At 62.9% G+C, this 115343-nt stretch carries 96 protein-coding genes (2 of these 96 running past the window's edge); 42 read left to right on the top strand and 54 right to left on the bottom strand.

Translation table 11 applies throughout. From position 1 onward, the window contains the following. On the bottom strand, positions 1–900 hold the 5' portion of the coding sequence (locus V6767_RS07795) for an ABC transporter permease subunit (RefSeq protein WP_448430282.1). The gene continues 108 nt to the left of window position 1, outside the view; the window shows 900 of its 1008 coding nt (coding positions 1–900); its start codon is at positions 898–900; its stop codon lies beyond the left edge, outside the window. 213 nt (positions 901–1113) lie between these two features. Next, a complete protein-coding gene (locus tag V6767_RS07790; RefSeq protein ID WP_448472943.1) occupies positions 1114–2709 on the bottom strand; it encodes an ABC transporter substrate-binding protein in 1596 nt (531 codons plus the stop codon). 461 nt (positions 2710–3170) lie between these two features. On the opposite strand from V6767_RS07790, the gene V6767_RS07785 reads away from it, so the two are divergent. From V6767_RS07785 to nadC, 4 genes are all read left to right on the top strand, one after another. Next, complete coding sequence (locus tag V6767_RS07785) at positions 3171–4067, top strand: NUDIX hydrolase (protein ID WP_448472942.1); 897 nt, start codon at positions 3171–3173, stop codon at positions 4065–4067. A 154-nt stretch (positions 4068–4221) separates the two neighbouring features. Next, positions 4222–5193: a quinolinate synthase NadA gene (gene nadA, locus V6767_RS07780; protein ID WP_448472941.1), complete on the top strand. Its 972-nt coding sequence runs from the start codon at positions 4222–4224 to the stop codon at positions 5191–5193. Beyond that, on the top strand, positions 5190–6707 hold the full coding sequence (locus V6767_RS07775) for an L-aspartate oxidase (protein WP_448472940.1): 1518 nt from the start codon (positions 5190–5192) through the stop codon (positions 6705–6707). The genes nadA and V6767_RS07775 overlap by 4 nt, the downstream gene beginning before the upstream one ends. Positions 6708–6717: 10 nt before the next feature. Beyond that, complete coding sequence (gene nadC / locus V6767_RS07770) at positions 6718–7563, top strand: carboxylating nicotinate-nucleotide diphosphorylase (RefSeq protein WP_448472939.1); 846 nt, start codon at positions 6718–6720, stop codon at positions 7561–7563. On the opposite strand, the gene V6767_RS07765 is transcribed toward nadC, so the two are convergent. Then, complete coding sequence (locus tag V6767_RS07765) at positions 7545–8087, bottom strand: dihydrofolate reductase family protein (RefSeq protein WP_448472938.1); 543 nt, start codon at positions 8085–8087, stop codon at positions 7545–7547. The two genes, nadC and V6767_RS07765, sit on opposite strands and share 19 nt — an antisense overlap. A 44-nt stretch (positions 8088–8131) precedes the next feature. On the opposite strand from V6767_RS07765, the gene V6767_RS07760 reads away from it, so the two are divergent. Together V6767_RS07760 and V6767_RS07755 are read left to right on the top strand one after the other, a co-directional pair. Further along, on the top strand, positions 8132–8710 hold the full coding sequence (locus V6767_RS07760; protein ID WP_448472937.1) for a TetR/AcrR family transcriptional regulator: 579 nt from the start codon (positions 8132–8134) through the stop codon (positions 8708–8710). A 140-nt stretch (positions 8711–8850) separates the two neighbouring features. Continuing rightward, positions 8851–9225, top strand: a complete 375-nt coding sequence (locus tag V6767_RS07755) for a DUF2147 domain-containing protein (RefSeq protein ID WP_448472936.1) — start codon at positions 8851–8853, stop codon at positions 9223–9225. 4 nt (positions 9226–9229) lie between these two features. Here the strand turns inward: V6767_RS07755 and V6767_RS07750 are convergent, their stop codons facing one another. Further along, positions 9230–11056, bottom strand: coding sequence for an SLC13 family permease (locus V6767_RS07750; RefSeq protein WP_448472935.1), 1827 nt, complete (start codon positions 11054–11056; stop codon positions 9230–9232). 515 nt (positions 11057–11571) lie between these two features. On the opposite strand from V6767_RS07750, the gene V6767_RS07745 reads away from it, so the two are divergent. Then, on the top strand, positions 11572–12678 hold the full coding sequence (locus V6767_RS07745) for a DUF2778 domain-containing protein (RefSeq protein ID WP_448472934.1): 1107 nt from the start codon (positions 11572–11574) through the stop codon (positions 12676–12678). A gap of 61 nt (positions 12679–12739) precedes the next feature. Here V6767_RS07745 and nrdF read toward each other — a convergent pair whose 3' ends face one another. From nrdF to cyoA, 9 genes are all read right to left on the bottom strand, one after another. Next, positions 12740–13720, bottom strand: a complete 981-nt coding sequence (gene nrdF, locus V6767_RS07740) for a class 1b ribonucleoside-diphosphate reductase subunit beta (RefSeq protein WP_448472933.1) — start codon at positions 13718–13720, stop codon at positions 12740–12742. Positions 13721–13737: 17 nt separating this feature from the next. Further along, positions 13738–15927 carry a class 1b ribonucleoside-diphosphate reductase subunit alpha gene (gene nrdE, locus V6767_RS07735; RefSeq protein ID WP_448472932.1) on the bottom strand — a complete coding sequence of 730 codons (2190 nt, stop codon included), beginning with the start codon at positions 15925–15927 and terminating at the stop codon, positions 13738–13740. Between the two features lie 2 nt (positions 15928–15929). Continuing rightward, on the bottom strand, positions 15930–16331 hold the full coding sequence (gene nrdI, locus V6767_RS07730; RefSeq protein ID WP_230722036.1) for a class Ib ribonucleoside-diphosphate reductase assembly flavoprotein NrdI: 402 nt from the start codon (positions 16329–16331) through the stop codon (positions 15930–15932). Positions 16332–16461: 130 nt separating this feature from the next. Further along, entirely contained in the window at positions 16462–16683 is a 222-nt protein-coding gene (gene nrdH / locus V6767_RS07725) for a glutaredoxin-like protein NrdH (protein ID WP_018065714.1), read from the bottom strand. 691 nt (positions 16684–17374) lie between these two features. Next, positions 17375–18106, bottom strand: coding sequence for an SURF1 family protein (locus V6767_RS07720; RefSeq protein WP_448472931.1), 732 nt, complete (start codon positions 18104–18106; stop codon positions 17375–17377). Positions 18107–18231: 125 nt separating this feature from the next. Continuing rightward, a complete protein-coding gene (cyoD, locus tag V6767_RS07715; protein WP_448472930.1) occupies positions 18232–18675 on the bottom strand; it encodes a cytochrome o ubiquinol oxidase subunit IV in 444 nt (147 codons plus the stop codon). Beyond that, positions 18672–19289 carry a cytochrome o ubiquinol oxidase subunit III gene (cyoC, locus tag V6767_RS07710; protein WP_448472929.1) on the bottom strand — a complete coding sequence of 206 codons (618 nt, stop codon included), beginning with the start codon at positions 19287–19289 and terminating at the stop codon, positions 18672–18674. Before cyoC ends, cyoD begins: the two co-directional genes overlap by 4 nt. Continuing rightward, positions 19286–21268, bottom strand: coding sequence for a cytochrome o ubiquinol oxidase subunit I (cyoB, locus tag V6767_RS07705; RefSeq protein ID WP_448472928.1), 1983 nt, complete (start codon positions 21266–21268; stop codon positions 19286–19288). Before cyoB ends, cyoC begins: the two co-directional genes overlap by 4 nt. Beyond that, positions 21268–22374, bottom strand: coding sequence for a ubiquinol oxidase subunit II (cyoA, locus tag V6767_RS07700; protein ID WP_448472927.1), 1107 nt, complete (start codon positions 22372–22374; stop codon positions 21268–21270). The genes cyoB and cyoA overlap by 1 nt, the downstream gene beginning before the upstream one ends. Positions 22375–22887: 513 nt before the next feature. On the opposite strand from cyoA, the gene V6767_RS07695 reads away from it, so the two are divergent. Then, positions 22888–23292, top strand: a complete 405-nt coding sequence (locus V6767_RS07695) for a hypothetical protein (RefSeq protein WP_448472926.1) — start codon at positions 22888–22890, stop codon at positions 23290–23292. 277 nt (positions 23293–23569) lie between these two features. On the opposite strand, the gene pgi is transcribed toward V6767_RS07695, so the two are convergent. From pgi to V6767_RS07645, 10 genes are all read right to left on the bottom strand, one after another. Then, positions 23570–25195 carry a glucose-6-phosphate isomerase gene (pgi, locus tag V6767_RS07690; protein WP_448472925.1) on the bottom strand — a complete coding sequence of 542 codons (1626 nt, stop codon included), beginning with the start codon at positions 25193–25195 and terminating at the stop codon, positions 23570–23572. 342 nt (positions 25196–25537) lie between these two features. Beyond that, complete coding sequence (locus V6767_RS07685) at positions 25538–26227, bottom strand: ABC transporter ATP-binding protein (RefSeq protein ID WP_448472924.1); 690 nt, start codon at positions 26225–26227, stop codon at positions 25538–25540. Further along, a complete protein-coding gene (locus V6767_RS07680) occupies positions 26224–26973 on the bottom strand; it encodes an ABC transporter ATP-binding protein (protein ID WP_448472923.1) in 750 nt (249 codons plus the stop codon). Before V6767_RS07680 ends, V6767_RS07685 begins: the two co-directional genes overlap by 4 nt. Continuing rightward, positions 26966–27946 carry a branched-chain amino acid ABC transporter permease gene (locus V6767_RS07675; protein WP_448472922.1) on the bottom strand — a complete coding sequence of 327 codons (981 nt, stop codon included), beginning with the start codon at positions 27944–27946 and terminating at the stop codon, positions 26966–26968. The genes V6767_RS07680 and V6767_RS07675 overlap by 8 nt, the downstream gene beginning before the upstream one ends. Then, positions 27943–28857 carry a branched-chain amino acid ABC transporter permease gene (locus V6767_RS07670; RefSeq protein WP_448472921.1) on the bottom strand — a complete coding sequence of 305 codons (915 nt, stop codon included), beginning with the start codon at positions 28855–28857 and terminating at the stop codon, positions 27943–27945. The genes V6767_RS07675 and V6767_RS07670 overlap by 4 nt, the downstream gene beginning before the upstream one ends. A 75-nt stretch (positions 28858–28932) precedes the next feature. Continuing rightward, positions 28933–30084 carry an ABC transporter substrate-binding protein gene (locus V6767_RS07665; RefSeq protein WP_448472920.1) on the bottom strand — a complete coding sequence of 384 codons (1152 nt, stop codon included), beginning with the start codon at positions 30082–30084 and terminating at the stop codon, positions 28933–28935. 530 nt (positions 30085–30614) lie between these two features. Next, on the bottom strand, positions 30615–31493 hold the full coding sequence (locus V6767_RS07660) for an alpha/beta hydrolase (RefSeq protein WP_448472919.1): 879 nt from the start codon (positions 31491–31493) through the stop codon (positions 30615–30617). Further along, positions 31490–31885, bottom strand: a complete 396-nt coding sequence (locus tag V6767_RS07655) for an acyl-CoA thioesterase (RefSeq protein WP_448472918.1) — start codon at positions 31883–31885, stop codon at positions 31490–31492. The genes V6767_RS07660 and V6767_RS07655 overlap by 4 nt, the downstream gene beginning before the upstream one ends. Positions 31886–31907: 22 nt before the next feature. Beyond that, positions 31908–33530, bottom strand: a complete 1623-nt coding sequence (locus tag V6767_RS07650; RefSeq protein WP_448472917.1) for an AMP-binding protein — start codon at positions 33528–33530, stop codon at positions 31908–31910. Positions 33531–33579: 49 nt separating this feature from the next. Next, the gene (locus V6767_RS07645; protein WP_448472916.1) at positions 33580–33993 is read right to left on the bottom strand and encodes an acyl-CoA thioesterase; all 414 of its coding nucleotides are present in this window, start codon (positions 33991–33993) and stop codon (positions 33580–33582) included. A gap of 460 nt (positions 33994–34453) precedes the next feature. Between V6767_RS07645 and V6767_RS07640 the strand changes: the two genes are divergently transcribed. The 4 genes from V6767_RS07640 to V6767_RS07625 all read left to right on the top strand — a co-directional run bounded on the left by V6767_RS07640 (position 34454) and on the right by V6767_RS07625 (position 38495). Further along, positions 34454–36733, top strand: a complete 2280-nt coding sequence (locus V6767_RS07640) for a bifunctional salicylyl-CoA 5-hydroxylase/oxidoreductase (RefSeq protein ID WP_448472915.1) — start codon at positions 34454–34456, stop codon at positions 36731–36733. Then, positions 36730–37473, top strand: coding sequence for an SDR family NAD(P)-dependent oxidoreductase (locus tag V6767_RS07635; protein ID WP_448472914.1), 744 nt, complete (start codon positions 36730–36732; stop codon positions 37471–37473). The genes V6767_RS07640 and V6767_RS07635 overlap by 4 nt, the downstream gene beginning before the upstream one ends. A 68-nt stretch (positions 37474–37541) precedes the next feature. Continuing rightward, positions 37542–37961, top strand: a complete 420-nt coding sequence (locus tag V6767_RS07630; protein WP_230722067.1) for a RidA family protein — start codon at positions 37542–37544, stop codon at positions 37959–37961. A 72-nt stretch (positions 37962–38033) separates the two neighbouring features. Then, positions 38034–38495, top strand: a complete 462-nt coding sequence (locus tag V6767_RS07625) for a MarR family winged helix-turn-helix transcriptional regulator (RefSeq protein ID WP_448472913.1) — start codon at positions 38034–38036, stop codon at positions 38493–38495. A gap of 267 nt (positions 38496–38762) precedes the next feature. On the opposite strand, the gene V6767_RS07620 is transcribed toward V6767_RS07625, so the two are convergent. The 8 genes from V6767_RS07620 to V6767_RS07585 form a co-directional block, all read right to left on the bottom strand. Continuing rightward, positions 38763–40424 carry a glycerol-3-phosphate dehydrogenase/oxidase gene (locus V6767_RS07620; protein ID WP_448472912.1) on the bottom strand — a complete coding sequence of 554 codons (1662 nt, stop codon included), beginning with the start codon at positions 40422–40424 and terminating at the stop codon, positions 38763–38765. Then, complete coding sequence (locus tag V6767_RS07615; protein WP_448472911.1) at positions 40421–41197, bottom strand: DeoR/GlpR family DNA-binding transcription regulator; 777 nt, start codon at positions 41195–41197, stop codon at positions 40421–40423. Before V6767_RS07615 ends, V6767_RS07620 begins: the two co-directional genes overlap by 4 nt. Beyond that, on the bottom strand, positions 41194–42723 hold the full coding sequence (locus tag V6767_RS07610; RefSeq protein ID WP_448472910.1) for an FGGY-family carbohydrate kinase: 1530 nt from the start codon (positions 42721–42723) through the stop codon (positions 41194–41196). The genes V6767_RS07615 and V6767_RS07610 overlap by 4 nt, the downstream gene beginning before the upstream one ends. 86 nt (positions 42724–42809) lie before the next feature. After that, positions 42810–43664, bottom strand: a complete 855-nt coding sequence (locus tag V6767_RS07605; RefSeq protein WP_448472909.1) for a DeoR/GlpR family DNA-binding transcription regulator — start codon at positions 43662–43664, stop codon at positions 42810–42812. Positions 43665–44053: 389 nt separating this feature from the next. Further along, positions 44054–45007, bottom strand: a complete 954-nt coding sequence (locus V6767_RS07600) for a substrate-binding domain-containing protein (protein WP_448472908.1) — start codon at positions 45005–45007, stop codon at positions 44054–44056. Positions 45008–45082: 75 nt separating this feature from the next. Beyond that, positions 45083–46195 (bottom strand): ABC transporter permease, encoded by a 1113-nt coding sequence (locus V6767_RS07595; protein ID WP_448472907.1) that lies wholly within the window; start codon positions 46193–46195, stop codon positions 45083–45085. A 28-nt stretch (positions 46196–46223) separates the two neighbouring features. Beyond that, positions 46224–47765, bottom strand: coding sequence for a sugar ABC transporter ATP-binding protein (locus V6767_RS07590; protein WP_448472906.1), 1542 nt, complete (start codon positions 47763–47765; stop codon positions 46224–46226). Further along, positions 47762–48430, bottom strand: coding sequence for a DUF2291 family protein (locus tag V6767_RS07585; RefSeq protein ID WP_448472905.1), 669 nt, complete (start codon positions 48428–48430; stop codon positions 47762–47764). Before V6767_RS07585 ends, V6767_RS07590 begins: the two co-directional genes overlap by 4 nt. A 478-nt stretch (positions 48431–48908) precedes the next feature. Between V6767_RS07585 and V6767_RS07580 the strand changes: the two genes are divergently transcribed. The 4 genes from V6767_RS07580 to V6767_RS07565 are packed head-to-tail and all read left to right on the top strand — an operon-like array spanning position 48909 to position 53955. Continuing rightward, the gene (locus tag V6767_RS07580) at positions 48909–49874 is read left to right on the top strand and encodes a sugar-binding transcriptional regulator (RefSeq protein ID WP_448472904.1); all 966 of its coding nucleotides are present in this window, start codon (positions 48909–48911) and stop codon (positions 49872–49874) included. Positions 49875–49886: 12 nt separating this feature from the next. Next, on the top strand, positions 49887–51500 hold the full coding sequence (locus V6767_RS07575; RefSeq protein WP_448472903.1) for an FGGY family carbohydrate kinase: 1614 nt from the start codon (positions 49887–49889) through the stop codon (positions 51498–51500). Further along, a complete protein-coding gene (locus V6767_RS07570; RefSeq protein WP_448472902.1) occupies positions 51497–52999 on the top strand; it encodes a glycerol-3-phosphate dehydrogenase in 1503 nt (500 codons plus the stop codon). The genes V6767_RS07575 and V6767_RS07570 overlap by 4 nt, the downstream gene beginning before the upstream one ends. Positions 53000–53022: 23 nt before the next feature. After that, on the top strand, positions 53023–53955 hold the full coding sequence (locus V6767_RS07565) for a TIM barrel protein (RefSeq protein ID WP_448472901.1): 933 nt from the start codon (positions 53023–53025) through the stop codon (positions 53953–53955). Between the two features lie 57 nt (positions 53956–54012). Here the strand turns inward: V6767_RS07565 and V6767_RS07560 are convergent, their stop codons facing one another. Further along, entirely contained in the window at positions 54013–60795 is a 6783-nt protein-coding gene (locus tag V6767_RS07560) for an autotransporter outer membrane beta-barrel domain-containing protein (RefSeq protein WP_448472900.1), read from the bottom strand. Positions 60796–61010: 215 nt separating this feature from the next. On the opposite strand from V6767_RS07560, the gene V6767_RS07555 reads away from it, so the two are divergent. Both V6767_RS07555 and V6767_RS07550 read left to right on the top strand, forming a co-directional pair. After that, positions 61011–62114, top strand: a complete 1104-nt coding sequence (locus V6767_RS07555; protein WP_448472899.1) for a sensor histidine kinase — start codon at positions 61011–61013, stop codon at positions 62112–62114. Then, positions 62102–62824 carry a LytR/AlgR family response regulator transcription factor gene (locus tag V6767_RS07550; RefSeq protein ID WP_448472898.1) on the top strand — a complete coding sequence of 241 codons (723 nt, stop codon included), beginning with the start codon at positions 62102–62104 and terminating at the stop codon, positions 62822–62824. Before V6767_RS07555 ends, V6767_RS07550 begins: the two co-directional genes overlap by 13 nt. Positions 62825–62859: 35 nt before the next feature. Here V6767_RS07550 and V6767_RS07545 read toward each other — a convergent pair whose 3' ends face one another. The 6 genes from V6767_RS07545 to V6767_RS07520 all read right to left on the bottom strand — a co-directional run bounded on the left by V6767_RS07545 (position 62860) and on the right by V6767_RS07520 (position 74166). Then, entirely contained in the window at positions 62860–64359 is a 1500-nt protein-coding gene (locus V6767_RS07545) for a TolC family protein (protein WP_448472897.1), read from the bottom strand. Positions 64360–64513: 154 nt separating this feature from the next. Further along, positions 64514–64918 (bottom strand): outer membrane protein assembly factor BamE domain-containing protein, encoded by a 405-nt coding sequence (bamE, locus tag V6767_RS07540; protein ID WP_448472896.1) that lies wholly within the window; start codon positions 64916–64918, stop codon positions 64514–64516. A gap of 61 nt (positions 64919–64979) precedes the next feature. Continuing rightward, positions 64980–66161 carry an HlyD family type I secretion periplasmic adaptor subunit gene (locus V6767_RS07535; RefSeq protein WP_448472895.1) on the bottom strand — a complete coding sequence of 394 codons (1182 nt, stop codon included), beginning with the start codon at positions 66159–66161 and terminating at the stop codon, positions 64980–64982. Then, positions 66158–68344 carry a type I secretion system permease/ATPase gene (locus V6767_RS07530; protein ID WP_448472894.1) on the bottom strand — a complete coding sequence of 729 codons (2187 nt, stop codon included), beginning with the start codon at positions 68342–68344 and terminating at the stop codon, positions 66158–66160. The genes V6767_RS07535 and V6767_RS07530 overlap by 4 nt, the downstream gene beginning before the upstream one ends. Before the next feature lie 89 nt (positions 68345–68433). After that, a complete protein-coding gene (locus tag V6767_RS07525; RefSeq protein WP_448472893.1) occupies positions 68434–72807 on the bottom strand; it encodes an Ig-like domain-containing protein in 4374 nt (1457 codons plus the stop codon). Positions 72808–73587: 780 nt separating this feature from the next. Next, positions 73588–74166 carry a M48 family metalloprotease gene (locus tag V6767_RS07520; RefSeq protein ID WP_448472892.1) on the bottom strand — a complete coding sequence of 193 codons (579 nt, stop codon included), beginning with the start codon at positions 74164–74166 and terminating at the stop codon, positions 73588–73590. A gap of 597 nt (positions 74167–74763) precedes the next feature. On the opposite strand from V6767_RS07520, the gene V6767_RS07515 reads away from it, so the two are divergent. From V6767_RS07515 to V6767_RS07505, 3 genes are read left to right on the top strand one after another with little or no spacing between them, the layout of a single operon-like run. Continuing rightward, a complete protein-coding gene (locus V6767_RS07515) occupies positions 74764–75189 on the top strand; it encodes a cupin domain-containing protein (protein ID WP_448472891.1) in 426 nt (141 codons plus the stop codon). Positions 75190–75217: 28 nt separating this feature from the next. Then, positions 75218–76060: a fumarylacetoacetate hydrolase family protein gene (locus V6767_RS07510; protein WP_448472890.1), complete on the top strand. Its 843-nt coding sequence runs from the start codon at positions 75218–75220 to the stop codon at positions 76058–76060. Continuing rightward, on the top strand, positions 76057–76860 hold the full coding sequence (locus tag V6767_RS07505) for an SDR family NAD(P)-dependent oxidoreductase (protein WP_448472889.1): 804 nt from the start codon (positions 76057–76059) through the stop codon (positions 76858–76860). Before V6767_RS07510 ends, V6767_RS07505 begins: the two co-directional genes overlap by 4 nt. Before the next feature lie 168 nt (positions 76861–77028). Here V6767_RS07505 and derI read toward each other — a convergent pair whose 3' ends face one another. Genes derI through V6767_RS07490 form a run of 3 tightly spaced genes read right to left on the bottom strand, consistent with a single transcriptional unit; the run spans position 77029 to position 79055 of the window. Next, the gene (gene derI / locus V6767_RS07500; protein WP_448472888.1) at positions 77029–77493 is read right to left on the bottom strand and encodes a D-erythrulose-4-phosphate isomerase; all 465 of its coding nucleotides are present in this window, start codon (positions 77491–77493) and stop codon (positions 77029–77031) included. 26 nt (positions 77494–77519) lie between these two features. After that, on the bottom strand, positions 77520–78284 hold the full coding sequence (locus V6767_RS07495) for a triose-phosphate isomerase (RefSeq protein WP_448472887.1): 765 nt from the start codon (positions 78282–78284) through the stop codon (positions 77520–77522). Between the two features lie 3 nt (positions 78285–78287). Then, positions 78288–79055: a DeoR/GlpR family DNA-binding transcription regulator gene (locus tag V6767_RS07490; protein WP_448472886.1), complete on the bottom strand. Its 768-nt coding sequence runs from the start codon at positions 79053–79055 to the stop codon at positions 78288–78290. A gap of 190 nt (positions 79056–79245) precedes the next feature. On the opposite strand from V6767_RS07490, the gene hrpB reads away from it, so the two are divergent. Together hrpB and V6767_RS07480 are read left to right on the top strand one after the other, a co-directional pair. Then, positions 79246–81690 (top strand): ATP-dependent helicase HrpB, encoded by a 2445-nt coding sequence (gene hrpB, locus V6767_RS07485; protein ID WP_448472885.1) that lies wholly within the window; start codon positions 79246–79248, stop codon positions 81688–81690. Positions 81691–81703: 13 nt separating this feature from the next. Beyond that, the gene (locus V6767_RS07480) at positions 81704–82990 is read left to right on the top strand and encodes an ActS/PrrB/RegB family redox-sensitive histidine kinase (protein WP_448472884.1); all 1287 of its coding nucleotides are present in this window, start codon (positions 81704–81706) and stop codon (positions 82988–82990) included. A 21-nt stretch (positions 82991–83011) separates the two neighbouring features. Here the strand turns inward: V6767_RS07480 and coaBC are convergent, their stop codons facing one another. Beyond that, a complete protein-coding gene (gene coaBC, locus V6767_RS07475) occupies positions 83012–84211 on the bottom strand; it encodes a bifunctional phosphopantothenoylcysteine decarboxylase/phosphopantothenate--cysteine ligase CoaBC (RefSeq protein ID WP_448472883.1) in 1200 nt (399 codons plus the stop codon). Between the two features lie 206 nt (positions 84212–84417). Between coaBC and V6767_RS07470 the strand changes: the two genes are divergently transcribed. Then, positions 84418–84882 carry a hypothetical protein gene (locus tag V6767_RS07470; RefSeq protein ID WP_448472882.1) on the top strand — a complete coding sequence of 155 codons (465 nt, stop codon included), beginning with the start codon at positions 84418–84420 and terminating at the stop codon, positions 84880–84882. A gap of 42 nt (positions 84883–84924) precedes the next feature. On the opposite strand, the gene V6767_RS07465 is transcribed toward V6767_RS07470, so the two are convergent. The 3 genes from V6767_RS07465 to V6767_RS07455 form a co-directional block, all read right to left on the bottom strand. Then, a complete protein-coding gene (locus V6767_RS07465; protein ID WP_448472881.1) occupies positions 84925–86169 on the bottom strand; it encodes a saccharopine dehydrogenase NADP-binding domain-containing protein in 1245 nt (414 codons plus the stop codon). Positions 86170–86227: 58 nt separating this feature from the next. Next, positions 86228–87322, bottom strand: coding sequence for a carboxynorspermidine decarboxylase (gene nspC / locus V6767_RS07460; RefSeq protein WP_448472880.1), 1095 nt, complete (start codon positions 87320–87322; stop codon positions 86228–86230). A gap of 148 nt (positions 87323–87470) precedes the next feature. Then, complete coding sequence (locus V6767_RS07455; protein ID WP_448472879.1) at positions 87471–88424, bottom strand: sugar-binding transcriptional regulator; 954 nt, start codon at positions 88422–88424, stop codon at positions 87471–87473. Positions 88425–88671: 247 nt separating this feature from the next. Between V6767_RS07455 and V6767_RS07450 the strand changes: the two genes are divergently transcribed. Beyond that, positions 88672–89562, top strand: a complete 891-nt coding sequence (locus V6767_RS07450) for an NAD-dependent epimerase/dehydratase family protein (protein ID WP_448472878.1) — start codon at positions 88672–88674, stop codon at positions 89560–89562. Between the two features lie 275 nt (positions 89563–89837). Here V6767_RS07450 and dnaQ read toward each other — a convergent pair whose 3' ends face one another. Genes dnaQ through V6767_RS07425 form a run of 5 tightly spaced genes read right to left on the bottom strand, consistent with a single transcriptional unit; the run spans position 89838 to position 93478 of the window. Then, entirely contained in the window at positions 89838–90551 is a 714-nt protein-coding gene (dnaQ, locus tag V6767_RS07445) for a DNA polymerase III subunit epsilon (RefSeq protein WP_448472877.1), read from the bottom strand. Then, positions 90551–91174 carry a dephospho-CoA kinase gene (coaE, locus tag V6767_RS07440; protein WP_448472876.1) on the bottom strand — a complete coding sequence of 208 codons (624 nt, stop codon included), beginning with the start codon at positions 91172–91174 and terminating at the stop codon, positions 90551–90553. Before coaE ends, dnaQ begins: the two co-directional genes overlap by 1 nt. Then, complete coding sequence (locus V6767_RS07435; protein WP_448472875.1) at positions 91171–92031, bottom strand: shikimate dehydrogenase; 861 nt, start codon at positions 92029–92031, stop codon at positions 91171–91173. The genes coaE and V6767_RS07435 overlap by 4 nt, the downstream gene beginning before the upstream one ends. Then, on the bottom strand, positions 92024–92638 hold the full coding sequence (locus V6767_RS07430) for a Maf family protein (RefSeq protein WP_448472874.1): 615 nt from the start codon (positions 92636–92638) through the stop codon (positions 92024–92026). The genes V6767_RS07435 and V6767_RS07430 overlap by 8 nt, the downstream gene beginning before the upstream one ends. An 18-nt stretch (positions 92639–92656) precedes the next feature. After that, entirely contained in the window at positions 92657–93478 is an 822-nt protein-coding gene (locus V6767_RS07425) for a pyruvate, water dikinase regulatory protein (protein WP_448472873.1), read from the bottom strand. Positions 93479–93519: 41 nt separating this feature from the next. On the opposite strand from V6767_RS07425, the gene V6767_RS07420 reads away from it, so the two are divergent. The 9 genes from V6767_RS07420 (at position 93520) to V6767_RS07380 (ending at position 102901) form a co-directional block, all read left to right on the top strand. Next, entirely contained in the window at positions 93520–93711 is a 192-nt protein-coding gene (locus tag V6767_RS07420) for a hypothetical protein (protein WP_448472872.1), read from the top strand. Positions 93712–93886: 175 nt separating this feature from the next. Further along, positions 93887–94912, top strand: a complete 1026-nt coding sequence (gene hemE / locus V6767_RS07415) for a uroporphyrinogen decarboxylase (protein WP_448472871.1) — start codon at positions 93887–93889, stop codon at positions 94910–94912. A 27-nt stretch (positions 94913–94939) separates the two neighbouring features. Next, positions 94940–95470: a protoporphyrinogen oxidase HemJ gene (hemJ, locus tag V6767_RS07410; RefSeq protein WP_448472870.1), complete on the top strand. Its 531-nt coding sequence runs from the start codon at positions 94940–94942 to the stop codon at positions 95468–95470. A 199-nt stretch (positions 95471–95669) separates the two neighbouring features. Further along, positions 95670–96935, top strand: coding sequence for a transcription termination factor Rho (gene rho, locus V6767_RS07405; RefSeq protein WP_448429988.1), 1266 nt, complete (start codon positions 95670–95672; stop codon positions 96933–96935). Positions 96936–97286: 351 nt separating this feature from the next. Further along, positions 97287–98597, top strand: coding sequence for a tRNA uridine-5-carboxymethylaminomethyl(34) synthesis GTPase MnmE (mnmE, locus tag V6767_RS07400; protein ID WP_448472869.1), 1311 nt, complete (start codon positions 97287–97289; stop codon positions 98595–98597). A gap of 131 nt (positions 98598–98728) precedes the next feature. Further along, positions 98729–100576 carry a tRNA uridine-5-carboxymethylaminomethyl(34) synthesis enzyme MnmG gene (mnmG, locus tag V6767_RS07395; protein WP_448472868.1) on the top strand — a complete coding sequence of 616 codons (1848 nt, stop codon included), beginning with the start codon at positions 98729–98731 and terminating at the stop codon, positions 100574–100576. A 3-nt stretch (positions 100577–100579) separates the two neighbouring features. Continuing rightward, on the top strand, positions 100580–101197 hold the full coding sequence (rsmG, locus tag V6767_RS07390; RefSeq protein WP_448472867.1) for a 16S rRNA (guanine(527)-N(7))-methyltransferase RsmG: 618 nt from the start codon (positions 100580–100582) through the stop codon (positions 101195–101197). A 14-nt stretch (positions 101198–101211) separates the two neighbouring features. Further along, positions 101212–102015, top strand: a complete 804-nt coding sequence (locus V6767_RS07385) for a ParA family protein (RefSeq protein WP_448472983.1) — start codon at positions 101212–101214, stop codon at positions 102013–102015. 13 nt (positions 102016–102028) lie between these two features. After that, on the top strand, positions 102029–102901 hold the full coding sequence (locus V6767_RS07380) for a ParB/RepB/Spo0J family partition protein (protein ID WP_448463647.1): 873 nt from the start codon (positions 102029–102031) through the stop codon (positions 102899–102901). Between the two features lie 234 nt (positions 102902–103135). Here V6767_RS07380 and holA read toward each other — a convergent pair whose 3' ends face one another. From holA to leuS, 3 genes are read right to left on the bottom strand one after another with little or no spacing between them, the layout of a single operon-like run. Next, positions 103136–104176 (bottom strand): DNA polymerase III subunit delta, encoded by a 1041-nt coding sequence (gene holA / locus V6767_RS07375; protein ID WP_448472866.1) that lies wholly within the window; start codon positions 104174–104176, stop codon positions 103136–103138. Between the two features lie 12 nt (positions 104177–104188). Further along, on the bottom strand, positions 104189–104749 hold the full coding sequence (locus V6767_RS07370) for a hypothetical protein (RefSeq protein WP_448472865.1): 561 nt from the start codon (positions 104747–104749) through the stop codon (positions 104189–104191). Beyond that, complete coding sequence (leuS, locus tag V6767_RS07365; protein ID WP_448472864.1) at positions 104736–107366, bottom strand: leucine--tRNA ligase; 2631 nt, start codon at positions 107364–107366, stop codon at positions 104736–104738. The genes V6767_RS07370 and leuS overlap by 14 nt, the downstream gene beginning before the upstream one ends. A gap of 165 nt (positions 107367–107531) precedes the next feature. On the opposite strand from leuS, the gene V6767_RS07360 reads away from it, so the two are divergent. After that, positions 107532–108197 carry a YggS family pyridoxal phosphate-dependent enzyme gene (locus V6767_RS07360; RefSeq protein WP_448472863.1) on the top strand — a complete coding sequence of 222 codons (666 nt, stop codon included), beginning with the start codon at positions 107532–107534 and terminating at the stop codon, positions 108195–108197. A gap of 7 nt (positions 108198–108204) precedes the next feature. Here V6767_RS07360 and V6767_RS07355 read toward each other — a convergent pair whose 3' ends face one another. Then, entirely contained in the window at positions 108205–108426 is a 222-nt protein-coding gene (locus V6767_RS07355) for a DUF1413 domain-containing protein (RefSeq protein ID WP_448472862.1), read from the bottom strand. Positions 108427–108784: 358 nt separating this feature from the next. Between V6767_RS07355 and V6767_RS07350 the strand changes: the two genes are divergently transcribed. The 7 genes from V6767_RS07350 to V6767_RS07320 all read left to right on the top strand — a co-directional run. Continuing rightward, positions 108785–110098, top strand: a complete 1314-nt coding sequence (locus tag V6767_RS07350) for an ABC transporter substrate-binding protein (RefSeq protein WP_448430069.1) — start codon at positions 108785–108787, stop codon at positions 110096–110098. A gap of 216 nt (positions 110099–110314) precedes the next feature. Further along, positions 110315–111187 carry a carbohydrate ABC transporter permease gene (locus V6767_RS07345; RefSeq protein ID WP_448463680.1) on the top strand — a complete coding sequence of 291 codons (873 nt, stop codon included), beginning with the start codon at positions 110315–110317 and terminating at the stop codon, positions 111185–111187. 2 nt (positions 111188–111189) lie between these two features. Beyond that, complete coding sequence (locus V6767_RS07340) at positions 111190–112020, top strand: carbohydrate ABC transporter permease (protein WP_448472861.1); 831 nt, start codon at positions 111190–111192, stop codon at positions 112018–112020. A gap of 11 nt (positions 112021–112031) precedes the next feature. Beyond that, on the top strand, positions 112032–113030 hold the full coding sequence (locus V6767_RS07335) for an ABC transporter ATP-binding protein (RefSeq protein WP_448472860.1): 999 nt from the start codon (positions 112032–112034) through the stop codon (positions 113028–113030). A 75-nt stretch (positions 113031–113105) separates the two neighbouring features. Further along, positions 113106–114587, top strand: coding sequence for a mannitol dehydrogenase family protein (locus V6767_RS07330; protein ID WP_448472859.1), 1482 nt, complete (start codon positions 113106–113108; stop codon positions 114585–114587). 19 nt (positions 114588–114606) lie between these two features. Next, positions 114607–115281, top strand: coding sequence for an HAD family hydrolase (locus V6767_RS07325; RefSeq protein WP_448472858.1), 675 nt, complete (start codon positions 114607–114609; stop codon positions 115279–115281). 28 nt (positions 115282–115309) lie between these two features. Further along, positions 115310–115343 carry the 5' end (the start) of an FGGY-family carbohydrate kinase gene (locus V6767_RS07320; protein ID WP_448472857.1) on the top strand. Its footprint extends 1541 nt past the window's final position, so 34 of the gene's 1575 nt are visible here — the first part of the coding sequence; it begins with the start codon at positions 115310–115312; its stop codon lies off the right edge, out of view.

The raw sequence follows: 115343 nt of genomic DNA, 5'->3' as shown, positions 1-115343 counted from the left end.
ATAGTCGCGGCGCGAGATCGAATCGATCATCCATTTGCCGATGCCCGGCCAGGAAAAGATCGTCTCGGTCAGGATCGCGCCGGCCATCAGCATGCCGACCTGCAGGCCGATCGTGGTGATGACCGGGATCATCGCGTTCCGGAGCGCATGGATGCCGATGACGCGCCTGCCGGAAAGCCCCTTGGCGCGGGCGGTGCGGACATAGTCTTCGCCCAGCACTTCCAACATCGCCGAGCGGGTCTGGCGGGCAATCACCGCCAGCGGAATGGTGGCGAGCACGACCGACGGCAGGATGAGGTGGGAAACCGCCGAGGCGAATGCGCCCTTCTCGCCGGAGAGCAGCGAATCGATTGTCATGAAGCCGGTGACCGAAGGGAAATAGTAAAGCAGCGAGATCCGGCCGGAGACCGGCGTCCAGCCGAGAATGCCGGAAAACAGGATGATCAGCAGCAGGCCCCACCAGAAGATCGGCATCGAATAACCGGTGAGCGCGATGCCCATGGTGGCCTGGTCGAACACCGAGCCGCGCTTGACCGCGGAGATTATGCCCGCCGGAATGCCGATGATGACGGCGAGCAGCATCGCCGAAATCGCAAGCTCGGCGGTGGCCGGAAACAGGTTCAGGAACTCCTGGAACACCGGCTGCTTGGTGGCGATCGAAACGCCGAAATCGCCATGGAGCAGACTCCAGACATAGTCCAGATACTGGACCACGATCGGGCGATCATAGCCGAACTGGTGAAGAAGTTTCTGATATCGGTCGGGGTCCATGCCGCGTTCGCCGGCCAGAAGCAGCACGGGATCGCCGGGCAGGACGCGCACGAAGCCGAAGGCAACGATGGTGATCCCGATAAAGGTCGGGATAATCAGCAATAGCTTGCTGAACAGAAATCTGAGCATGGCGATTCCCGAAAACGGAAGGGGGCCGCATGACCGGCATCCGGCTTGCTTTTCGGCCTGCCATCCCGAAAGGCGTCATGCTCTTACGAGCATCCAGGCGACGCGGTGGGCGCTGCCTGGACCCTCGGGTCAAGCCCGAGGGTGACTCCCGATCGGGGAGAGGTTCTTGCAAACCGGGGCCGCATTATCGGCCCCCTTCTCTTGTGCGAGGCCTTATTCGGCGATGGTTACATCATCGAAGCGGTGATAGCCGAGCGGGTCCATGACGAAGCCCTCGACCGAATTGGTCATCGGCATGAACACCTTGGAATGGGCGATCGTGTTCCACGGCGCCTGTTCCTTGAAGATCACCTGAGCCTGCTTGTAGAGCTCGGTGCGCTCCTCGGTGTCGGAGGTGACCTTGGCCTTCTGGATCAGCTCCTCGAAGGGCTCGTAGCACCACTGGGCGCGGTTGGAGCCGCCAACGGCATCGCAGCCAAGCAGCACGGCCAGGAAGTTGTCCGGGTCGCCATTGTCGCCGGTCCAGCCGAGAAGCACGGCGCCGTCGCGGTCTTCGGCGGAAGACCGGGCCAGATACTCGCCCCACTCATAGGACACGATCTCGGCATCGACGCCCACCTTGGCGAGGTCGGCCTGCATCAGCTCGGCCATGCGCCGGGCGTTCGGGTTATAGGGACGCTGCACCGGCATGGCCCAGATCTTCATCGAAAGATCGGTGACGCCTTCCTCTTCCAGCATCGCCTTGGCGGCGTCCGGATCGTAGGGGTCGTCCTGCACCTCGTCATTATAAGACCACATGGTCGGCGGGATCGGGTTCTTGGCAACCTCGCCGGCGCCCTGGAACACCGATTCCAGAATGGCTTCCTTGTCGACCGCCATGTTCAGGGCCTTGCGGACCTTCGGATTGTCGAAGGGCGCCATCTTGGTGTTGTAGGCGAGATAGCCGACATTCAGGCCTTCCTTGGCCATGACCGTGATGTCGTCATTGGATTCCAGCGCCTCCAGATCGGCGGGCGCGGGATAGACCATGATCTGGCACTCGCCGGCTTCCAGCTTCTGGCGGCGAACGGCGGCGTCGGTGGTGATCGCGAAGATCAGGGTGTCGAGATCTTCCTGGCCCTTGTAATAGTCCGGATTGGACTTGTAGCGGATGACGGCATCCTGCTGGTAGTTCACGAAGGTGAACGGACCGGTGCCGACGGGCTTCTGGTTCAACTGTTCCAGATTGCCGGCCTCTTCAAGCTGGTCGGCATATTCCTTCGACATGATCGAGGCGAAGTCCATGGCGAGGTTCGCGATCATTGGCGCTTCCGGCCGGTTCAGCACGAACTTGACCGTCATGTCATCGACCTTTTCGATGCTCTTGATCAGGTCCGGCATCGACATGCCGTTGAAATATTCCCAGGAGATGCCCGGCGCATACTGGTACCAGGGGCTGGATTCATCCATCTGCCGCATGAACGAGAAGATCACGTCGTCGGCGTTCATCTCACGCGTGGGGGTGAAATAGTCGGTCGTCTGGAACTTGACGCCCGGACGCAGGTGGAAGGTGTATTCCAGCCCGTCATCGGAAACGTCCCAGCTCTCTGCAAGGCCGGGCTCAACCTCGGTGGAGCCGTGCTTGAACTCGGCGAGGCGGTTGTAGATCGCGCGTGAGGAGGCGTCGAACGTCGTGCCTGCGGTGTAGGGTGCCGGATCGAAGCCCTCGGGGGAGCCTTCCGAGCAGTAGACCAGCGTTGATGCGCTGGCGGCGCCGCCAAGCGATACGAAAACGCTCGTGGCGAGCGCCAAAGCCTTCAGTTTCTTCATCATTTTCCCCTTGTGGTTGATGTCGTCGACGGCGTCTCGCCGCCAAAGGTTTCGCACTTTCCGGCACCGCTCTCGGCTTTTTCGCGATCCCGAATTATGCTGAACTTCATGCGGGTCTGCGCCCAACCGCAAACGTCACACTGATGGCGAGACTAGCGCTTTTTATTGACCATGCAATCAAAAAACGCGTTACTACTCTCGCGTCAGGCGTGGCAAACACATGAAATCCTTGAATTTTCCACGTCCCGCTTATTTTCGGCAAAATGTGGCGGCAAAGCGCGTAATTCTGTTTCTTGGGAACGGGCACGGTTTTGCCGAAAGTTACTTTCCACAGGCGACCATACAAGCAGCGCGCCGTTTGCCAATCATGCGAAAGTCTGAGATGGCGTGCTCTTGATTTCGATGCTTATCGCCATATCCGAAATGGTGATATCCTGAACCGATAACCATCCGGAGCCTCCGTGACCGAAGCCCGCGTCCATGCCGAACTGATCGCCGTTCTCACCGCGCTGACAAATGATGCGCCGCGGGTGATGACCGTGCGCATGGGCGCAGCACTCCCCTCCGGCCCGTTCGAGAATGGCCACCGCACGCTGCAGGGCGGCCTCAATTCCTGGGTCAGGGCCCAGACCGGCCATCCCGTCGGCTATCTCGAGCAGCTCTACACCTTCGCCGACCGCGACCGCGGCTTCGACGGCGAGCGCACCATCTCGATCAGCTATCTGGGCCTTGTGCGCGAACAGCCGCCGCCCGGCGGCGGCGGGCCGCTGTGGAAGGACTGGTATACCTATTTCCCGTGGGAGGACCTGCGCGAGGGCCGGCCGGAAATCCTGGAGCAGGTCAGCGACCTGATGATGCAGTGGGCGATGAGCGAGCGGCCGGGCCGTGCCGAGCGCCGCCAGCGCATCCGCTTCGCCTTCGGCATGGAGGGCATGGCCTGGAACGAGGAGCTGGTGCTGCAGCGCTTCGAGCTGATGTATGAGGCGGGCCTGATCGCCGAGGCCGGACAGACGCCCGCCTTCTGGTTCGGCAAGCCGATGGCCGCCGATCACCGCCGGATTCTCGCAACCGCCATCGCAAGACTGCGCGCCAAGATTAAATACCGTCCGGTGATCTTCGAACTCATGCCGGAAAGCTTCACGCTGCTTCAGCTGCAGAAATGCGTCGAGGCGCTGGCCGGCCTCAAGCTGCACAAGCCGAATTTCCGCCGCCAGATTGATCAGCAGAACCTGATCGAGGAAACCGGCCAGACCTCCGACAAGGCCGGCGGCCGCCCGGCCAGACTCTACCGTTATCGCCACGCGATCGTCGAGGAACGGGCGCTGACGCTTTCAAGGCTACCGCTGGCGCGTTCTTGACTCCCCGTCAATAAAGGCGTAATGCTTCCGCCCATAATATACTCAGATTGAGTATTAATCGACCAGCGCGAGGTTTCCCCAACGCCTCCCCTGGCAGGCCCGGCGCGGCTTCCCCGATTCTTCCGCGCCGGGCCGAACACAGGAGATAACGCCGATGAACGCGCCCTTTTCCGCCGATGCCCTCTATGACCGGGTCGCAAACGTCATTCCCAGGGCGGAATGGCTGAGCTTTTCCGACGATATCGAGGCGATCCACCGCCTGAAGCGGGAGCGCAACGCCGTCATTCTCGCGCACAATTACCAGACGCCGGAAATCTTCCACGGCGTCGCCGATATCGTCGGCGACAGCCTGGCGCTGGCGCGCGAGGCGACAAGGGTCGATGCCGATGTGATCGTGCTGGCCGGCGTCCACTTCATGGCCGAGACGGCGAAGCTGCTGAACCCGGAAAAGACGGTTCTGATCCCCGATATGCAGGCCGGCTGTTCTCTGGCGGATTCGATCACGCCGGAAGACATCGCGCTGATGCGGCAGGCCCATCCCGGCGCGCCGGTGGTCACCTATGTCAACACCTCCGCCGCCGTGAAGGCCGCCTCCGACATCTGCTGCACCTCTGGCAATGCCAAGAAGGTGGTGGAATCGCTCGGCGTGCCGAAAGTGCTGATGCTGCCGGACGAATATCTCGCCCGCAATGTCGCCCGCGAGACCGATGTCGAGCTGATCGCCTGGCGCGGCCATTGCGAGGTGCACGAGCTTTTCACGGCGGAAGATGTGCGCGAGATGCGCGCGGCATGGCCGGGCGTCACCATCATCGCCCACCCGGAATGCCCGCCGGAAGTGGTGGCCGAGGCCGATTTCTCCGGCTCCACAGCCGGCATGTCGGATTATGTCCGCGACGCCAAGCCCGGTCGGGTCGTGCTTCTGACGGAATGCTCGATGAGCGACAATGTCGCGGTCAACCATCCCGACGTCAATTTCGTCCGGCCCTGCAATCTCTGCCCGCACATGAAGCGGATCACGCTTTCCAATATCCGCACCGCCCTTCAGGAGATGCGCCATGAGGTCACCGTTGACCCGGCGATCGCCGATGATGCCCGCCGCGCCGTCGAACGGATGCTCGCGGTATGACCGTCATCGTCATCGGGTCCGGGATCGGCGGACTGGTAACGGCGCTCGCGCTTGCGCCGATGCCGGTAACGCTGGTGACCAGGGCGGCGCTCGGCGCGGAGACCTCAACCGGCTGGGCGCAGGGCGGCATCGCCGCCGCCCTTGGCGAAGACGATAGCGCTGAGCTGCACCTTGCCGATACGCTCGCCGCCGGCGACGGGCTTTGCGATGCCGAGGCGGCCGCGCGCATATTGCGGGCCGCGCCCGAGGCGATCGCCTTTCTCGAGCGCCACGGCGTTACCTTCGATCGCGACCCCGAGGGTGGGCTTGCCTTCGGGCTGGAGGCCGCCCATTCCCGCCGGCGGATCATCCATGCCGGCGGCGATGCCACAGGGGCAGCGATCGTCAAGGCGCTGACGAAGGCCGTAGCCGCGACCCCTTCGATCACGGTCGTGTCCGGGGCCGAGGCGCGCCGGTTGCTGGTTCGCGACAATGCGGTCTGCGGGCTTGCCGGCGTGAGGGATGGCCAGCCGTTCCGGCTCGCGGCCGCGCGCATCGTGATCGCGACCGGCGGCATAGGCGGGCTCTATGATGCCTCGACCAATCCAGCGGGCAATTTCGGCCAGGGCGTGGCGCTCGCCGCCCGCGCCGGGGCCCAGCTTGCCGATATGGAATTCGTGCAGTTTCACCCGACGGCGCTCGCAACCGACATCCGCCCGCTGCCGCTGATCAGTGAGGCGGTGCGCGGCGAAGGGGCTCTGCTTGTGAACGAGAGGGGCGAACGCTTCCTGGCCGCGACGCCCGGCGCGGAGCTTGCACCCCGCGATGTCGTCGCCCGCGCGATCGCCGCCGAGATCGCGCGGGGCGGCCGGGTTTTCCTTGATGCGCGGGCCGCGCTCGGCAGCCGCTTCAAGAATCGCTTTCCGGAGATTTTCGCGATCTGCGCCCGCGCCGGCATCGACCCGGCGACCGATCTCATACCGGTGCGCCCGGCGGAGCATTATCACATGGGCGGGATCGCCGTGGATGCGGCCGGCCGCAGCTCGGTTGAAGGTCTCTATGCCGTCGGCGAGTGTGCTGCCACCGGGCTCCACGGCGCCAACCGGCTTGCCAGCAATTCGCTGCTGGAGGCCGCCGTCACCGGGCTTGCCGCCGCGGCCGATATCGCCGCTACGGCCCCTGCTTCTGAGCATCCGCTTCCGGCGCTGTCGCCAACGCCAGCGCCCCGACTTGAAGCCGTGCGCGGCATCGTTTCGAACGCACTCGGCGTCACTCGGGACGGGGCAGCGCTTGGCGATGCCCTCACCGCACTGCTACCGCTTGCTGAAAGCGACAGCCCGGACGCCGATCCGGCGGTCGTAGCACTCGCAATCGCGGTGTTTGCGGCCAGGCGCGCGGAATCGCGCGGCGGCCATGCCCGCACCGACTTCCCGCAGAAAAACCCGGAAAGCCGGCGCCAGCTCATGACGCTCGACGCCGTGTTCACCCATGCCCGCGCCCTTGCCGCGCGCCCCGCGCTTGCCAGAAGCGCCTGAGGACCATGCCATGCTGCCCCGCCTGATCATCGAACCCACTATCCGCCGCGCGCTTGAGGAAGACCTCGGCCTTGCCGGCGACATCACCGCCAATGCCGTGATCCCGGCCGGCCACCACTCCACCGTGGTGATGGCCGCGCGCAGGCCCGGCGTGATCGCCGGCCTCGATGCCGCCGAACTCGCCTTCACCCTGGTCGACCCGGCCATCAGCATGACCCGGAACGTGGAAGACGGCGCGAAGGTCGAGGCCGGCGATATCGTCGCCACGGTTACCGGTCCCTCGCGTGCGCTCCTGACGGGCGAGCGAACCGCGCTCAACTTTCTCGGCCACCTCTCCGGCATCGCCACCGTCACCGCCGGGGTTGTCGCGGCCGTCGAGGGCACGGGGGCGGCAATCGTATGCACCCGCAAGACCACGCCGGGGCTGCGCGCGCTGGAGAAATACGCGGTGAAGGCCGGTGGCGGCGGCAACCACCGCTTCTCGCTCGCAGACGCCGTGCTGATCAAGGACAACCACATCGCGATCGCCGGCGGCATCCGCCCCGCGCTTCAGGCCGCCAAGAAGCACGCCGGCCACATGGTCAAGATCGAGATCGAGGTCGACACGCTCGACCAGTTGCGCGAGGCGATGGATGAGGGCGTCGACGCCGTGCTGCTCGACAACATGTCGCCGGAAACGCTCACTGAAGCGGTTTCAATCGTCGCCGGCCGCGCGATCACCGAGGCCTCGGGCGGCATCACGCCCGAGACCGCCGGCGCGGTCGCAAAAGCCGGCGTCGACCTGATCTCGATCGGCTGGTTGACCCATTCCGCCCCGGTGCTCGATATCGGTCTCGATTACCGGGAGGCCGTCTGAGCAAAGCTGTAATGCAGCCGAACACAGCCGCGATCGAGCGCGGTGGCGCTGAGCAGGCGCGGTTGCGCGGCAAACCCCGTCGCCGGAAACAAAGGCGACCCGCCGCCGATCAGTTCCGGCATGACATAGATCTCGATCTCGTCCATCGCGCCGCGCTCCATGAACGCCATCTGCAGCTTGCCGCCGCCGAGCATCCAGACGTCGCCATCGTCAAGCGCGCGCAGTTCCGCGATCAGGCTGTCCACGTCCGTCCTCGTCTCGATTGCACCCTTCGGGCGGTCGATGGGGCGTGACGTCACCACCAGCGCCCGCTTGCCCTCATAGGGCCAGGGACCTTCCACGCGGTCCAGAAAGTCATAGGTGCTCCGGCCCATGACCACGGTGCCAATCCGCTTCAGGAAAAGATTGTAATCATGCTCGCCGAGATCGAGCCCGTCATAGCGGAACAGCCAGTCGAGATTGTCGTCCGGTCCCGCGATGAAGCCGTCGAGACTGACGGCGATATAGCCCACAATTTTTGCCATGGTTGCTCCTTGTTAATAAATAAACATTCATTTATAAATAGATCATGCCCAGACGCAAGACAATTTCGGAACCCGCCCTGCTCGCCGTGTTGCTCGACGCGATCGCCGAGACCGGTCCGGACGCCCTCACCTTTGCCAGGGCGGCAGCACGCAGCGGCCTTTCCGCGCCCACGCTTGTGCAACGGTTCGGCGACCGCGCGGCGATGGTCGAGGCCATCCTGCTTTACGCATGGGACCGGCTTGATGAGGCAACGGAAGCCGCCGATGCCGCCTTCCCGGTTTCGCCGCGCGGCGCGATCGATCTGCTGCTGCACCTCACCCCCGATCCCGAACACGGCCTTGATGGCGGCCTGCCGCTTCTGCGCGAGGACATGCGCAACCCGGCGCTGCGGGCGCGCGGCAGGGCCTGGGGCGACAGGCTTTCAATCGCGCTTTCGCGCCGACTGGGCGATGATCCGGCGCTGGGCCGGCAGATGGCGAGCCTGTGGCAGGGCGCGATCATCTGGTGGGGCTTCAACCGCAATGGCCCGCCGCAGGCGGCCATCGGCGAGGCTCTCGAAGGCTGGTGCCGCACCGCCGGCCTCGATCGTCTGGCTGCCCCATCGGGCTCCGCTTCCCGGTAGCGTGTCCGACAATAAAAACGCCGCAAAACGAACCGGCGGGCGTTTTTGCCCGTAATTCTCCTTGTCTGGTTGTTGTTGATGCGCGCCGCGCAAAGGCCCGCCTTTGCCGGTCGCGCGCAAAACCGTGAGAGGAGACAGGGATGAACCGGAGAACCTCATTTTTGCTCGCGCTTCCGCTGGCGGCCGCGCCCGGCCTCGCCGAAGCCTCCGACCTTGCCGGCGTGTGGGCGCGCGGCGATGGCAAGGCGCGCGTGCTGGTCGAGCAATGCGGCGAAGACCTGTGCGCCACCAATGTCTGGGTCAGGCCGGGCACGCGCAACGAGCGCGTCGGCGACACGCTGGTCATGGATGTCGACCCGGTCGGGCCGTCGCGCTATGAGGGCCGGGCCCGCGATGTGCGGCGCGGCCTCACCTATTCCATGGAGATCTCGCTCGACGGCGCGGCGATGGAGACGCGCGGCTGCATTCTCGGCAAGCTGATCTGCAAATCGGCGAACTGGACCAGCGTGAACTGAAGGCTCAAAGCCCGTAATACCAGGGCGCCGTCAGCGCGAACACCACGGCGAGCAGCACGATCAGCGGCACGCCGGCGCGGATGAAATCGCCGAAACTGTAGTGCCCCGGTCCCATGACCATGAGGTTGGTCTGGTAGCCGATCGGTGTCGCGAACGAGCAGTTGGCGGCATAGATCACGGCAGCGGCAAAGGCCTCCGGCGGCGCGCCGATCTGGCGCGCCATGCTGAGCCCGATCGGGATGAACAGCGCGACCGCCGCATTATTGGAAAGCACATTGGTGAGGATCGAGACGCCGACGAACAGCATCACGATCATCAGCCACGCCGAGGAGCCGCCGCCAAGCGCGACGATCCCTTCCGCGATCAGCTGCGCGCCGCCGGTCGCCTGAAGCGCGGTCGCCATGGCGATCGATGCGCCGACCAGCAGGTATATCTGCCGGTCGAAGGCGCGGGCTGCCTGTTGCAGCGTCAGGCAGCCGAACAGGATCATCAAAAGCGCGCCGGTGACGGCATTGACCACCATCGGCGTGAGACCGGTGGCCGACAGGATGACGATCGCCGCAAAGATGGCGCTTGCCAAGAGCGCCTTGTCGCGCGGCGGCACGCTTTCGGCCGAATGCTCGAGCAGCAGGATATCGTGATTGCCGCGCATGGCGCGCAGATCGTCCTCGCGGCCGCCGATCAGCAGCGTATCGCCCGCCTCGAAACGCAGTTGCGAGAACGGCGTCCGCGCCATCCGGCTCTTGCGGCGAACGCCGAATATGGTGATGTTGAAGCGCTGCTGGATACCGCTGAATCGGACCGTGCGTCCCTCGAACAGCGAGCCGGGCGTGATCACCGCTTCGGCCAGATGATAATGCGCGCCCACCCGCCGCTCCGCCGACGGCGCGGTTCCATCCGGCGGCGCCGTGAGGCTGATCTCGCCCTTGGCCAGCAGATCCATGAACCCCTTGCGGGTGCCCGTCATCTGCAGCCGGTCGCCCGGCTGCAGCGTCAGTCCGTCATCATAGGGCGGCAGCAGCACCTTCTCCTCACGGACCAGGGCATGCAGCGACATCGGCGTCAGCACGGGAAAGAAGCCCGAGCGGGCGCGTTCCCCGACATAGCGGCTTTCGCCGAGCAGAACCACCTCGCCGAGAAACTGGGTGCCGGCGCTCTCCTGTTCGAAGCGCTTTTGCGACCGTTCCCGGGTGAAGATCCGCGGCATGACGAACAGCACATAGACAGCGCCGGAAACCGCAAGGATGACGCCCATGCCGGTGATATCGAAGAAGCCGAGATTGACGCCCTCGCGGCTGGCGATCCCGGCCGCGATCAGATTGGTCGAGGAACCGATCATCGTGGTCATCCCGCCCAGAATGGTGATGAAGGAAAGCGGCATGAAGATCTGGTAGGGCGGCAGGCGGAACCGCGCGGCGAGCGAGGCCAGCACGGGGATGAAGATCACGACGACCGGCGTGTTGTTCAAAAATGCCGAGGTGATGCCGCAGGTCGCCAGGATCATGATGATCAGCAGGCGCGGATTGGCGCCGTAGAACTGCCCGATCCGGTTGGTCACACCCTCCAGGGCGTCGGTCGCAAACAGGCCCTGGCCGACGATCAGGAGAGCCAGCACCGTGACCAGCGCCGGCGAGGAGAAGCCGGCGAGCATATCCTCGATCGGCAGCGGCTTACCGCCTTCCATCGTAAACGGGAACGCGCCGAACAGCACCAGAAGCATGCCGAGCGCGGCGAGCGACACCGCCTCGATCGGGAACCGGTCGAGCGAATAGAGACCGATCGTCCCGACGATAATCGCCATTGTCGCCACAAGATGAAAATGTTCGATCAAAAGAGCCTCATCAAAGAAATCCGGACACGCCTGCCCCGCGACCGAAGCGATCCCCTCGCTCCCGCAAAAAATCTGGCTGTCCCGGCGTCATCGAAAAGGCGACTTTGACAGTATTCCTCGGGGTTCCGCAAGTCTTGGCTAAAAAGTCCGCCGCAACTGCACCGTCCTCAAGCCTGCCGTATTTTCGGGCTTTATCGGACGTGGCCGCATTTTCTCCTATTTTGGGTTCTAGGCGCTCCTTGAACCCGGTGACGCAAACGTAAAGGTCAAGTGACCCAATACCAAGAAGGCCAAATCCAGTGTTAGAGGACCAAGCCCGCATGCCGCCACGCAAGTTTTTTTCCCTTCGCAGAACCCCGATCGCCAAAGGCGTTTCCGCCTGTTCAGGCCGTCGTGACACCCGCCAGTCTCTGATCGTCCGCTCAGGCCGTAATGAAAAATTTACCCTGCGCGCAGTATTTTTCCGACTGGCACCTGTCACACCGTCTTTGAGTTTTGCGTAGGAAGTGTGTTTCGTGACGTCGATCAAGAATTCGAAATCCCGCCCCGGGCGTGATCGCAAGAACGGCTTGCTGCGGCTTTCGCTCGCGGGCATCATGGTGGCGATCGCCGGCGGCGCGATCATCACCATCGCCTCATCGCCGATCCTTTCGGCGACGGTCTCCAAACCCGAATTCGCCTCCTCGCGCGGCATCAGCCTCACGGTCAATCCGGCGTTCAAGGCGCCCCAGCGCGCCCAGAGCGCCAAGGAAGCGCGCCTTCTTGCCGCCAGAACCGGACAGAGCCGCGCGAAGCCGGCGCTTGCTCCGGATGATATCAGGCAGGCCCTTCTGGCGGGCCGGCTGGAACAGGCCGGCCGCATGGCGCTTGCCGATCTCCAGCGTGGCCTTGTCGGCCGCCAGATCGCCGACAATGAAGGCTCCGAAATCGCGCTTGCCGGGGTGCCGCCCGAGCTTCAGCCGAAGATGGCACCGGCGGCGGTCCCGACGCCCGCCGCCCCGTCCACCGCGCTTGCGGCACTCGCTCCGAGCAGCGGCAGCGACACCAATGCCGACGATGCCTTCAAACTGGTGCTCCAGGGCGCCGATTCGTCCCGTCTCTCGCCGGGCGAAGTGCCGGTACCGGCCAAACGGCCCGCCGGCATGCAGCTTGCCTATGCCGATTTCGGTCACGACGACCTCAGCGACATCATGGGCGAGGTGCCCGGCCGCACCAAGAAGGTCGCCGTCTACGATATCTCCGCGGCCAAGGTATACATGCCGGACGGCGAGGTGATGGAGGCCCATTCCGGCAAGGGCAAATACCGCGACGACCCGAACCACACCCATGTGAAGATGGCCGGCGCGGTGCCGGCGGCGACATACAAGCTGACCATGCGCGAATCGCTGTTCCACGGCGTGCCGGCGCTCAGAATGACCTCTGTCGACGGCACCAATCCGCTCGGCCGCACCGGCATTCTCGCCCACACCTACATGCTGCGCACGCCCGGCGATTCCCATGGCTGCCTGGTGTTCAAGGACTATTACAAATTCCTGAAAGCGTGGAAGGCCGACAAGGTCGACTATATCGTCGCCGTTCCAAGCCTCGAGGAAGGGGCCAGCACGCTGCTGGCGAACCGGTAAAACTGACACGGCCAGGCGTCTCCGCCTGGCCGTAAAATGCCCGAAAATCTTCTGCAGGGGATCAGAAATCCCAGTCGTCGTCCTCGGTGGCGATCGCCTTGCCGATGACGTAGGACGAGCCGGAGCCGGAGAAGAAGTCGTGGTTCTCGTCGGCGTTCGGCGACAGCGCCGAGAGGATCGCCGGGTTGACCTTGCAGGCTTCCGGCGGGAACAGCGCCTCGTAACCGAGATTCATCAGCGCCTTGTTGGCATTGTAGTGCAGGAAGGCCTTCACGTCCTCGGTGAGCCCGACCGCATCGTAGAGCTGTTCGGTGTATTTGGATTCGATCTCGTACAGTTCGAACAGCAGGCCGAAGGTGAAATCCTTGATCGCCTCGCGCTCGGCATCCGAAACCTTCTTCAGACCCTGCTGGAACTTGTAGCCGATATAATAGCCGTGCACGGCCTCGTCGCGGATGATGAGGCGGATCAGGTCGGCGGTGTTGGTGAGCTTGGCGCGGCTCGACCAGTACATCGGCAGATAGAAGCCCGAATAGAACAGGAAGCTTTCGAGGAAGACGCTGGCGACCTTCTTACGAAGCGGATCGGTGGCGCGGTATTCCTGCAGGATGAGCTGCGATTTTTCCTGGAGGAAAGCATTTTCCTCAGACCAGCGATAGGCATCGTCGACTTCCGGCATCGAGCAGAGCGTGGAGAAGATCGAGGAATAGGAACGCGCGTGAACGGCCTCCATGAAGGAGATGTTCGACAGCACCGCTTCCTCGTGCTGGGTCACGGCATCCGGCATCAGCGTGATCGCGCCGACCGTGTTCTGGATGGTGTCGAGCAGCGTCAGCCCGGTGAAGACGCGGATGGTGAGCTTCTGCTCGTCCTCCTTCAGCGTCGACCAGGACGGAATATCGTTCGACAGCGGCACTTTCTCCGGCAGCCAGAAATTGCCGGTGAGCCGGTTCCAGACCTCGAGGTCCTTCTCGTCGACGATGCGGTTCCAGTTGACCGCGCGCGGCACGGCGATGGCGGGTTTCTTTGTCTGCATGTTCATGGTTTTTCCCCCGCGCATTACAGGCTGCACGAAACACAGCCTTCGACCTCGGTGCCCGAAAGCGCCATCTGCCGAAGACGGATGTAGTAAATGGTCTTGATGCCCTTCTTCCAGGCGTAGATCTGCGCCTTGTTGACATCGCGCGTGGTGGCGGTGTCGCGGAAGAACAGCGTCAGCGACAGGCCCTGGTCGACATGCTGGGTCGCCGCCGCATAGGTATCGATGATCTTCTCCGGCCCGATTTCATAGGCGTCCTGGTAATATTCCAGATTGTCATTGTCCATGAACGGCGCCGGATAATAGACGCGGCCGATCTTGCCTTCCTTGCGGATCTCGATCTTGGAGACGATCGGGTGGATCGAGGCCGTGGCATTGTTGATGTAGGAGATCGAGCCGGTCGGCGGCACGGCCTGGAGGTTGCGGTTATAGAGACCGCCCTTCATCACCGCTTCCTTCAGCTCCAGCCAGTCTTCCTGCGACGGCAGATCGATGCCGGCCTTTTCGAACAGGTCGCGCACGCGCTCGGTCGCAGGCTTCCATTCCTGTTCGGTATATTTGTCGAAATATTCGCCGCTGGCATATTTCGACTTCTCGAAGTCGGCGAAGGAGACGCCGCGCTCGACGGCGATCCGGTTCGAGGCCTTCAGCGCGTGATAGGTCACGGCGTAGAAATACATACTGGTGAAATCGACGCCTTCCTCCGAGCCGTAGAAGATGCGCTCGCGGGCGAGATAGCCGTGCAGGTTCATCTGGCCAAGGCCGATGGCGTGGCTTTCGTCATTGCCCTTCTCGACGGAGGGAACCGAGGAAATGTGGCTCATGTCGGACACGGCCGTCAGCGCGCGGATCGCGGTATCGACGGTGCGGCCGAAATCAGCCGAATCCATCGCCATGGCGATGTTCATCGAGCCGAGATTGCAGGAAATGTCCTTGCCCATATGCTTGTAGGACAGATCCTCGTCGAATTCGCTGGCTTCCGAGACCTGCAGGATTTCCGAGCAGAGATTGCTCATCGAGATCCGACCGGCAACCGGGTTGGCGCGGTTCGCCGTATCCTCGAACAGGATGTAGGGATAGCCGCTTTCGAACTGCAGCTCGGCCAGCGTCTGGAAGAAGGCGCGGGCATTGATCTTCTTCTTGCGGATTTCCGGGTTGTCGACCATCTCGCGATAGTGCTTGGAAATCTCCACCTCGGTCATCGCCTTGCCGTAGACGCGCTCGACGTCATAGGGCGAGAACAGGTACATGTCCTCGTTGTTCTTGGCGAGTTCGAAGGTGATGTCCGGAATGACAACGCCAAGCGACAGCGTCTTGATGCGGATCTTTTCATCCGCGTTCTCGCGCTTGGTGTCGAGGAAGCGCATGATATCGGGGTGATGGGCGTTGAGATAGACCGCGCCCGCGCCCTGGCGCGCGCCAAGCTGGTTGGCGTAGGAGAAGCTGTCCTCAAGCAGCTTCATCACCGGGATGACGCCGGAGGACTGGTTCTCGATCTTCTTGATCGGCGCGCCGTGCTCGCGGATATTGGTCAGCGACAGCGCCACGCCGCCGCCGCGCTTGGAAAGCTGCAGCGCCGAATTGATCGAGCGGCCGATACTCTCCATGTTGTCTTCGATGCGCAGCAGGAAGCAGGAGACCAGCTCGCCGCGGCTCTTCTTGCCGGCGTTGAGGAAGGTCGGGGTCGCGGGCTGGAAACGGCCGGCGATGATCTCATCGACGAGCGCGGTCGCAAGCGTCTCGTCGCCCTTGGCCAGCGCAAGCGCGACCATGCAGACGCGGTCCTCGTAGCGCTCCAGATAGCGTTTGCCGTCGAATGTCTTCAGCGTATAGGCGGTGTAATATTTGAAGGCGCCCAGAAACGTCTGGAACCGGAACTTCTTGTCGAAGGCGTGGTCCCAGAGATCGCGCACGAAATTGAACGAATACTGGTCGAGCACTTCCTGCTCGTAATAGCCCTCGTCGACCAGGTAATCGAGCTTTTCCCGGAGGTTATGAAAGAACACGGTATTCTGGTTGACGTGCTGCAGGAAATACTGCTTGGCCGCCAGCCGGTCCTTGTCGAACTGGATATGCCCGTTCTCGTCATAGAGATTGAGCATCGCGTTCAGGGCATGATAGTCCAGCGTTGCGGGCTTCGCCTTGGCGGCGCCCTTTTCCGCGACCTTCTCGGTGCCCTGCACGGTTTCTTCCTCGGCGCTTGTGGCCATCCTCAATTCTGCCGTTTCCAAAACTCTTCCAGCCCCTGTCTGACGTTGTTGACATCCTCTTCCGTGCCGAGAAGCTCGAAACGATAGAGGTACGGTATCTTGCACTTTGCCGCGATGATATCGCCGGCAATGCCGTATGTATTTCCGAAATTCGTGTTTCCGGAGGCAATGACGCCGCGAACCAGCGCCCTGTTCTCCGGATCGTTGAGGAACTGGATGACCGGTTTCGGCACCGCGCCCCTGCCATCCCCGCCGGCATAGGTGGGAACGACCAGCACATAGGGTTCGTCCACCTTTTTCGTGTCGCCCTGGGGGCCGAGACGCTTTGCCGGAAGGCCTGTCTTGGTCACGAAACGATGGGTGTTGCCCGTAGCGCTGGAATAGTAGACGAGCATGCCCGTCATCCTCTTGTCCTCTTCACCAACACGGCGCGCCCGTCTGACGCGCCGTCTGATCGTTCAGGCGCCCGCCGCATGGATGCGGCGCAACGCCTTCTTCAGGCTTCGCCGGCTTGTCGGCCGGCGGCACTCATGGTCAGGCAAGCGCGCCGATCATGTCCGGACGGAAGCCCGACCAGTGCTGCTCGCCGGCGACGACGACCGGGACCTGCCGGTAGCCCATGCCAACGACCTGATCATAGGCATCGTTGTCCACCGACACATCAACCACTTCATAGTCGAGGCCCTTGCGCTCCAGCGCGCGGGTCGTTGCATTGCACTGCACGCAAGCCGGTTTGGAATAGACAGTGATCTTCATCGTTATCCTCGCATAATCATTTTCTTCAAAAAGCGCCGCCGGGCGAACCCTCGGCGCTTCCCGCGCATCTGGCGAGGCTGGCGGCCAACACGGCATAGCCTCGTCCCGGACCCATGGCCGGCTTCCGCCTGATCAAAACGCCGGCGGTTGCAAACGGCCGCCGCCGCCATTTCTCAACAGACATCTCGAACACATTGACCGGACTGGTATTTTGGCTCTCCAGAAGCCGGCAGAAATCGCGCTGTCCACGAGGAACACCAATCCGACATATGCCTATGGAGACTCAAAAAACCTGAGAACCGGACGCCGCTGACGTGTCAGCATTGATTCGATAGACTCACCATAACACAATATCTGCGAACTGGAATGCCCGAACCAACCATATATAGTGTTTCGTGGACCTGTTTTCCACATTCAGGGTTAACGCATTGTGACAGGGAAAAAATACAGGCCGGAACGGGCGAACAGTGCTGATGCAGCATGTGCCGGCCCGGCGAATCGGTCTTGGGAAATTGCCGATGGCCGTGAAGATGACCCCTCGCCACCGGCAACGGCTACCAACCAAGAGTTGAACCGTCATGCACGCGGGATTTCTTTCGCGCTTTCCACAGGCGGACAAAAAAGCAGGGGATGACCGAAACTTCAGGCCGGCAACAACGCGCTCAAGGGGCAAGCCTTTGAGAAGCCAGCCCTATTCGTCGTCGGGGGACGGTGGCCGCCGCTCATAGCGCAGCACGAAGACATAAAGCCCGAGCGTGCCGAGCGCCATCGCAAACCATGTCAGCGCATAGCTCAGATGTGCATTGCGGAACGAGACCACGGTCAGGCCGCCGATCGGCAGCTTGCCCGCCGGGCCGCTGGCTTCGGCATCGATGAAATAGGGGGCGAACGGCACCAGGCCTCTGGTGCCCATGATCGAGGCGACGTCGCGGCGATACCATTTGCCATCGGCCGGATCGTTGGAGCGTGAAAACAGCCAGCCCTTGCTCTCCGACATGCGCAGCAAACCGTCGACGGTTACCTCGCCCTCAGGGGCGCGATAATTGGCGGGATTGTCCTGCCTGCCCTCCGGCACGAAGCCGCGATTGATCAGCACATAGCTGCCATCGTCGCGCAGAAGCGGCGTCATCACGAAATAGCCGGCGCCGAGCTGGGTCGGATAGTAGATCAGCGTCTGCGCCGCCTCGATATAGCGCCCGGTGACGCTGACATGGCGATAGGCGTCGTCTTCGCGCGTCATCGTCTCGCCTACCCCCGGCGCAGGCACAGCCGGCGCTTCGACGCGGGCATCGACGGCGGCGATCAGATCGAGTTTCCACTGCAGCCGGTAGACCTGCCAGATGCCGAGCGCCGTGAAGCCCGCAAACAGAATCGCGGCGATGGCGGTGATCAGAACCAGTTTTTTTTGAGAAATCGAAGCCATGAGCGGGAAAACCTTTCGCGCGCCGGAGGCCGGGAGCGCTGACAAAGCATGTCGGCTTCAACTGCGGACCGGGCGATCCATCCGGCCCCTTGGCGGGGCCGGAAAGAGGCTTGAAAAGCCGGTTACTACTGGCCCTGCACGATGATATTGCCGGTGACGCCGGCGTCGCGCAATTGCTGGGCGATCTCGGGCGTGGCGCAGACGATGGTGCCGTCGTCGAGATAGGTGAACCCGCTTTCCGGCAGCGGCATCATATATTTGTTCATGTTGTGCATGACCCAGAGCGAGCCCGCCAGCACGATCAGAAGCAGGATCAGCGCCAGAAGCGAGGACGCCATGGTCCAGCCCTGCTCCTGATTGGCGCTGAGCAGCAGGAAATAGCGCAGATGCACCAGGATCTGGGCCGCGGCGCAGATCATCACCACCGTCAGCAGGAAGGCCTTGCTGGAGATTGCGTCCGCCATCACCAGCCCGAAGGGGATGATGGTCAGCACCGCCGCCAGCACGAAGCCGGTCATCAGCCCCTTGAAGCTGCCATGGCCGTGGGAAGTGTGTTCAGCGCTGCTCATAGGATCGCTCCGGTAAGATAGACCAGCGAGAAGACGCCGATCCAGATCAGGTCGAGGAAGTGCCAGAACATCGAGAGCGTTGACACGCGCCGACGCATCGGCTCGTTCAAGCCACGCTTCGAAACCTGGAAAAGCAGGACGATCAGCCAGATCGTGCCGAAGGTCACGTGCAGGCCGTGGGTGCCGACCAGGGTGAAATAGGCCGACAGGAAGGCCGAACGGTCCGGCGTGGCGCCTTCGGAAATCAGGTCGTGGAACTCGTAGACTTCCATCGCCAGAAAGCCGACGGCAAACAGGCCTGCGACGATCAGCCACTTCATCACGCCGGCCTTGTCGCCCTTGTCCATGCGCAGCATGCCCATGCCGAAGGTGACCGAGGAGAACAGCAGCAGCGCCGTTTCCACCAGCGCGAACCACAAATGGAACAGATCGTTCGGCGCCGGCCCGCCCGCATAGGAGCGGCCCACCACGGCATAGGTCGCGAACAACGTGCCGAAGATCAGGCAGTCGCTCATCAGATAGATCCAGAAGCCAAGCTGCGTCGGACTATCGTGATGGGCGTGGTCGTCGTGATGCGCGCTCGTGTCGGCGCCCGTATCAGCGATCGTCGTCATACAAGTGCCTCCTTGGCCTTTTCCTGGTCGCGGGCGACCTGTTCGGCCGGAATGTAGTAATCACGGTCGAAATCGAACGTGTGGTAGATGATCGAGCCGACAGCGAGCACGAAGCTCAGCACCACCAGCCACCACATGTGCCACACCAGGCCAAAGCCGAGCGCCAGGCAGAAGAAGGCGGGCACGATGCCGGCCCAGGTGTTCTTCGGCATGTGGATCGGCTTGTACTCGGTCGGCCACTGGAAGCCTTCCTTCTTCATCCGCCACCAGGCATCACGACCGGTCACGACGAAATCGGCAGGAAAATTGTAGGGCGCGACCGGGGAGGTGGTCGCCCATTCCAGCGTGCGGCCGTTCCACGGGTCCGGACCGCATTTCAGCGCTTCCCGATTCTTGATGGACACGACGAGCTGGATCACGGTGCAGGCGATGCCGCAGCCGATCAGCAGCATGCCGATGCAGGCGATGATGAAATAGATCTGCCAGCCGGCATCCGTATAGCTCTGCAGGCGGCGGGTAACGCCCATCAGGCCGAGCACGTAGAGCGGCATGAAGGCGACGTAGAAGCCGATGCACCAGAACCAGAACGAGCGGCGGCCCCATTTGTCGTCCAGCTTGAAGCCGAACACTTTCGGCCACCAGTACTGGTAGCCCGCCATCAGCCCGAAGACGACGCCACCGATGATGACGTTGTGGAAGTGGGCGATCAGGAACAGCGAGTTATGGAGCTGGAAGTCGGCCGGCGGAACCGCCAGCATGACGCCGGTCATGCCGCCGATGGTGAAGGTGATCAGGAAGCCCACCGTCCAGTACATCGGGGTCTCGAACCGGATACGGCCGCGATACATGGTGAACAGCCAGTTGAAGATCTTCGCCCCCGTCGGCACCGCGATGATCATCGTCGAAATGCCGAAGAAGGTGTTCACATTCGCCCCGGAGCCCATGGTGAAGAAGTGGTGCAGCCAGACCACGAAGGACAGCACCAGAATGCAGGCCGTGGCATAGACCATGGTGCGGTAGCCGAACAGCGGTTTGCCCGAGAAGGTCGCGACCACTTCAGAGAAGATGCCGAAGCAGGGCAGGATCAGGATATAGACTTCCGGGTGGCCCCAGATCCAGATCAGGTTCACATACATCATGGGATTGCCGCCCATGTCGTTGGTGAAGAAGTGCATGCCGAGATAGCGGTCAAGCGCCAGCATGGCGAGCGTGGCCGTCAGCACCGGGAAGGCAGCGACGATCAGCACGTTGGCGGCAAGCGTGGTCCAGGCGAACACCGGCATGCGCATCATCGTCATGCCGGGCGCGCGCATCTTCAGGATGGTCGCGACCATGTTGACGCCCGATAGCGTCGTGCCTATCCCCGCTATCTGTAGCGACCATATGTAATAGTCGACCCCCACATCGGGCGAGTATGCAATCCCCGAAAGCGGCGGCATGGCGAGCCAGCCGGTGCGGCCCAGAAGGCCGATGAACAGCGATACGTTAAGCAGGATCGCGCCCGACACCGTCATCCAGAACGAAAAGTTGTTCAGCCACGGAAAGGCCACATCGCGCGCGCCGATCTGCAGCGGCATCGCGATATTCATCACGCCGACCAGGAAGGCCATGGCGAAGAAGAAGATCATGACCGTGCCGTGGGCGGTGAAGATCTGGTCGAAATGGTGCGGGGGCAGATAGCCCTGCGCGCCGCCGGCGGCGATCGCCTGCTGGGTGCGCATCATGAAGGCGTCGGTGAAGCCGCGGAACAGCATCACCAGCGCCAGCACGATATACATCACGCCGATCTTCTTGTGGTCGACCGAGGTGAACCACTCGCTCCACAGATAGCCCCATTTGCGATGATAGGTGATCAGGCCGAACACCGTCAGAAAGGCAATCACCACGGCGGCGAAGGTCACATCCAGGATCAGGACATTATAGGGAATGTCGGCCCAGGTGAGCTTGCCGAAAATGAAGTTCCAGAAATCAGATCTCATTACTGCCTCGCGGATTCGGATGCGTTCGGCGCATTGTCGCCGCCGGCCAGGTTTGTGACCGTCTGGTCGGGGTTCTTGACGTTGACCGGGCCCTTGGTCGGCTCGTCCGGGTTGGCGTGGAGCGTTTCCTCGAAGGCATGCTGGTCGAAGCCCTCGCCGGGCGCGAACTCGTCATAGACGTAGGAATCCTTGGTTTCGATCCCCTTCAGTCCGCCGCCGCCCATCATGTCCTGCATCATCATGTCGCCGATGCAGACCTTGCCCGGCTCGACGCAAAGGCCGACGATCTTGTCGAACAGGTTGTCGGCGACGCCGTTGTAATAGGACACGCTGTCGGCAACTGTCGGTTTCGCCAGCGTCTGGTAGGCATCGACCGTAAGCTCGGAGCCGGAGGTCTTGACCGTGTTGACCCAGTTGTCGAACTCGTCTTCGGATACGGCGAAGGTCTCGAAATCCATATGGGCATAGCCGGGACCGGAATAATTGGCCGAGCGGCCGTAATATTTGCCGGCGTCATCGGCCACCAGATGCAGCTTGGTTTCCATGCCGGCCATGGTGTAGATCATGCCGGCGAGCGCGGGGACCGAAAACGTGTTCATCACCGATGACGATGTCAGCCGCAGGTTCACCGCCCTGTCGGTCGGCACCACGAGCTGGTTGACGACGGCGATGTTTTCTTCCGGATAGATGAACAGCCACTTCCAGTCGAGCGAGACCGCCTCGATCTCCAGCGGCTCGCCGGCGATATGATCGAGCGGCTTGTAGGGGTCGAGACGGTGGGTATAGACCCAGGTCAACGCCCCGAGCGCGATGATGATCATCACCGGAACGCCCCAGATGAAGGCCTCGAACAGGTTGGAGTGCTCGAATTCCGGATCGTAATCATCCGTGGCCTTGCGCGAATCGCGATAGCGCCAGGGAATGTAGACCGCCATGACCAGCACCGGAACGATGATGACCATCATCAGCACTGTGGAGGCGATCAGCAGGTCGCGCTCCTCGTTGGCGACCCAGCCTGCGGGGTCGAGAAGGATCAGCTGACAGCCCGAGAGAGCGAGCACAAGCGGCAGCAGCAATGCCGGTTTTATTAGCTTGGAAAGGTTCACAATCGTTTCATTCTCTGCCAAACGCCCGGTTTCGCGGAAAAACACGGGCCTTGTTTTCGATGACTTGCCTGCAGCCTGCCGGCCCCTGGTCCCCGCGACACCGGTAAAGCACAGACATTCCCGTTGAGACCGCCCGTCCTTCAAGGACCGAGCGCACATGCGGCAGCTACTAACCCAATTTCGTCAAAAATAAACCGCTTTCGTGCTGTGGCATTTTGGCACAAGGGTGCGAAGGCGTCACCTGTACCCCCGATTTTTTCGCCCGCATTGCGTGAAAAATGCCACGTCGCAGGGCGGCGGCTCGCGCCGCGCGGCAGATTGTCACGCCGGGCCAGCCCCTCCAAGCCAAAATTTCATCCCTTCCGCCACGACGCGATTGCACGGAACCAGCGGGGCAGTCCGCCCGTTGATTCTCCAACAATCACTTTTCGCAGTTGCAGTACCGGAAACTTTCATGCGACAATACGACACATGTGACAAATTGCGCATGACCGTTTCGAGGAGGAAACGAATATGACGGGTCTGTTTTTCTTTCCCTATGTGACGAGCGCCGTGGGCGTTCTGCTCGGCGTCTACTGGACCAATGAGGCGCGCGAATATAATCGGCTCGACTATATTCTCCGTGCCTTCTTCATCTTTGGCATCAATATCGTGATCTCGTTCCTGCTGGAATTCGCCTTCCCGATGGAAACCGTGACCAGCTCGGGCATCGCGCTGTCGACCGCCTATTTCCTGGGTCTGTCGATCTACGCCGTGGTGCCGGGCCTCGCCTTCGGCCGCTTCACCGCGTTCCGCGCCCGCAACATGGGCCTCGACAAGTCCGCGGCCTACTGGTCGGCGATCCCGTTCGTGTTCATCTATTTCATGCTGGTCGCCCACAAGAGCGAGCACAAGAAACCGACCGCCACCCACGCCTGAGCGGCGAGGGACGGAGGAGGAAATTGAAAAGCCCCGGCGGAGTGCCGGGGCTTTTTTGTTTGCAGAAGATTTGACGCGCCCGAGACCGTGGCAGCGCCGCTTGCCCTCACCCGGCGCATACGCGCCACCCTCTCCCCTGCGGGGAGAGGGGAGCCATGCTGCGTTTTCAGAGCAAGCGGCAAGGCAGAACCACGCCGTATTCCCCTTCTCCCCTTGGGGAGAAGGTGGCCGAAGGCCGGATGAGGGTGCGGCCTTTCAGCGTGGCAAAAGCGCCCCGCTACTTCGCCGCGTCCAGCAGCGCCGCAACCAGCCCCTTGGTCGAGGAATCATGCCCTTCGGCGCTTTCCTTGCCGGAGACGACAGGCAGCAGCCCGGTGGCGAGTTCCTTGCCAAGTTCCACGCCCCACTGGTCGAAGGAGTTGATGCCGAACAGTACGCCTTCCACAAACACGCGATGTTCGTAAAGCGCGATCAGACGGCCGAGCGCGTAAGGCGTCAGGCTGTCATAGACGAAGGTGATCGACGGACGGTTGCCGGAGAACACGCGGTGCGGCCCGATCTTGGCTGCCGTCGCCTCGTCCGCGCCCTTGTCGAGTAGCTGGGCCTTCGCCTCGTCCAGCGAGCGGCCCTTCATCAGCGCTTCCGACTGCGCCAGGCAATTGGCCATCAGCAACTGGTGCTGGTGGCGGAGATCGCTCTCGAACCCATTGGCGGCGATCATGAATTCGATCGGGATGATGTTCGTGCCCTGATGCAGGAGCTGGAAGAAGGCGTGCTGGCCGTTGGTGCCGGGCTCGCCCCAGACGATCGGGCCGGTCGGCGTCGTAACATGCTCGGACTCGATCGTCACCGACTTGCCGTTGCTTTCCATGTCGAGCTGCTGGAGATAGGCGGCAAAGCGCGACATGCGCTGGTCGTAGGGGATCACCGCGCGGGAGGGGTAATCGAGGACCACCCGCTGATAGAAGCCGACAAGGCCCAGCAGGAAGGGCAGATTTTCCCTGACCGGCGCCTCGCGGAAATGATTGTCGATCGCGAAGGCACCGTCCAGGAATTTGCCGAAGCTCTTCTCGCCGATCGCGATCATCAGCGGCAGACCGATCGCCGACCAGATCGAATAGCGCCCGCCGACCCAGTCCCAGAAACCGAACACCCGCGACTGGTCGATGCCGAAATCGGCGACCTTGTCGAGCGCCGTCGATACCGCGCAGAAGTGATGGGCAACCGCAGCCTCGCCGAGCGCGCCAGCGATGAACTTGCGCGCCGTCTTGGCGTTGGTCATGGTCTCGATCGTGGTGAAGGTCTTCGACGCCACGATCACCAGCGTCGTCGCCGGGTCCAGCCCCTTCAGCGTGTCCGCGATATGGGCGCCATCGACATTGGAGACGTAATGCAGACGCGGCCCGTCATGAAAGGGCGCGAGCGCCAGCGTGGTCATAGCCGGACCGAGATCGGAGCCGCCAATGCCGATATTGACGACATCGGTGAACGGCTTGCCGGTCGCGCCATGAATGGCGCCGGTGCGGATGCCCTCGGCGAAATCGCCCATGGCCGCCAGCACCTCGTTGACATCCGGCATCACATCCTTGCCGTCAACCATCACCGGCGTATTGGCGCGGTTCCTGAGTGCCGTATGCAGCACGGCGCGGTCTTCTGTGATGTTGATCTTCTCGCCGGCAAACATCGCCGCGCGCTTTTCCGCAACGCCCGCCTCGTCGGCAAGCTTGACCAGCAGATCGAGGATCTCGTCGTTCACTGCGGTCTTGGAGAAATCCATCAGCAGATCTTCGAAGGAAACGCTGAATTTCGAAAACCGCTCCGGATCGGCAGCGAAGGCCGCGCGCAGATCGGTGGCGTCGCTGCGCTCGGCCGTTTCCTTGAGCTTGGAGATGAGGGTGTTCATGTCAGGCTGCTCCCTGAATATGGGGTGAGGCGATAGGTGTTACCTAGAACCCTTCAGGCGGAATTGGAAGCGTTCGGCCGCATTGAAGGCGGGCGGGAAGCGAAAATCAAGCGCTGGAGCGATTTGTTTTTGACGGAACGACCGGCTCGCTCCCGATACTCTCTCCCGCTGGCGGGAGAGATGCCCGAAAGGGGCAGTGAGGGTGGCGCGGCATTTCAAATTGCACGGACGTTCGCGTTGATATTCTCCCCCCTCACTGCCCCTCTCGGGGCATCTCTCCCCTCCGGGGCGAGAAGATTGGGGGGGCTGTGCGGCAAGGTTTGTTGCGATTTGTCCGCCGCTCTAAACCCCGAGATACCGGTCGGTCAGAGCCGGCGTCAGCGCATCGATGCCGCCCTGCCAGACCGTTTCGCCGCGCTCGATGATCACCGCGCTGTCGGCGACGGAGACGATTTCCTTCAGCGACTTGTCGACCAGCAGGATCGAAAGCCCCTCCGCCTTCAGGGCGCGCACGCCGGCCCAGATTTCCTGCCGCACCACCGGGGCAAGACCTTCGGTGGCCTCATCGAGGATCAGAAGGCGGGGATTGGTCATCAGCGCGCGGCCGATCGCCAGCATCTGCTGCTCGCCGCCCGAAAGCGTGGCCGAGGTCTGGCGCATGCGCTCCTTCAACCGCGGAAACAGGACCTGGACCCGGTCGATATCCCACGGGCCGGGCCGGGCGGCGACAACCAGGTTTTCGGCGACCGTCAGCGGCGCGAAGCAGCGCCGCCCCTCCGGCACAAGGCCGACGCCAAGCTGGGCAACCTTCGGCGCGGAGACGCCCTTGAGGTCGCGCCCGACGAAGCTGAGACGGCCGCCCGAATGCTGCAGCAAGCGGCTGATGCAACGGATCGTCGTGGTCTTGCCCATGCCGTTGCGGCCCATCAGGGCGACGACCTGGCCCTCATCCATGGCGAGCGAGACGCCGAACAGCGCCTTGACCGCGCCATAGGCCGCCGTGACGTTTTCAAGCTCCAGCAGCCGGGTCATGCCTCTTCTCCAAGATAGGACCGGCGGACATCGGGATTGGCGCGGATTTCGGCGACGCTGCCGGAGGCGATGATCTTGCCGTAAACCAGCACCGAGATGCGGTCGGCGAGCGCGAAGACGGCGTCCATATCGTGCTCCACCAGCAGGATCGGCGCCTCGTGTTTCAACTCCGCAAGCATGGCCGTCAACTGCTGGCCGCCCTCGAGCCCCATCCCCGCCATCGGCTCGTCAAGCAGGAAGGCGCGCGGACGCATCGCGAGCGCCATCGCGATTTCGAGCTTGCGGCGTTCCCCATGGGAGAGCGCGGACGCTACGACATCGGCGCGGTCCTTCAACCCGGCTTCACCGATATGAAACAGCGCCGGCTCGGTGAGCTTGCGGTCGGAAAGGGCCGGGATATGGAAGCGGAACACGCGGCCCGAGGCGCCTGCGACAGCAAGCATGACATTCTGCAGCACCGTGAAATCCGCAATCACCGAGGAGACCTGAAAGCTGCGCGCCAGACCGAGCCGGGCGCGGGCGGCGGCATCGAGATCGTCGATCACCTGCCCCTCGAACCGCATCGTGCCGTGGTCAGGCCGGACCTCGCCGACGACCTGCTTGATGAGCGTCGACTTGCCGGCGCCGTTCGGCCCGATCAGCGCATGGATTTCGCCCGGCATCAGGGTGAGGCTGACATCGTCGGTGACGGTGAGCGCGCCATAGGCTTTGCGAAGGCCGGTGATTTGAAGGATCGGCTCATGCATTGCGGAACCTCCGGGTAATCAGCCCGATCAGCCCGCCGGGCGAATAGATCACGATCACCAGGAGCAGCAGGCCGAGCAGCGCCTGCCAGTATTCGCTGACATCGCCGAGCAGATGCTCGAGCAGGATATAGATCGCGGCACCCGCCACCGGCCCGCACAGCCTTCCGACGCCGCCAAGGATAACAAACACCATGATTTCGCCCGACATGTGCCAGGAGAGCATCGCCGGGCTGACGAAGCGGTTGAGATCGGCATAGAGCGAGCCCGCAAGCGCCACGATCATGCCCGACAGCACGAAGGCGACCAGCAGCACGCCATAGGGGCGGATGCCGACGGCCATGGTGCGCTGGCGGTTCTGCCGTGCGGCCTGAAGGGCAAGCCCATAGCGCGACTGGGTGACGACGGCGGTGAAGAGCAGCGCAATCGCCAGAAGTGCCGCGCAGATCGCGAAATACTGGATCGGGTCGAAAGTGTTCAAGCCCGGAAAATTGTTGCGGACATAAAAGCTCAATCCATCCTCGCCGCCATAACGCGGCCAGCTCACGGCAAAGTAATAGACCATCTGTGCGAAGGCGAGCGTGACCATGATGAAATAGACGCCGGTGGTGCGAAGCGACAGCGCGCCGATGGCAAGCGCCAGTAGACCGCCCGCCACCATCGCCATCGGCCAGATGCCGAGCATGTCGTTGCTGCCGGCGAGCGTGAAGGGGAAGGTCAGCACCGGCGTCGCCTGCATGGCATGGCTTGCCAGAATGCCGGTGACATAGCCGCCAATGCCGAAAAAGGCGGCATGGCCAAGCGACACCAGCCCGCCATAGCCGAGCGCGAGATTGAGGCCGACGCCGGCGAGCGCGAAGATCGCCGCCTTGGTGGCGAGCGTGACGGCAAAGCCGTTGCCCATCAGATGCGCGCCGATGGCGAATGCGATGAGGGCTGCGAAGATGGCGAGATTGATAATGGTTTCGCGGGTCATGCTTTCGCCCCGAACAGGCCCTGCGGGCGGATCACCAGAACCACGGCCATCAGGATATAGATCAGCATCGAGGCGACGGTGGCGGCCATGGCATTGGCGCCCGAACCGCCGCCAAGTGCGGCAAACAGGCCCGGCAGCAGCGCCTTGCCGAGCGTATCGGTCATGCCCACCAGCAGCGCCCCGATCAGCGCCCCCTTGATCGAGCCGATGCCGCCGATGACGACGACGACGAAGGCGAGGATCAGCACCGGCTCGCCCATGCCGACCTGCACCGACTGGATGGAGCCGACCAGCGCCCCGGCAAAGCCGGCAAGTGCCGCGCCAAGCGCAAACACGATGGTGTAGAGCCTGGCGATATCAACCCCGAGGGCTGCGATCATCTCGCGGTCGGCCTCGCCGGCGCGGATGCGGATGCCGAGACGCGTGCGGCCGATCAAGAGCCAGAGGCCGATGGCGACCGCCGCGCCGAAAAGGATGATCACCAGACGGAACACCGGATATTGCAGCCCGCCTGGCAGCGTTACGGCACCCGACAGGAGCTCCGGGAGGTTGAGATAGAGCGGAAACGAGCCGAACACCCAGCGGGTCCCTTCGGAAAACACCAAGATCAGCGCGAAGGTCGCCAGCACCTGATCCAGATGATCGCGGGCATAGAGCTTGCGGATCACGCCCACCTCGATCAGCGCGCCAACGCCGGCAGAGACCAGCAGGCTTGCGGCAAGGCCGAGCCAGTAGTGCCCGGTTGCCGCGGCGACAAAGGCGCAGGCGAAGGCGCCGATCATGAACAGCGAACCATGGGCAAGATTGATGAGCCCCATGACGCCGAACACCAGCGTCAGGCCGGCGGCCATCAAAAACAGCATCATGCCGTATTGCAGGCCGTTCAGGGCCTGCTCGACCAAGAGCGACACACGCTCCTCCTTCGCGAACAATGAAGACGCCGTCCGACGCTTGAGCGCCGGACGGCATGCGGCCCGGAGAAGACCTTACATCTTGCACTCGGCGGCGTAGGCGTCGGCGTGATCGGTCATCACGGTGCCGACAAGCTTGTTGGTCAGCACGCCATTGTCATCGATCACTTCGCGGATCACGAAATCCTGGATCGGATGCTGGTTGGGGCCGAACTTGAAATTGCCGCGCACGCTGTCGAAATCGGCAGCGGCGAGCGCCTGCCGGAAGGCATCGGCGTCCGAGACATCGGCCGCGGCGAGCGCGGACAGCAGGAGATTGCCGGTGTCATAAGCCTGGGCCGCGTAGAGCGAGGGCAGACGGCCATATTCGGCCTCGAAACCTTCGACGAAAGCCTTGTTGGCCTCATTGTCGAGGTCCGGCGACCAGTCGGAGGTGTTCTTGACGCCGATCGCGGCTTCGCCCATGGCCGGCAGGATATCCTGGCTGAAGCTGAAGGCCGGGCCGATCAGCGGCTTGTCGACGCCGGATTCGGCATATTGCTTCATGAACGAGATACCCATGCCGCCGGGCAGGAAGAAGAACACCGCATCGGCGTCGCTGTCGCGAATCTGGGCAATCTCGGCGGCATAATCGGTGGCGCCGAGTTGGGTGTAGACTTCCTTGACCACCTCGCCGTCATAGAAGCGCTTGAAGCCGGTGAGCGAATCCTTGCCCGCCGGATAGTTGGGAGCCATGATGAAGATCTTCTCGATGCCTTCCTGGCTGGCATAGGCGCCGGCGGCCTCGTGGAGATTGTCGTTCTGGTAGCTGACCGCGAAATATTTCGGGTTGCAGCCGGCGCCCGCAAGCTGCGAGGGCGCGGCGTTGGTCGAAAGATAGAACTTGCCCTGTGCCACCGCAGACGGCACCACGGCCATGGCGAGGTTCGACCAGACGATGCCGGTCAGCACGTCGACCTTGTCGGACTGGATCATCTTGTCAGCGATCTGGACGGCGACATCCGGCTTCTGCTGGTCGTCCTCGACCACGACCTCGACGTCGGAAGCGGCATCGCCCGCCTGTTTCAGCGCCAGCATGAAGCCGTCGCGGCTGTCGACGCCGAGCGACGCGCCGCCGCCCGAAAGCGTGGTGATGACGCCGACCTTGACCGGATCAGCATGCGCAACGCCGGCAGCGCCGATCGCGAGCGCCATGACGCCGCCTTTCAGGAAAGTGCTGAGTTTCATAGATGTCCCCTATCTGTTGTTTGCGATTCCCGCGGAATTCGTCTTCGGCCTCAGGCAACGCCCCTCGTGCCCATGCGGGCAGTCTAGTCTAAGCATGTCGCCATGATAAGCCGTTGAAGTGTAACCTGACATAATTCAATTATTACATCAAATTTAAAATATTTTACGCCAACTATTTCTCGCCTTGCCCCACCGCGCTGCTTCCAGTCCCGGGTTTGTCGGACGTTTTCTAATAGGCGAACCGGTTCGTGGCGCGGCCCTATCGGTGGGGCACACCCTCTCCCACACGCGCTGCGTCATCCTCGGGCTTGACCCGAGGATCTGAGCACATTTCTGCACGAGCAGTGCCAGCGGTAGAGGCAAAGTCGTCGCGAAACACGCCAACGCTTCTCGCGACAGACGGGATTGGATCCTCGGGTCAAGCCCGAGGATGACGTCGAGAAGGAGGCGGACATGGGCGGCTCTCCTGCGTTGCTCAAAGTAAAAAGACTACGAAACTATTTTAAAATTAAACTTATTGCCGGCTTGACCTACGCAACGCCGATCTGCTCCAGCACCATTTTTCCGAACCGATGGCGCGGATTGGCCATGGCGTCGAGGATCGAATAGTGGTGATGACCGGGAACGTCGAGCAGGAGGCAGTCGCCGCCCGACGCTTCGATATGGTCGCGATAGAGCAGGCTCTGGCGATGGAATTCATCGCTTTCGAGCGCGCCGACGGCGGCGATCATCGGAGGGATTTGCGCCGGCAGCGGGTGGTCGACGGGACTGTTGCGGCGCGCGGCCTCCGCATCCATACCGAGATCGTCATTGAGGCTCGTCAGCCGGATCGGCTCAAGGTCAAAAAGTCCGCTCACCGCCGTGACGCCCTTGATCGGAAAGCCCGACCGTGAATCGAGCCCGGACCAGTCGGCGGCAAGCAGCATGCCGGCGATCTGGCCGCCGGCGGAATGCCCGGAGACGAAAACCCGCGCCTCATCGCCGCCGAAGGAGGCGGCATTGCGCCAGACCCATTCGAACGAGCGGCGGCACTGCTCGGAAATCATGTCCATGCTGACGGCGGGGCACAGTCCGTAATCGGGAAACACCACGGTGACGCCGCGCTCGACAAACGGACGGGCGAGAAACCGGTACCAGGACTTGTCGGTCGAGCGCCAGTAGCCGCCATGATAGAACACCAGCACCGGCGCCGGCCCGCCATCGAGCGCAGGGAAGATGTCGAGCCGCTCGGCAGCGCTTTCGCCATAGGCGATATCGAGCTGGCAGGGCAGGTCTTCCGCCGCCTTCGCGCTCTGTTCCTGCCAGCGCTTCGCATAGGCGCCGAAGGCGGGTACGGAGTCGCGGGCGATATATTGCGCATTCAGGGAGGCTGCGTCATAGCGGCGAAAGGCGTCGCGGTCGGCCTTCATGCCGCCGGCTCCAGGGCCGCCTCGAGCTTCGCCCGGATTGCTTCCGGCCAGGGTTGCGGGCGGCCGCTGTCGTTGACGAACACCAGCCGCGCCTTGGTTTCGAATCGCTTCTCATCCCCGCACCATGCCGTCATCCGGTAGGAAAACGAGGTGCGGCCGACATGTTCAACATCGAGCGCGACCACCAGATGGTCGCCATGAAAACTGGGCGCCGTGAACCGGGTCTCGATCGCGGCCGTCGGCACGCCCTCGCGCCCGATGAAATCCTCAAACGGCCATTCCAGAGCCTCGGAAAAGAAGGTCTCGACGCAGTCGTTCATCATCTCGAAATAGCGGGGGAAGAACACGATCCCCGCCGGATCGCAATGTTTGAACAGGACTTTCTGCTTCATTTCAAAGGTCATGTGAGGCCTTTCAGGACTGCAACCGGAACCGCTGGATCTTGCCCGTGGAGGTCTTCGGCAGCGCCTCCACGAATTTGATGCTGCGGGGGTATTTATACGGCGCGATCGTCGCCTTGACATAGTCCTGAAGCTCTTTCACCAGCAAATCGCTCGGGGCGTAGCCATCGGCGAGCACGATATGGGCCTCGACGATCTGACCGCGGTCCTCGTTCGGCGCGCCGATCACCCCGCATTCCGATACCGCTTCATGACGCAGCAGCGCCGCCTCGACCTCCGGGCCGGCGATGTTGTAGCCGGCCGACACGATGATGTCGTCATTGCGGGCGGCAAAGTGGAAATAGCCGTCCTCGTCATGCACGAAGGTGTCGCCGGTGACGTTCCAGCCATCCTGCACATATTCGTCCTGACGCTCGCCGCCGAGATAGCGGCAGCCGGCGGGCCCGCGCACGGCAAGCCGGCCCATCGTGCCGCGCGGCGCTTCCGTGCCGTCCTCGGCGAGCACCTTCGCCTCGTAACCGCCGACGGGCCGTCCGGTGCAGGCCGGGCGATGGTCGTCAAACCGGTTGGTGATGAAGATGTGCAACATTTCGGTGGAGCCGATTCCGTCGAGCATCGGCTTGCCGGTCTTTTCCATCCACGCCTCATAGACCGGCGCCGGCAGGGTTTCGCCGGCGGAGACGGCAGCCCTGAGGCTCGAAAGATCGGCCCCGTGATCCATCGCCTGCAACATGGCGCGATAGGCCGTCGGCGCGGTGAAGCAGACGGTGGCGCGGTACTTCTCGATGATTTCGATCATATTGGCCGGCGAGGCGACCTCGAGTAGCGTCGCCGCAGCACCAAAGCGCAGCGGAAACACGGCAAGCCCGCCGAGCCCGAAGGTGAAGGCGAGCGGCGGCGAGCCGATGAACACATCCTCCGGCGTCACGTTCAGCACTTCCTTCGCATAGCCGTCGGCGATGATCAGCAGGTCGCGGTGAAAATGCATGGTCGCCTTGGGGTCGCCGGTCGAGCCCGAGGTGAAGCCCAGAAGCGCGACATCATCCTGCGCGGTATCGACGGCGTCGAAGTTTACCGGTTTTTCCAGCGCCAGCCGGTCGAGCTCGGCATCGTGATTGGCGGTGCCATCGAAGCCGATCACCTTTTTCAGGAAGCGGCTTTCCTTGGCGCAGGTCACCAGCTCCTCCATCAGCCGCGTGTCGCAGAGCGCGAATTCGATCTCCGCCTTGTCGACATATTTGGCAAGCTCGCCGGCGCGCAGCATCGGCATGGTGTTGACCACCACCGCGCCGGCCTTGGTGGCGGCCAGCCAGCAGGCGACCATGGCGGGATTGTTGGCCGAGCGGATCAGCACCCGGTTCCCGGGCTTGACGCCGAGATCATCGACCAGAACATGGGCCAGACGGTTGGTCCAGTCCGCCATTTCCTTGTAGGTGCGACGCCTGCCATTGCCGATCAGCGCGACGCGGTCGCCGAAGCCTTTGGCGACCATGGCATCGGTCAGTTCGACGGCTGCATTCAGCCTGTCGGGATATTCGAAACCGTCCAGCAGAAGATCGGGCCAGGCTTCGAAGGGCGGCAGGTTGTCGCGAGCGAAACTATCAGTATGGCCGGAGGGCCGGAGTTGCTGAGGCATGGTCTGTTCCCGTTGTTTTTATGAGTGAACGCTGCCTGCTTCTTGTCTGTCAGGCCGGTGGATCCATATAGGTTTCCAGCCCGGCGCGGACATCGTCCGGCCATGGCCGCGACCGGTGATCTTCGGTGGAGGTGAGCACGATCCGCTGGCGCACCGACCAGATCACATCGCCCCTGACCCGCGCGAAGGTTTCGAGATCGAGCGAGGAATTGCCGATGCGCCGCACATGCATGGCAAAATCCAGCACATCGCCGAAGCGCGCAGGCTTCTCGAACGCAATATCCATCTTCAAGACCGGCATGCCGAGATTGCGCTCCAGCATCATCTCTTCCCAGGAAACGCCGAAGGAGGCGAACATGGCGCGGTTGACTTCCACCAGCATGGAGAAATAGGCCGGGTGATAGGCGATCCCGGTGAGATCGCAGTCGCCGAAGCGCAGGGCCTGAGAGGTTTCGAACGGCAATGACGGGCTCCCTTGTTATTGTGGCTGATATCGGCCGCGTTTTCCGGTTATATGGTAACCATAGAGGAGACGGATTATTAGTTCAATATTGAAATAATCGGCCTGGTATTGATGACCCGACCTATCCCAACTCTCTGCGTCATCCTCGGGCTTGACCCGAGGATCCAACCACGGGTGTCGCGAGACGCGTTTGCGGTTTTTTTTCGAGTTGGCGCCGATACCATGTCAAGCCGTTCACTCCGCTCGCATTGCGACGGGATTAGATCCTCGGGTCAAGCCCGAGGATGACGCCCGTGGGGAGGAGGATGCGCCTGAACTTATGCTGCTTGCGATCAAAGAGAGCTGCCCGACGCCGTGGCCAGCCAAACCCGCGCTTGACACCACCCCCAAACCCAATTTATTTTAAATTCAAATTAATTTTCGCATCAAGCACCACACGCAGCGACAGGGGAAACCAGACATGAAAATCGCAGTTCTGGGCGGCGGGCCCTCGGGCCTTTACTTCGCGATCTCGATGAAGCTGCGCGACAGCGGCCACGACATTACCGTCTACGAGCGCAACCGCCATGACGATACATTCGGCTGGGGCGTGGTGTTTTCCGACGAAACGCTGGAGAATTTCAAGGGCAACGACCCGGTTGTCGTGCAGTCGATCCGCGACAATTTCGCCTATTGGGACGATGTGAAGGTGGTGCGCGGCGAGGAGAGCATGACGTCGGGCGGTCATGGTTTTTGCGGCATCGGGCGTATGCGGCTTCTGGTCCTGCTGCAGGAACGCGCCCGCGAACTCGGCGTCAAACTGGAATTCGAATCCGAGATCGATGACGCCGCCATTGAAAGACTGCGCGCCGAAAACGACCTCGTGATTGCCGCCGACGGGCTGAACTCGCGCACCCGCAAGCTTTACGAAGACAAGTTCCAGCCGTCGATCGACATGCGCCGCAATCATTTCGTGTGGCTCGGCACCAAACAGAAATTCGACGACGCCTTCACCTTCATCTTCGAGAAGACCGACAAGGGCTGGATCTGGGCCCATGCCTACCAGTTCGATGACGATACCGCGACCTTCATCGTCGAATGCGGGCCGGAAGTGTTCGAGGCCTATGGCTTTGGCGAGATGAGCCAGCAGGAAAGCATCGCCACCTGCGAGAAGATCTTCGCCCGTCACCTCGGCGGTCACAGCCTGATGACCAATGCCAACCATATTCGCGGTTCGGCCTGGATCCGGTTTCCGCGCGTGGTCTGCGAAAACTGGCATTTCGACAATGTGGTTCTGCTCGGCGATGCCTCGGCGACCGCGCATTTCTCGATCGGTTCCGGCAGCAAGCTCGGCATGGAGAGTGCGGCCGCCCTCGCCGACGAGCTCAATTCCGGCAAGCCGCTCGAAAAGGCGCTGGACGATTACGAGGCCGAGCGCAAGCTGCAGGTGCTGCGCGTTACCTCGGCTGCCCGCAACTCCACCGAATGGTTCGAGGAGGTGGAGCGCTATCTCGAGCTCGATCTGATGCAGTTCAACTATTCGCTGCTGACCCGCTCGCAGCGCATCGGCCACGAAAACCTGCGCCTGCGCGATCCCGAATGGCTGGCGACGGCGGAAGCCTGGTTCCAGAAACAGGCCGGCAGCCAGTCGACGCGGCGGCCGATGTTCGCCCCGTTCAAGCTGCGCGACATGGAGCTGAAGAACCGCGTCGTGGTCTCGCCGATGGCGCAGTACAAGGCGAAGGACAGCATGCCGACCGACTGGCATTTCGTCCACTATGCCGAGCGCGCCAAGGGCGGCGCGGGTCTGGTCTTCACCGAAATGCTCTGCGTTTCGCCGGAAGGCCGGATCACGCCCGGCTGCCCCTGCATCACCGACGAACAGGTGCCGGCCTGGAAGCGGCTGGCCGACTTCGTCCACGCCGAGACCGATGCGAAGATCTGCGCCCAGATCGGTCATGCCGGCCGCAAGGGTTCCACCCGGGTCGCCTGGGAAGGCATGGACATGCCGCTTGTCGACGGCAACTGGCCGCTGATCTCGGCCTCGGCCATTCCCTATACGCCCGAAAGCCAGACGCCGAAGGCAATGGACCGGGCCGACATGGACATGGTGCGCGACCAGTTCGTCGCCTCCGTGAAGGCAGCCGACGCTGCCGGTTTCGACATGGTAGAAATGCACGCCGCCCACGGCTATCTGCTCGCCTCCTTCATCTCGCCGGTCACCAACCGGCGCGAGGACGAATATGGCGGCAGCCTGGAAAACCGGATGCGCTTTCCGCTGGAAGTGTTCGCCGCCATGCGCGCGGCCTGGCCCGCCGAAAAGCCGATGACGGTGCGCATCTCCGCCCATGACTGGGTGGGCGAGGCGGGCGTCGAGCCCGACGAGGCGCTGAAGATTGCCGAAGCCTTCAAGGAAGCCGGCGCGGATGCCATCAACGTCTCCTCCGGCCAGACCACCAAGGACGAACAGCCGGTCTATGGCCGCATGTTCCAGGTGCCGTTCTCCGACCGGGTGCGCAACGATATTCACCTGCCGACCATGGTCGCCGGCAATATCTACGAGGCTGACCACGTCAACTCGATCCTGATGGCCGGCCGCGCCGATCTGGTGCTGCTCGCCCGCCCGCATCTGGCCGATCCCTACTGGACGCTGCATGCGGCCGTCGAACTCGGCGATACCGAACAGGCATGGCCCGCGCCCTATGAGGGCGGCCGCCGGCAGGCCAATACGCTTGCCGAACGCGCGAAGGCGATGTCATGACGCTTACCGGCAAAAAGGCGCTGGTCACAGGCGGCGGCTCGGGCGTTGGCGCGGTGATTGCCCGTGCGCTGGCCGATGCCGGCGCCCAGGTGATCATTTGCGGGCGCAGGCGCGAGGCCCTGGAGACCGTGGCCGATAGCCACAAGGCGATCTCGGCGATGACCTGCGACATCACCGATGAGGCGCAGGTGATCGCGCTGTTTGCCGCCGCCGGGCCGCTCGATATCGTGGTCGCCAATGCCGGTGCATCCGAGAGCGCACCGTTCGCCGCGACCACGCTCGAAAGCTTCAACGCAATGTTGGCCGTCAATCTGACGGGCACCTTCCTCACCTTGCGCGAGGGCGCGAAGGCGATGGCGGGGCGCAAGGGCCGGCTGATCGCGATCGCCTCCACCGCCGGCCTGAAGGGCTATGCCTATGTCGCGCCCTATGCGGCAGCAAAACATGGCATCGTCGGGCTGGTCAGATCGACCGCGCTCGAATATGCCCGCAAGGACATCACGGTAAACGCGATCTGCCCCGGCTTTCTCGATACCGAGATGACCGAGCGCTCGATCGCCCGGGTCGTCGAGACCACGGGCCGCAGCGCCGAGGAGGCCCGCGCGGCCCTTGAGGCCAGCAATCCGATGAAGCGGCTGGTGCCGCCGGAGGATGTGGCGGAGGCCGTGCTGTGGCTTGCCTCCGACCGCGCCGCCATGGTCACCGGACAGGCGATTTCGATTTCGGGGGGCGAGGTATGAATTCGCCCACCGCCCATCTAAACACCGAGGAAAGACCGCCCATCAGGTTCGTATTTGAAAGTTCAGGCATGACATCGTACTCGCAATCGCCGCACCAGTTTCTCGAGCCAGAAGGCTGGGTCCCCGCCCGCGGCTACGCCAACGGCATGGCCGCCACGGGCCGCATGGTCTTCACCGGCGGTCTGATCGGCTGGAATGCCCGGCAGGAATTCGAGCATGACGATCTCGTCGGCCAGTTCGAACAGACGCTGCGCAATATCGTTGCCGTGCTCGCCGAAGCCGGCGCCCGGCCGGAGCACGTGGTGCGGCTGACCTGGTACATCACCGACAAGCGCGAATATCTCGACAACCTCAAGGAACTTGGCCTGGTCTACCGCAAGGTGATGGGCCGCCATTTCCCGGCCATGGCCGTGGTTCAGGTCGTCGCCCTGATGGAAGACGCGGCCAAGGTGGAAATCGAGGCGACCGCGGTGATCCCCGCCGGGTAAGTCCTGCCGCAATCTGGTTGAGGTTTGAAGCAAATACGGCTAGAGCGGTTACGGAAGAAGAGAGAATCCGCCATGACCGCCCATGAAGTCAAAGACCCGGCCCTTGCCACCCAGCGCGTGCGCCTCTGGCTGCAGATGCTGAAGGCGGTGCGCCATGTGGAGGGCAATCTCAGGGAGCGGCTGCGCGAGAATTACGGCATGACGCTGCCGCGTTTCGACGTGATGGCAGCGCTGCACGCGGCCCCCGAGGGCATGCGCATGAGCGAGCTTTCCAAGCAGCTCGTGGTCTCCAACGGCAATGTCACCGGCGTGATCGAAAAGCTGGTTGCCGACGGTCTCGTTGAGCGCGAGAACCAGGAGACCGACCGCCGCGCCTTTCTGGTGCGCATCACCGACAAGGGCAAGGCGCTGATGGACGAGGCGACCGCCGTCCATCGCGGCTGGATCGACGAGATCTTCGCCGAAATCGCCGAACCGGACATTGCCCGCGCAATCTCGATCATGATGGATATCCGCCATAAGCCGCATTCTTGAGGGGTTGGCGGGCTTACACGGCCGCACGCTCTTCATGCGCGGATAGGCTGCTTGCCCTTACCCGGCGCATACGCGCCACCCTCTCCTCTTCGGTCCATTATAGAATCACCGTCATCTTCTGAACAAGATGGATGAGCGTGGCTTTTGAACCGCCCGGTTCGGCGGACGGTTGCTTTGTCGGTTCTGAGAGTGGGGTGTTTCGGGCGCAGTTGTCCCGTCCTATGGCCCTGTCAGCGTCATCGGGTGAGGCATATTGAAAGGGTGCAGCTACAGCCGCACCCGGTTCACCGAGCGCAGGTGCTCTTCCACCGTCGCGATTTCGGCCGCGCGGGTTTCCGCGCTCCAGCCGAGCACGTCGCCAGCCACTTCGGCAATGCGCTCGATATCGCTCCTGTGCAGCCTGCCGGTGATGGCAAGCGTGGTGCGGCGCATGACGATGTCGGCGAGGTGGGTGACGAATTCGTTGCGGACGATCCAGTCGATCTCGGCCACGGAATAGTCGCTGGCCTGCGGCAGGCGCTCCTGATTGCCGAAGCTCGCCTCATAGGCGGCGATGGCGCGGGCGGTGGTGCCGTAGCGGGTCAGCAGTTCGTCGATCCGGGTTTCGGAAAGTCCGGTTGCATGGGCCGCATCGGCAATCCATGCCCGCCGCGCCGCCGCGTCGGTGGGGAAATTCCTGCCGCCGCCGATCGGGCTTTTCTCGGTGGAGACGCGACGGTCGCGGCCGAGGCGTTTGAGAATCGTATCGGCCACCTCCTCCGCAAAACCCCGGAACGTCGTCCACTTTCCGCCGATCAGCGGGATGATCGCGAAGTGCCGGTCATCGTCGGCTTCCAGAACCGGGGCGGAATGATCGCGGCTGATCAGCCCCGGAATATCGGCGTCGGAGGCCGGCAGCGGTCGGATGCCGCTATAGGCATAGACGATCTGCTCCTCATCGATATCGAGACCCGGCAGCAGCGCCTTGAGGCTGTTGATGAAATAGGCGATCTCGTCATCCTCGCAGCGCACCGAATCCGGGTTGTCAGCGGGGATATCGGTAGAGCCGGCCAGGGCAAGGCCGAGATATTCATAGACCAGGCAGATGCGCCCGTCATCGGCCTCGAAATAGATCATCCGCCCGGCAAGCCGCTTTACCAGCTCGTCATTGCGCAGCAGCACGTGAGAGCCCTTGGTGCCGCCGATCAGCTTGGTCTCAAGGCCGAGCATGGCGTTGACGTGATCGATCCACGGGCCGGCGGCGTTGACCACCAGGCCGGGTTTGACGGAGAGGGTTTCGCCGGCTTCGGATGCGAAGACGATCCGGTCGGCATCGGCCTCACGGATAGTCGCGGCGTTGAGCGCCGCCGAGCCCGGATTGGCGGCGAGTCCGTCGCGGATCATTTCCATCACGAGGCGTTCGGGCTGGTTGATGCGGGCATCGTAATAGGTGCCGGCGGCGACGATCGTATCCGTCAGTCCCGGCATGTCGGAAAGCGCCCGGCGTCTGCCGACGAGCTTGTGGCGCGGCATCACCCGGTGGCGCGCGCCGTAGAAATCGTAGAGCCAGAGCCCGATCTTCACGAGAACCGCGCCGCGGCTGCGCGGCGCGCTGGTGGAGCCGAGCAGCGTTCGGAGCGCCGCCCAGATCCCCTTGGTCCATGAAAAGATCGGGATCATGGTCGGCAGCGGCTCGACGCAATGGGGCGCGTTTCGCAGCAGCAGGTTGCGCTCCAGCGTTGACTGGGCGACGAGGCCGAATTCGCCGGTCTCGAGATATTTCAGCCCGCCATGAATCAGCCGCGAGGGCGCGGCGCTGGTGCCGGCGCCGAAATCGGCCTTCTCGGTGATCAGGCAGTTGACGCCCTGAAGCGAGAGATCGCGGAAAAGCCCGGCGCCGTTGACGCCCGCGCCGATGATGACCACGTCGAAAGCGGTGTCGTCGCTCATTTGGAAGCGCCCTTCACGATCTGGAGATTGACCCCTGCCTTCCGCAGCCGCTCGGCTTCCGCCGGATCGAGGCTGTCGGTCACGATCACGGTGTCGAAATCGGTGAGATCGCCGAATACATTGAGGGCGACCTTGCCGAACTTGGTGTGGTCGGCAAGCAGGATGGATTTGCTGGCGGAGGCGACCATGGTCTGCTTGACGCGGGCGACCTGCTGGTCCTGGATGAAGGCGGTGGTGCCCTCGATCGCGGAGGCCGAGCAGATCAGCAGGTCCGCCCTGAGCGCCTCGATCGCGCGCAGGCAGATATGGTCGATATAGGCGTTGTAGGTACGGTGATACTGGCCGCCGAGGCAGATGAAATCGACGACGTCGGCATCAACGAGCGCATTGGCTACCGCCACGCTGTTGGAGATCACGGTCAGCGGATCGATCTCGTTGAGAAACGGCGCGGTCGCGCCGGCGGTGGTGGAATCGTCGAGAAAGATCACCTGGCCGGGCTCGATATGGGCGAGCGCGGCCTTTGCCAGCGCCTGCTTTTCCTCGGTCGCAACGGTGGCGCGATAGCGGTGCAGGCTTTCATAGATGCCCGAGGGCTGGGCGGTCACCGCGCCGTGTAGCTTGCGGAGCACGCCCTTGGCGGCGAGCTGATCGATATGGCGGTGAATGGTCATCCGCGACACGCCGAAATGTTCGACCAGCTTGTCGATGCGCACCTGGCCGTGGGCGATGACGTAATCCGCGATTTCCTCGCGTCGGCTGTCTGCCGTGGTCATTGTCCGTTCTCCCTGTCGCCAAGCGCTTCCAGTGCATGCCAATGCGGTTTCAGCGCTTCCGAGATATCCCGGTAGACCGCGAAGCGGTGGTCATAGGCCGCGGCCCTTTCGGCATCCGGCTGGAATGTCCGGCTGATGGCGTCGAGATCGCGAGGGTCGTTGGTCGGGGCCTTGTAAAGCCCGACGCTCGCGCCGCCGCAAAGGGCAGCGCCCCAGGCGGCTGCCTCCTCGGTGCCGGTCACGGTGACCGGGTGGTTGAGAATATCGGCGAACATCTGCGCAAAGGCGGCGTTGCGCGAGATGCCGCCGGTGAGCCGCACCTCCTCATACGGAAACCCGTCGGCAAGCGCGTCGACATGTTCGCGGTGGTTGAAGGCAATGCCTTCCAGAACCGCCTTCAGCATGTCGCCGCGATTGTGCCAGCCGTGCAGCCCGACGAAGGAGCCGCTGCTGGGCGCTCCATGGGGCGAGCCGAACAGATAGGGATGGAACAGCACGCTGGAGGGACGCGCGATCGCGGCGTCGATCTCGCCGGCAAGGGCCTCATGGATCGGCGGTCCGCCGGCAGCGGCCCTGTCGTGGTCGCCCTGGCAGAGCGTATCGAGGAACCAGTCGTAATTGGCGGCCGAGGCCGGCGAAATCGACATCGCGTTCCACTGGCCGGGTTCGATGGCATTGCGGCAGAACCAGCGCGGATCGGTGAGCGGCTTGTCCGAGACGATCTCGTTGATCGAATAGGTCCCGGCGACGACGCCCATGACGCCGCCTTTCTGCGCGCCGATCCCGAGCGCGGATGCGGTCACGTCATGCAGGCCGGCGGCGACCGGCGTTCCGGCGGCAAGGCCGGTCGCGCGGGCGGCCTCGACACTGACATGGCCGATCACGGACGCCGAATGGGCGCTCGGCGCGAGCCTCTCAAAAATCTCCTCAAGGCCGTAAAGCTCAGCGGCTGCGGACGAATAGTCCTGGGTGTTCACATCGGTGAAGGATGTGCTGGCCTCGGTGCGGTCGGTGCCGACATGGCCGGTGAGGCAAAAGGTCAGCCAGTCCTTGCAGCCGAGCACCGCGCCGATCCGGCCGTAGCGTTCCGGCTGGCGGCGTCTGATCCAGGCGAGCAGCGCCGAGGGGGCGGAGAGATGCGGTTTCTGCCCGGTCAGCGCCAGCGCCCTTTCGGAAACGCCGTCCCTCTCCCATTCCGCGATGATGTCGCCGGCGCGGCTGTCGAGCGAGAGAATGCCGGGGCCGAGCGGTTTATGGGTATCATCGAGCAGATAAAGCCCGTCGCCATGGGCGGTTGCGGCAATGGCGGCAATATCGGAGGCGGGGCGGCCGCTGAGCGAAACGGCCTCGGCAATCGCCTCGGCGGTGGCGCGCCAGAGCCCATCCATGTCGCGCTCGACGAAGCGCGGCGCGGGGATCGACTGCGGGACCCGGCGGCGGGCGACGGAGAGCACCGTGCCGTCCGTGTCGAACAATACGGCCTTGGTGACCGTCAGGCCGTTATCGATTCCAAGAAGACTCGGCATGGGACGCTCCGATGACCGTATCGGTCAAAATTAACGGAATAATTTGATAAGTTAATATCAAAAAGCGTTACATGGAGTCAATTATATCATTTTGACTGTTTGTCGGTCTTGCGCGGCGCGACGACCACGTTGATGCCCTTGGCGTGCATCCGTTTGATATGGGCGGGCGGCGTGCCGTCATCGACGATGACGGTGTCGAAATTCGTCAGCGCGGCGAGGCTGTGCAGCGCGCGGCGCTCGAACTTGGTGTGATCGGCCAGAAGAATGCGCTTCGAGGCGGCGTCCAGCATGGCGCGCTTGGCGTCGATCATTTCGGAGGATTGGTGAAACACCATGTCGTCGGTGATTGCCGCCATCGACAGAAACACGGTATCGGCGCGCAGATTGGCGATTTCATTGGTGGTCATGCGGCCGAGAAACGCGTTGCACCAGTTGCGGAACTCGCCGCCAAGCGCCAGCAGGGAGATGTCGCGCAGGCCGCGCAATTCGTTCATCATCGTCAGCGAATTGGTGATCACGGTCAGCGGGGCATGGTCCTGCAGGTGCGGCACCATATGGAGAACGGTGGTGGAATCATCCACGAAGATCGCCTGGCCCGGTTCGATGAAGCTTGCAGCGGCGGCGGCGATCGCGGCCTTTTCGGGCGACTGGCGGCTGGAGCGGTAGACGTCGCTCGCCTCGATCAGGCTTGTCGGGGCGGCCGACACCGTGCCGCGTGTCTTGCGCAACAGGCCGCGGCTTACCAGGTCGTCGAGGTCGCGATGGGCCGTCATCAGGCTGATGCCGAAACGCTCGGTCAGGTCCTCGATCCGCATCGGCCCTTCCAGCATCACGGTTTCGGTGATCAACTGGCGGCGGGCGAGTTGGCGGGCCTGTCTGGAATCGGAGGGCATTTCCTCCGACATCAGATGATCCATGGCGTCGTTGCTCTGACTCGTCATTCCCGTTCCTGTCGGCGGCTCGCGGCTGAAGGATGTTGTTATAGGCGGCTCTTGCCTGCAGGTGAATGCCTTTCGCAGGCGGTAAGCGCGGAACCGTCGCGCTGGCTGAAGGGCGGTTTACAAACGCCCCTCAAAGTCATGGAAAAAGCCTGCCCCACACGCTTCCGTCACCCTCGGGCTTGTCCCGAGGGTCTAAGCACGTGTCACCACGACAGGCGTCTCGGGCGAAACACGTTTGGACGTCAATCAATGATGACCAACCGCCAACTCCGCTCGTATTGCGCGGTGATTAGATCCTCGGGACAAGCCCGAGGATGACGTCCGACGGGGGGGCGGCTTTGTCGCCAAAGTGGGGGGCGCCCCGAGAGCGCCCCTCCCATAGCTACACTTTACTGGGCCAGCACAAACGGGCCGGTATAGTCGTCGACATTGTCCTTGGTGATCAGCAGGCAATCGAAGAGCTGCTTTTCGGCGTCGACGCCGGTGCTGCCGGTCTTGATGAAGGAATCCGCCTGCTTGACGGCTTCCTTGGAGAAGATCGCGACCGGCTGGAGCACGGTGTATTCCAGTTCGCCGGCCTTGATCGCGTCAACGGCATCCGGGGAACCGTCAAAACCGCCGACCTTCACGTCTTCCAGACGTCCGGCTTCCTTCAGCGCGGCGATCGCGCCAAGCGCCATCTCGTCATTGCCGCTGATCACGCCGATGATGTCCGGATGGGCCTGAAGCAGGCTCTGCATCTTGTTGTAGCCCTGGGTGCGGTCCCAGTTGGCGACATCCTGACCGACCTTGACCAGATCCGGATACTGGCTCAGCACTGTTTCATAACCGTTGGAGCGGGTCTGGGCGTTGTTGTCCGACGGCGCGCCGAACAGTTCGACGTAATTGCCGCTGTCGCCGACATCTTCCACCCACTGCATGGCGCCGAGTGCTGCACCCTGGGCGTTGTTGGAGACGAGCTGCGACTTGGCAAGGCCTTCCTGGTTGATTTCGGCGTTGACGAGGAACACCGGAATGCCGGCATTGACGGCCTTGCGCACCGCGCCAACCGAGCCATCGGCATTGGCCGGGTCGAGGATGATCGCCACGGCCTTGTTGGTGATGGCGGTGTCGATCAGGTTGCTTTCCGTGTTGGTGTCGCCCTTGTGGGCGGCAACCGTTGCCGAATAGCCGAGGTTTTCGGCTTCCGCCTTGGCCACTTCGCCTTCCGTGTACCAGTAGGGGTTGGACGGATCGTTGACGATGATCGAGATCAGGCCGTCGGCCATTGCCGCGCCCGCGCCAAGCGGAACCGCGATGATGGCGGCTGCCATGGACATCAGAAACTGTCTCTTGTTGAACATGGTATTCTCTCTCCCTTGGTTGAACAGTTCAATGCTTCTCATATGCCGGTTGCCCGGCGGGTTTTCCGCGCTCTATCAAGCCGTATTGGTCTTGGCCCCCGCGGCGGAAGGGGTATTGGTCGAAGCGTCGCCATCGGCCGGCTTTGCGGCCCGGCGGCGGCCGTACTGGATGCTGTTGAGCAGCACCGCGAGAATGATGACCGCGCCGGTGAACACGGTCTGCCAGTAGGACGACACGCCGATGATGACGAGACCGTCGGACAGGAAGCCGATGACGAAGGCGCCGAGCAGCGTGCCGCGGACATTGCCGCGCCCGCCCGTCAGCGCCGCGCCGCCGATCACCACGGCGGCGATCGCGGTCAGCTCATAGGTGGTGCCGGCGGTCGGGCCGGCCGAGGTCAGCTGCGAGGACAGGACGAGGCCGGCGATCGCGGCGCAGATGCCGGAAAGCACATAGACCGAAACCGTCACCCGCTTGACCGGAACGCCCGAAAGCTCCGCCGCGCGCGCATTGCCGCCGGTGGAATAGACCCAGCGGCCAAAGGCGGTGCGGGTCAGAAGAATGCTGCAAATGATCGCGACAACCGCCATCACCAGCACGCCGATCGGCACGTCGAACAGGCGGTTGAAGCCGAGCCAGTCGAAACCGGTATTGCCGAGCTCCGGCTTGCCGCCGAGATTGTTGTAGGTCAGGCCGTTGGTCATCAGCAGCGCGGCACCACGCGCCACATAGAGCAGGCCGAGCGTCGCCACGAAGGCGGGCACCTTGAAGAAGGCGATCAGCACACCGTTGATCGTGCCGATGAAAGCGCCGACCAGGCAGGTCAAGATCACCACCACCCAGACCGGCGGAAACAGCACCACGCCAAACATGTCGAGCTGGACGCCCTGCATCAGGAAACCGGCGATGCAGCCCGCAAGCCCGAGGGTCGAGCCGACCGAAAGGTCGATGCCGCCCGTCAGGATCACCAGCAGCATGCCGATTGCCAAGAGGCCGAAAATCGCCACATGCGAGGACATGATCAGGAAGTTGTTGGTCGACAGGTAAACCGGCGACAGCAGCGAAAACACCACGATGATCGCGATCAGCGCGAAGAACGCCCGGCCTTCCAGCAGAATGCGCCCGAGGCTGAAGCCGCCGCGCCGGCCGGAGCTGGAGGATTTTTGAAATTGACGTGTGTCGGTCATTATTGTGCTCCGAAATTTTACGCTGAAATCACGCGGCCACGGCTTCGCCGGATGCGGCCATGATTTCCTCTTTAGATACCGACGGATCGAACTCGGCGACGATTTGCCCGCGCGCCATGACGATGATGCGATGGGCGACGCTGAAGCATTCGCCGACTTCCGAGGTGGAATAGATCACCGCAAGCCCGCGCCCGGCGCGTTCCCCAAGCAGCTTGAACACCTCCGCCTTGGCGCCGATGTCGATGCCGCGCGACGGCTCGTCGAGCAGCATCACGCCCGGATGGGTGGCGAGCATCTTACCGATCACGACCTTCTGCTGGTTGCCGCCCGAAAGCGACCCGATCGGCGCACCGCCGCCATCGGTCTTGATATGCACGTCGTCAATCGCGCCCTCGACGATGCCGCGCTCGGCCTTGCGGGAGGTGAAGACCCGGCGGGTGAAACTGGGGATCGAGGCGAGCGAGAGATTGCGGCCGACGGTCATGGTCTGCACCAGCCCGTCGCGCTGACGGTCTTCCGGCACCAGCACCAGCCCGGCCTCGATCCGCTGGGCAATGCTGAGATGCGACACGTCCTCGCCATTGAGCAGGATCTGGCCGCCGACGCTGCGGCTGCGCCCGGCGATGCATTCCAGCATTTCCGTGCGTCCGGCGCCCATCAGCCCGTAAATGCAGACAATCTCGCCGGCGCGCAGGTCGAGCGACAGATGATCGACGGCAAGCCGGCCGGTGCCGGAGGCATCCTCGACGCAGAGATCGCGCAGCGACAGCTTCACCTCGCCGAATTCATAGCCGGTCGGCGGCGAGCCGAGATCGAAATTGTCGCCGACCATGTTGCGCACGATCCATTCGAGATCGATATCCTTGCGCTCGCCGAAAGCGGTCATGGTGCCGTCGCGCAGAACCACGGCATGATCGGTGATCTGCAGCGCTTCTTCCAGGTGGTGCGAAATGTAGACGATCGAGACGCCGCGGCTTTTCAGGTCCGCGATCACCTTGAACAGCACCTCGACCTCCGAGGCGCTGAGCGCCGAGGTCGGCTCGTCCATGATCAGGATACGGGAATTGACGGAAAGCGCGCGGGCGATCTCGACGATCTGCTGCTGGCCGAGACGCAGGTCCTCCACCGGCGTCAGCGGATCGATGTCCTCTTCCAGCTCCTCCATCAGTATGCGGGTCTGGCGTTCCTCCTCGGCGAAATCGACGCCCTTGGCGGTGCGGATCTCGCGGCCCATGAAGATATTGTCGCGCACATTCATGTTGGGCGCGAGGCTGAGCTCCTGGTGAATGATCGAAATGCCCTGGGACGCCGCATCGGCGGCCGAGCTGAAGGTCACCGGTGCGCCGTCGAGAATGATCTCGCCGGAGGTGGGGCGCACGATGCCGGAAAGCACCTTCATCAGCGTTGACTTGCCGGCGCCGTTTTCGCCGAACAGCGTGGTGACGCTGCCGTAATGGACGTCGAAATTGACGCCCTTCAGCGCGTGGATATTGCCGTAGGACTTGGCGATGTTGCGGGCCGCGAGGACGACCTCGTCCCTGCTGCGCGGGTTGTCGGTTGTCCTGGTCATTCTACGCTCATCTCCACCGGCGTAACCAGCCAGTTCTTCGGATTGATCAGCTTGAAGACGCCGGTGACGGAGATCGTCTTGCCGGAAAGGTTCGCGGTGTCGATACCGGCGAGCACGTCCTTCTTCATCTCGTTGTTCAGTGCGGAGCCGGCGTCCTGATACTCGATCTGGTTCTTGAACTGGCCGAAGGCGATCGTGCCGGTGGCGTCGCGCAGGTCGGTGCCGTTGATCGCCGGGCCGGTCTGGACGCGGATGTTGATCTCTTCCGGCACGCCTTCGACGGCGACCGGGTAGATGCCGCTCTTGGCTTCGCCGGCAACGCCGGTGAAGCTGACCGGCATCACCGCGCCGATCCCGGCCTTCACGCCATATTTCTCGATCGCGGCGTCCTTGTCGGCGGCGATGTCGCTCGCAAGCGTTGCCGCATCCACGGCCCGGTCCTCGACGCTTTTTTGAACAATCGGGAAGTTCTCGGCTCCGAAGGCCTCCGGCGAGAAACCGTCTTCCGTCACATGCTCGGCGGTGCCGATGCGCACGACCTTGGTGTCGAAGGCCATGGCCGCGACGACGACCACGACCGCGAGCGTGCCGATGATCATCGGCAGTTTCGAGCCGCGCGGACGGGCGGAGGGGGCGGAAGAAGGGTTTGTGGTTTGTGCACTCATCAGGAGGTGACCTTCAGACGCTGGAATTTTGAACATGAAAGCGCGCCGCCGACCCCGCGGGCGGCAGGCGACGCCAGAAGGCGGACACGGCAGATTAATGGCAGTGTTGGCATCAGGTCGCTCCTCCCTTGCGGCTCCTTGATGGCGCGCCTCCGCAACGTCCTCTCGCTGCTTCGGCACGGCCGGCTGAACCGGCGGCCACGGATAACAGTTCGTGTTATCGCTATGTTATCTATTCGGCAAACTATGTTATAATTAAACTTGGCTGTCAATCACCGCGATCAAAATCCGCTTGACGGGCGCTTGATCCAGCCGAGCCCCATCCTTTCCGGATACGCTAATCCCTATAGTTCTGGCGATGAAAGGCGGTTTGTACGGCCTGCCTTATCATGCAAGATCATGTTCGCTTCATTGACAGAATGCGGTTCTGGTGAAATAAATTGCCATAAATATAAAAAATTACAAAAAGGGAGAGAGCATGGCGCGAGCGGGTCGACGGCGCGATTTTGACGAGAGCATGGCGCTACGCGCCGCGTGGCTTCATTACGGGGGCGGACTGACCCAGGCCGAGGTTGCCGCGCGTCTGGACATCTCCACCGTCAAGGCCCACCGGCTGATCGCCTGGGCCAACCAGAGCGGCGCGGTGAAGGTTTCGATCGATGGCGACGTCGCCGAATGCGTCGCGCTCGAAACCCGGCTGTCGGAAGAATTCGGCCTGACCCATTGCGAGGTGGTTCCCGATCTCGGCGAGCGCGGGATGCCGCTCAGAGCCCTCGGCATTGCGGGCGCGCGCTTCATCCGCCAGGAAATCGAATCCGAGCGCTCGGAGGTGATTGGCGTCGGCCATGGCCGGACGCTCGCGAGCGCGGTGGACGCGCTGCCGCGCATTACGGCCAACGGCGTGCGCTTTGTGTCGCTGATGGGCGGGCTGACCCGCAACTACGCCGCCAACCCTCACGACGTCATCCACCGGCTTGCCGAAAAGACCGGCGCCTCGGCCTATGTCATGCCGATCCCGTTCTTCGCCAACACGGCCGCCGACCGCGAGGTGTTTCTCGCCCAGCGCGGCGTGTCGCAGGTGATCGACCTCGCGGCCCGCTCCGATCTGATGCTGGTCGGCATCGGCACCGCCAATCCGGGCGCGCAGCTTGTGGCATCTCATATGATCGATGTCGCCGAGATCGGCGAGGTGCAGGAGCGCGGCGGCGCCGGCGAGGTGCTCGGCCACTTCTTCGACCGCGACGGTCAGCTTGTCGAGACCTCGCTTTCGGCCCGCACCGTGTCGCTCGATATCAGAGCGCTGGGCAACCGCCGGATCGTCGCGATCGCGGGCGGCGAGGAGAAACTCAATGCCATGGCTGCGGTGCTGCGCAGCGGCACGATCAGCGGCCTGATCACCGACGAGGCGACCGCGACGGCGCTTGCTGACGGCAGGACCGGGTAGGGAGGCAGCATCATGGCCAGTCACAGCGGACGCGGCGATATTCTGATCGGCATCGATGCCGGCACATCGGTGATCAAAGCCGTCGCCTTCGACCTCGGCGGAAGGCAGATTGCCGAGGCGGCGGTGAAGAACCGCTACCGGACCGGCCATGACGGTTCCGCGACCCAGTCCATGGCGGAAACATGGGACGATTGCGCGGAGGCGCTCCGCCATCTCGGCGACAAGGTCGAGGGGCTTGCCGCCCGCACGGCGGCGATTGCCGTGACGGGGCAGGGCGATGGCACCTGGCTTGCCGATGGCGACCACAGGCCGGTCGGCGATGCCTGGCTGTGGCTCGACGCCCGCGCAGCCCCCACCGTCGACCGGCTGAACAAGGGCGCGGGCGAACGCGCCCGGTTCGAGGCGACCGGCACCGGTCTCAATACCTGCCAGCAGGGCGCGCAGATGGCGCATATGGCGGCGACTCGGCCGGAGCTTCTGGCCAATGCCGCGGTGGCGCTCCATTGCAAGGACTGGCTCTATCTCAACCTCACCGGCGTGCGGGCGACCGACCCCTCCGAGGCGAGCTTCACCTTCGGCAATTTCCGCAACCGCGCCTATGATGACGGCGTGATCGAGACCCTCGGCCTGCGCGACTTCCGGCATCTGCTGCCGGAGATCGTCGATGGCACCGAAACCACGCATCCCCTGAGCGCCGATGCGGCGAGCCAGGCCGGGCTTCTTGCCGGAACGCCGGTCAGCCTCGGCTATGTCGACATGGTGATGACCGCGCTTGGCGCCGGCGTCTATACCGGCGGCGCGGGCACGGCCTGTTCCACCATCGGCTCGACCGGCGTGCATATGCGCGCCGTCCACGCATCAGAGGTCCGGCTCAACGACGACAACACCGGTTATGTCATCGCGCTGCCGGTGCCGGACATGGTCACCCAGGTCCAGACCAATATGGCGGCGACGCTGAATATCGACTGGGTGCTGGAGGTGGGCCGCGGCCTGCTTGCCGATATGGGCGTGGAGGCGACGCACCGCGATCTGGTCGGGAAGATCGACGACTGGCTTTCGCGGGCACGGCCGGGATCGCTCCTCTACCACCCCTATATTTCCGAGGCCGGCGAGCGCGGTCCGTTCATCAATGCCGATGCCCGGGCGGGCTTCATCGGCCTTTCGGCCGGCCATCGTTATCCCGATCTGGTGCGGGCGGTGGTCGAGGGCCTCGCGATGGCGGCGCATGATTGCTACGCCGAAATGGGCGAGATGCCGGGCGAATTGCGCCTCACAGGCGGGGCCGCCCGCTCGCGCGGCCTGCGCTCCGTGCTGTCGGCGACAATCGGCGCGCCGGTCAGGGTTTCCGCGCGCGAGGAAGCCGGTGCGGCGGGTGCTGCCATGATGGCGGCGGTCGCGATCGGCGTTTATCCCGATATGGAGCGCTGCATCGGCGAATGGGTCACGCCGCTTCTGGGCGAGGCCGAGCGCCCCGATCCGGCAATGGCCGCGCTCTATCAGCGGCGCTATCCGACCTATGCCGCCGCGCGCCGCGCGCTGGAACCGATCTGGAATGCAATGGCGAAGGATCGCCGCGCCGAACGCGATGGCGCGGCCGATGCCGCCGATGAAAGGACGAAGTCATGAGCGAAGCCGGGATGATCGATCTGTTTGTGATTGGCGGCGGAATCAACGGCGCGGGCATCGCCCGCGATGCCGCCGGCCGCGGCCTTTCCGTGGTGCTGTGCGAGAAGGACGACCTTGCCGAAGGCACCTCGTCGCGCTCCGGCAAGCTGGTCCATGGCGGCTTGCGCTATCTCGAGTATTACGAGTTCCGGCTGGTGCGCGAGGCGCTGATCGAGCGCGAGGTGCTGATGAACAATGCCCCGCACATCATCTGGCCGCTGCGCTTCGTGCTGCCGCACTCGCCCGATGACCGCCCGGCCTGGCTCGTTCGCCTCGGCCTGTTTCTCTACGACCATCTCGGCGGCCGCAAGAAGCTGCCCGGCACCCGCGTGCTCGATCTGAAGCGCGATCCGGTCGGCGCGCCGCTCCTCGACAAGTACACGCGCGGTTTTGAGTATTCCGACTGTTGGGTGGACGATGCCCGCCTCGTGGTGCTGAACGCGGTCGATGCCGCCCGCAAGGGCGCCACCGTTCTGACGCGCACGCCGTGTGTCTCCGCGCGGCGCGAGGATGGCGGCTGGACGATCGAGACCAAGGACATGATGACCGGCGAGGCGCGGACCTTCCGGGCGAAAATCCTGGTCAATGCGGCAGGCCCCTGGGTGAACGACGTGGTACGCCGCGTCGCCGGCTCCAATTCCAGCCGCAATGTCCGCCTGGTCAAGGGCAGCCATATCATCACCGAGAAGTTCTGGGAGGGGCCGCACAGCTACCTGGTCCAGAACCACGACAAGCGGGTGATCTTCATCAATGCCTATGAGGGCAACAAGGCGCTGATCGGCACCACCGACATCGCCTATGAGGGCCATGCCGAGGAAGTGCAGGCCGACGAGGGCGAGATCCAGTACCTGCTCGACGTGGTTAACCGATACTTCAAGCAGAAGCTTACGCGCGACGATGTCGAGGAAACCTTCTCCGGCGTGCGCCCGCTGTTCGATGATGGCCAGGGCAATCCGTCGGCCGTGACCCGCGACTATGTGTTCGATCTCGACGAGACCGGCGGCGCGCCGATGCTCAACGTCTTCGGCGGCAAGATCACTACGTTTCGCGAGCTTGCCGAGCGCGGCATGCACAAGCTCAAGAAATTCTTTCCCGGCATGGGCGGTGACTGGACCGACAGCGCGCCGCTGCCCGGCGGCGACATGGAAAACGCCGATTACGAGACCTTCCGCGACAGGATGAAGACCGACTATCCGTGGATGCCGTCTTCGTTGCGCCGCCATTATGGCCGGCTTTATGGCACGGCGATCGCCGATATCGTCGGTTCGGCTGATGGCATTGAGGGGCTGGGCCGTCATTTCGGCGGCAATCTCTACGAGGCCGAGGCGCGCTATCTTGTCGAACATGAATGGGCGCGCACCGCAGAGGACGTGCTGTGGCGGCGCACCAAGCATCGCCTGCATCTGAGCGATGCCGAGCAGGCCGCCTTCACCGTCTGGTTCGACGCCGAACTGACGTGAATTCAAAACGAAAGGCCTGAGCGATGCCGCTGACGCTTTCCCTGAACACCAATCCGCTCGTCAACCGCTTCGCCGATCCGGTGGACCTGATCGAGACCACCGCGCGCGACCTGAAGCTGCGCGACCTTCAGCTCACCCATGAATTTATCAACCCATCCTGGCCCGCCCCGGTTATCCGTCGGCTCACGCGGGAGATGGATGGCGCGCTCCAGCGCACCGGGGTCAGGGTCACCTCGGGCATGACCGGCCCCTATGGCCGGCTCAACCATTTCGGCCATCCCGACCGCGACGTGCGGCGCTATTATGTCGACTGGTTCAAGACCTTTGCCGATATCATCGGCGATCTCGGCGGCGTCTCGGTCGGCACCCAGTTCGCGATCCTCACCTTTGCCGATTACGACGATCCCAAGCGCCGCAAGGACCTGATCACGATCGCGATCGACTGCTGGGCCGAGGTGGCCGAACATGCAAAGGCCGCCGGCCTTTCCTATGTTTTCTGGGAGCCGATGTCGGTCGGCCGCGAATTCGGCCACACAATCGCGGACTGCATGGCGCTGCAGGATCGTCTCACGGCCGCCAACATGGCGGTGCCGATGTGGATGATGGCCGATATCGACCATGGCGACGTCACCTCTGACAATCCCGACGACTACGACCCCTATGCCTGGGCGCGTGCGGTGCCGAAGGTCTCCCCGATCATCCACATCAAGCAGAGCCTGATGGACAAGGGCGGCCATCGCCCGTTCACCGCGGCGTTCAACGCCAAGGGCCAGATCCAGCCGGAGCCGCTGTTGCAGGCGTTTGCCGAGGGCGGGGCGGTCGACAACGAAATCTGCCTCGAACTCAGCTTCAAGGAGCGCGAGCCCAATGACCGTGAGGTGATCCCGCATATCGCCGAAAGCGTGGCCTTCTGGGCGCCCTATATCGATACCGGCGCCGGCGACCTGAAAATCTGAGGGCGTCGGTCTTCAGCGACATGCGCCGGGCCGACGCATGTTGTCATTGCAACGCTATCAGAACGGTACGCTGAGACGGACCTTGCCGGCGCTGGAGGTGATCTCGTCGGAAAAATGGCCCTCATATTCAAGCCTGAGGTCGACATTCTTCAGCGTCGTGAGCTGGAAGCCGGCGGCGACGGTAGCGAAGGTATTGCCGAAATCAAGCGATGTGTTGAAGTCGCTGCCGGAGACCGGAGAAGCGGTAAACCGCGCATTGGTCTTCCAGTCGTTGCTCGACATCACGGTCATCCCGAGCCGGCCATAGAGCCTCAGCGTCTCGCCGCTATCGAAATTGTAGCGGCTGCCGATCTCGATATTCGGCGATGCGGCAAAACTCCACTGACCATGGCCGTCGACCTGAAGACCATAAGTGCCGGTTTCAGTGTAGCCGTCCTGCCAGGTGTAGACCGCGTCGAGATCGACATAGGGCTTCAGATAGACGCCCTCGAGATCGATCATCTTCGCGATGCGACCGGTGAAAGACCCGGCCGCGACGTCGGGAGAACTCGAAACCACCTCGGCGATATAGGGAATGTTGATCGAGCGGTCGATATCATAGCTGCCATAGCTGCCGGCAAGCGCGCCGGCAAAGGTCCAGTCATCGACCTCATGCTTCAGACTGACGCCCGCATAGACGGCATCGCCATCGCCGCTGACGGAGCCGCTGTCCTGCGACAGCCAGACCTGCTGATAGGCAAGCGAGCCGCCGAGGAACCAGCCAGGCGTGAACTCCTTCTGCCCGCCGAACTGGAAGGTGAAAGTGTCGAGGTCATAGCTCGCGGCGTTTGCGACCGCGCCGCGCCGGTCATTGCTGCCGGAAACCGATGCCCAGGCGCAGCTTCCCTCGACGACCTTCACGCTGGCCCCCTCGAATTCCGGGCAGCTCATCAGGCTCGCGCCGAACTCGAGCATTTCGTAGTTCTGCTCCACCGCCGTCGCGAAGGCGGCGCGCGGACGAAGTTCATCGAGCGTTCCCGGATAATTTTCAGGCGCGCCGTCCGTCTGAGTGGCGAAGGCCCCGAACAAGCTGCCGAAGGCGTTGTTGCCGCCGGCGTTCCAGATCGTCTGCAGCGTATCAGCAAGCTGGTGCTGGTCGCTGTTGAGATTGGTCACCGCAGCCGGCGTGAAATCGGCGCCGGCGACGCGGAAGAACAGATCCTGGCCGATCGTATCGATCCGGTAGTCGAACAGCGTCGAATCGCGCGGCGTCAGGCCGCCCGTCATGCTGCCGGCCACCGTCAGGAAGCGGGCGGAGCGGTTGGGCAGAAGGCTGATCGCGTTCAACCCCATGGTTCCATCCAGTTTCGCATCGCGTTCCAGCGACAACAGGTCGGCATTGAAATTGTTGAGGTCGATATCCGGGATCAGCCAGCCGGTCGCGCCCTGCTCGAAATCGCCGGCAACCACCGTCGTGCCGGGCCGGCGGAAGCGGCCGATCTGGAAGGCGCCGTTGTTGACGATATCGGCGTCATAGAGATAGCCGTCCGTCAGCGTACCGCGGACGCCGTTTGTAACCGAGATTGCCATGGCATCGGCGTCACTCGCCTCAGAAGCGTTGTCGATGCTGCCGCTGATGCTGCCCGACCCCTGATTGTCGACCGTCAGCGAAGCGCTGCTGGCGCCATTCGGCGTATAATAAACCGCAAAATTGGAGTTATAGTCGTTGCCGGTCGCCGAGGCGCCGGACTGGATGCCGGCGCTGTCGGTGAGCGTCAGCGTGTTGGCAGTACCGCCCACGACCCAGACCGCCGCGGCGTCATCGCTCTGGCCGCCGGAAACCGTGCCACTGCCGCTGAGCCCAATGGCGACCTTGCCGTTTCCGGTAACGCCTTCGCTTTGGGCGAAGATGCCTATGCCATGCGCCCCCGTCGCCGAAACCGTGCCGGAGGAGTTGATGGTGATCGCGCCGCCCGTGCCGGAGGTGGCCGTCGAGGACAGGCCGGCAAAACCGGTGCCCCCGCCCTGGCCGCCAAAACCGCCGCCGCCGCCGAGCGACTGCGCCATAATACCGAAGGCCTCCGCACCGGCCGCCACCAGCGAACCGTTGAGCGTCAGGTCGATCGCCCCGCCGTTTCCGGTTGCGCCGCCCGAGGCCTGCGGATTGACCGGCAACACGGTGAGAATGCCGCCGGTCGCATCGCCGCCGATACCGCCGCCGCCGCCGATCGACTGGGCGACAAGCGCATGTGCGCCGGCGCCGCTGGTCTGGATGCCCTGGTTTGAGGTCGAGGTGAGGTTGAGCGTCACGCTATTGCCGTTGCCGCCGGCCCCGCCCTGACCGCCGATGGCGAGGTCGAGCCCGCCGGCGACGGCCCCGGTTGCGCCGATACCGCCGCCGCCGCCGATCGACTGCATCAAAAGACCGAACGAACGGTCGCCATAGGTGACGATGTCGGTTCCCGAGCCAAAATTGAAATCGACCGTGCTGCCATCGCCAGCAATGCCGCCCTTGCCGCCAATCGACAGGCTCAGTTCGGCGCTGCGGATGCGGGTGGCCTCCGTGCTGTTGCCGACGCCTCCCTGACCGCCGCCGCCACCGATGGATTGGGCAGCAATGCCGATCGCGTCGGAGCCATGGGTGATGATGTGGGGCGTGCTCGAATTAGCTGTCGAAACCGCCCCCCCGCTACCGCCGACGCCACCCGCGCCGCCGGCATCGCCGCCGATTGCAAGGGTGCCGGTCTGCTGGTCCGAACCGTCAGCCCCCTGACCGCCGCCGCCGCCGATCGACTGGGCGAGGATGCCATAGGCGCCATAGCCGTAGGTATGGATGTAGTCGGAGCCATAGGGCTCGAAGGTGAACGAGACCGGTCCGCCCGTGCTGCCGCTGCCGCCCTTTCCGCCGACCGCGACCTCGACATTGGCGGTGATCTGGCTGCCCGAGGCCACGGACGAACCGCCCTGTCCGCCGCCGCCGCCGATCGACTGCAAAACGACACCGTCGGCCCAATCGCCCATGGTTGTCACCTGGCCGCCAAAATCGAGGTCGATGGTACCGCCCGTTCCGCCGCTGCCGCCCTTGCCGCCGACATCGACGGTAAGTTCGTAGGTATTGCCCGCATCCGTCAGCCGCCCGAACTGGTCTTCAATATTACCGATCAGGTCGAGAATCTTGTGCGACGAGGCGTCGCTGCCGAGCGAACCGCCAATGCCGCCGCCGCCGCCGATCGACTGCATCACGATCGCATCGGCATCGCCGCCGAAGGTCTGGATGCCGCCATAGACCGAGCCCGTGACCGACTGGCCCTTGCCGCCCGAACCGCCGGTCAGCCCCAGCCCGACGTTAAGCCGTGCATCGTAGCCGCCGGCGCTGCCGGCAAGATACATTGTGCCGCCCTGCGAGGTGCCGCCGCCGCCGCCGATCGACTGCGCCACGATACCGCGCGAGCCCGAGCCCTGGGTCTGAATATTGTAGTTGCCGTAGTGATTGACCGTCACGTTACCGCCGTGGCCGCCTGTGCCGCCCTTGCCGCCCAACCCGATATCGGCCTTTATCGACACGGTTCCGCCCTGCGAATAGGCATTACTGTTGCCGATGCCGCCATTGCCGCCACCGCCGCCAATCGATTGCGCCAGAACGCCGTAAGAACTGTCGCTATAGGTCAGAAGCGTTGCGACCGGTGTCTTGCCCCTGATGGGGTCGGTCACATAGGCATTGGTGGCGCCGCTCCATTCACCCAGCGTTACGGTGACGGTGTTGCCGTTGCCGCCGCCCGAAGTCGAGAAATTGTAGTTGTTGTTGGTGCCGCCATTGGCTGTATCGCCCAGGATATTCCCCGCACCGCCGCCGAAGGAGACGCTTGCCGTCAATTCGACGGTATCCTTGTCGCCAAGCGTCGTTGAAAGCACCGAGGAATCGCCACCATTTCCGCCGCCGCCGCCGATCGACTGGGCGATGATGCCATTTGAGGCATCGCCGAGCGTGGTCAGACGCGAGGCTGAATCGAGCGAAACGTTGACCGTGCCGCCATCGCCGCCGTTACCGCCGTTGCCACCGACCGCGGCCTGATAGTTGAATGCCACCGGGACGCCGGTTCCCGTCGGCGCGGCAACGAGAAAGTCCTTGGCCGAGGTGGCGCCGCCGCTGCCGCCGCCACCGCCAATCGACTGGGCGATGATGCCGGCGGAGTCACCCGGCAGATTGATGCTGTCGCTGCGCACCACGGCGCCGGTGGCGATGGTAGATCCCGCAAGCGCAACATTGACGCTGTGTCCCGCTCCGCCGGTTCCGCCGCTGCCGCCGAGAATGAAGGCCGCATTGAAGCCGACAGTCGCATCGAAATAGTTGGCGCTGCCGCCGGTGCCGCCGCCCCCGCCGAGCGACTGGGCGATGATGGCGGGCGCCTGCGCGCCCGCAGTCGTGATCTGCAGATTATCCTGCTTGATCTTCACTATGCCGCCCGCGCCGCCGCCGCCGGCATTGCCGCCGGTCTGAAGCGCGATGAACGAGAGCACGCTGTAATTCTTGACGCTGCCGCCATTGCCGCCGCCGCCGCCGATCGACTGGGCGATCAGGCCCGGTGAGAAGTCGGCTGCGGTGCTGATCACAGCATTCCCCGAACTCGTCGCAGCGGCGAGCGCCGAGTCAATGGCCACCATAGCGCCATTTAAATTCTCGATCTCGCAAACAGCCGTATTGTCGATGCAGATGAGGCCGCCAAAGCCGCCCTCGGCAGCCGTGCCGCCCAACCCGATCGAGGCGATCGAAGACAAGGTCATCACCGCGCCGCCATTGCCGCCGCCGCCGCCGATCGATTGGACCACCGCACCCGGTGAAAATTCGCCGGCCGTGCTGATGCGGCCGAGATTGGAGATGGCGATCAGGCCGCCCCAACCGCCTGCACTGCCCTGGCCGCCGACGCCGGCCATACCCAGCGCGTCGCCACCCGAACCACCACCGCCGCCGACCGACTGGGCCAGAATGCCGATGGAGGAATCGCCGCCGGTGGTGATCGTCGCCGTGTTGGAGACGCCGACCGTTCCGCCATTCGCGGTCGTCGAACCCGCGGCATCACCGCCGACGCTGACAAGCCCGGACGACGAGCCAGCTGCGCCGCCACCGCCGCCGATGGATTGGGCGATGATGCCGAGGGAATTGTAACCGACCGTCGTGATATCGGCGGCATAATTAACCGTGACCGTGCCAGGCGTGCCGCCGCCCGCGCCATCGCCGCCAAGGGCAACGAGCGTGGAAACGTCGATGCCGCCCGTGCCGCCGCTGCCGGCGATCGATTGCGCCACCACGCCGAAGGCATTGTCGCCGGCCGTCGAAATCGCGATATCGCTGTTGACCGATACATTGCCGGCATCTCCGCCGTTACCGCCATTGCCGGCCTGTCCGCCAAGCACGCTGACGAACTCGCCGCCAGTGCCGCCGCCGCCGCCGATCGAATGCGCGATAATGCCCGCGGCGTAATCGCCGGTCGTCTGCAGCGTTCCGGCATTGGTGAAGCTGACATCGACGCTGCCGGCATTGCCGCCGAATCCGCCGCCGCCGCCCTGTCCTGCCAGCGCCGTTCCGTCGCCGCCATCGCCGCCCTGTCCGCCGAGGCTTTGGCCGATAACCCCGTAAACATAGTCACCGGCAGTCCTGATCGACATCGCTCCGCCTGTATTGCCGAGCGTGATGGCGCCGCCAGTGCCGCCATTGCCGCCAGGCTTGTCCTTGGTCGGCCCGGTGCCGCCCATGCCGCCAATGCTGCGCGCGGCCATCGCGGCGCTGATATAGGGCGACGACCCGGCGACATCGACGGTGATGCTGGTGTCGCTCTGGACCGTCACATTGCCGCCGGCGCCGCCCGCCCCGCCCGGATCGGAGGCGTCATTCTTGGTGTTATTATAGCCGCCGCCGCCCACGCTCAGTCCGGCAAGGCCGAAAAGGCCGTTGCCGCCCTCGGAAGTCGCGTTCCAGTAGATCGAGACGGCCGGCATTCCCGAAAGCGAGATCGCGCCGCCGCTGCCCGCATTGCCGTTGCTGTAACCACCGCCGCCGGCGACTGATTCGGCAATGAAACCTCCGCCCTCGGCAATGCCGGAAAACCGCGAAGACGAAGAGCCGATATTGGCCGAGCCGGCACCGTCGCCGCTGATCGTGATCGCCCCGCCGGCGCCGCCGACGCCGCCATACTGGTCGCCGGTCACGCCGCTGTTCTGGTTGCCGCCCGCCCCGCCGACGGTTAACGCGTAAAGGAGCGCCGCACCGCCGCTGCTGGAACCGTTGAGCGTATAGGTGGTGCCGCCATTGCTGGTGAATGTCAGCGCCCCGCCGACCCCGCCGGCGCCGCCGCTTGATTTGTAATTGTTGTTGGTCTCGTCACCGCTGCCGCCGAGGCTTTCCATCCGGATGAGGGACGAGAAGACGTATCCGCCTGACGCATCGACCGAACCGGTGAAGGAGCCGCCAGTATTGTTTAACGTCAGCCAGCCGCCAGCACCCGCCGCGCCTCCATTATCGTCCCCGCCGGCTCCCTCTGAGCCGATCAGCCAACCCGAATCATGCGTAGCGGAACTGATGTTCAGCGTCTGCGTCGAGCCGCTCTGCGTGACCTTGATCGCCGCCCCGTCATCTCCGGCATCCACCGAAAGCGCCGTCGCGTCGAGATTGACGGAGGCGCTGCCGGAGTCGATCGAACAGGTGACGGGGTCGCCGTTATAGTCGCAATCATCCGCCATACTCGGGGAAGCGGCCATGAGGGAAGCTGCGCACACCGAGCAGAACAGTACCGCCCGGACGCCGGGGGCCGCTGCCGCCACCCTCGTCTTTGCCGAGGCGGCGCCGCGTGCAACATTGAAAATCATGAAAGCCTCCCGAAGCCACTGGTGATTGATCGCGGCCGCTTTCGGCATTTCATGCGAAATCCCGTCGGGTCGGATTTACTTGCATCATGCCAAAGGAATGCGCGAATTCATCCGCATTTCGATGAAAGCCATGAATTTTTCGATGAACCGGCATTCGTTCCCGCATGGGAACGGCGTAAATTGAAGACATCGACAAAAAGGAACGGTTCCCGCCCATGGTCAGCGATACGGTGGAACTCAGCGCCGCAGACGGCGTGACGCCCGACAACGCGGCGCAGAGCAGTCGCGTGCCGATGCTCACGACATTCTGGGGCGCGCAGATCGCCTTCTGGAGCTTTCTGATCCTGTTCGCCTGGACCGCGCGGGTAATCACCTATGGCGATTTTTTCGTCGCCACGGTTATGACGCTGACAGTGGATCCGATCGCCTTTCTCATGACGGGCGCGCTGCATGCGCTCTTCCTGTCGCGCCAGCGGCGGATCACGTCCCTTCCGGTCATCCTCCTTCTGTTGTGCTTTTCTCTTGCCAGCGGGTTTTTGCTGAGCGAAATCGCCGATGTCGTGCGCCGGCTGGCGCTCGATGACGTCAGCCTGCCGCTCAATGCGGCAATGATGACCGTGTTTTATACGATCCTGTTTATCGGCTGGTCGCTGATGTATTTCTGGCGCGCGGCGCTGCTTGAGGCCCGCTCCGAGCGTCTGCGCGCGGCCGAGGCGCAGGCGGAGGCGATCCGGCTCGAAATGGAGCGGCTGCATTTGCAGCTCGCCCCGCATTTTCTTTTTAACGCTCTGAATTCCGTGGCCTCGGAAATTCACGACCGGCCCGACGAGGCGCTGGAGATGGTCCGCCGCATTGCCGCCTATCTGCGCTACTGTCTCGACCACGCGGCCCATTCGCGCTGCCCGCTGGAAGACGAATTGGAGGCGATGCGCGCCTATCTGCGCATCCAGGAACTGCGTTTCGAGGAAAGGCTGAGGACGACCGTCACCGTCGACCCCGCCGCGCTCAACGTGCTGGTGCCGCACATGATCCTTCAGGCGCTGGTGGAGAATGCCGTGAAGCACGGCCTGCGCCATCAGGACGACGCCATCGAGATCTCGGTCAGGGTGGAACGCCTTGATGACACGAGCATCGTCATCGAGGTCGTCAATTCCGGTGCGCTGCAGCCCGAGCAGCCGGGCCGCCCGGCGATCGGCCTGGCCAATACCCGACAGCGTCTCAATCTTCACTACCCGGAAGGCTATGAGCTGACGCTGAAACAGGCCGGCGACCGCGTCGTCGCCAGGCTCATGCTGAGGGGGTCCGCATGCCGCGTGTAATTCTGATTGATGACGAGCCGCCGGCACGCCGCGGCCTGAGGCGCATGCTCTCGGCCTTCGAAGATATCGAGGTCGTCGGCGAGGCCGGCACGATCGACCAGGCGCGCGCCTTGATCGCAACGCTCGACCCCGACGCGGTGTTTCTCGATATCGAGCTTTCGAGCGGAAAGGGCTTCGACATTGTCGCCGACCTGTCGCCCGATACCAATATCATCGTGGTGACGGCCTACAGCCTCTATGCGACCGACGCCTTCGACGTGGCCGCCCTCGATTTTCTGGTAAAGCCGGTCGACCCGGACCGGCTCGAGACCGCGATCAACCGGCTCAGGGAACGTCTTGTCCAGCAGCAGCCTTTAGCCGGCATCACAACCCGGCCGCCGACGCGCATTCTGCTGAAATCGATGATGTCTTCGGTCATGGTCTCGGTCAACACGATAACGCTGTTGCAGGCCGAGGCGGATTTCACCCGCGTACATGTCGATACCGACCAGACCTATCTCGCGGGCGGGCTTCTCGGCAAATTCGAGGCAGACCTGCCATCGCCGCCCTTTTGCCGGCTGAGCCGCTCGGTGATCGTCAATCTCGAGCAGATCCACGCGGTCGAATGGCAGACCGGCGGGCGCAGCGTTCTGCGCTTCAGCGCGGCCGGCCGCGAAATCCCGCTCGGCCGCTCCGCAACCAAACGCCTTCGCCAGCTTCTCGAGGCCTGATCAGGCAACTGCCGACAAGGTGCTGATTACTACATTTACCGGGTCGGGGAGGGCAACGCGGAAGCCGGCGCGAACGATCCGGCAGCCGCCACATCCGACGCAAGCTGGTTTTCCACCTCTGCCGTCTCCTCACCGACATCGACGCCGAAACTGTCGATCGGATAGCCGTATAGCGTCACGTTGGAGAGGCCGAGGGCGGAGCGGAGCGTGCCGCCGGTGAGGTGGCATTGCAACAGTGCGACATCGAGATCGCGTTCGCTGTCGCTGCGCTCGATCAGGGCGTTGTAGTAATCTTCCTCCGCGTCCAGCAGGTCGTTAAGGTTGCGGGTGCCGAGATCGAAATACTGGCTGCGGTATAGCGCCCGGGTCTGATCGAGCAGTTTCGTCTGGGTGTTCGCGGACGCGATCAACTGACGGGCATTGGTCATGGCCGTCCCGGCGTCAAGCGCATCGAGCGAGGCGGTCTGGCGCACCTTGTCGAGGCGCGCCTTTGCGGCGGCAAGCGCGTCCTCGGCCGCCCTCTTCGCGGCTTCGATCGCGCCGCCTTGCCAGAGCGTCGGCAGCACATTGAAATTAATGCCCACCCTGAAGCCATCATCATAAAGCGGCTGGCGGCCATAGGCCTCGGCCGAGACGCCGGGCAGGCGCGCCTTCCGGGCGTCTTCATATTCGAGCTGGGCCTGGGCGATTTCCAGATGCGCCAGCGCCACTTCCGGGAGCGTGTCGGGTACCGTCGGCGTCGGCGTGCAGGCCCCCGGGACCTTTTCCAGGTCCACATTCAGGTCGATGGCGAAGGGACCCGAATATTCGCGGAGCTGATTGGCGGCCCGGTCGCGTTCGGATTGCATTTCGAGCAGATCGTGTCGCGCCTTTTCCAGGCTGTTTTGCGCCGCCAGCACATCCGGCTGGGTGGTGGCGCCGGCCGATGCGCGCTGGCCGATCAGATTGCTCAGTTCGCCGAGGCGCTTGACCCGTTCCTGGTCTATCTTGACATTGTTGCGGTAGCGGCTGAACTCGGCGTAAGCGGTCAGCACATCGATCAGCACCTTGTCGGCATTGGCCTGAAACTCCAGCACGGCTTCCTGTGCGGAAAGGTCGGCGCGCGCCACCTCGCGGTCCGTCCTGCCGAAATCGAACAGCAACTGGTTGGCCGAAAGCACGAAGGACGGGTCGTCGGCATCGCCGACGCCGCCGGTCACGCCGCCGCTGACCGTCGGCAGGTAGCCGCCCTTGGCGACATCGATATTGCCGGTTGCCTCGCGAATGGTGGCCGCGCTCTCGATCATCGCCGGGCTTTGGTAAAGCGCCACCTGCACCAGACCGTCAATGCTCTGGCCGGCCGCCGTCAGATCGGCAGGCTTGTCGATCGCCGGCCGTTCCTGCTGGATCGAGCCGGTCCTGTCTTCAAACGATACGGAGGGTCGTCCGGCGCCACTTGTCGAGCAACTGGCGACGCCGGCCGCCAGGCTCAAAAAAAGGGCGAGATTCAGACGCCGTGCGGCCGAAGCCACACAGAGCATAATTTGCTGTGCCACTGCGCTTCCATATTATGCGGTCTTGAGAAAACGCCCGAAATGGGCCTCCCAGGACTGCTTTGTTCCCGAGCGGACAACGCACGCACAGATTGCTGCGGGAGAAGAACGAATCAATATCTAGATCAACATAACCCATTGATTCGTTATCCACAACTTAGTTGCGGCCGATCACGAGGTCTCGGCACTGCGGACGACGCCATACGGTTTCTTCAACCGCGTTGCCATTGCCGAACAGAACCTTGTACTGGCAGACGATCTCGCCGTCCTCGGCGGTGACGAATTTCAGATTGTAGTCCCAGGCCTTGCCGTTCTTGGCCATGCGCTCCGGCTGGCCCAGCAACTTGGCTACGTCGCTCTGCGAAGCGCCGAGCTGGATCTCGCGAACCTGGCTGACGCTGACGGGCTTGCCGGGACGGACAAAATAGGCGTCGAGTTCGGTCAGCGCCGGCGAGACGCTATCAAACCGCATGTTCGGGTTATGGACGTTCAGCATGCCAGCGCTGGCGGCACCGGCGGTGAGAAGGCCGGCAAGGACGGCGATGGATATGGTCTTCAGCATTTCTCTCTCCTTCAGTTTCATTGACATCGGTTGGTTCGCCCTGACGGGCCTTTCATGATGATCAGCGCTCCCTCAAAGCCTCCCGGCCCCGATTGAGCGGCTTGATGAGATAATCCCACACGGTTTTTTCCCCCGTCTTGATATCGACGGTCGCGATCATGCCGGGGGTTATGGGAAACCGCTTGCCGGCCGCGTTCACCAGCGCGTCGGAGGCGGTGCGGATATAGACCCGGTAATAGAGGTTTTCCGGATTGATCTCGTCGCGGATCGTGTCCGGAGAGATATTCTCGACCGTGCCCTCAAGGCCGCCATAGACCGAGTAGTCATAGGCGGTGATCTTCACCAGCGCGTCCTGGCCGGGATGGATGAAGGCGATGTCGCGCGGCGAGACGCGCGCCTCGATCAAAAGCTGGTCGTTGAGCGGCACGATCGTCATCACCGCGCCGTTCGGCGAAATCACGCCGCCGATCGTCGTCACCGCCACATCCTTGATCACGCCATGAACCGGGGAGCGGATCGTGGTGTGGGCAATCGTGTCCTCGAGCCCGTTCAGCGTGGACAACAGCGACTGCACCTCCGCCTGCGCTTCGGCCAGCTTTTCGCCGGTTTCGATGACATATTTGGAGCGCATGTCATCCATTCTGAGCTTGATGTCGCCGCGGTCGCGCTTGAGCTTGATCAGTTCGACCTTGCTCGCCGCCCCGGTCGCGAGCAGCGGCGTGGTCAGGCGGAGCTGCTCCTCGAGCAGCGCCATATCGGCTTCCATATCGGCGATGGATTCGTGGTAGCTTTCCGTCCGGGCCGTAAACAGGGCCTGTTCGGAGGCTCTGAGTTCGGGATAATCGTCGAGCGCCGCCGGAAAGGTCACGCTTTCCGCTCCGGTGACTTCCGCCTGCAGGCGCGCGGCCTGGGCCAGCGAAGCGCGGTAGCGGGCCGCCGTCTCGTCATATTCGGCCTGCGCGCGGGTCGGGTCGAGCCGCGCCAGCACCTGACCCTTGTCGACCACCTCGCCAGCGCTGACATCAAGCTCGGCCAGAATGCCGCCGTCGAAGGACTGGATCACCTGTTCATGCGAGAGCGGCACCACCGTGCCGGGCCCCGACGACACTTCCTCCACGGAGAAGAAGTAGGCCCAGACGAAGAAGGCGGCGAGGATCAGGAACAGTGCCAGCACGACCCGATTGGCGCCGCTGGCCGAAATATCGTCACCCTCGATCAGGCTGTCATAGGAAGCGGCACTCATTGGACCTTCACCTCGCGCTTTCTGGCGGTCAGAGCCTCGCCCTTGCGCAGGCGCGTCAGAATTGTATCGCGCGGACCGTCCATGATGATCTTGCCGTTGGAGACGACCAGAAGCCGGTCCACCAGCGCCAGGATCGACGGCTTGTGGGTGGCGACGACCAGCGTGGTTTCGCCGGCAAGGTCGGCAAGCGCCGAAAGCACCTTCTGCTCCGCGGTTTCATCAAGCGAGGCTGTCGGCTCGTCGAGCAGGATCACGGAAGGTTCGCGCAGCAGGAGGCGCGACAGAATAATGGCCTGACGTTGTCCGCCGGAAAGGCCGATGCCGCCTTCCTGGATCTGCCGATCGAGCCCTTCGGGCATGGCGCGAATGAACTCCCATGCGCCGGTGCGCTCAAGGGCGGCGATCAGCTCCTCGTCGCGGGCATTGGGCGCGCCGAGGCAAAGATTTTCGCGGATCGTGCCGTAAAACAGCCGCGCGTTCTGGCCGGCAAGGCCGATATGGCGGCGCAGATCGGCCGGATCGACGTGGGCGATGTTGACGCCGTCGACCAGCACCGTGCCCGAGCGCGCTTCCATCAGGCCCGAAAGCCCCTGCAGCAGGGTCGACTTGCCGGCGCCGTTGCGGCCGATGATGCCGACCTTCGAGCCCGCCGCGATCTTCAGACCCTCGACGGTGAGCACCGGCTCCTTTTCATAGGCAAAGACCGCATTCGTGAACTGAAATTCACCCTTGATCACCGGCTTGTGGATGCGCTTGGCGTTTTCGGGATGATCGACCGGCAGCGTCATGATCTTGTCGAGGCTTTCGCGGGCGATCTTTGCCTGCTGCCAGCGGTTGAGAATCTGCGCCACGCCGGCCAGCGGCGCCAGCATGCGGGTCGACAGCATGGCTGCGGCAACCAGCGCACCGGTCGTCATGTCGCCGAACATCACCGCCGGCGCGCCGGCCGCGACCACGGCGATATAGACCATGCCCTGCACGGTCTGCGTCCAGTTGCCGAGCGTGCCGACGAGATCGCGCAGCTTCATGCCGGAATCAGCGTTGACAGCGTTGTAGTGGTTCCAGTGGTTCTGGAACCGGTCTTCGGCCTGCAACAGCTTGATGTCGTCCAGTCCCTGGACGGCCTCGACCAGCATGGCGTTGCGCAGCGCGGATTCGCGCATATTGGCTTTGGCCAGCTTGCGCAGCCGGCCCTGCGCCAGAACGCCGGGCAGGATCAGCAGCAGCACCGCGATCGCCGGAACCCAGACCAGATTGCCCGCGACCCACCAGAAGATCAGGCAGAACAGCAGAAAGAACGGGATATCCGCAATCGCCGAGACGGCCGACGAGGTCATCATCTCGCGCACATGCTCCAGTTCGCGAAGCTGCGCGATGAAGGTGCCGGTCGCCTGTGGGCGGGCGCTGTTTTTCACCCTGAGCGCATGGCCGAAGACCTTGTCGGAGATGCGCAGATCGGCGCGCTTTCCGAGAACATCGGTGATCTTCATGCGCATCTGGCGCATGACGAAGGCGAATATCACCGCGAGCAGCGCGCCGCCGCCAAGCACGAACAGCGTCGGATAGGACTGTGCCGGCACCACGCGGTCATAGACCTGCATGGAAAAGATGACGCTGGCGAGCGCGAGGATATTGGCCGCAAGCGAGGCCAGCATAATGAACACATAGGGCCTGAGATCGGCAAGGACGATCGATCGCATCCAGTGTTTCTTGAACGGCTCGATATAGGCGTCGATCCGGCCATCCGGCATGCCGCCGGCCGGGCGGATCACCGCCACCAGTTCGACCCTGTCCCGGATCCCGTCAATCTTGATATCCGATGTCAGCCCGCCATCGCCGGAAAAACCAAGCGTCAACCGGTCGCCATTGCGCCGGGTGGCGACGGCAACCTCGCCATCCTTCAGGACCAGCACGACCGGCAGCCGCATATCGTTGATCTTGCGAAGATCGGTGCTGATGAACCGGATCGAAAGTCCGGCCTGGCGGGCAAGCTTGCCGAAACTTCTCTTGCGGTCGCCGCTGTTATCCCAGGCATCGGCGAGCCGCAACTGCTCGGGCGAACAGTCGATCCGGTAATGGCCGGCAACCGTCAGCAGGGCCTCGATCCAACGGGCCGAAACAGTCCCGGCCGCAAGCTCGATCTCTTCGCCGCTCTCGCGATTTCTGTTGATATGGATATTCATGGCAGCGCCAGTCTTTTGAGTAGAAGAGGAGCTTGCAGCCGGGGCCGAGCCCCGGCTGTCAATCGTGCTTCGTTGGCACTGATGGGGGCTCAGCCCACCATCATGGCGTGATCCTCAAGCTCGTTGAGATCGATGCTGGCCGTGCCCGGATCGCTGAAGTCCTGCGGGTCATTTGCCGCCGCGCCATCCCCGTGCTTTTCCTCGGGCAAATAGGCCTCGAGGCTTTCGACATTGTCCTCGTAGACAAGCTCGGCCACGTTGATGTCGTCATCGGCGGCCGGATGATCGCCGCTGGCGTCATCGTCATTGGCCGGGGCTTCATCGATGGACGCGAGACCCAGCGTCTCGGCGTGGAACACGCCTTGGCCCGCAGCATCGCCGCTGTCTTCCGCACTGTCGGTCTCGATTGCCATGCGTGCGGCAGACGCAGTGGCGCCGGCCTCCTGAACATCGATCTTCAGCGAGGCTTCGCTGGTGTCACCGCTGTCATCGGTAAGCACGTAGCGGAAATCTTCCTCGCCCATGCCCGTGTCGGGATCAGCCGTGTAGGTCCAGTCGCCGGTTTCGAAATCGAAGACGAGCCTGCCGCCCTGATCGGTTTCCACGTTGAGGATCGACCCGTCCTCGATCTGATTGCCGTTGTGGTCGACAATACGGCCCTGATCATAGGTGTAGGTCTCGCCATCGACATCGATCGAGAGGATGCGGCCGCCATCGATACCAAGAAGATCGTCATCCGCGGTACCGGCGACGCCATCGGCGCCATTCAGCACATTGCCGGAGACATCCACTTCCTTGAGGACGTCGAGCAGTTCGTCCACGAGGTCGTCGAAGTTGGCCACCTGGACGACATGGTTGTCGCCGTCGGCTTCATCGACATCCTGAAGACGGGGCACCGTGACGCCCTGGCCGATGCCGACCGTCTGCACGTCGATTTTGTTGTCTGCAACGAAATCATTCCATGCAGTCTGGGTGGCGCTCTTCAACGAATGGTCGATGTCGCTGGTTGATGTGCCTTCATAGTCCCGGGTCGGCTCTCCATCGCTCATGAAGAAGACGCGATTATTGTAACCGTCGACAGGCTGATAGGACTCCATCGTCTCGTTGATCGCCGCCGTATAGTTGGTCTGGCTGTTATAGGGACGATGGGCATCCCAGGCATCGACCTGCGCCGCGAATTCGGCGTAGCTGCTGAAGGATGCTGTAGAAGTGGCGCCCGAAGAAAAAGCCACAAGCTGGATTTTGACATCGCCGGTCGTGCCTTCGAAGAAGGCCTGACCGGCCGCCTTGACGGCCTCCAGCATCTGGTGAGCTTCGGAGTTGTCCACGCTTCCGCTGAAATCGAGAACGAAGGCGATGTTGAAGTTCTCGTCGCTCATGAAGTCATCGCCGGCAAGCTGCAGGCTGATATCGTCCTCGTGTGCGAGCGGCGCATTGCGCTCAAATGCCTCGGTATCCGCGCCCTCAGAGCCGAGATTGCCGACCTTGTCGGTATAGCTCTCATCGGCAACCGTGACGGTCAGGTCGCCGCCGGCCTTTTCAGGCGTCACCCTCGCGGTCCAGGTATGACCGTCGACCTGCGTAAGGTTCGATAGGGTGCCGTTGCTGACGCTGATATCGGAGGCATCGAAGCCGTCCACGTCTTCGGAGAAGGTGAAGGTGACGTCACCGCCCAGGCCGTCATCGTCGATGTCGATATCGACCACGACGGACGGGCCGTCGACGTCGAAGGTCTCGTCGTCGTAACCTTCCGAGCCTTCATTGCCGGCCGTGTCGGTGTAGGAACCGTCGGTAACCGTGGCGGTCACTTCGCCATTGCCGGTCGGCGTGATCGTTGCGGTCCAGACCTGGTTGCCGTCGGCATCTTCCGACCACGTGCCATCCGTGCCGAGATCGGCGTTTTCCAGATCAAGGTCGGCTGCGGGATCGAAGCTCGCGCGATCGGTATCCGGCGAGAAGGTCAGCACGAGTGTGCCGTCCTGGCCGTTATCGGTGATCTCGACGCCAACCGTCGGCGCGGTGCGGTCGAAGGCCTCGCTGTCGGAGCCGGGCGTGCCCGGGTTGCCGGCAAGGTCGGTATAGGAGCCGTCGCCGACGGCAACCGTGACATCGCCGGTTACTTCCGGGGTGACCGTGGCCGTCCAGGTGTTGGGGCCGGTCTGCGTCAGGTTCGACAGCGTTCCATTGCCAACGGTAACATCTCCAGCCTCAAAGCCAGTTACCGGTTCGGAGAAGGTGAAGGTGACCGTGCCGGTCTGGCCTTCGCTGACGATATCGACCACCACGGACGGGCCGTCGACGTCGAAGGTCTCGTCGTCGTAACCTTCCGAGCCTTCATTGCCGGCCGTGTCGGTGTAGGAACCGTCGGTGACGGTGGCGGTCACTTCGCCATTGCCGGTGGGCGTGATGGTCGCGGTCCAGACCTGGTTGCCATCGGCATCTTCCGACCATGTGCCGTCGGTGCCGAGATCGGCGTTCTCCAGGTCGAGGTCGGCGGCCGGATCGAAGCTGTCGCGATCGGTATCCGGCGAGAAGGTCAGCACCAGCGTGCCGTCCTGGCCGTTATCGGTGATCTCGACGCCGACCGTCGGCGCGGTGCGGTCGAAGGCCTCGCTGTCGGAGCCGGGCGTGCCCGGGTTGCCGGCAAGGTCGGTATAGGAGCCATCGCCGACGGCAACCGTGACATCGCCGGTCGCTTCCGGGGTGACGGTGGCGGTCCAGGTGTTGGGGCCGGTCTGCGTCAGGTTCGACAGCGTGCCGTTGCCAACGCTGACATCTCCAGCCTCAAAGCCAGTTACCGGTTCGGAGAAGGTGAAGGTGACCGTGCCGGTCTGGCCGTTGTTGACGATATCGACCACGACGGACGGGCCGTCGACGTCGAAGGTCTCGGTGTCTGCACCTTCCGAACCTTCATTGCCGGCCGTATCCGTGTAGGAACCGTCGGTGACGGTGGCGGTCACTTCGCCATTGCCGGTCGGCGTGATCGTTGCGGTCCAGACCTGGTTGCCATCGGCATCTTCCGACCACGTGCCATCCGTGCCGAGATCGGCGTTTTCCAGGTCGAGGTCGGCGGCCGGATCGAAGCTGTCGCGATCGGTATCCGGCGAGAAGGTCAGCACCAGCGTGCCGTCCTGGCCGTTATCGGTGATCTCGACGCCAACCGTCGGCGCGGTGCGGTCGAAGACCTCGCTGTCGGAGCCGGGCGTGCCGGGGTTGCCGGCAAGGTCGGTGTAGGAGCCGTCGCCGACGGCAACCGTGACATCGCCGGTCGCTTCCGGGGTGACGGTGGCGGTCCAGGTGTTGGGACCGGTCTGCGTCAGGTTCGACAGCGTGCCGTTGCCAACGGTAACATCGCCAGCCTCAAAGCCGGTTACCGGTTCGGAGAAGGTGAAGGTGACCGTGCCGGTCTGGCCTTCGTTGACGATATCGACCGTGACGGACGGACCGTCGACGTCGAAGGTCTCGTCGTCGTAACCTTCCGAGCCTTCATTGCCGGCCGTGTCGGTGTAGGAACCGTCGGTGACGGTGGCGGTCACTTCGCCATTGCCGGTGGGCGTGATGGTCGCGGTCCAGACCTGGTTGCCATCGGCATCTTCCGACCATGTGCCGTCGGTGCCGAGATCGGCGTTTTCCAGATCGAGGTCGGCGGCCGGGTCGAAGCTCGCGCGATCGGTATCCGGCGAGAAGGTCAGCACCAGCGTGCCGTCCTGGCCGTTATCGGTGATCTCGACGCCGACATCCGGGCCAGTCAGATCAAGCGTGGCGTTTTCGGTGTCCGTGACCGGATTGCCGTCTTCGCCAGGAACGGGATTCCCGTCGGGGTCGGTTACAGTGCCGACGATCTCGACGTCGCCCTCGGCAATGCCGTCGCGCGGTATGTCGTAGGACCAGCTACCATCCTCGCCGACGGGGATCGGTTCCGACTTCACGATGTTGCCGTCGCCGTCCGGATAAGAGACCACCACATATTCGCCAGTGCTGTTGCCGGTGACCCTCACATGGCCGGCTTCGGGGTCATCAACGACGTCTTCCACATCAAGAGCGGGAAAGACTGGAGCCGCATCATCGTCACCGCCGCCGGCAAAGGCAAGGCCGCCGGCAGACGCGGCGCCAAGGCCGCCAAGCGCGCCCCAGGGGAAGGCGCCGGCGCTGTCCGCGCCGATCTCGGCGAAGGCGAAGTCGCTCCACGGCCCCGAGGCATACTGGCCCCACCAGGCGATGCCGTCATCATCGACCAGCACCAGCTCATTGCGCTCATCACCAAATTCGACGAAGAAGTCGCCGATGCTGATGGTCTTGCCGTCAGCCGTCACAATCATCAGATCGTCGCCGTTCTGTTCGAAAGAAGCAACGCTTTCGGGCGCGATCGGCAGCTTTACGACAGAGGCTTCATCGAGCCGTAGGCCCTGGGTAGACTGACGGTGTTGCGAGCCGTCGTCCTTATCGACAATAATTGCGTCCATGATGCTTTTCCTCGAAACTCGATCAAAATGATAGCGCAACCACATCTTTCGGATGCAATGACGCAGCTCTTTTGGCGCACATGCTGAAATTGTTCTGGAGACCCGTGTGGCGACTTTTGCCTTGCCACTTTAGCGGGGGTGACTATCTCAACTTCGCGCGTTGTGCAAGTGGCATAGTGACACTTTTATGAACCGAAGCTGAATTCTTGAGCGCCAATAAGCCGATGCTTTTCAATGACAAAAATGGCTTGCGCGCAATCTATTCCCACTAAAGGCCTCTGCCATAAGCAGTTTTGTCATTTGATTAAATCGAGCCCCGTGGTATTACATGGAATAAATTTAATGTTCGCTCACATGAAAAATTAACAGAAAAAGTGCGACGCCGTTTGCTCGCACGCGTTGCGGGCGACAGAGAAATTCATTGCACGCGAAATAAATTATAGGTTGTAACCTAAATCACGCGCATCAAGAGTGGGCGAGATAGAGGTACACGCCGTCAGTCCGGCGGAAGGATTCAAGCGGCATGCATGGCCGGCGCGCGGTAGTTGTGGCGCAAGTTTTATTTAGCCACAACGGACGCTTCTATAGCAGCAGGAAAAAGTCGCCGTTGCGGTGATGTCAGACAACCGCGAAAAAATACCAAGGCGGACAAGGGCTGTAGCTTCGCTCAATACGTCGCTAGAGCATCCGGCGTGAAAGTAAAATCCGGTTTTCGAGAACCCGATGCGGCAAAAACAAAGAACTAGATCATCGGGCGGTCCATATTAACCGCCCGATATGCTAGAGACCGGCCGCGACCCTTTCTGCCCGTGCAATGCGTATGTCGGAGGCCGGATGGTAGGACGTATAGCTAGGCCGGCCAGTCGCCTCATCATTGGCCTGCATGGCTTTCAGGAAGCGAGTGACGGCGTCCGGATCATAGCCCGCCTTGGCCAGCAGGCGGATCGCCATGGCATCGGCCTCAAATTCCTGCTGGCGCGAAAGCGATGCCACGCGTTCGCTTTTTTCCGCCAGCAATGCCTTCACCTTGCCGCTGTCGGGAAGCAACGCCGCTATATCTGCGCTTGAAATGCCGGCTTGCGTACCGGCACTGGACCGGGCAGCAGCATGGCCGGAAAGCTTGTGGGCCATTTCATGGGCAATGACGGCGGCGAGCTCCGAATCGTCCTCGGTGAGCAACAGAAGCTCCCGCGTCAGATAGACATTTCCGTCCGGCGCCAACACAGCGTTGGGATCGGAAGCGTTCACCACCCTTATCAAGACCGGCGTTGTGCCGGCCGCATCCGCCAGCCTGTCGCTGATCTCCGCCAGCCTGCGTGACGCGGCCCGGTCTTTGTAAAGCCCTCCGGTGGGCTTCACCTCCCGGCTTCCCAAAGCGAGAGCGCTGCCTTCCTGGGACGCTGCTTTCCCGCCGGTGTCCATCTGACAGCCGAAAAGGCCGGAAACAACAAGGAGCACAACCGCCGTGGACCAGCTGCCATTCCGGCGGCGTGTTCCAGAATATGGCGGCCGGTCGGCCAAACCCGGTCTTTTCATCATTCCGATCTGTATTCTCCGCAAAACTATCGCCGCAACCTGTCCGGGCATTGTGACACATATCACGGATATTTCTTCATTTTTTTGTCAGCTGGCCGGCGGGTCGTGTAAGCGCGTCTTGCGCAAGGGGCTCCGTTTCCGACCGAAGACGCAGAAAAGGCGTGTCGGCGAAGATCGGACGCTATCCGGGAGTTTCAGACCCACAGGAGATTGTACCCCTGGGCGGATTTGTTGGAGGGCGGGTGGCCGCCACAGCATTCGATCAATAATTTAAATTTAAAATATATGCTCGACATTCTTGTAATTTGGTTTCGCCGATTATATCGTTTTCCCGTCGGATCATTGAGGTAAGGACTCATAATGAGCCACATCCATCCGAAGGGCCCGTCCGGTAAAAACATTTTAAATTTGGAGGAAACCATGAGCGCTAAAGTCGTCCCCGTCGTCACCCGCAGCACAGAGCTTGGCGAACAGACCCTGCAATCGGGCGAATGCGTCCGCAAGTCCGGCGTCAGCCCGCAGCACACGCCCGCCACCAAGATCTGGTTCGGTCGCGTCACCAACGAGCCGGGCCACCGCTCGCCCCCGCATCATCACGAGGAAGCCGAGACCGGCGGTTACGTCCTGTCCGGCCATGGCCGCATCTATTTCGGCGAGGACTACAAGGAATATACCGACATGTATCCGGGCGATTTCGTGTTCGTTCCGCCGTTCATGCCGCATGTCGAGGTCAATATGAGCACGACCGAAGAGCTGGTCTGGCTCACCTGCCGCACCCCGGATAATCTGGTGACAAACCTGCCGGATGTTCACGACGAGCAGCTTGAGGGTTATCGTCGCGCCTGACTGACGGTTCTCAAAGCTGGAGTAGACTATGAAACTGGTACGATACGGTGAAGTGGGCGCCGAAAAGCCCGGCATCCTCGATGCGAACGGCGCGATCCGCGATCTTTCGGGCGTGATCGGGGATATCTCCTCCGAAACGCTGTCGCCGGAGTTGCTCTCGCAGCTTGCCGGCCTCGAGCCCGAAACCCTGCCGCTCGTCGACGGCAGCCCGCGCTATGGCGCACCGGTCGGAAAAATCGGCAAGTTCATCTGCGTCGGCCTCAATTATGCCGACCATGCCGCCGAGACCGGTAAGGCGCCGCCGCCCGAACCGGTGCTGTTCGCCAAGGCGACGACGGCCGTCTGCGGTCCGAATGACGACGTCGAAATTCCGCGCGGCTCGTCGCGCACCGACTGGGAGGTCGAGCTCGGCATCGTGATCGGCAAACGGGCGAAGTATGTCACGGAAGACGAGGCGCTTTCCCATGTGGCCGGCTATGTTCTCGTCAACGATGTCTCCGAGCGGGAGTTCCAGTCGGAACGCGCCGGCCAGTGGATCAAGGGCAAGAGCCATGACACGTTCGGCCCCACCGGCCCTTGGCTGGTAACGCCCGAGGAATTTGAGGATATCCAGAATCTCGACCTCTGGCTCGATGTCGACGGCGAGCGCCGGCAGACCGGCAATACCCGCACCATGATCTTCTCCGTGAAGCACCTCGTCAGCTACATCTCGCAGTTCATGACGCTGGAGCCCGGCGATGTCATCTCCACCGGCACGCCCCCCGGCGTCGGGCTGGGCATGAAGCCGCCGACCTTCCTCAAGGAAGGCCAGATCGTGACGCTCGGCGCGGCCGGGCTTGGCGAACAGCGGCAGAAAATGGTGCAGGCATGAGCTTGGCAAAGGCAAAGGCGGCGCTGAACGATCTTTCCGGCAAGACCGCGATCGTCACCGGCGCGGGGCGCGGGCAGGGGGCGGTGGAAGCCGCCCTTCTGGCCGAGGCCGGCGCGCGGGTGATGCTGTGCGATGTGCTGGTCGAGGAAGGCGAGGCCGAGGCAGAAAAGTTGCGCGCGACGGGCCATGACGCGCGCTTCCTGAAGCTCGACGTCACCGCCGAGGCGGACTGGCAGGCGGTGATCGACGCCGTGTGCGACTGGACCGGCGGCCTCGATATCCTCGTCAACAATGCCGGCATCATCAATCGCAAGACGATCGCCGACATGTCGGTCGCCGAATGGCGCAAAGTGCTGGACGTCAACGCCACCGGCGCATTCGCCGGGCTCAAGGCGGCGCTGCCGCTAATGGCGGAAACCGGCGGCGGCTCGGTCATCAACATCTCCTCCAACAGCGGCTTTTCCGGCCATTACGACCCGGCCTACACCGCCAGCAAATGGGCGCTGCGCGGGCTGACCCGCACGGCGGCGATGGAATATGCCGAAAAGGGCGTGCGCGTGAACGCGATCTGCCCCGGCCTGATCGTCACCGATCTCAACCGCAACTCCCCGCATCTGAAGCCGATGATCGAGATGACGCCGATGGCCAGGAGCGGCGAGGCCGAGGAAGTGGCCCAGCTCGTGCTGTTCCTCGCCTCTGACGCCTCCGCCTTTATCACCGGCGAGGATTTCGTCATCGACGGCGGCTTCACCGGCGGCGCGGCCTATCGCCGCGTGGCGCGGGAGACGGGGATTTACTGACAGGTTGTGTCGCCGGGAGGGTGCTTACCCCTCATCCGGCCTTCGGCCACCTTCTCCCCGGTGGGGAGAAGGGGAAGACGGTGCGGCTATGGGTTTCCGCTAGAGCCATGCTCCCTCTCGCCCCGAGGCGAGAGGGAGACAAGACCGGGAACGGGCCCGCACGCCAAATCAGCCCTTGGCGTTGTACTTCGCATCCAGATCGTTGATCGCCTGGACATTGCCGGCGGAGCGGCCGTTGGGGTCGAATTCGCAGGCGAGATAGGCGTCGGCGATAGATTTGGCGAGTTCGGTTCCTATCACACGCGCGCCCATGGTGATGACCTGGGCATTGTTGGAGAGTGCCGCACGTTCGGCCGAATAGGTGTCGTGGGTCTGGGCGGCGCGGATGCCGGGGACCTTGTTGGCCGAGATCGCGACGCCGATGCCCGTGCCGCAGCACAGGATAGCCCGGTCATAGGTGCCGTCCAGAACGCCGGCGGTGACGCGGTCGGCCAGGTTGGCGTAATATTCATTGCCGTTGTTGGGCGGGGTGCTGAGTTCGGAGACGGTGAACCCTTCGCGGCCGGCCAGATGCTCGGCGATGACCTTGGCGAGCGGGGCTCCGGCGCTGTCTCCTGCGACTGCAATCTTCATGGTGCTTTCCTTTCGAGAATGTTGATTCAGATGACCTTCGCGACCCGCTCGAGAATGTCGAGATAGCCCTCGACATGCCAGGCGGAACGGCCGATAAAGAGCCCGTCGACATGGTCGCAGGCGATCATGTCGGCCGCGTTTCCGGGGTTGACGCTGCCGCCGTAGAGGCAGGGCAGTTCGCGGCCGGTCACAAGCCGCGTCGTGTCGATGATCTTGGCCTGCCGCGCCTCGGCATAATCGGGCGAGGCCGGATGGCCGCGTTCGCCGATCGCCCAGACCGGCTCGTAGGCGAAGATGATCTCGGCCTGTTTCTGCTCGTCGCTGAGACGCGACAGCGCGGCCTCGACCTGGGCATGCAGCACGTCATCGGCGCGGCCGGCATCCTTTTCCGCCTCGGTCTCGCCGATGCAGATCAGCGGGATCATGCCATGACGCACCGCAGCTTCGGTCTTCAGCCCGACGGTCTCGTCGGTCTCGCCGAAATTGGCGCGCCGCTCCGAATGGCCGAGCTCGACGATATCCATGCCACAATCGGCAAGCATCACCGGCGAGATTTCGCCGGTCCACGCGCCATGATCGTCCCAGTGCATGTTCTGCGCGCCGACCAGAACGTCGGCATCCGCAAGCCGCGCCTTGACCTCGCGGATCGCGGTGAAGGGCGGGATGACGAAGCGCTGGATCCGGTCATCGCTTCCGGCAGCGGCGAGCGCATCGGCATAGGCGACGGCCTCGGACAGCGTCTTGTTCATCTTCCAGCTGGTTCCGACAAAGAACCGGTCAAACCGTGCCATCGCTTATTCTTCCTCTGCGAAATACAATTCTATGCCCTGGCTTGCGAGCTCCGCGGCCTGGTCTTCCGGCAACGCCCGGCTGGTGACCACGCCGGCGAAGGCATCGAGATCGGCCAGCCGGTGCAGGGCGGTGCGGCCGAACTTGTTGTGGTCGGCCATCAGATAGGATTTCTGGGCGACCGCCATCATCGCGCGCTTGACCTGCAGCACTTCCTGATCCTGATGGCAGGCGATGCGGCCATGGATAGAGGAACTGGTGATCAGCGCGATATCGGCCCGCAGGTCGGCAAGCGTGGCGGTTGTGATGACACCAAAGAAACCATTGAACTTCTTTGAAAAATCGCCGCCAAGCGCGATCAGGCTGATGCCGCCTTGACCGGACAGCCCGTTGATGATCGAAAGATTGTTGGTGATCACTGTCAGCGGCCGCTTTTCGATCAGAAAGGGAATAACCGCCTCGGATGTCGAGCCGTCATCGACCATCACGCTCATGCCCGGTTCGATGAAATCGGCGGCGCGCCGCGCGATCGCGCTTTTCAGCGCCGGCGCCATCTTCGCGCGGTAGCGATAGTCGCTTTCGAACTGGCCGCTCGCCTCGATCGTCGCCCCGCCGCGCACCTTGCGCAGCAGGCCCTCGGCCTCGAGATCGTCGAGATCGCGGTGGATCGTCATCTTCGAGACGGCAAAGCGCGCGGCCAGATCGTCAAGCGAAACCGTGCCTTCCTCGACCAGAAGATCGACAATATCCCGGCGGCGATCTTCAAGCTTCAACAGACGGCTCCTCGCGTTTGATGACAGGTCACTAACATCACGATCACCCATAATCAATCATTGTGAAGATAATATGTTATCTTTGAGTGTGATTTTGTGAAGTGAGCACGAACACCCGATCAAGCCACGCTTTGCCCGAACCGCGCTTTTGCTCTATCAGGATGCGGATGCGAAGCAGGACCGCTGAGACATGAAGGACGAAGCCAGGGCGCTGCCCGTCACCGCCGTGCTGGAGCCGCTGACGGCGGCGCTGAACAGCCATGGCCGGGCGGTTTTGTCCGCCCCGCCCGGCGCCGGCAAGACCACGCTGGTGCCGCTGCACCTGCTGGAACATGGCCCGCTAGGCAAGATCATCCTGCTGGAGCCGCGCCGGCTTGCCGCCCGTGCCAGCGCCTTTCGCATGGCGGCACTTCTCGGCGAGGAGCCCGGCGGCACCGTCGGCTACCGCATGCGGCTCGATACGAAAATCTCTGCAAAGACCCGCATCGAGGTGGTGACCGAGGGCGTGTTCGCGCGCATGGCGCTGGACGATCCTGAGCTTGCCGGCATTTCGACCGTGATCTTCGACGAATTCCACGAACGCTCGCTCGATGCCGATTTCGGGCTGGCGCTCGCGCTCGATATCCGCGCGGGCCTGCGCGAGAACCTGAATGTGCTGGTGATGTCCGCGACGCTGGATGTCGCCCGGATCGCCGCCCTGCTCGGCGACGCGCCGGTGATCGAGAGCAAGGGCAGGGCCTACCCCGTCGAGCTCCGCTATCAGGCCCGGCCGCCGCAATCGCGCATCGAGGATAGCATCGCCGATGCCGTGCGCGCCATGCTTACGACCGAAAAGGGCTCGATCCTCGCCTTCCTGCCGGGTCAGGCCGAAATCCGCCGGACCGCTGAGCGGCTGGAGGGAAGGGTGGGGGAAGACACCGACATCGCCCCGCTCTACGGCAATCTCACCCGCGCCGAGCAGGATGCGGCGATCAAGCCCGCGCCGGCGGGCCGCCGCAAGGTGGTGCTCGCCACCTCGATCGCCGAAACCTCGATCACCATCGACGGCGTCACGATCGTCATCGACAGCGGATTGCAGCGCCAGCCCGCCTATGAGCCGGCGACCGGCATCACAAGGCTGGAAACCGTGAAGGTGTCGCGCGCGGCAGCCGACCAGCGCGCCGGTCGCGCCGGGCGAACCGCGCCGGGAATCGCATTGCGGCTCTGGCACGAGGGCCAGACGGCGGCCCTTGCCCCCTTCAACCCGCCGGAAATCATGAAATCCGATCTCTCCGGCCTGGTTCTCGACCTCGCCCATTGGGGCGTCACCGACCCAGCGCAGCTTGCCTTTCCCGACCAGCCGCCCGCGCCGGCCCTTGCCGAGGCGAGGAAATTGCTGGCAGCCCTCGGCGCGCTTGGCGACGACGGGAGGCTGACCGAAACCGGCGAGCGCATCCGCGCGCTGTCGCTGCCGCCGCGCCTTGCCGCCATGGTGATCGAAGCCGGCCGCACCGGCCATGCCCGCGACGCCGCGCGGCTTGCCGTGCTGATGAGCGAGCAGGGGCTTGGCGGTCCAAGCATCGATCTGTCGGAGCGGCTGCGCCGGTTTTCCGCCGACCGCTCTCCTCGCGCCGAGGCCGCGCGCGGCCTTGCGGACCGGATTGCGAAGGTGGCGGGCGACGGGCGTGCGGACGGCCCGTTCGACCCCGGCGAAGCGCTGATCCACGCCTTTCCCGACCGCATCGCGATGGCGCGTGGGGGTCGCGGGCGCTATCTGATGGTAAACGGGCGCGGGGCGGAGCTTGCCGAGGACGATCCGTTGGCCGGCCAGGATTTTCTGGTGATCGCCGATCTGACCGGCTCGGCCGCGGGCGGGCGCATACTCGCCGCCTGTCCGCTGTCGCGCGCGGTCATCGAGGCGCAGCCGGGGATCGAGGCGCTGGAGGAATGCGTGTTCGACCGCGACAGCCTGTCGGTGCGCGCGCGCCATGTCCGCCGGTTGGGCGCGCTAGTGCTTTCAGAGCGTGCGGTGAAAAGGCCCGCGGGCGAGCAGGCGGCCGAGGCCCTTGCCGAGGGGCTGCGCCAGCACGGACTGGCGCTCATCGATTTTCCGAAGGAGGCGGCGCATCTGAGAGAGCGCATCGGCTTCCTCCACCGCAAGCTCGGCCCGCCTTGGCCGGATGTCAGCGATGACGGATTGCTCGAAAGCCTCAAGACCTGGTTCACGCCTTTCCAGACCGGCCAGACATCGCTCGCGGCGGTTACGCCAAAAAGCCTGACGGATGGTCTGAAATCGCTGCTGCCCTATCCGCTCGCCGCCGATCTCGACCGGCTGGCGCCCACCCATTTCACCGCGCCCACCGGCGACCGGCTGCCGATCCGCTATGATGGCGACGAACCGGTGCTGTCGATCCGTGTGCAGATGCTTTACGGGCTGAAAGCGCATCCGACGATCGCAGGCTCCGTGCCGCTGCTTCTGGAACTGACCTCGCCCGCCGGAAGGCCGATCCAGACCACACGCGATCTGCCGGGTTTCTGGTCCGGGTCGTGGAAGGATGTGCGCGCCGATATGCGCGGGCGCTACCCGAAACATCTCTGGCCGGAAAACCCGGCCGAGGCCGAAGCAACGCGCCGGGCAAAACCGCGCGGAACGTGACAGGAGAACCGCCATGAGGGCGCCGGAATTGCTGGAGAAGGAACGCCGCCGCAGCCTGCGCCTGCAGACGCTGGTGCGGCTGCGCTGGCTGGCGGTCGCGGGCCAGACCACGACCGCAACCTTCGTGGCCTTCGGGATCGACTTCTCGATGCCGGTCATCCCCGTCTTCGCGCTGATCGCCGCGCTCGCCCTCGGCAATCTGATCCTGACGCTGCGCTACCCGGCAACGCAGCGGGTGGAACCGCGTTTCGCCTTCGCCCTGCTCGGCTTCGACCTAGCCCAGCTCACCGCCCTGCTTTACCTGACGGGCGGGCTTGCCAATCCGTTCGTGCCGCTGATTTCGGTGCCGGTGATCATTTCCTTCACGGCGCTGCCGCTGCGCCACGCGATGGCGCTTCTGGTGCTGGCCGTCGCGGGCGTTTCGCTGCTGGCAATCGAGCCGTTTCCGCTGCCCTGGTATGAGGGACTTTCGCTTCAGATCGAGCCGGTGCTGAAATTCGGCATATGGATCGGGATCGTCTCGATGCTGAGCTTCGCCGCCTTCTACGCCCACCGGATTTCGCTGGAGGCCGAGCAGATCTCGGATGCGCTGGCGGCCACCGAACTGGTGCTGCAGCGCGAGCAGCACCTTTCCCAACTCGACGGTCTGGCCGCCGCCGCCGCCCATGAACTGGGAACCCCGCTTGCGACGATTTCGGTGGTGGCCAAGGAGATGGCGCGCGCGCTCGGCGACGACCCGGACCATGGCGAGGATGTGCAGCTTCTCGTCAGCCAGAGCCAGCGCTGCCGCGACATTCTTTCCCGGCTCGCCTCGCTTTCCAAGGAGGACGAGAGCCATATGCGCCGGCTGCCGCTGTCCTCGCTGCTGGAGGAGGCCGCCGCCCCCCACCGGCCGTTTGTCGCGGAAATGGAGATCAGCATTGACGGCGACGGCCCGGAACCGGTCGGCCAGCGCAATCCGGCGGTGCTTTACGGCCTCGGCAACATCATCGAAAACGCGGTCGAGCATGCCGGACGGACGGTGAAAATCGAGGCGCGCCATGATGCCACGCGCGTGACCATCACCGTCAGCGACGATGGCGGCGGCTTTGCGCCGGATATTCTCGCGCGCATCGGCGATCCCTTCGTTTCGGACCGCCAACCCGATCGCGAGGAGGGCAACCGGGCCGGCGGGCTGGGCCTCGGCATGTTCATCGCCAAGACGCTGCTGGAACGCGCCGGCGCGACGCTCGCCTTCGAAAACCATGGCGGCGCCCGCATCACCATTACCTGGCCGCGCTGGCGGATGGAGACGGAGTGAGCACAGGGGCGATCGCCGCTTCTAAAACCGACCCGCGATCCATGCGGCAAGGCGGTCGGCGACGTCGGTCTTGTCCATATCGGGCCAATCCTCCGCGCCATCCTTCGTCACCAGCGTGACGCGGTTGCGCGCACCACCCATGACGCCCTCTTCGGACACGTCATTGGCGACGATCAGGTCGGCGCCCTTGCGGGCGAGCTTGTCGCGGGCATAGGCGGCGACATCATTGGTTTCGGCGGCGAAACCGACGACCAGCGCCGGGCGCTGCGGATGATGGCCGACCGTTTTCAGGATGTCCGGATTTTCAACGAGCTTCAGCGGCGGCGGGGCCTCGCCGGGCTTCTTCTTCATCTTCTGCGCGGCCGCATCCTCCGCCCGCCAGTCCGAGACCGCCGCGACCATGACCGCGATATCGGTGGGGAGCGCCGCCTCCACCGCGGCGAGCATCTCGCGCGCGCTTTCGACATGCACGGTGGTGACGCCTGCTGGATCGGCGATATTGACGGGACCTGCGACCAGCGTCACCTCCGCGCCGAGCCGGGCAAGGGCTGCGGCAATCGCGTGGCCCTGCCGGCCGGAGGAGCGGTTGGCGATATAGCGCACCGGATCGATCGCTTCGACCGTCGGACCGGAGGTCACGATTGCGCGCCTTCCAGCAAGCGGCTTCGGCGCTTCTGCGAAAAATGCTTCGACGGCGGCGACGATTTCCAGCGGTTCGGCCATCCGGCCAGTGCCGGCCTCGCCGCGCTCGGCCATTTCGCCCGCCATCGGGCCGATGGTCATGACGCCGTCACCGATGAGCGTTGCAAGGTTGCGCGCCGTTGGCGCTGCGGACCACATCTTCGGGTTCATCGCGGGCGCGATCATCACCGGGCAATCGCGCGCCAGAAGCACCGCGCCGGCGAGATCGTCGGCGATGCCGGCCGCCATCTTCGCCATCAGGCTGGCGGTGGCAGGGGCGACGACGATCAGGTCATGCTCGCGGGCGAGGCGGATATGGCCGACATCCTGCTCGTCCTCGCGCGAGAACAGATCGGTGAACACATGCCCGCCGGAAAGCGCGCCGACGGCAAGCGGCGTAATGAATTCCTGTGCCGCCGCGGTCATGATCGGGGTCACCGCCGCGCCGCGCTCCTTCAGCCGGCGGATCAGGTCGAGGCTTTTATAGGCCGCGATGCCGCCGGCGATGATCAAAAGGATGCGTTTTTCCTGAAGCGACATGAGCGTGCTTTCCCTACCATTCTGCCGCTATCATTAGCATGGATGCAGCGCCGGAAAACCTCCCTTGAAGGGCGGGAGCCTGGCCGGAGAAAAATTCGTCTTCTGGACCGCCGATTGAAGCCACAGAAAGAAAAAATCTTCTACAGATTTCGTTGGTCCCGAACGATTGCGGGTCTATCACGCCTGTCGAAACGGGGTTGGACGAGATGAAAATTATCGAGACGGAAGCATTCAAGGGGCTGACGGCAACGCGCCGACTTGCCATTCGCGACGTCAAGGCGGCGGCGGCGGAGCTATCGCCGCAGATCGAAGGCGAGGCCGCGGCCTGCGGTCTCGCGATCGCCGGTCCATGGATATTCATCGCGCAGAACCTGCCCCATGACGGCAAGACGCTGTTTGATTGGACGATCTGCTGCCCGGTGACGGCGCCCGACGGATACCGCCATCAGGGCGAGTTCACGCTCACGGCATTCGAGCCGATCATCGTTGCGACCACCACCTATCAGGGCACGATGCGGGGTCTGTTCACGAAGGGCTACGCGCCGCTTGTGGAAGAGATCGAGTACTCCCGCCATGTCTTCTCTGGCGAGAGCCGGGAAATCTATCATGCTTGGAACGGCGCCAAGGCCGGCTATCACCGGATCGAGATTCAGTTCGGCCTTGCACGCTGAAGGCGGCGCGGCCCGTTTCAATAAGCCGCGCCGGGTTTCAGTTTACTTCGAAAAATCGAGCGCCCGGTCGCCATCCTTATCCTTAACCCGCGTCGGCAGGCCGATCTGGTTCAGGATGTGCAGGAACGGCTTGGGCGGCAGTTCCTCGACATTGGCCATGGTCTTCACATCCCACTCGCCGGTGGCCACCAGCATGGCGGCGGCAACCGGGGGAACGCCGGCGGTGTAGGAAATGCCCTGCGAGCCGACCTCGTTATAGGCTTCCTTGTGGTCCGACACGTTGTAGATGAATACTTCCGCCGGCTTGCCGTCCTGGGTGCCCTTGACGAAATCGCCGATGCAGGTGTTGCCGGTATAGCCGGGCGCAAGCGATGAAGGATCGGGCAGCACCGCCTTGACCACCTTGAGCGGCACCACTTCCTGGCCGTCGGCAAGCTTCACCTTCTGCTCCGACAGGAGGCCGAGGCTTTTGAGCACGGTGAAGACGTTGATGTAGTGATCGCCGAAGCCCATCCAGAAGCGGACATTGGGCGAGCCCATGTTTTTCGCCAGCGAGTGGATCTCGTCATGGCCGGACATATAGGCCTTCTGCTTGCCGACCACAGGCAGATCGAATTCATGGCCGATCTCGAACATCTTGTTCGTGGTCCATTCATTGTTCTGCCAGGCATAGACCACGCCGGTGAACTCGCGGAAATTGATCTCCGGATCGAAGTTCGTCGCGAAATACTTGCCGTGGCTGCCGGCATTGATGTCGACGATATCGATATCGGTGATGTCGTCGAGATAGTCGTCCTTGGCAAGGCGCGCATAGGCGTTGACGACGCCCGGATCGAAGCCGGCGCCGAGGATCGCGGTCACGCCCTTTTCAGCGCAGCGGTCCTTGCGCTTCCATTCGTAGTTTGCATACCACGGCGGGGTTTCGCAGATTTTGTCAGGCTCTTCGTGGATGGCGGTGTCGATATAGGCCGCACCCGTTTCAAGGCAGGCTTCCAGCACCGACATGTTCAGAAACGCCGTGCCGACATTGATGACGATCTCGACGCCGGTCTCCTTGATCAGGCCGACGGTTGCCGGAATATCGAGCGCGTCGAGCTGGTGCGCCTGCAACACGCCCTCCTGCTTCAGCGCCTTCTTTTCCATGATGCTTTCGATGATCGCATCGCATTTCGCCTTGGTGCGCGAGGCGATGTGGATATCGCCGAGCACATCATTGTTCTGGGCGCATTTATGAGCCACCACCTGGGCGACGCCGCCGGCGCCGATAATCAGGACATTCTTCTTCATCAGGACAACGTCTCCGGTTTCGTCCGTTGTGGCCGCTGGGCCGGTGAAAAATCAAACGTCACGACAGGCTCGCGACATAATCCTCATAGCCGAACTGGCGCACGGGACGGATGGTTCCATCGAGCTCCCGATGCGCGATCGCCGGCATTTTAACGCCATTGAACCAGTTCTTCTTGACCATCGTATAACCGGCGGCGTTTTCGATCGAAAGACGATCGCCGACCCTGACCGGCTGTTCGAAGGAAAATTCGCCGAAAATATCGCCCGCAAGGCAGGACTTGCCGCAGATCATCACCTTGTGGGGACCGGTGTCGGGCAAAATCGTGGCGCGCTCGCGGTAAATCAGCAGATCGAGCATATGGGCCTCGATCGATGAATCGACGATGGCGAGATCCTTGCCGTTGTTGAGCGTGTCGAGCACCGTCACCTCCAGCGTTGCGGCACCGGTGATCGCCGCCTCGCCGGGCTCCAGATAGACCTGGACGCCGTATTTTTCCGCAAACGCCTTCAGCCGCGCGGCGAGCCTTTCCAGCGGATAGTTCTCGCCGGTGAAATGAATGCCGCCGCCGAGGCTTACCCAGTCGAGCCGCGACAGAAGATGGCCGAACCGTTCCTCGATCACGCCGAGCATTTCATCGAAACGCGCGAAATCCTCGTTTTCGCAATTGTTATGAAACATGAAGCCCGAAACCTTGTCGAGCACCGGCTCGATCACCGCCGGATCATGTTCGCCAAGCCGCGAGAACGGCCGGGCGGGATCGGCAAGGTCGAAATCCGAGCTCGAGACCTGCGGATTGACGCGGAGCCCACGGATCCTGTCGGCCGACCGCGTCTCAAACCGGGTGAGCTGACTGACCGAATTGAAGATGATCTTGTCGCAATTCTCCAGAACCTCGTCGATCTCGTTTTCGCCGTAAGCCACCGAATAGGCGTGGGTCTCGCCGCCGAATTTCTCGTAGCCGAGCTTGACCTCGTAGAGCGAAGACGAGGTGGTGCCGTCCATATACTGGCTCATCAAGTCGAACACCGACCAGGTGGCGAAGCATTTGAGCGCGAGCAGGGCCTTCGCGCCGGAGGCTTTGCGCAGCCAGGCAATCTTTTCCATGTTCGCCGTCAGGCGCTGCTTGTCGATGAGATAATAGGGCGTTTGCATCGGCGTGACCTCTTCCAGGCGGCGTCAAAGAAGCGCCCGGGCGCAACGGGCTGTCGGGGTCTACATATTCAAGCGGACGGTAAAATCAACCTCGAAGCGGAAGGGTTACGGGAAAAGGATCGCGAAGAGGGGAAGGGTGGGGCCCCCATCAGCCCTTCAACAGATAACGCGCCGCGTCCTCGTCGGTGATCAACGCGTTGATCTGTCCGCCGCGGACGGCCGCGCGGATGGCGCGATGCTTGCGCGCGCCGCGGGCGAGGCCAAATACCGTGGTATCCTCATGAACGGGGATCGGAATACTGGCGACGCGCTGGTTGATCGGGTGGTCCAGAAGTTCGCCATTATCGTCGAAGATCCAGCCGCAGATTTCGCCGGCGGCGCCGGCGGCAAGCAGTTCCTCCATCTCGCCGGCGGTCAGGAAACCATCGACCAGCAGGGGCGCGTGCTGGCCGAGCTCGCCAATGCCCACGAATGTCGCATCCGCCGTTGCGCCAAGCTCCAGCGTCGGCTTCACCAGCGGCTGGGCGTGAAACAGGATGCGCTCCTCGGGCGTGGATACCAGAACCGGCAGCGGCATCGGAAAATGGCGGGCATTGATGGCGTCGGCCATCAGGAAGATGACGTTGTAATAGGCCGCAGAGCCATCCGGGCTGATATTGCCGGTCAGCGAGACGATCCGGTGCTGCGGGCAGTCCATCGGCGGCAGCTGCTCAACGGCGGCGCGCAGCGTACGCCCCGTGCCCATGGCAAGCACGGTCGGCTCCGTCCGCTTCAGCCAGCGCTCGATTTCGGCGGCGCCTTCCTCGGCAATGCCGGCGACGGAACTGTCGGAGCCCGGATCGCTCGGCACCACCACCGCCTGTTTCAGCCCGAATTCCTGCTGCAAAGCACTGGACAATGCCAGACATTCGGCGATCGGATGGTCAAGACGGACCTTGATCAGCCGTTCCGACATGGCCAGCGACACGAGGCGCTGGGCGCTCTGGCGGGAAATGCCCATGGCGGCGGCAATCTCGTCCTGGGTGCGGCCGGCGACGTAATAGAGCCAGCCGGCGCGCGCCGCATCGTCAAGACGGGAGGTTTTGCCGGTTTTCTTCGCCATTGCGGGGCCGCCATCTTCCTTCGTTGAGCCTTCGTCAATCCGTGTAACCTTAGTGCCAGCAATGCCTGAAGGGAACCAGTCCCGAAGCGCTGCGTCAATCATTCCCCGTATATCGGGCAAGCTGAAATCACCGCCCCGGCTTGTCGGTCGGGGGGCAAAGACGATAAAAGCGGGCAGCGGCCGTTTCGCGCCGTGTGAACGGATCGGGAAAAGCCGCCATTTCCAGGTGGCGGGCAGCGAGGAATTCATGAGCAAGCGTATCGTTTTCACCGGCGGCAGCGGCAAGGCCGGCCGCGATGTCATTCCCTATCTTCTGGACAGGGGTCACAGCGTCCTCAATCTCGACCTGAAACCGCTCGACCATCCGGGCGTGAATACGCTCACCACCGATCTGACCAAGAGCGGCGAGGTTTTCAACGCGCTGTCGATGCATTTCGGCTTCGATGGCTATGAGAGCGGCCAGCTGCCGAAGGCGCCGGACGCGGTCGTCCATTTCGCCGCCGTGCCCCGCGTGCTGCTGCAACCCGACAATGTGACCTATGAGACCAATGTGGTCTCGACCTACAATGTCATCGAGGCGGCGATGAAGCTTGGCGTACGAAAGGTGATCATCGCTTCCAGCGAAACCACCTATGGCGTCTGCTTCACCGAGGGCGACAAGGATTTCAAGTCGTTCCCGCTGGAAGAGGACTACGATGTCGACCCTATGGACAGCTACGGGCTTTCCAAGGTCTGCAACGAAAAGACCGCCCGCGCGTTTGCCATGCGTTTTGGCGCCGACATCTACGCGCTCAGGATCGGCAACGTGATCTCGCCGGAAGACTACGTCAATTTCCCGGGCTTCCTCGCTGATCCGCCCTCGCGCAAGCGCAATGCCTGGAGCTATATCGACGCCCGCGATCTCGGCCAGATCGTCGATCTCTGCCTTGAGAAGGATGGCCTCGGCTTTCAGGTGTTCAACGCCACCAACGACACCATCACCGCCAACGAACCGACAGCAAGCTTCCTCGCCAAATATGCTCCCAACACGTCGATCACCCGCGAACTGGACGAATACGAGGCCCCGCTCTCCAACCGCAAAATCCGCGAGGTTCTGGGGTTTCGGGAGGAACATGACTGGCGTAAGTATGTGAAATGAGGCGCGGGGAAAAAACAACGGCTGTCGCATATGGCTTGACCGCATAGCCCCCCAATCTTCTCGCCCCGGAGGGGAGAGATGTCGCGAAAGCGACAGTGAGGGGGGAGTATTTCCCCGCGAACGCCCTCACGTTTTGAGATGCTGCGCCACCCTCACTGCCCCTTTCGGGGCCTCTCTCCCGCCAGCGGGAGAGAGTATTGGGTGCAAGCCGCTACGCCATATGCGGTTCGCCTGCCCTCAAGGGGGAGATCAGGCGCGGCAAGCCGCCGCGCCCGCTACTCCACCGCCACCGAATTCCACAGCGCCTTGTCGCCGATCTCGGCGACCATTTTCGCGTGGGCCTCCAGCTCTTCGGGATGGACGCGCGGCGCAAGCGGGCGGGGGCGGACGAGGGGGGGGAGTTTGCGGACATTGCCGTCGGCGTCATACTGGTCGCCATCGCCGGCATTGACGAGCCGGAACGCCGCCTGCCGGCCGCCCGACATCTCGATATAGACTTCCGCCAGCAGCTCGGCATCGAGCAGCGCGCCGTGCTTGGTGCGGTGGGCGTTGTCGATCGCATAGCGCTTGCAGAGCGCATCAAGGCTGTTGGGGCCCATCGGATGCTTGCGCCGCGCCAGCGCCAGCGTGTCGAGCACCATGTCATCGGCGATCGGGCCCTTGCCCAGCCGGCCGAGTTCAACATTGATGAAGCCCATATCGAAGGACGCATTGTGGGCGATCCAGCGCGCACCGTCGAAAAAGGCCAGAAGGTCATCGGCGATTTCCGAGAATTTCGGCTTGTCCTGCAGGAATTCATCCGTGATTCCGTGCACCTGCAGGGCTTCCGGGTGCACGGTCTTGCCATCGGCATTGATATAGACGTGGAAGGTGCGGCCGGTCGGAAAATGGTCGATCAGTTCGACGGCGCCGATCTCGATGATCCGGTCGTCATTCTTGTCCATGCCGGTGGTTTCGGTATCGAAGATGATATCGCGCTGCGCCTTCATCAGATGCTGTCCCTCGTGCTGTCCCTTGTGGCCCGCGGGCCTCGTTTTTTCAGGTCGGCAATGATCGCGGTTACCGCCGCGCGCGCCGCGTCCATGCCATGTCCGGTATCGACAGTATAATCGGCACGCGCCCGTTTTTCGCTATCGGGGAGCTGTTGTTTCAGCACGGTTTCCAGTTTTTCCACTGTCATTCCCGGCCGCGAGAGCACGCGTTCGCGCTGAATTTCCGGATCGCAGGTGACGACCACGACATAATCGACATCGCGTTCGCCGCCGGTCTCGTAAAGCAGCGGCACATCGAGAACCGCGATCGGCGCGCCGGCCGCCTTCGCCTGTTCCAGGAAGGCGCGCCGTTCTTCGCGCACCAGCGGATGGACGATCGCCTCGAGCCGCTTGAAGTTTTCCGCCTTGCCGGCAAGCGCGGCGCTGAGCTTTTGCCGGTCGATCGCGCCGTTGACGGTGACGCCGGGGAAGGCGGCTTCCACAGGTTCCACCGCCCGGCCGCGGTAAAGCCGGTGCACGACGTCATCGGCGTTGAAGACCGGCATCCCGGCCTCGGCGAAGAAACCCGCCGTGGTCGATTTCCCCATGCCGATCGATCCGGTGAGGCCGACCAATATCATGCGGTTTCCCCAAGGTCGGCGAGGATTTCGGCCATCAGCCCGTCATCGACCTCAGGTGTCCTACCGAACCATTTCTCGAAACCGGGCACGGCCTGATAGAGCAGCATGCCGATGCCCTCTGCGGTTCTAAAGCCCTGTTGTTTGGCCTGTTTGAGGATCGGGGTTTCGAGCGGCACATAGACGATATCGGCGACGATCGCGTTTTCATGCATCGGCGAAAAATCGAAATCCGGCACCGCGCCGCCCTTCATGCCGAGCGAGGTGGTGTTGACGAACAGGCCCGCGCCTTCCATCACCGCTTCGAGATTGTCCATGTCGTGGGCATGGACCCGATCGCCGAGCCTGAAGGCGAGTTCGGAGGCGCGCGCCAGCGTGCGGTTGACGATATGGACATGGGAAAAGCCGCGATTCTTCAGCGCCAGCACCACGGCGCTGGCGCCGCCGCCGGCACCCAGCACCACCGCGCGCTCGGCATAATCCCAGCCGGGGTGGAGCGCATCGAGACTGCTGGCAAAGCCGAAGCCATCGGTATTGGTGGCGTGGATGCGGCCGTCCTCGACCCACAGCGTGTTAGCAACGCCGAGCGTCGTTGCAAGCTCGTCGCGCTCGTCGGCAAGCTCGAAGGCTGCGGCCTTGTAGGGCATGGTGACATTGCAGCCGACATAGCCGGGCTCGCCGGAGCGCAGCTTCTCCATGAATTCGCCGATCGCGCCGGGCGCGACATCCTGGCGGACATACTCTCCGTCAATGCCGTATTTCTTCAGCCAGTAGCCATGCACCAGAGGCGAGCGCGACTGATCCACCGGATGGCCGATAACGCAGGCCCTTGGCTTTGCCGTTTCACGTGAATCACTCATCAATCGCTCCCAGTTTGCGCAAGCCCTTCAAAAGCGTCAGCATCGGCAGGCCCAGTATCGTGAAGAAATCGCCCTCGATTTTCGAAAACAGTTGCACGCCCGGCCCTTCGAGCTGGTAAACGCCGGAGGAAAAAAGCACGTGGTCCGGAAGCAGCGCGAGATAGCGCTCGATCGCCGCATCATCGAGCGTGCGCATGGTGAGCCGCGCCGTCTCCGCCGCCTCGAACAGGATTTCGCCGTTTCTGACAATCGCGAATGCGCTGATCAGCGAATGGCTTTTGCCCGAAAGCCGCTTCAGATGATCGCGGGCCTCCTCCCGGCTTTCCGGTTTGGAATAGGGCTGGCCTTCGAATTCCATCACCTGGTCGCCGCCGATCACAAACGCATTTTCCGCCCGCGTCGAAACATCGAGCGCCTTTTCGCGCGACAGCAGGCCCGCCAGGAAGGCCGGTGTTACACCCTCTTTCAGATAGGGGGCCTCGATGGCGCGTTCGTCGACATCGGGCTTTACGGCGGTGAAGGCGAGGCCGGCATTCTCGAGCAGGGACCGGCGGGACCGGCTGGTGGAGGCGAGCACGATCGCGGGTCTTTCATCGGTGGCGTTCATATTTCTCCCTCAGGCTCTTCAGCCGCGCTGGTGTTTCAGGGCGAGGATGGCGGCGGCCGTCTCCTCGATCGAGCGGCGGGTGACGTCGATGATCGGCCAGTCATTGCGGGCGGCCAGCGAGCGGGCATATTTCAACTCCTCGGCAATGACGGCGCGGTCGGTATAATCGCTCTTGCCATGATCCCCGCCGGCGCCGAATTCGCGGAACTCGCGAACCTGCGAAATCCGCCCGGTCGAAGCGATCAGGCAGACGATCAGCGGTTTTTGCGCACGATAGAGACTGTCCGGCAGCGCCACGCCGGGCACGATCGGGATATTGGCAGCCTTGACGCCGCGATTGGCGAGATAGACGCAGGTCGGCGTTTTCGATGTCCGGCTGATCCCCAATATGACGATATCGGCCTCGTCATAGGTCTCCGGCATCTGGCCGTCATCATGCTCCATGGTGAAATTCAGCGCCTCGATGCGGGCGAAATAATCCTCGTTGAGGCTGTGCTGGGCCCCGACCCGGCGTTGCAGCGTGGTGCCGAGATAGGATTGGAACACGGCGGCCACCGGCTCCAGCACATTGACGCTCGGCACCCCCATATCGCGGCACATCTCGTGGATCAGGGCGGAAAGCTCCTCGTTGACCACTGTATAGAGAACGATGCCCGGCGCTTCATCGATCGCGCGCAGGACGGTGAGCAACTGCTTGCGGCTTCTTATCAGCGGATAGACATGCTCGATCGGCTCATGGCCGCCGAACTGGGCGGAAACCGCGCGCCCGGCCGAGATCAGCGTTTCGCCCGTCGAATCGGAGATCAGATGCAGGTGAAAGAAATTTTTCCGGTTTTCCACGATGTCCTTCGCCTGCTGTTCATAACGCTGGAGAAACCGGGATGAAAAATCTTGTCCGGGTTTCGCCTGTGGGAAGCGGGAACGTTTATCCACATATGCTCAAATACGGAAAGCATGAAATCCAGCCTGTTGAAAACGGGGACAAAGCCGGCCGCCGCACCGCTTTTGCCTGGGTTTTACACAGGGTTTCAGCTTTGCGCCAGAGCCGGAAGGCGCTGAATCCATTGAGGTGAGCGGCGCAATCCCCGGTCTGCCGGAATCCGGGTGCCGAAAATTGTCTGTCCGAAACTGGAAACCGTGGAAATGACTCATGACCGCGGCAAAAGCTTTAATCCTTGATCGTCACAGACTCTAAGAAATAAAAGAAACCGAATAGAACAAGATTCATTTAGAGGCGAGGCTGGGGATATGGCGAAAAGGGCACTGGAGCGGGTGCTGGATGGCGAGACCGTAAACCCGCCGCCGATCTGGCTTATGAGACAGGCAGGGCGCTATCTGCCGGAATACCGTGCCGTGCGGGAGAAAGCCGGCGGCTTTCTGAACCTCTGCTACAATCCCGATTTTGCAACGGAAGTGACGTTGCAGCCGATCCGGCGGTATGGCTTTGACGCGGCGATCCTGTTTTCCGATATTCTCGTCATTCCCGATGCGCTGAAGCGCAATGTCCGCTTTGAGGCAGGGGAAGGACCGAGACTCGATCCGATTGACGCAGAGGGCATCATGGCTCTTGAAAAGAGCTATGACGCAGTCAGGCTCGATCCGGTCATCGAAGCGGTGAAGCGGATACGCCGGGAGCTGCCGGAGGAAACGGCGCTGCTCGGCTTTTGCGGCGCGCCCTTTACGGTGGCGACCTATATGATTGCCGGGCGCGGCACGCCCGACCAGGCGCCGGCGCGGCTGTTTGCCTATCGCCACAGACGCGAATTTTTGAGGCTGCTCGACTACCTCGCCGATCTCTCGGCCGATTACCTGATCCGCCAGCTTGAGGCGGGTGCCGGCGCGGTGCAGATATTCGACAGCTGGGCCGGCGTTCTCGGAGAACAGGATTTTGCGGATTTTGCCGCGGCACCCGTCGCACGGATCGTTGCGAAGGTGCGGTCAGCGCATCCGGGTGCCAAGATCATCGCCTTCGCCAAGGGCGCCGGGCCAAACCTTTCCACCTACAGGGCAAAGACCGGCGCGGATGCGATCGGCCTCGACTGGACAGTCCCGCTTTCCGTCGCCAGGGACCTGCAGAAGGACGGGCCGGTGCAGGGCAATCTCGATCCGCTTTCAGTGGTCGCCGGAGGCGATGCGATGAAAAGCCGCGCCCTTGCCATTCTGGAAGCCCTTGCGGACGGGCCGCTGATCTTCAATCTTGGCCACGGAATCACGCCCGAGGCCGATCCCGAGCATGTGGCGGCGCTGGTGCGGCTCGTCAGAGGCGAAGAATAGACATATAAGGTCCGGGGAGGACGCAAAGTGGCAGATCAGAACAACGCCGGCAGCAAGGCGGCAGGACGGGCAATGACGGCGCTGCTGGTGTTTCTGGCCCTCTGTCTTGGCATCTACATCTTCGACCGCGACAACTTCTATCTCTGGGCCAAGGCAATCCATATTATGGCGGTGATCGCCTGGATGGCGGGCATGTTCTATCTGCCGCGCCTGTTCGTCTATCACACCGACACGACGCCCGGTTCCGAGAGTTCGGAAACCTTCAAGGTCATGGAATACCGGCTGATGAAGGCGATCATCAACCCGGCCATGATTCTGACATGGATCTTCGGTCTATACCTCGCCTGGGAGGGTTTCCGGTTTTCCGGCGGCTGGCTGCATGTCAAGATTTTCGCGGTGTTCCTGCTGTCGGGCGTCCATGGCTATCTCAGCAAGGCGATGAAGGATTTTGCGGCGGACAAGCGAACCAAGAGCGCGAAACACTGGCGGATCGTGAACGAGGCGCCGACCGTTTTGATGATCATTATCGTCATAATGGTGGTTTTGAAGCCGTTTTAATCATTTGATGAACGGATTCGGCCGGTTTTGGCGATAAAAATGCGGTTTTTGCTCTTGTAACGACAGCGGCAAATCAGTATCTTCCGGCCACTCATCCAAAAGGCTGTGCGAAAGTATCCCCCTTTGCCAATCCGAATTGGCACTGCTCTACCAGCGCAACCGGCCTTGCTATCATCATGACAACATCACGGTTTTCTTCATGTCTCAAATGAAGCTTCAGGAACTGAAGAGTAAAACGCCTACCGATCTCCTTGCCTTTGCCGAATCCGTCGAAGTCGAGGGCGCGAGCACGATGCGCAAACAGGAACTCATGTTTGCCATCCTGAAAATGCTTGCCGCCCAGGACGTCGAGATCATCGGCGAGGGCGTTGTCGAGGTCCTTCAGGACGGTTTCGGGTTCCTGCGTTCGGCCAATGCCAACTATCTTCCTGGCCCGGACGATATCTATATTTCGCCCTCCCAGATCCGCCGCTTCGCGCTGAAGACCGGCGACACTGTTGAAGGGCCGATCCGCGGACCGAAGGAGGGCGAGCGCTATTTCGCCCTGCTCAAGGTCAACACCATCAATTCCGACGATCCGGAAAAGATCCGTCACAAGGTCCACTTCGACAATCTGACGCCGCTCTATCCCAATGAGCGCTTCAAGATGGAGCTCGACAACCCGACCTCCAAGGACAATTCGGCCCGCGTCATCGATCTGGTGGCGCCGCTCGGCAAGGGCCAGCGCGGTCTGATCGTCGCCCCGCCGCGCACCGGTAAAACCGTGCTGTTGCAGAATATCGCCCATTCGATCACCGCCAACCACCCGGAATGTTTCCTGATCGTGCTGTTGATCGACGAGCGGCCCGAGGAAGTGACCGACATGCAGCGTTCGGTCAATGGCGAGGTGGTGTCCTCGACCTTCGATGAACCAGCCGTTCGCCACGTGCAAGTCGCTGAAATGGTTATCGAAAAGGCAAAACGCCTGGTGGAGCACGGCCGCGATGTCGTGATCCTGCTCGATAGCATCACCCGTCTTGGCCGCGCCTATAACACCGTTGTGCCGTCCTCCGGCAAGGTGCTGACCGGCGGCGTTGACGCCAATGCGCTGCAGCGCCCCAAGCGCTTCTTTGGTGCGGCGCGTAATATCGAGGAGGGTGGTTCGCTGACGATTATCGCAACCGCGCTGATCGACACCGGCAGCCGCATGGACGAGGTGATCTTCGAGGAGTTCAAGGGCACCGGCAACTCGGAAATCGTTCTCGATCGCAAGGTCGCCGACAAGCGCATCTTTCCGGCCATGGACATTCTCAAGTCCGGCACTCGCAAGGAAGACCTGCTCGTGCCGCGCCAAGACCTGCAGAAGATCTTCGTCCTCCGCCGCATCCTCGCCCCCATGGGCACCACGGACGGCATCGAATTCCTGATCGACAAGCTGAAGCAGACCAAGAACAACGCCGAATTCTTCGAGTCGATGAATACCTGAGCGGGGCGGGGGCCGGGCGAGTTTTGTCTGGCCGAGGCCTATCTGCAACTGGTTGTGTACGGCATTGAAGGTGGGATGGACCCCCGTGGCATTCGCCGCATAGCCCCCAATCTTCTCGCCCCGGCGGGGAGAGATGTCGCGAAAGCGACAGTGAGGGGGGAGAGTTTCCCCGCGAACGCCCTCGCGAGACGAAAAGCCGCACCACCCTCACTGCCCCTTTCGGGGCATCTCTCCCGCCAGCGGGAGAGAGTATAGGGAGCAAGCGGCAATGCTCTGACTAAGCGATGGAGCGTTAATTCTAGTAATGCTTCATTCATATTAACCCATTGAAATAAAATAGGTTTCCGTAAAATGTCCGCTGCCGGCGACACTATCTACGCGCTATCGAGCGGCGCCTTGCCTTCCGGCGTGGCGGTGGTGCGGGTGTCGGGAAAAGATGCATTTTCCTGTTGCCTCGCGATTGCCGGCGCCGTGCCGGAACCCCGCAAGGCGCGCCTGATGAGGCTTGTTGATGGCGCAGGCCTTCCGATGGACACGGCTCTGGTTCTGGCCTTTGCCGGCCCGGCCTCCTTCACCGGCGAGGATTGCATCGAGTTCCAGCTTCACGGCGGGCGCGCGGTGGTGCGGGCAATGCTCGATCGCTTGGCCGGTCTGGGGCTGCGGCATGCCGAGGCCGGAGAGTTTGCCCGCCGGGCGTTTGAAAACGGCAAGATCGATCTCGTCGAGGCCGAGGGACTTTCCGACATGATCGCCGCTGAAACCGAGATGCAGCGACGGCTGGCGCTGGAACAGGCTGGCGGCGGGCTTTCCGAGCTTTATGATGGCTGGGCGCGCGAACTGACCCATGCGCGGGCGATGATTGAGGCCGAACTCGATTTTTCCGATGAGGACGATATTCCGGGTTCGGTTTCGGCCACGATCTGGGGCACGGTCGAGGACGTTGGTCGCCAGATCGAAAGCCACATTGCCGGCAGCAGGGCGGGGGAGATCATCCGCGATGGTTATCGTGTTGTGATCGCCGGTCCGCCCAATGCCGGCAAATCCAGCCTTCTGAACGCGCTTGCGCGGCGCGATGTCGCGATCGTCACCGATGTCGCCGGTACGACGCGCGATATTCTGGAAGTCTATCTCGATCTCGACGGCTATGCCGTTCGGCTGTGTGATACCGCCGGTCTGCGCGACAGCGATGATGTCGTCGAGGCGGAAGGGATGCGTCGCGCCCGGGCCCTGCTCGAGGAGGCGGATCTGATCCTTTCCCTCAGTGATACAGGGTCAGGTCACCCAGCGGAACGTTTCGAAGGGGAATGCCTGCGGATCGGCACCAAGGCGGACACCGCGAACGGAGCCGAGGCCGACTTTGACCTACTGATTTCGTCGCGAACAGGCGCGGGCATGGATCGCCTGGTCGAGATGATAAAGGCGCGGCTCGAAGCCCGGCTTGCCGGCGCATCCTTGTCGCTGCCGGTGCGCGATCGTCAGGTTGGTTATCTGAAGGAAACACTGCATCAGATTAAGGCGGCGCTGGCTGCCCGGGATCACTCGCCGGAAATACCCGCCGAAGCGTTGCGGCAGGCGGCTGTTGCACTTGGCAGGATCACCGGCCGGGTGGATGTCGAGGATCTGCTGGATGTGATTTTCTCGTCGTTCTGCGTCGGCAAGTGAGCGCGTTTGTTTCACGTGAAACAATCTTGACTCGCCCGCCGACAAACGGCACAACGCCTTAAAAATACCCCGGCCGCGCAGGCGGCGGAGAAAGGCTCCGGGCGATGACCCGTCGAGCCATGGAGTCACGAATGTCCTATGATGTCATCGTCATCGGCGGCGGCCATGCAGGTTGCGAGGCCGCCAGCGCCGCGGCCCGCGCTGGCGCCAAAACCGCGTTGATCACCCATCGCCGGGAAACCATCGGCGTGATGTCCTGCAATCCCGCGATCGGCGGGCTCGGCAAGGGCCATCTCGTGCGCGAGATCGATGCGCTTGACGGATTGATGGGCCGCGTCGCCGATGCCGCCGCGATCCAGTATCGTATGCTGAACCGCCGCAAGGGGCCGGCCGTGCGCGGCCCCCGCAGCCAGGCGGATCGCAAGCTCTACCGGCAGGCGATGCAGGCGGCGCTCTCCGGGATCGACAATCTCGACATTATCGAAGGCGATGTCTTCGATCTGGAAACCGCCAATGGCCGGGTTTCCGCAGTCATCCTCGGTGATGGCCAGCGCTTTGCCTGCGGCGCGGCGGTGTTGACCACCGGCACGTTTCTGCGGGGCCTGATCCATATCGGTACCCGGAAAATTCCTGCCGGCCGGGTCGGCGAGGCAGCGTCCGTCGGCCTCTCGGCGACACTTGCGCGGCTTGGGCTTTCCCTCGGTCGGTTGAAGACCGGCACGCCGGCGCGACTGGATGGTCGGACGATCGACTGGGAATCGCTGGACCGCCAGAGCGCTGATGCCGATCCGACGCCATTCTCCTTCATGACGAGCGGGGTGCAGAACCCGCAGATCGATTGCGGCATCACCCGGACAACGCCGAAGGTGCATGACATCATCCGCGAGAATATCGGTCTTTCGGCGATGTATTCCGGTCAGATCGAAGGCGTCGGACCGCGCTATTGCCCGTCCGTGGAAGACAAGATCATGCGCTTCGGCGATCGCGATGGGCACCAGATTTTTCTCGAGCCGGAGGGTCTGGACGATCCGACGGTCTATCCGAACGGCATTTCGACATCCTTGCCGGAAGAGGTTCAGGACGCCTTCATTCACGCGATCCCCGGCCTGGAGAAGGTGACGATCCTGCAGCCGGGCTATGCGATCGAGTATGATCACGTCGATCCGCGCGAACTGTCGGCCTCGCTTGAATTGAAAAAGCTTGGCGGACTTTTCCTGGCGGGCCAGATCAACGGCACGACCGGTTACGAGGAAGCGGGCGCGCAGGGGCTGGTCGCCGGGCTGAACGCGGCGATGCTGGCGTCCGGTGCCAAGGCCGTAACCCTTTCGCGCACGGACTCCTATATCGGCGTGATGATCGACGACCTCACCACGCGGGGCGTGGCCGAGCCATATCGCATGTTTACCTCGCGCGCCGAGTATCGGCTGACGCTGCGCGCCGACAATGCCGACCAGCGGCTGACGCCGTTGGCGGTGGCGCTGGGTATCGCGTCCAACGAACGGCGGGAAAAATTCACGGCCTATATGGCGGCGATCGATGAGGGCAGGGCGGCGCTGAAAGGCCGTTCCCTGACCCCCAACGAGGCCGCCCGCCACGGGCTGAAGCTCAATCAGGACGGTCAGCGTCGCAGCGCCTATGATCTACTTGCCTATCCGGAGCAGGATTTCGGTGGGCTCGCGGCGATCTGGCCAGAGCTCTCCGATATGCCGGAAGCGGTGCAGAGCGCGCTGGAAATTGAAGCCTCCTACGCCGTCTATCTTGATCGGCAGGCCGCGGATATCGCTGAGGTCCAGCGCGACGAGGGCAGGGCGATACCGCAGGAGTTTGACTATGACAGCCTGTCCGGTCTTTCCAACGAGCTGAAAGGCAAGCTCTCGGCGGCGCGACCCGCGACCATCGCGCAGGCAAGCCTGATTGACGGCATGACTCCAGCGGCGCTTTCGCTGCTGCTGGTGAGGTTGAAGCTGCGGGCGGCCTGAGCGATGAAGTTGAACGGCATCGATGTTTCACGTGAAACAGAGGCGCGGCTGGACCGCTTCGTCAGCCATTTTGAGAAATGGGCGAAGGCCATCAATCTGGTTGCGCCGTCCACCCGCCAGCAGATCTGGGATCGGCACATCGCCGACAGCGCGCAGCTGTTTCAACTGGCCTCGGAGCCGAAGACCTGGATCGATCTCGGCAGCGGCGGCGGCTTTCCGGGCATCGTGACGGCGATCTTTCTGGCCGAGGCCGGCGAGGGCTGGGTGCATCTGGTCGAGAGCAACAACAAGAAGGCCTCGTTCCTGCGCACCGCGATCCGCGAGACCGGTGCGCGTGCCAGTGTTCATGCCATTCGCGCCGAAACAGCGCCGGCGGAGATCGAAGCGCCGCAGCTGATGTCGGCGCGGGCGCTTGCGTCGCTCGATCAGCTGCTGGACTATGCCGCGCCCTGGTTTTCCGCGGACGCGTCTTTCCGGGCTTTTTTCCACAAGGGGCGGGATTATCAGCGCGAGCTCGACAAAGCGCGTGACCGATGGACGTTCGATCTGGTAAAACATGAAAGCAAGGTCGAGCCCGGCTCCGTAATCCTCGAAATCGCGCGCCTTGCACCGGTTCTTTGAAGACAGGCGGGACGATCATGAACCAGAAAACCCGGATCATCACCGTCGCCAACCAGAAGGGCGGCGTCGGCAAGACGACGACGGCGATCAACCTGGCAACCGCGCTCGCCGCCATTGGCGAAAAGGTCCTGATTGTCGACCTCGATCCGCAGGGCAATGCGTCCACCGGGCTCGGCATCGAGCGCAATCAGCGCGAAATTTCGGCCTATGATGTGCTCATCGGCGAGAAGACGGTCGCGGAGGCCGCGGTGCATACGGCCGTTCCCAATCTCGATATCGTTCCCTCGACGCTCGATCTGCTCGGTTTCGAGCTTGAGATCGCTAGCGATCCCCGTCGGGTGTTCAAGCTGCGCGATGCGCTGTCGCATAGCGATATCAGCAATTACCGCTATGTGTTCTGCGATTGCCCGCCTTCGTTCAATCTGTTGACGATGAACGCCATGGGCGCGGCCAACGCCATTCTCGTGCCGTTGCAGTGTGAGTTCTTCGCGCTGGAGGGGCTCAGCCAGTTGCTCGACACCGTCTCGGAGGTGCGCAGCACCATCAACCCCAAGCTGGAAATCCAGGGCGTGGTACTGACCATGTATGACAGCCGCAACAATTTGGCCCAGCAGGTGGTCAGCGATGTGCGGGACTATATGGGCGACAAGGTCTACAAGACGCTCATTCCGCGCAATGTCCGGGTGTCGGAGGCGCCGTCCTTCGGCAAGCCGGTGATCCTTTACGATCTCAAATGCCAGGGCAGCCAAGCCTATATCCAGCTTGCCTCGGAAATCATCCAGCGTGAGCGCGCGCTGGCAGCGGCGTTATGCGATTAACATGGTGAATGCGATGAGTGATGACAATTCCAAACGGCGTCTCGGCCGCGGTCTCGCCGCCCTGATCGGCGATATCGAGAAGCCCGAAGAAGCCAGTGCTCCGGTGACGGCCGATCGCCGGATTCCGATTGAATTCATCACCCGAAACCCGCGCAATCCGCGCCGCCATTTCGAGGAAGCGGATCTGCGCGATCTTGCCGCCTCCGTGCGCCAGCACGGCATCGTCCAGCCGGTCGTGGTGCGCACCATTGGTGCGCAACGCTATGAGATCATCGCCGGCGAACGCCGCTGGCGCGCGGCGCAGCTTGCGGGCCTTGCCGATGTACCGGCGCTGATCCGCGACGTGGACGATCGCACGGCGCTGGAAATCGCAATCGTCGAGAATGTCCAGCGTGCCGATCTCAATCCGCTGGAGGAGGCCAATGGCTATGAACTGCTGATCGCCGAGCATGGCTATACCCAAAACGATCTCGGCGATATCATCGGCAAGAGCCGCAGCCATGTTGCCAACAGTTTGCGGCTGCTGAAGCTGCCCGAAGGCGTCCAGACCATGCTGGCCGAGGGCGCTCTGTCGGCCGGCCATGCTCGCGCCCTGATCTCCACGCCCGACCCGGCAAGCCTTGCGCGCACCATCGTCGAGCGCGGCCTTTCGGTGCGCGATGCCGAAAAGCTGGCGCAGAAGGCGATAGAGGGTGGCGGCCAGAGCAACCGGGCGCCGCGTCAGAAGGACGCTGACACGCTGGCTTTGGAGCAAACGCTCTCCGATCGGCTTGGACTGTCAGTCGTGATCGACCATAAAACCAATGGCGGGCAGATCCGGATAAGCTACAAGACGCTCGACCAGCTTGACGATCTGTGCCGTCGCCTGGATCGCACGCCAAATTGATATGACACAATTTTTCTGTTGAAATTCAAATGGCTGTAAGAGTTTCCGGTTTGCATTATAAGATCCGCCGTCCCAGCCTTATGGCAAAGCCTTAGCCAAAAACACTCTTTTGATGCGCCCGTCGGAGCGGCCCTGGACCCCGGATCAAGTCCGGGGTGACGGTTGAGGGAACGCATTCTGACATGACAGCAGCCCCTCAACAGAAGGCAAACTCCGTTCCCCGCCTTCCAAATGTCAGGCCCGCGTCGCCGCCCGGTTTGACCGCAGCGAGAGCGAAAGCAGGGTCTGCATCGCAATGCTTTCCTCAAGCTCGGGATATTGGCGTGTCTTCAGCACGGTATCGGCTAACAGCCTGAGCGCCCGCGCCGTCGCGGCGCTGTTCCAGGCGCCAAGCGCGCGTTCGAAGATCGGCTTGCGCTTGAAGAAGATGTGCCGCCCATGAGTCTGCATCACCTGGCTGGCGGGCAGGCGCTTGCTTTCCATTTCGGCGCGCATCTGGTCGAGCAGGTGAAACTGCCGGATACAGCCGTTCAGGATCAGGAAAATCGGCGTTTTCGACTGCGCCGTCTTGGCCATGGCATGGCGCAGGGCCGCCATATCGCCGGAAAGCACGGCATCCACCGCGTCGTCGGCGGAAATCGCGCTGGCATCGCCGATCACGGCGGCGACGTGCTCCTCGGTGATGACGTCAAGGCCCCGGCCATAAAGCACGAGCTTGTCGATCTCGTTGCGGGTGGCCAGCCTGTCGCCGCCGATGAGCGACAGCAGCAATTGCCGCGCCGGCGGGGTTATCCTGAGCGAAGCATCGGATAAAGCCTGATCGATCAATGCGTTAAGCGCGCGAGCGTCGTCGGCATAGCAGGGTATGGCCGCGATGGAGCGGGCGCTTTCCGCTGCCTTGCGCATAGCCGTGCCCTTGCGCAGCTCGCCGGCCTCGATGATCAGCGAGGCGCTTTCGGGCGGGCTGTCGCCCAGCATCTTCAGCACGTCCGCAAGCGCCTTGTCATTGCCGCCGGCGCGCACCCAGACGAGCCGCTCCCCGCCGAACAGGCCGATCGCGCCCATCTCGTCCATGATCCGCCCGGCATCGACATCGCCGCTGTCGAGCTTCATCACCGCAAAGGCGTCATTCAGCGGCACGCCCGTGCCCTTGGCGATCAGCGCGGCGCGTTCGCTGACGAGGCCGCGATCGGGTCCATAGACCAGAAATACCCGATATTTGCGTGCATCCTGGCGCAGGAAGCCGTCAAACTGATGGTACTTTATCTCGGTCATCGGGGCCTTTGTCTATTGCGGGGCAGGGGCGGGCGGCAGAACCTCCGGAGGCTCCTTGTTGAGCGCGATGGCGAGATCGGCATTGATGATCTCGGCCACTTCCTTCGAGGCACGCTGCTCGGCATCGCGGATGGCGCGCAGGCGCGCGAATTCCTGCGAGGGGAAATCGACAAGCGCAATCGCCTTGCGGCGGCCCGAGGACAGAAGTTTGCTGTCGGAGCGGCGGCGCAGCGAATAATCCGCCGTCACGATGGTGCGGCCCGCGCTTGCGGTATCGGAGGAATCGTCAACCAGAACCTCGGAGGTAATCGCAAAGGCCGAAACATTGACGTCATATTTCGGATCGGCGCTTTCGCCGAGCCCGCCAGCGGTCATGAATATCAGGTCGTTCAGCACATATTGCGCCACCTGCGTGGTCGGCGTGTTGAAGGCGAGCTGATGCATTTTGGCATTCAGCGCCGTACCCTCCGCGCCGCCATAAAGCGGGCGGACCTGGCAGGCGGAAAGCGCCATCAGCGCGGCAAGGGCCGCTGCCGGCAAAGCGGTGCGGAAAAGACGGTCAGACAACAACATTCACGATCCTTTGCGGCACGACGATCACTTTCTTGGGCGTTTTGCCTTCCAGCGCGCGCGCCACCGCTTCCAGTTCCATCACCGCCGCCTTGATGCTGTCCTGATCGGCATCGCGGGCAACGGTCAGTTCGCCGCGCTTCTTGCCGTTCACCTGCACCGGCAGGGTGATCTCATTGTCGGCCGTCAGCCCGGCATCGAAGGCCGGCCATGCGGCCATGGCGATCATACCTTCACCACCGAGCACCTTCCAGCATTCTTCCGCCAGATGCGGCATCATCGGCGCAAAACAATGGGTCAGGAACAGGCTCGCCTCCTTCAACGCGGCCAGCATTTGCGCATCCGCCTTGCCCTCGGCCGCCTCCGTCAGCGGCGCCGCCAGCACGTTGACCAGTTCGTAGATCCGGGCGATCGCCTTGTTGAAGGCCAGCGCCTCGATATCGCTGGCAACCGCCTTCAGCGTCTTGTGGGCGGCGCGGGAAACCTCCAGCGCCTTGCCGTCCGCGCCGGCTTTCGCCTCGACGGCGGCAAGGGCAGGCGCGGCCTCGGAAACCAGCCGCCAGATGCGCTGCACGAAGCGGAACGTGCCCTGCACGCCGGCCTCGGTCCAGACCACATCGCGGTCCGGCGGCGAATCCGACAGCACGAAGAAACGCGCGGTATCGGCGCCATAGGTCGCCAGGATATCGTCGGGATCGATGACGTTCTTCTTTGACTTCGACATTTTCTCGATCGAGCCGATCGTCACTTCCGCGCCGGTTTCCAGAAGATATGCCTTGCGGATGCCGTCGGTCTCCTCGATCCGCACATCGGTCGGCGAAACCCAGCTTCCGGACGTACCGCTGCCACCGAGGCGATAGGTCTCGTGCACCACCATGCCTTGCGTGAACAACCCCTTGAACGGCTCATCGTGGTTCACATGGCCGGTCGCCTTCATCGCCCGGGTGAAGAAGCGCGAATAGAGCAGGTGCAGGATCGCGTGTTCGATGCCGCCGATATACTGGTCGACAGGCAGCCAGCGGTCGGCAATCGCCGGATCGGTCGGCGCATCCTCGCGCGGCGCGGTGAAGCGGGTGTAATACCAGCTCGAATCCACGAAGGTGTCCATCGTATCGGTCTCGCGCCGCGCGGCCTTGCCGCAGCACGGGCAGGCGACATCGCGCCATGTCGGGTGGCGGTCGAGCGGGTTGCCGGGCTTTTCGAAGTCGATGTCGTCCGGCAGCTTCACCGGCAGGTCGGCCTTCGGCACGGGCACCACGCCGCAATCCTCGCAATGGATCACGGGGATCGGGCAGCCCCAATAGCGCTGGCGCGAAATGCCCCAGTCGCGCAGGCGGAAATTGACCTTGCGTTCGCCGCGGGGCGCGCCGCGCACTGTCTCGGCTTCCAGCTTTTGCGCAATCGCTTCAAAGGCTTCGGTCGTACTCATGCCGTCAAGGAAGCGCGAATTGATCATCACGCCGTCATCGGTATAGGCCTCGTCGCCGATCGCGAATGTCGCCGCATCGCCGTCCTTCGGCATCACGATCGGGGTGACGGGCAGGTCATATTTGCGGGCGAAGTCCAGGTCGCGCTGGTCGCCGGCCGGGCAGCCGAAGATCGCGCCCGTGCCGTAATCCATCAATACGAAATTGGCGACATAGACCGGCAGCTCCCAGTTCTCGTCGAAGGGATGGCGCACGGTTATGCCGGTGTCGATGCCCTTTTTCTCGGCGGTCTCGAGTGCTGCCACCGATGTGCCGGCGCGGCGCGTTTCCTCGCAGAAGGCGGCGACCTTGTCGTCGCGCTTCGCCGCTTCCTTGGCCAGCGGGTGGTCGGCGGAAATCGCCAGGAAGGATGCGCCGAAGATCGTGTCGGGGCGCGTGGTGTAGACGGTGATGTCTTCCATGCCGCCGGCATCGCCGCTGGCGATGTCCCAGCGCACCATCATGCCCTCGGAGCGGCCGATCCAGTTCTTCTGCATCAGCCGGACCTTTTCCGGCCAGTGATCGAGCGTATCGAGCGCGTCCAGCAGCTCCTGGGCGTAATCGGTGATCTTGAAGAACCACTGGGTCAGCTCGCGCTGTTCGACGAGCGCGCCGGAGCGCCAGCCGCGCCCCTCAATCACCTGCTCATTGGCGAGCACGGTCATGTCGACCGGGTCCCAGTTGACCTTGGATTCCCTGCGGTAGACCAGGCCCTTTTCAAGCATGTCGAGGAACAGGTGCTGCTGGCGCTGGTAATATTCGACATCGCAGGTCGCGAATTCCCGGGTCCAGTCGAGCGACAGGCCCATGGATTTCAGCTGATTGCGCATGGTGGCGATATTGTCGTAGGTCCAGTCCTTGGGATGGACCTTGTTCTGCATCGCGGCGTTTTCGGCCGGCATGCCGAAGGCGTCCCAGCCCATCGGGTGCAGCACGTTGAAGCCGCGGGCGCGCTTGTAGCGGGCCACGACATCGCCCATGGCATAGTTGCGGACATGGCCGATATGAATGCGTCCCGAGGGATAGGGAAACATTTCGAGCACGTAATAGGTCTCGCGCGGGTCGGCATTGTCGGTGACGAAGACGCTGTCGTCATTCCACCGGCTCTGCCACTCGGGTTCGACTTTACGCGGATTGTAACGTTCGGATGCCATGTCGGATTTGCTCGGTTCTTTTTCTTGGGGATTTTGGCGGTGAGCTTCACCATGAAAGCGCTTCAGCGTCAAGCAAAACGGCCCGGAAACGGGCCTTCCGCCGTTGCCTCGCCGGATGCCTTTGCCATATGGTGACGCCGCAATGGCAATGTGAGGTGTGACGATATGGGCGTGTGCGAAAATCTGGAAGAGGTGCTGGGGCGGATCAGGGCCGCCGAACACGAGGCCGAGCGCACGGGCGTCACTCTGGTCGCCGTCTCCAAGACCCATGACGCCGACGCTATCCGCCCCGCCATCGAAGCCGGCCAGCGGGTCTTCGGCGAAAACCGGGTTCAGGAAGCGCAGAAGAAATGGCCGGCGCTGAAGGAAGAGACCCCAGATATCGAATTGCATCTCATCGGGCCGCTGCAATCCAACAAGGCCGAGGACGCAGTAAAGCTTTTCGACGTGATCGAGACCGTCGATCGCGAAAAGATCGCCCGCGCGCTGGCGAAGGAGATCGCAAAGCAGGGGAGGGCGCCGCGTCTCTATGTCCAGGTCAACACCGGCAACGAGCCGCAAAAGGCCGGCATCGACCCGCGCGAAACCGAAGCCTTCCTCGCGCTCTGCCGCGACGAGCTCGGCCTCACGATCGAGGGCCTGATGTGTATCCCGCCAGCGGGTGAGAACCCTGGTCCGCATTTCGCGCTGCTGCACGATCTCGCGACCGAAAACAGCGTGCATAAGCTTTCCATGGGCATGTCCGGCGATTACGAGATCGCGATCGCCTTCGGCGCCACCAGCGTGCGCGTCGGCTCCGCAATATTCGGCGAACGGGATTATTCGAACTGACGAGCTGTCAGCCGCGCTTGAGATAGACCCGGCCGCCACCCTTCTTGCGGCCGGTGTCCTCCACGCCGGGGAATTTGCCTTTGCGCACGGCATTCAGGAATTCCCGACCGATCTTCACCTTGTCGCCGATATAAAGCCGGTTCCAGCCCTCGCCATAAAGCGCGGGAAAGTGAAACTCGCCGGGCTCGAGCCCCAGCAGCCGGTCTTTGATGTCTTCTTCGTCAAGCATGGCTTTTCTTACAATGTGCAAACGACAGTTTGAAGGTGACGCAATCGCAATAATCGCGGTTCCGTTCCGTTAGCTTCGGAAGATGCCGCGTCCACAATGCGCTGGGCCGGAGATCGGATCGCGGTCCAACAGCAGGCCTGCGCCATAAATTGCTCTGTCTCAGGGCGGTTCGCCCAGCGTTTCACGTGAAAACGTGGTGAGCATGTTCCAACCACTGCCCAAAAATTACCCTTTCGAAACAAGCATCTTGCGGCATTCGCCCAAAGTATGAGCATTCGCCCACTTGACAGAGCGCGCCATTCTGGTGAGTAATTGCCCACATCGTAAGCTATTGCTCAATTCTGAGGGAGGAACGAGTATGAAACTTCATTCGATGCTGCTCGCCGCTTGCTCGCTGGTCGCCCTGACCGGCGTAGCTTCTGCTGAGACGCTGACCATTGCCACCGTCAACAACGGCGACATGATCCGCATGCAGAAGCTCACCGACGATTTCACCAAGGATCATCCGGATATCGACCTCGAATGGGTCACGCTTGAAGAAAACGTGCTGCGCCAGAAGGTCACCACCGACATCGCCACCAAGGGCGGTCAGTATGACGTCTTGACCATCGGCAATTACGAAGTGCCGATCTGGGCCAAGCAGGACTGGCTTCTGCCGCTCACCGATCTGCCCGGCGATTATGACGCCGGCGACCTTCTGCCGGCGATCGCCGGCGGCCTGTCCGTCGATGGCACGCTTTACGCCGCGCCTTTCTACGGCGAAAGCGCCATGGTGATGTACCGCACGGATCTGGCCGAAAAGGCCGGCGTGACCATTCCGGCCGAGCCGACATGGGACGAGATCAAGGCCGCGGCCGAAGCCATGACCGACAAGGACAACGGCATTTACGGCATCTGCCTGCGCGGCAAGGCCGGCTGGGGCGAGAACATGGCCTTCCTCGGCGCCATGTCCAACTCCTACGGCGCGCGCTGGTTCGACATGGAATGGAAGCCGCAGTTCGACACCGAAGAGTGGAAGGCGACGCTGACCGACTATCTGGACATGATGAACAATTATGGTCCGCCCGGCGCGTCCTCCAACGGCTTCAACGAGAACCTGGCGCTGTTCCAGCAGGGCAAGTGCGGCATGTGGATCGACGCCACCGTCGCCGCCTCGTTCGTAACCGATCCGGATGAATCCAAGGTCGCCGATTCGGTTGGCTTTGCCCTGTTCCCGGAAAAGGGCGATCTCGGCAATCGCGGCAACTGGCTGTGGTCGTGGAACCTCGCCATTCCGGCATCCACGCAGAAGGCTGATGCGGCCAAGGCCTTCGTCGCCTGGGCGACGTCCAAGCACTACACCGATCTGGTGGCGGAGCAGGACGGCTGGCGCGCAGCACCTCCCGGCACCCGCACCTCGCTCTACGAGAACGCGGATTACAAGGAGGCGGCACCGTTCGCCGAAATGACGCTGGAATCGATCAACGCGGTCGATACCAACAAGCCTTCGGTTCAGGAGATTCCCTATACCGGCGCGCAGTTCGTCTCGATCCCGGAATTCCAGGGCATCGGCACCGCCGTCGGCCAGCAGTTCTCGGCAGCCCTTGCCGGCAACGTCTCCGCCGAACAGGCCCTCAACAACGCGCAGCAGCTCACCCAGCGCGAAATGATGAAGGCCGGCTACATCAAGTAACCTTCCTCCGCGGGGCGGCCGGACTCAAGGGTCCGGTCGCCTTCGGAGTTCAAGCCGACATGATGACGGCCGCCGCGCATGAAGTGACGGCGGCCAATCCGGTTTTGGCGCACCGATGAATGGCCTTTCCCGGCCGGACAGAGCAGGATGCGCAACGAACGGGATCGAGGCGCTCGAGGGCGGCCTGACGATCCACTTTGCGGGGGAAACACCGAAATGGCGACGACCCATACCAAAAATGCGGCGCGGCTGATGATGGCGCCCTCGGTCATTCTGCTCTTGTTGTGGATGATCATACCGCTGTCGATGACGATCTACTTCTCGTTCCTGCGCTACAATCTTCTGATGCCGGGCACGGAAAGCTTCGCCGGCTTCATGAATTACCGGTTCTTCCTGACGGACCCGGCCTTCTTCCAGGCCATCGGCAATACGTTGATGCTGGTGGGCGGCGTTCTGATTGCCACCGTTGTCGGCGGCATCGCGCTGGCGCTTCTGCTCGATCAGCCGATCTTCGGACAAGGCATCGTGCGCATTCTGGTGATCGCGCCGTTCTTCGTCATGCCCACCGTTTCGGCGCTGGTGTGGAAGAACATGCTGATGAATCCGGTGAACGGGTTGTTCGCCTCGCTGGCGCGGTTCCTGGGCATTCAGCCGGTCGACTTTCTATCGTCGATCCCGCTGATGTCGATCGGGCTGATCGTCACATGGCAATGGCTGCCCTTCGCCACGCTGATCCTGCTGACGGCGCTTCAGTCGCTGTCGGAGGAGCAGAAGGAAGCCTCCGAGATGGACGGGGCCAATGCCTGGAACCGTCTGATCTACATCATCCTGCCGCATATGGCGCGCGCCATCACCGTGGTCGTGCTGATCGAGACGATCTTCCTGCTTTCGATCTTCGCCGAAATTCTGGTCACCACCAATGGCGGCCCCGGCACGGAAAGCACCAACCTCACCTACCTCGTCTACATGCAGGCACTGCTGCAGTTCGACGTGGGCGGTGCGTCCGCCGGCGGTATCATCGCCGTCATTCTCGCCAATATCGTTGCGATCTTCCTGGTTCGCATGATCGGCAAAAATCTGGAGGACTGACGATGGCACGCCAGGTAACAACGCAGAAGAAAGTCGCCTTCACCGCATTGGCGTGGCTGATCGCGTTCCTGATCTTCTTCCCGATCCTGTGGACCTTTCTGACCAGCTTCAAGACCGAGGGCGAGGCCGTCGCCTCCCCGCCCTCCTTCCTGTTCTTCCACTGGACGCTGGAAAACTATGTCGAGGTGCAGGCGCGCTCGAACTATTTCCACCACTTCTGGAATTCGGTGGCAATCTCGCTGGGTTCCACGGTGATCGGCCTCCTGATCTCGGTGCCGGCCGCCTGGGCGATGGCATTCTCGCCGACGCCGCGCACCAAGGACGTGCTGCTCTGGATGCTCTCCACCAAGATGCTTCCGGCGGTCGGCGTGCTGGTGCCGATCTACATCATCTTCCGCGATCTCGGCCTGCTCGACACCCGCACCGGCCTGATCGTGGTGATGATGCTGATCAACCTGCCGATCATGGTGTGGATGCTCTACACCTATTTCAAGGAAATCCCGGGCGAGATTCTCGAAGCCGCCCGGATGGATGGGGCAACGCTCGGCAAGGAGCTCATCTACGTGCTGACGCCGATGGCGATCCCGGGCATTGCCTCCACCCTTCTTCTCAACATCATCCTTGCCTGGAACGAAGCGTTCTGGACGCTGAACCTGACGGCCTCGAAAGCGGCGCCGCTGACAGCCTTCATCGCTTCCTATTCGAGCCCGGAAGGCCTGTTCTACGCCAAGCTTTCCGCAGCCTCGACCATGGCGATTGCGCCGATCATCATTCTCGGCTGGTTTTCGCAGAAGCAGCTCGTGCGCGGGCTCACCTTCGGCGCGGTTAAATAAGGACAGGACCAATGGGCAGCATCAGACTTGAAAAAGTTTCCAAGCATTTCGGCGAGCACGCGGTCATCCCTTCGATCGACCTCGAAATCAACGAGGGTGAGTTCGTCGTCTTCGTCGGCCCGTCGGGCTGCGGCAAATCCACGCTTCTGCGGCTGATCGCCGGACTGGAGGACGTCACCTCCGGCCGCATCCTGATCGACGGCGAGGACGCCACGGACAAGCCGCCGGCAAAGCGCGGGCTCGCCATGGTGTTCCAGTCCTATGCGCTTTATCCGCATATGAGCGTGCGCAACAATATCGGCTTTCCGCTGAAGATGGCCGATGTCGACAAGGCCGAGATCGACCGCAAGGTCGAGGACGCGGCCAAGATCCTGAACCTCACCGACTATCTCGACCGCAAGCCGCGCGCGCTTTCCGGCGGCCAGCGCCAGCGCGTGGCGATCGGCCGCGCGATCGTGCGCAATCCGGAATGCTTCCTGTTCGACGAACCGCTGTCGAACCTCGATGCGGCGCTCCGCGTCAATATGCGCCTCGAGATCACCGAACTGCACCAGCAGCTCGATGCCACTTCGATCTACGTGACCCATGACCAGGTCGAGGCCATGACCATGGCAGATAAGATCGTGGTGCTCAGAGCCGGCAATATCGAACAGGTCGGCTCGCCGCTGGAGCTTTACCGCAAGCCCGCCAATCTGTTCGTCGCCGGCTTTATCGGCTCGCCGAAGATGAACTTTGTCACTGGCAAGGATGCGGAAGGCTACAACGCCCACACGATCGGCGTCCGGCCAGAGCACCTGACGCTGTCGACCGAGAGCGGCACCTGGCAGGGCAAGGTCGTGGTCGCCGAGCATCTGGGCTCCGACACCTTCCTGCATATCGATGTCGACGGCATCGGCCAGCTCACCGCCCGCGCCAATGGCGACTTCCCGGTGCGCCACGGCGACGTCGTCTATGTCACTCCCGATGCCGAGCGGATCTACCGCTTCGACGACAAGGGGCTGGCGCTCTAGTCGGCGGGACGCGCAGTAAAAACGGCGGGCGCCACCGGCTGCGCCCGCCCCGGAATGCGAAGATCGGACAGGACAATGACCAAGGCACTTTCTCTCGACACTCTCAAGGACCACGCCGACAAGGCGGCCGTGCCGACCTATGCGCGCGACGATCTTTCGCCGGGCATTGTTCATTTCGGCGTCGGCAATTTTCACCGCGCCCATCAGGCGGTTTATCTGCACGAGCTTTTCAACAAGGGCAGCGATCACGACTGGGCGATCATCGGCGCCGGGGTGATGCCGGGCGACGCGAAGATGCGCGACGTGCTGAAGGGCCAGGATTTCCTGACCACGGTGGTCGACCAGGAAGCCCATGCCAGCAGCGCCACCATCACCGGCGCGATGATCGACATGATCGCGCCGCCGGATTTTGACGCGATGATCGAGAAGCTCGCCGATCCGGCGATCCGGATCGTGTCGCTGACGGTGACCGAGGGCGGCTATTTCATCGATCCGGCAACCGGCAAGTTCGACCCCAAACATCCGGCAATCGTGGCCGACGGCAACAACCCGGATCAGCCGAAGACCGCGTTCGGCCTGATCATCGCCGGGCTGAAGAAGCGCCGCGCGGCCGGCCTTCCGGCATTTACCGTGATGTGCTGCGACAACATTCCCCATAACGGCGCGGTCACCAAGGCCACGGTGTCCGGCCTTGCCGAACTCTCCGATCCGGATTTCGCCGGCTGGATCCGGCAAAACGTCGCCTTCCCCAACGCCATGGTCGACCGCATCACGCCGGCCACCGGCGAGCGCGAGCGCAAGATCGCGGCGGAAGAATACGGCATCGCCGACAACTGGCCGGTGTTCTGCGAGGAGTTCCGGCAGTGGGTGCTGGAGGATGATTTCCCGCTCGGCCGTCCCGCGCTGGAAGAGGTCGGCGTCACCTTCGTGGACGATGTCAGCCCCTACGAGATCATGAAGCTCAGGATCCTGAACGGCGGCCACGCCGCGATCGCCTATCCGGGCGAACTGCTCGACATCCACTTCGTCCACGAGGCGATGGAAAACGAGCTGATCGCCGCCTTCCTGGAAAAGCTCGAAAAGGACGAGATCATCCCGATCGTGCCGCCGGTGCCTGATACCGATCTTACCGACTATTACGAGTTGATCGCCCGGCGCTTCGCCAACCCCAAGATCGGCGACACGATTGAGCGGCTGGCGCTCGACGGCTCCAACCGCCAGCCGAAATTCATCCTGCCCTCCACTGCCGTTCGGCTGGAGAAGGGCCTCGACGTCATCGGCCTGGCGCTGGTCTCGGCGCTGTGGTGCCGCTATTTCGAAGGGACATCGGACAGCGGCCGCAAGATCAAGTTCAACGACGAGGCCGCCGACCGGCTCCATGCCGCAGCACTTGCCTCCCGAGAAAAGCCGACCCGTTTCCTCGAAGAGCGTGACATTTTCGGCGCCGTTGCCGATAATCCGCAATTCGTGAAGCGGTTTTCCGGCGCGCTCGAAAGCCTGCGCAAACACGGCACGGCCAAAACCCTGAAACGCTATATCGACGGCGATCTGGAGTAACGCCGCAACCAGGAGCCTCATGCCCGCAAAGCCGCTCATCATTTTCGATTGCGACGGGGTGCTGGTCGACAGCGAACCGATTTCGCTCGCGGTCTTAAGGGAGGCGCTCGCCACCGAGGGCATCAGCGTCTGCGATGAGGATGCGCGGCGGCTTTTTCTCGGCCGCTCGCTCGCCACCATGCTTGCGATCGTCAAGGACGACTATGGCGCGACGCTTGGCGACGGGTTTCTGGAGCGGCTGCGGCGCGAGCTCTATGCCCGGTTCCGCGCCGAACTGAAGCCGACAAATGGCATTGCGGCGGCCTGGGCCGAGCTGCAGGCGACGGGTTACGATTTTTGTGTCGCCTCCAGCTCCCAGCCCGAGCGCATCCGGCTTTCGCTTGAGATCGCGGGCCTTCTGCCCCGGTTCGAACCGCCGATCTTCTCCGCCTCGATGGTGGAAAACGGCAAGCCCGCGCCCGATCTCTTCCTCTTCGCCGCCGGCCGGATGGATCGGCCGCCGCAGGAATGCCTGGTGATCGAGGACAGCGCGGCGGGCATTGCCGCGGCGAAGGCGGCGGGCATGCGGGTTTTCGCCTATCTCGGCGCCACCCATGCGCGTTCTGCCGACTACCGCGCGCAGATTGCGGCGCTTCACCCCGACCTAATGTTTGACGCCATGGACAATCTCGTCCAACGTGCGGCAAAAGTCTGACAGGAAATCAAGGGTGGGAGCGACCGGGATGCGCGATCATGTGATTGCGGTCGATGTCGGCA

Source organism: Martelella sp. FLE1502 (assembly GCF_053484255.1).
The sequence above is the reverse complement of the archived record's forward strand: the minus strand, read 5'-3'. Positions and strand labels throughout refer to the sequence as shown.

What these genes read in the sequence shown, in the direction of transcription:
- V6767_RS07765 (WP_448472938.1), bottom strand. Translation starts at nt 8,087, where the DNA reads ATGGCAAAAATTGTGGGCTATATCGCCGTCAGTCTCGACGGCTTCATC.
- coaBC (WP_448472883.1), bottom strand. Translation starts at nt 84,211, where the DNA reads ATGTCGCTTCAGGAAAAACGCATCCTTTTGATCATCGCCGGCGGCATC.
- V6767_RS07345 (WP_448463680.1), top strand. Translation starts at nt 110,315, where the DNA reads ATGGCGACGACCCATACCAAAAATGCGGCGCGGCTGATGATGGCGCCC.
- V6767_RS07585 (WP_448472905.1), bottom strand. Translation starts at nt 48,430, where the DNA reads ATGAGTGCACAAACCACAAACCCTTCTTCCGCCCCCTCCGCCCGTCCG.
- V6767_RS07680 (WP_448472923.1), bottom strand. Translation starts at nt 26,973, where the DNA reads ATGCATGAGCCGATCCTTCAAATCACCGGCCTTCGCAAAGCCTATGGC.
- mnmE (WP_448472869.1), top strand. Translation starts at nt 97,287, where the DNA reads ATGTCCGCTGCCGGCGACACTATCTACGCGCTATCGAGCGGCGCCTTG.
- V6767_RS07510 (WP_448472890.1), top strand. Translation starts at nt 75,218, where the DNA reads ATGAAACTGGTACGATACGGTGAAGTGGGCGCCGAAAAGCCCGGCATC.
- V6767_RS07335 (WP_448472860.1), top strand. Translation starts at nt 112,032, where the DNA reads ATGGGCAGCATCAGACTTGAAAAAGTTTCCAAGCATTTCGGCGAGCAC.
- V6767_RS07435 (WP_448472875.1), bottom strand. Translation starts at nt 92,031, where the DNA reads ATGAGTGATTCACGTGAAACGGCAAAGCCAAGGGCCTGCGTTATCGGC.
- cyoC (WP_448472929.1), bottom strand. Translation starts at nt 19,289, where the DNA reads ATGACGACGATCGCTGATACGGGCGCCGACACGAGCGCGCATCACGAC.
- dnaQ (WP_448472877.1), bottom strand. Translation starts at nt 90,551, where the DNA reads ATGAAGGCGCAGCGCGATATCATCTTCGATACCGAAACCACCGGCATG.
- V6767_RS07530 (WP_448472894.1), bottom strand. Translation starts at nt 68,344, where the DNA reads ATGAATATCCATATCAACAGAAATCGCGAGAGCGGCGAAGAGATCGAG.
- V6767_RS07695 (WP_448472926.1), top strand. Translation starts at nt 22,888, where the DNA reads ATGACGGGTCTGTTTTTCTTTCCCTATGTGACGAGCGCCGTGGGCGTT.
- V6767_RS07495 (WP_448472887.1), bottom strand. Translation starts at nt 78,284, where the DNA reads ATGGCACGGTTTGACCGGTTCTTTGTCGGAACCAGCTGGAAGATGAAC.
- V6767_RS07505 (WP_448472889.1), top strand. Translation starts at nt 76,057, where the DNA reads ATGAGCTTGGCAAAGGCAAAGGCGGCGCTGAACGATCTTTCCGGCAAG.
- hemE (WP_448472871.1), top strand. Translation starts at nt 93,887, where the DNA reads ATGGCGAAAAGGGCACTGGAGCGGGTGCTGGATGGCGAGACCGTAAAC.
- V6767_RS07595 (WP_448472907.1), bottom strand. Translation starts at nt 46,195, where the DNA reads ATGACCGACACACGTCAATTTCAAAAATCCTCCAGCTCCGGCCGGCGC.
- V6767_RS07380 (WP_448463647.1), top strand. Translation starts at nt 102,029, where the DNA reads ATGAGTGATGACAATTCCAAACGGCGTCTCGGCCGCGGTCTCGCCGCC.
- nspC (WP_448472880.1), bottom strand. Translation starts at nt 87,322, where the DNA reads ATGCAAACGCCCTATTATCTCATCGACAAGCAGCGCCTGACGGCGAAC.
- V6767_RS07760 (WP_448472937.1), top strand. Translation starts at nt 8,132, where the DNA reads ATGCCCAGACGCAAGACAATTTCGGAACCCGCCCTGCTCGCCGTGTTG.
- V6767_RS07575 (WP_448472903.1), top strand. Translation starts at nt 49,887, where the DNA reads ATGGCCAGTCACAGCGGACGCGGCGATATTCTGATCGGCATCGATGCC.
- V6767_RS07340 (WP_448472861.1), top strand. Translation starts at nt 111,190, where the DNA reads ATGGCACGCCAGGTAACAACGCAGAAGAAAGTCGCCTTCACCGCATTG.
- derI (WP_448472888.1), bottom strand. Translation starts at nt 77,493, where the DNA reads ATGAAGATTGCAGTCGCAGGAGACAGCGCCGGAGCCCCGCTCGCCAAG.
- nadC (WP_448472939.1), top strand. Translation starts at nt 6,718, where the DNA reads ATGCTGCCCCGCCTGATCATCGAACCCACTATCCGCCGCGCGCTTGAG.
- V6767_RS07660 (WP_448472919.1), bottom strand. Translation starts at nt 31,493, where the DNA reads ATGAAGGCCGACCGCGACGCCTTTCGCCGCTATGACGCAGCCTCCCTG.
- V6767_RS07665 (WP_448472920.1), bottom strand. Translation starts at nt 30,084, where the DNA reads ATGAAACTCAGCACTTTCCTGAAAGGCGGCGTCATGGCGCTCGCGATC.
- coaE (WP_448472876.1), bottom strand. Translation starts at nt 91,174, where the DNA reads ATGATATTGGTCGGCCTCACCGGATCGATCGGCATGGGGAAATCGACC.
- V6767_RS07755 (WP_448472936.1), top strand. Translation starts at nt 8,851, where the DNA reads ATGAACCGGAGAACCTCATTTTTGCTCGCGCTTCCGCTGGCGGCCGCG.
- V6767_RS07370 (WP_448472865.1), bottom strand. Translation starts at nt 104,749, where the DNA reads ATGTTGTTGTCTGACCGTCTTTTCCGCACCGCTTTGCCGGCAGCGGCC.
- pgi (WP_448472925.1), bottom strand. Translation starts at nt 25,195, where the DNA reads ATGAACACCCTCATCTCCAAGCTCAAGGAAACGGCCGAGCGCAGCGAC.
- leuS (WP_448472864.1), bottom strand. Translation starts at nt 107,366, where the DNA reads ATGGCATCCGAACGTTACAATCCGCGTAAAGTCGAACCCGAGTGGCAG.
- V6767_RS07350 (WP_448430069.1), top strand. Translation starts at nt 108,785, where the DNA reads ATGAAACTTCATTCGATGCTGCTCGCCGCTTGCTCGCTGGTCGCCCTG.
- V6767_RS07555 (WP_448472899.1), top strand. Translation starts at nt 61,011, where the DNA reads ATGGTCAGCGATACGGTGGAACTCAGCGCCGCAGACGGCGTGACGCCC.
- V6767_RS07465 (WP_448472881.1), bottom strand. Translation starts at nt 86,169, where the DNA reads ATGAAGAAGAATGTCCTGATTATCGGCGCCGGCGGCGTCGCCCAGGTG.
- nrdI (WP_230722036.1), bottom strand. Translation starts at nt 16,331, where the DNA reads ATGACGGGCATGCTCGTCTACTATTCCAGCGCTACGGGCAACACCCAT.
- V6767_RS07560 (WP_448472900.1), bottom strand. Translation starts at nt 60,795, where the DNA reads ATGATTTTCAATGTTGCACGCGGCGCCGCCTCGGCAAAGACGAGGGTG.
- bamE (WP_448472896.1), bottom strand. Translation starts at nt 64,918, where the DNA reads ATGCTGAAGACCATATCCATCGCCGTCCTTGCCGGCCTTCTCACCGCC.
- V6767_RS07470 (WP_448472882.1), top strand. Translation starts at nt 84,418, where the DNA reads ATGAAAATTATCGAGACGGAAGCATTCAAGGGGCTGACGGCAACGCGC.
- V6767_RS07360 (WP_448472863.1), top strand. Translation starts at nt 107,532, where the DNA reads ATGGGCGTGTGCGAAAATCTGGAAGAGGTGCTGGGGCGGATCAGGGCC.
- V6767_RS07565 (WP_448472901.1), top strand. Translation starts at nt 53,023, where the DNA reads ATGCCGCTGACGCTTTCCCTGAACACCAATCCGCTCGTCAACCGCTTC.
- V6767_RS07330 (WP_448472859.1), top strand. Translation starts at nt 113,106, where the DNA reads ATGACCAAGGCACTTTCTCTCGACACTCTCAAGGACCACGCCGACAAG.
- V6767_RS07600 (WP_448472908.1), bottom strand. Translation starts at nt 45,007, where the DNA reads ATGTTCAACAAGAGACAGTTTCTGATGTCCATGGCAGCCGCCATCATC.
- V6767_RS07535 (WP_448472895.1), bottom strand. Translation starts at nt 66,161, where the DNA reads ATGAGTGCCGCTTCCTATGACAGCCTGATCGAGGGTGACGATATTTCG.
- V6767_RS07720 (WP_448472931.1), bottom strand. Translation starts at nt 18,106, where the DNA reads ATGGCTTCGATTTCTCAAAAAAAACTGGTTCTGATCACCGCCATCGCC.
- nrdF (WP_448472933.1), bottom strand. Translation starts at nt 13,720, where the DNA reads ATGAACATGCAGACAAAGAAACCCGCCATCGCCGTGCCGCGCGCGGTC.
- rsmG (WP_448472867.1), top strand. Translation starts at nt 100,580, where the DNA reads ATGAAGTTGAACGGCATCGATGTTTCACGTGAAACAGAGGCGCGGCTG.
- V6767_RS07525 (WP_448472893.1), bottom strand. Translation starts at nt 72,807, where the DNA reads ATGGACGCAATTATTGTCGATAAGGACGACGGCTCGCAACACCGTCAG.
- nadA (WP_448472941.1), top strand. Translation starts at nt 4,222, where the DNA reads ATGAACGCGCCCTTTTCCGCCGATGCCCTCTATGACCGGGTCGCAAAC.
- nrdE (WP_448472932.1), bottom strand. Translation starts at nt 15,927, where the DNA reads ATGGCCACAAGCGCCGAGGAAGAAACCGTGCAGGGCACCGAGAAGGTC.
- holA (WP_448472866.1), bottom strand. Translation starts at nt 104,176, where the DNA reads ATGACCGAGATAAAGTACCATCAGTTTGACGGCTTCCTGCGCCAGGAT.
- mnmG (WP_448472868.1), top strand. Translation starts at nt 98,729, where the DNA reads ATGTCCTATGATGTCATCGTCATCGGCGGCGGCCATGCAGGTTGCGAG.
- V6767_RS07650 (WP_448472917.1), bottom strand. Translation starts at nt 33,530, where the DNA reads ATGCCTCAGCAACTCCGGCCCTCCGGCCATACTGATAGTTTCGCTCGC.
- V6767_RS07655 (WP_448472918.1), bottom strand. Translation starts at nt 31,885, where the DNA reads ATGAAGCAGAAAGTCCTGTTCAAACATTGCGATCCGGCGGGGATCGTG.
- V6767_RS07625 (WP_448472913.1), top strand. Translation starts at nt 38,034, where the DNA reads ATGACCGCCCATGAAGTCAAAGACCCGGCCCTTGCCACCCAGCGCGTG.
- V6767_RS07635 (WP_448472914.1), top strand. Translation starts at nt 36,730, where the DNA reads ATGACGCTTACCGGCAAAAAGGCGCTGGTCACAGGCGGCGGCTCGGGC.
- V6767_RS07430 (WP_448472874.1), bottom strand. Translation starts at nt 92,638, where the DNA reads ATGAACGCCACCGATGAAAGACCCGCGATCGTGCTCGCCTCCACCAGC.
- V6767_RS07580 (WP_448472904.1), top strand. Translation starts at nt 48,909, where the DNA reads ATGGCGCGAGCGGGTCGACGGCGCGATTTTGACGAGAGCATGGCGCTA.
- cyoD (WP_448472930.1), bottom strand. Translation starts at nt 18,675, where the DNA reads ATGAGCAGCGCTGAACACACTTCCCACGGCCATGGCAGCTTCAAGGGG.
- V6767_RS07590 (WP_448472906.1), bottom strand. Translation starts at nt 47,765, where the DNA reads ATGACCAGGACAACCGACAACCCGCGCAGCAGGGACGAGGTCGTCCTC.
- V6767_RS07420 (WP_448472872.1), top strand. Translation starts at nt 93,520, where the DNA reads ATGAAAAATCTTGTCCGGGTTTCGCCTGTGGGAAGCGGGAACGTTTAT.
- V6767_RS07570 (WP_448472902.1), top strand. Translation starts at nt 51,497, where the DNA reads ATGAGCGAAGCCGGGATGATCGATCTGTTTGTGATTGGCGGCGGAATC.
- V6767_RS07515 (WP_448472891.1), top strand. Translation starts at nt 74,764, where the DNA reads ATGAGCGCTAAAGTCGTCCCCGTCGTCACCCGCAGCACAGAGCTTGGC.
- V6767_RS07790 (WP_448472943.1), bottom strand. Translation starts at nt 2,709, where the DNA reads ATGAAGAAACTGAAGGCTTTGGCGCTCGCCACGAGCGTTTTCGTATCG.
- V6767_RS07605 (WP_448472909.1), bottom strand. Translation starts at nt 43,664, where the DNA reads ATGACGAGTCAGAGCAACGACGCCATGGATCATCTGATGTCGGAGGAA.
- V6767_RS07630 (WP_230722067.1), top strand. Translation starts at nt 37,542, where the DNA reads ATGACATCGTACTCGCAATCGCCGCACCAGTTTCTCGAGCCAGAAGGC.
- cyoB (WP_448472928.1), bottom strand. Translation starts at nt 21,268, where the DNA reads ATGAGATCTGATTTCTGGAACTTCATTTTCGGCAAGCTCACCTGGGCC.
- V6767_RS07610 (WP_448472910.1), bottom strand. Translation starts at nt 42,723, where the DNA reads ATGCCGAGTCTTCTTGGAATCGATAACGGCCTGACGGTCACCAAGGCC.
- V6767_RS07550 (WP_448472898.1), top strand. Translation starts at nt 62,102, where the DNA reads ATGCCGCGTGTAATTCTGATTGATGACGAGCCGCCGGCACGCCGCGGC.
- rho (WP_448429988.1), top strand. Translation starts at nt 95,670, where the DNA reads ATGTCTCAAATGAAGCTTCAGGAACTGAAGAGTAAAACGCCTACCGAT.
- V6767_RS07480 (WP_448472884.1), top strand. Translation starts at nt 81,704, where the DNA reads ATGAGGGCGCCGGAATTGCTGGAGAAGGAACGCCGCCGCAGCCTGCGC.
- V6767_RS07455 (WP_448472879.1), bottom strand. Translation starts at nt 88,424, where the DNA reads ATGGCGAAGAAAACCGGCAAAACCTCCCGTCTTGACGATGCGGCGCGC.
- V6767_RS07675 (WP_448472922.1), bottom strand. Translation starts at nt 27,946, where the DNA reads ATGACCCGCGAAACCATTATCAATCTCGCCATCTTCGCAGCCCTCATC.
- V6767_RS07325 (WP_448472858.1), top strand. Translation starts at nt 114,607, where the DNA reads ATGCCCGCAAAGCCGCTCATCATTTTCGATTGCGACGGGGTGCTGGTC.
- V6767_RS07620 (WP_448472912.1), bottom strand. Translation starts at nt 40,424, where the DNA reads ATGAGCGACGACACCGCTTTCGACGTGGTCATCATCGGCGCGGGCGTC.
- V6767_RS07775 (WP_448472940.1), top strand. Translation starts at nt 5,190, where the DNA reads ATGACCGTCATCGTCATCGGGTCCGGGATCGGCGGACTGGTAACGGCG.
- hrpB (WP_448472885.1), top strand. Translation starts at nt 79,246, where the DNA reads ATGAAGGACGAAGCCAGGGCGCTGCCCGTCACCGCCGTGCTGGAGCCG.
- V6767_RS07355 (WP_448472862.1), bottom strand. Translation starts at nt 108,426, where the DNA reads ATGCTTGACGAAGAAGACATCAAAGACCGGCTGCTGGGGCTCGAGCCC.
- V6767_RS07640 (WP_448472915.1), top strand. Translation starts at nt 34,454, where the DNA reads ATGAAAATCGCAGTTCTGGGCGGCGGGCCCTCGGGCCTTTACTTCGCG.
- nrdH (WP_018065714.1), bottom strand. Translation starts at nt 16,683, where the DNA reads ATGAAGATCACTGTCTATTCCAAACCGGCTTGCGTGCAGTGCAATGCA.
- V6767_RS07450 (WP_448472878.1), top strand. Translation starts at nt 88,672, where the DNA reads ATGAGCAAGCGTATCGTTTTCACCGGCGGCAGCGGCAAGGCCGGCCGC.
- V6767_RS07685 (WP_448472924.1), bottom strand. Translation starts at nt 26,227, where the DNA reads ATGACCCGGCTGCTGGAGCTTGAAAACGTCACGGCGGCCTATGGCGCG.
- V6767_RS07615 (WP_448472911.1), bottom strand. Translation starts at nt 41,197, where the DNA reads ATGACCACGGCAGACAGCCGACGCGAGGAAATCGCGGATTACGTCATC.